The 115,343-nt window shown below is 27.8% G+C and carries 112 protein-coding genes, 3 tRNA genes and 1 CRISPR repeat array (2 of these 116 only partly in view); of the genes, 68 read left to right on the top strand and 47 right to left on the bottom strand.

The annotated features are described in order from the left end of the window. Nucleotides 1-3,561: a CRISPR direct-repeat array (repeat unit 30 nt; unit sequence CTTGAACCAAAACATATGATGTATTGAAAT); it reaches 839 nt to the left of the window's first position. A 179-nt stretch (nucleotides 3,562-3,740) separates the two neighbouring features. Then, nucleotides 3,741-4,430: an HNH endonuclease gene (locus ACKU3H_RS02430; protein ID WP_320035391.1), complete on the top strand. Its 690-nt coding sequence runs from the start codon at nucleotides 3,741-3,743 to the stop codon at nucleotides 4,428-4,430. Between the two features lies 1 nt (nucleotide 4,431). On the opposite strand, the gene ACKU3H_RS02425 is transcribed toward ACKU3H_RS02430, so the two are convergent. Next, on the bottom strand, nucleotides 4,432-4,659 hold the full coding sequence (locus ACKU3H_RS02425; protein WP_320035390.1) for a hypothetical protein: 228 nt from the start codon (nucleotides 4,657-4,659) through the stop codon (nucleotides 4,432-4,434). A 131-nt stretch (nucleotides 4,660-4,790) separates the two neighbouring features. On the opposite strand from ACKU3H_RS02425, the gene ACKU3H_RS02420 reads away from it, so the two are divergent. The 18 genes from ACKU3H_RS02420 to nuoN all read left to right on the top strand — a co-directional run bounded on the left by ACKU3H_RS02420 (nucleotide 4,791) and on the right by nuoN (nucleotide 22,799). Beyond that, a complete protein-coding gene (locus ACKU3H_RS02420) occupies nucleotides 4,791-5,300 on the top strand; it encodes an NAD(P)H-dependent oxidoreductase (RefSeq protein WP_320035389.1) in 510 nt (169 codons plus the stop codon). Between the two features lie 95 nt (nucleotides 5,301-5,395). Beyond that, complete coding sequence (locus ACKU3H_RS02415; RefSeq protein WP_320035388.1) at nucleotides 5,396-6,319, top strand: AEC family transporter; 924 nt, start codon at nucleotides 5,396-5,398, stop codon at nucleotides 6,317-6,319. 65 nt (nucleotides 6,320-6,384) lie between these two features. Next, nucleotides 6,385-6,738: a hypothetical protein gene (locus ACKU3H_RS02410; RefSeq protein ID WP_320035387.1), complete on the top strand. Its 354-nt coding sequence runs from the start codon at nucleotides 6,385-6,387 to the stop codon at nucleotides 6,736-6,738. Further along, complete coding sequence (locus ACKU3H_RS02405; protein WP_320035386.1) at nucleotides 6,735-8,471, top strand: ATP-binding protein; 1,737 nt, start codon at nucleotides 6,735-6,737, stop codon at nucleotides 8,469-8,471. The genes ACKU3H_RS02410 and ACKU3H_RS02405 overlap by 4 nt, the downstream gene beginning before the upstream one ends. A gap of 161 nt (nucleotides 8,472-8,632) precedes the next feature. Further along, nucleotides 8,633-9,022 carry an NAD(P)H-quinone oxidoreductase subunit 3 gene (locus tag ACKU3H_RS02400; protein WP_320035385.1) on the top strand — a complete coding sequence of 130 codons (390 nt, stop codon included), beginning with the start codon at nucleotides 8,633-8,635 and terminating at the stop codon, nucleotides 9,020-9,022. Beyond that, nucleotides 9,004-9,513, top strand: coding sequence for an NADH-quinone oxidoreductase subunit B family protein (locus tag ACKU3H_RS02395; protein WP_320035384.1), 510 nt, complete (start codon nucleotides 9,004-9,006; stop codon nucleotides 9,511-9,513). The genes ACKU3H_RS02400 and ACKU3H_RS02395 overlap by 19 nt, the downstream gene beginning before the upstream one ends. Further along, on the top strand, nucleotides 9,513-10,322 hold the full coding sequence (locus ACKU3H_RS02390; RefSeq protein WP_320035383.1) for an NADH-quinone oxidoreductase subunit C: 810 nt from the start codon (nucleotides 9,513-9,515) through the stop codon (nucleotides 10,320-10,322). The genes ACKU3H_RS02395 and ACKU3H_RS02390 overlap by 1 nt, the downstream gene beginning before the upstream one ends. A gap of 3 nt (nucleotides 10,323-10,325) precedes the next feature. Next, nucleotides 10,326-11,555 (top strand): NADH dehydrogenase (quinone) subunit D, encoded by a 1,230-nt coding sequence (gene nuoD / locus ACKU3H_RS02385; protein WP_320035382.1) that lies wholly within the window; start codon nucleotides 10,326-10,328, stop codon nucleotides 11,553-11,555. 11 nt (nucleotides 11,556-11,566) lie between these two features. Beyond that, nucleotides 11,567-11,911 (top strand): NADH-ubiquinone oxidoreductase subunit E family protein, encoded by a 345-nt coding sequence (locus ACKU3H_RS02380; protein WP_320035381.1) that lies wholly within the window; start codon nucleotides 11,567-11,569, stop codon nucleotides 11,909-11,911. A 2-nt stretch (nucleotides 11,912-11,913) separates the two neighbouring features. Next, complete coding sequence (locus ACKU3H_RS02375; RefSeq protein WP_320035380.1) at nucleotides 11,914-12,726, top strand: hypothetical protein; 813 nt, start codon at nucleotides 11,914-11,916, stop codon at nucleotides 12,724-12,726. Then, entirely contained in the window at nucleotides 12,726-15,233 is a 2,508-nt protein-coding gene (locus ACKU3H_RS02370) for an NADH-quinone oxidoreductase subunit G (RefSeq protein ID WP_320035379.1), read from the top strand. The genes ACKU3H_RS02375 and ACKU3H_RS02370 overlap by 1 nt, the downstream gene beginning before the upstream one ends. A 2-nt stretch (nucleotides 15,234-15,235) precedes the next feature. Next, nucleotides 15,236-16,228 (top strand): NADH-quinone oxidoreductase subunit NuoH, encoded by a 993-nt coding sequence (gene nuoH / locus ACKU3H_RS02365; protein ID WP_320035378.1) that lies wholly within the window; start codon nucleotides 15,236-15,238, stop codon nucleotides 16,226-16,228. An 8-nt stretch (nucleotides 16,229-16,236) separates the two neighbouring features. Beyond that, on the top strand, nucleotides 16,237-16,860 hold the full coding sequence (gene nuoI / locus ACKU3H_RS02360) for an NADH-quinone oxidoreductase subunit NuoI (RefSeq protein WP_320035377.1): 624 nt from the start codon (nucleotides 16,237-16,239) through the stop codon (nucleotides 16,858-16,860). Nucleotides 16,861-16,869: 9 nt separating this feature from the next. Then, nucleotides 16,870-17,445 (top strand): NADH-quinone oxidoreductase subunit J, encoded by a 576-nt coding sequence (locus tag ACKU3H_RS02355; protein WP_320035376.1) that lies wholly within the window; start codon nucleotides 16,870-16,872, stop codon nucleotides 17,443-17,445. Beyond that, entirely contained in the window at nucleotides 17,442-17,741 is a 300-nt protein-coding gene (nuoK, locus tag ACKU3H_RS02350) for an NADH-quinone oxidoreductase subunit NuoK (RefSeq protein ID WP_320035375.1), read from the top strand. The genes ACKU3H_RS02355 and nuoK overlap by 4 nt, the downstream gene beginning before the upstream one ends. Nucleotides 17,742-17,743: 2 nt before the next feature. After that, nucleotides 17,744-19,675 (top strand): NADH-quinone oxidoreductase subunit L, encoded by a 1,932-nt coding sequence (nuoL, locus tag ACKU3H_RS02345; RefSeq protein ID WP_320035374.1) that lies wholly within the window; start codon nucleotides 17,744-17,746, stop codon nucleotides 19,673-19,675. Nucleotides 19,676-19,687: 12 nt separating this feature from the next. Continuing rightward, the gene (locus ACKU3H_RS02340; protein ID WP_320035373.1) at nucleotides 19,688-21,319 is read left to right on the top strand and encodes an NADH-quinone oxidoreductase subunit M; all 1,632 of its coding nucleotides are present in this window, start codon (nucleotides 19,688-19,690) and stop codon (nucleotides 21,317-21,319) included. Continuing rightward, nucleotides 21,312-22,799, top strand: a complete 1,488-nt coding sequence (gene nuoN / locus ACKU3H_RS02335; protein ID WP_320035372.1) for an NADH-quinone oxidoreductase subunit NuoN — start codon at nucleotides 21,312-21,314, stop codon at nucleotides 22,797-22,799. The genes ACKU3H_RS02340 and nuoN overlap by 8 nt, the downstream gene beginning before the upstream one ends. Nucleotides 22,800-22,821: 22 nt before the next feature. Here nuoN and ACKU3H_RS02330 read toward each other — a convergent pair whose 3' ends face one another. Beyond that, entirely contained in the window at nucleotides 22,822-23,424 is a 603-nt protein-coding gene (locus ACKU3H_RS02330) for an NAD(P)H-dependent oxidoreductase (RefSeq protein WP_320035371.1), read from the bottom strand. 199 nt (nucleotides 23,425-23,623) lie between these two features. Here ACKU3H_RS02330 and ACKU3H_RS02325 point away from each other — a divergent pair, with 199 nt between their 5' ends. From ACKU3H_RS02325 to ACKU3H_RS02300, 6 genes are read left to right on the top strand one after another with little or no spacing between them, the layout of a single operon-like run. After that, entirely contained in the window at nucleotides 23,624-24,490 is an 867-nt protein-coding gene (locus ACKU3H_RS02325) for an MqnA/MqnD/SBP family protein (protein WP_320036456.1), read from the top strand. Continuing rightward, the gene (locus tag ACKU3H_RS02320) at nucleotides 24,487-25,260 is read left to right on the top strand and encodes a UDP-N-acetylmuramate dehydrogenase (protein WP_320035370.1); all 774 of its coding nucleotides are present in this window, start codon (nucleotides 24,487-24,489) and stop codon (nucleotides 25,258-25,260) included. The genes ACKU3H_RS02325 and ACKU3H_RS02320 overlap by 4 nt, the downstream gene beginning before the upstream one ends. Before the next feature lie 55 nt (nucleotides 25,261-25,315). Further along, entirely contained in the window at nucleotides 25,316-27,667 is a 2,352-nt protein-coding gene (topA, locus tag ACKU3H_RS02315; protein ID WP_320035369.1) for a type I DNA topoisomerase, read from the top strand. Further along, nucleotides 27,668-28,183 carry a YfcE family phosphodiesterase gene (locus tag ACKU3H_RS02310; protein WP_320035368.1) on the top strand — a complete coding sequence of 172 codons (516 nt, stop codon included), beginning with the start codon at nucleotides 27,668-27,670 and terminating at the stop codon, nucleotides 28,181-28,183. Then, the gene (locus ACKU3H_RS02305) at nucleotides 28,170-29,030 is read left to right on the top strand and encodes a biotin synthase (protein WP_320035367.1); all 861 of its coding nucleotides are present in this window, start codon (nucleotides 28,170-28,172) and stop codon (nucleotides 29,028-29,030) included. The genes ACKU3H_RS02310 and ACKU3H_RS02305 overlap by 14 nt, the downstream gene beginning before the upstream one ends. Before the next feature lie 10 nt (nucleotides 29,031-29,040). Beyond that, a complete protein-coding gene (locus ACKU3H_RS02300; protein ID WP_320035366.1) occupies nucleotides 29,041-30,204 on the top strand; it encodes a cation:proton antiporter in 1,164 nt (387 codons plus the stop codon). 105 nt (nucleotides 30,205-30,309) lie between these two features. On the opposite strand, the gene ACKU3H_RS02295 is transcribed toward ACKU3H_RS02300, so the two are convergent. The 3 genes from ACKU3H_RS02295 to eno are packed head-to-tail and all read right to left on the bottom strand — an operon-like array spanning nucleotide 30,310 to nucleotide 32,510. Beyond that, nucleotides 30,310-30,993: an AMIN domain-containing protein gene (locus ACKU3H_RS02295; protein WP_320035365.1), complete on the bottom strand. Its 684-nt coding sequence runs from the start codon at nucleotides 30,991-30,993 to the stop codon at nucleotides 30,310-30,312. Continuing rightward, nucleotides 30,990-31,232 carry a septum formation initiator family protein gene (locus ACKU3H_RS02290; protein WP_320035364.1) on the bottom strand — a complete coding sequence of 81 codons (243 nt, stop codon included), beginning with the start codon at nucleotides 31,230-31,232 and terminating at the stop codon, nucleotides 30,990-30,992. The genes ACKU3H_RS02295 and ACKU3H_RS02290 overlap by 4 nt, the downstream gene beginning before the upstream one ends. Before the next feature lie 3 nt (nucleotides 31,233-31,235). After that, nucleotides 31,236-32,510: a phosphopyruvate hydratase gene (gene eno / locus ACKU3H_RS02285; RefSeq protein ID WP_320035363.1), complete on the bottom strand. Its 1,275-nt coding sequence runs from the start codon at nucleotides 32,508-32,510 to the stop codon at nucleotides 31,236-31,238. A gap of 163 nt (nucleotides 32,511-32,673) precedes the next feature. On the opposite strand from eno, the gene ACKU3H_RS02280 reads away from it, so the two are divergent. Then, nucleotides 32,674-33,360, top strand: coding sequence for a tetratricopeptide repeat protein (locus tag ACKU3H_RS02280; RefSeq protein ID WP_320035362.1), 687 nt, complete (start codon nucleotides 32,674-32,676; stop codon nucleotides 33,358-33,360). A 32-nt stretch (nucleotides 33,361-33,392) separates the two neighbouring features. Here ACKU3H_RS02280 and recA read toward each other — a convergent pair whose 3' ends face one another. Next, nucleotides 33,393-34,424, bottom strand: coding sequence for a recombinase RecA (recA, locus tag ACKU3H_RS02275; protein ID WP_320035361.1), 1,032 nt, complete (start codon nucleotides 34,422-34,424; stop codon nucleotides 33,393-33,395). Between the two features lie 88 nt (nucleotides 34,425-34,512). Continuing rightward, nucleotides 34,513-34,719: a hypothetical protein gene (locus ACKU3H_RS02270; RefSeq protein ID WP_320035360.1), complete on the bottom strand. Its 207-nt coding sequence runs from the start codon at nucleotides 34,717-34,719 to the stop codon at nucleotides 34,513-34,515. A gap of 122 nt (nucleotides 34,720-34,841) precedes the next feature. Between ACKU3H_RS02270 and pseB the strand changes: the two genes are divergently transcribed. Genes pseB through ACKU3H_RS02220 form a run of 10 tightly spaced genes read left to right on the top strand, consistent with a single transcriptional unit; the run spans nucleotide 34,842 to nucleotide 44,508 of the window. Beyond that, nucleotides 34,842-35,834 carry a UDP-N-acetylglucosamine 4,6-dehydratase (inverting) gene (gene pseB / locus ACKU3H_RS02265; protein WP_320035359.1) on the top strand — a complete coding sequence of 331 codons (993 nt, stop codon included), beginning with the start codon at nucleotides 34,842-34,844 and terminating at the stop codon, nucleotides 35,832-35,834. Further along, entirely contained in the window at nucleotides 35,834-36,964 is a 1,131-nt protein-coding gene (gene pseC / locus ACKU3H_RS02260) for a UDP-4-amino-4,6-dideoxy-N-acetyl-beta-L-altrosamine transaminase (protein WP_320035358.1), read from the top strand. The genes pseB and pseC overlap by 1 nt, the downstream gene beginning before the upstream one ends. Then, complete coding sequence (gene pseF / locus ACKU3H_RS02255; protein ID WP_320035357.1) at nucleotides 36,957-37,655, top strand: pseudaminic acid cytidylyltransferase; 699 nt, start codon at nucleotides 36,957-36,959, stop codon at nucleotides 37,653-37,655. The genes pseC and pseF overlap by 8 nt, the downstream gene beginning before the upstream one ends. Further along, on the top strand, nucleotides 37,652-38,686 hold the full coding sequence (gene pseI / locus ACKU3H_RS02250) for a pseudaminic acid synthase (RefSeq protein ID WP_320035356.1): 1,035 nt from the start codon (nucleotides 37,652-37,654) through the stop codon (nucleotides 38,684-38,686). The genes pseF and pseI overlap by 4 nt, the downstream gene beginning before the upstream one ends. Then, complete coding sequence (pseG, locus tag ACKU3H_RS02245) at nucleotides 38,667-39,644, top strand: UDP-2,4-diacetamido-2,4,6-trideoxy-beta-L-altropyranose hydrolase (RefSeq protein ID WP_320035355.1); 978 nt, start codon at nucleotides 38,667-38,669, stop codon at nucleotides 39,642-39,644. Before pseI ends, pseG begins: the two co-directional genes overlap by 20 nt. Next, the gene (locus tag ACKU3H_RS02240) at nucleotides 39,641-40,768 is read left to right on the top strand and encodes an ATP-grasp domain-containing protein (RefSeq protein WP_320035354.1); all 1,128 of its coding nucleotides are present in this window, start codon (nucleotides 39,641-39,643) and stop codon (nucleotides 40,766-40,768) included. Before pseG ends, ACKU3H_RS02240 begins: the two co-directional genes overlap by 4 nt. Continuing rightward, nucleotides 40,765-41,961, top strand: coding sequence for an ATP-grasp domain-containing protein (locus tag ACKU3H_RS02235; RefSeq protein WP_320035353.1), 1,197 nt, complete (start codon nucleotides 40,765-40,767; stop codon nucleotides 41,959-41,961). The genes ACKU3H_RS02240 and ACKU3H_RS02235 overlap by 4 nt, the downstream gene beginning before the upstream one ends. Then, nucleotides 41,958-42,653, top strand: coding sequence for a hypothetical protein (locus ACKU3H_RS02230; protein WP_320035352.1), 696 nt, complete (start codon nucleotides 41,958-41,960; stop codon nucleotides 42,651-42,653). Before ACKU3H_RS02235 ends, ACKU3H_RS02230 begins: the two co-directional genes overlap by 4 nt. Then, nucleotides 42,654-43,160, top strand: coding sequence for a DJ-1/PfpI/YhbO family deglycase/protease (locus ACKU3H_RS02225; protein ID WP_320035351.1), 507 nt, complete (start codon nucleotides 42,654-42,656; stop codon nucleotides 43,158-43,160). Next, nucleotides 43,147-44,508, top strand: coding sequence for a glycosyltransferase family 2 protein (locus ACKU3H_RS02220; RefSeq protein WP_320035350.1), 1,362 nt, complete (start codon nucleotides 43,147-43,149; stop codon nucleotides 44,506-44,508). The genes ACKU3H_RS02225 and ACKU3H_RS02220 overlap by 14 nt, the downstream gene beginning before the upstream one ends. Here ACKU3H_RS02220 and ACKU3H_RS02215 read toward each other — a convergent pair whose 3' ends face one another. From ACKU3H_RS02215 to trmA, 31 genes are all read right to left on the bottom strand, one after another. Further along, nucleotides 44,509-45,561, bottom strand: coding sequence for a glycosyltransferase family 2 protein (locus tag ACKU3H_RS02215; protein ID WP_320035349.1), 1,053 nt, complete (start codon nucleotides 45,559-45,561; stop codon nucleotides 44,509-44,511). Further along, on the bottom strand, nucleotides 45,558-46,202 hold the full coding sequence (locus ACKU3H_RS02210) for a TylF/MycF/NovP-related O-methyltransferase (protein WP_320035348.1): 645 nt from the start codon (nucleotides 46,200-46,202) through the stop codon (nucleotides 45,558-45,560). Before ACKU3H_RS02210 ends, ACKU3H_RS02215 begins: the two co-directional genes overlap by 4 nt. Next, nucleotides 46,174-47,238, bottom strand: a complete 1,065-nt coding sequence (locus ACKU3H_RS02205) for a GDP-L-fucose synthase (protein ID WP_320036455.1) — start codon at nucleotides 47,236-47,238, stop codon at nucleotides 46,174-46,176. Before ACKU3H_RS02205 ends, ACKU3H_RS02210 begins: the two co-directional genes overlap by 29 nt. Before the next feature lie 19 nt (nucleotides 47,239-47,257). Further along, on the bottom strand, nucleotides 47,258-48,406 hold the full coding sequence (gene gmd, locus ACKU3H_RS02200; protein WP_320035347.1) for a GDP-mannose 4,6-dehydratase: 1,149 nt from the start codon (nucleotides 48,404-48,406) through the stop codon (nucleotides 47,258-47,260). 17 nt (nucleotides 48,407-48,423) lie between these two features. After that, nucleotides 48,424-49,935: a hypothetical protein gene (locus ACKU3H_RS02195; RefSeq protein WP_320035346.1), complete on the bottom strand. Its 1,512-nt coding sequence runs from the start codon at nucleotides 49,933-49,935 to the stop codon at nucleotides 48,424-48,426. Between the two features lie 3 nt (nucleotides 49,936-49,938). Further along, nucleotides 49,939-50,634 (bottom strand): FkbM family methyltransferase, encoded by a 696-nt coding sequence (locus ACKU3H_RS02190; protein WP_320035345.1) that lies wholly within the window; start codon nucleotides 50,632-50,634, stop codon nucleotides 49,939-49,941. A gap of 1 nt (nucleotide 50,635) precedes the next feature. Beyond that, entirely contained in the window at nucleotides 50,636-51,388 is a 753-nt protein-coding gene (locus ACKU3H_RS02185; RefSeq protein ID WP_320035344.1) for a class I SAM-dependent methyltransferase, read from the bottom strand. Further along, on the bottom strand, nucleotides 51,385-52,491 hold the full coding sequence (locus tag ACKU3H_RS02180) for a DegT/DnrJ/EryC1/StrS family aminotransferase (protein ID WP_320035343.1): 1,107 nt from the start codon (nucleotides 52,489-52,491) through the stop codon (nucleotides 51,385-51,387). The genes ACKU3H_RS02185 and ACKU3H_RS02180 overlap by 4 nt, the downstream gene beginning before the upstream one ends. Beyond that, entirely contained in the window at nucleotides 52,491-52,919 is a 429-nt protein-coding gene (locus ACKU3H_RS02175) for a hypothetical protein (RefSeq protein ID WP_320035342.1), read from the bottom strand. The genes ACKU3H_RS02180 and ACKU3H_RS02175 overlap by 1 nt, the downstream gene beginning before the upstream one ends. 12 nt (nucleotides 52,920-52,931) lie before the next feature. After that, complete coding sequence (locus ACKU3H_RS02170; RefSeq protein WP_320035341.1) at nucleotides 52,932-54,026, bottom strand: glycoside hydrolase family 99-like domain-containing protein; 1,095 nt, start codon at nucleotides 54,024-54,026, stop codon at nucleotides 52,932-52,934. After that, nucleotides 54,013-55,101 (bottom strand): SPASM domain-containing protein, encoded by a 1,089-nt coding sequence (locus tag ACKU3H_RS02165; RefSeq protein ID WP_320035340.1) that lies wholly within the window; start codon nucleotides 55,099-55,101, stop codon nucleotides 54,013-54,015. The genes ACKU3H_RS02170 and ACKU3H_RS02165 overlap by 14 nt, the downstream gene beginning before the upstream one ends. Nucleotides 55,102-55,125: 24 nt before the next feature. Then, nucleotides 55,126-55,524, bottom strand: coding sequence for a hypothetical protein (locus ACKU3H_RS02160; protein ID WP_320035339.1), 399 nt, complete (start codon nucleotides 55,522-55,524; stop codon nucleotides 55,126-55,128). 4 nt (nucleotides 55,525-55,528) lie between these two features. Beyond that, nucleotides 55,529-56,257 (bottom strand): CDP-alcohol phosphatidyltransferase family protein, encoded by a 729-nt coding sequence (locus ACKU3H_RS02155; RefSeq protein ID WP_320035338.1) that lies wholly within the window; start codon nucleotides 56,255-56,257, stop codon nucleotides 55,529-55,531. After that, the gene (locus ACKU3H_RS02150; protein WP_320035337.1) at nucleotides 56,247-57,002 is read right to left on the bottom strand and encodes a phosphocholine cytidylyltransferase family protein; all 756 of its coding nucleotides are present in this window, start codon (nucleotides 57,000-57,002) and stop codon (nucleotides 56,247-56,249) included. Before ACKU3H_RS02150 ends, ACKU3H_RS02155 begins: the two co-directional genes overlap by 11 nt. Nucleotide 57,003: 1 nt before the next feature. Next, on the bottom strand, nucleotides 57,004-57,642 hold the full coding sequence (locus ACKU3H_RS02145) for a gamma-glutamyl-gamma-aminobutyrate hydrolase family protein (RefSeq protein WP_320035336.1): 639 nt from the start codon (nucleotides 57,640-57,642) through the stop codon (nucleotides 57,004-57,006). Further along, nucleotides 57,639-59,945 carry a PEP-utilizing enzyme gene (locus ACKU3H_RS02140; RefSeq protein ID WP_320035335.1) on the bottom strand — a complete coding sequence of 769 codons (2,307 nt, stop codon included), beginning with the start codon at nucleotides 59,943-59,945 and terminating at the stop codon, nucleotides 57,639-57,641. Before ACKU3H_RS02140 ends, ACKU3H_RS02145 begins: the two co-directional genes overlap by 4 nt. Continuing rightward, the gene (locus tag ACKU3H_RS02135) at nucleotides 59,942-60,745 is read right to left on the bottom strand and encodes a class I SAM-dependent methyltransferase (protein ID WP_320035334.1); all 804 of its coding nucleotides are present in this window, start codon (nucleotides 60,743-60,745) and stop codon (nucleotides 59,942-59,944) included. The genes ACKU3H_RS02140 and ACKU3H_RS02135 overlap by 4 nt, the downstream gene beginning before the upstream one ends. Next, nucleotides 60,729-61,418 carry a formyltransferase family protein gene (locus ACKU3H_RS02130; protein WP_320035333.1) on the bottom strand — a complete coding sequence of 230 codons (690 nt, stop codon included), beginning with the start codon at nucleotides 61,416-61,418 and terminating at the stop codon, nucleotides 60,729-60,731. The genes ACKU3H_RS02135 and ACKU3H_RS02130 overlap by 17 nt, the downstream gene beginning before the upstream one ends. Next, a complete protein-coding gene (locus ACKU3H_RS02125; RefSeq protein ID WP_320035332.1) occupies nucleotides 61,411-61,866 on the bottom strand; it encodes a hypothetical protein in 456 nt (151 codons plus the stop codon). The genes ACKU3H_RS02130 and ACKU3H_RS02125 overlap by 8 nt, the downstream gene beginning before the upstream one ends. After that, nucleotides 61,859-62,338, bottom strand: coding sequence for an adenylyl-sulfate kinase (locus ACKU3H_RS02120; RefSeq protein WP_320035331.1), 480 nt, complete (start codon nucleotides 62,336-62,338; stop codon nucleotides 61,859-61,861). Before ACKU3H_RS02120 ends, ACKU3H_RS02125 begins: the two co-directional genes overlap by 8 nt. 89 nt (nucleotides 62,339-62,427) lie before the next feature. Then, on the bottom strand, nucleotides 62,428-64,125 hold the full coding sequence (locus tag ACKU3H_RS02115; protein WP_320035330.1) for a hypothetical protein: 1,698 nt from the start codon (nucleotides 64,123-64,125) through the stop codon (nucleotides 62,428-62,430). Next, on the bottom strand, nucleotides 64,126-64,848 hold the full coding sequence (locus tag ACKU3H_RS02110; protein ID WP_320035329.1) for an acylneuraminate cytidylyltransferase family protein: 723 nt from the start codon (nucleotides 64,846-64,848) through the stop codon (nucleotides 64,126-64,128). Further along, nucleotides 64,841-65,608, bottom strand: coding sequence for a class I SAM-dependent methyltransferase (locus tag ACKU3H_RS02105; protein WP_320035328.1), 768 nt, complete (start codon nucleotides 65,606-65,608; stop codon nucleotides 64,841-64,843). The genes ACKU3H_RS02110 and ACKU3H_RS02105 overlap by 8 nt, the downstream gene beginning before the upstream one ends. Then, nucleotides 65,605-67,026, bottom strand: coding sequence for an aminotransferase class I/II-fold pyridoxal phosphate-dependent enzyme (locus ACKU3H_RS02100; protein WP_320035327.1), 1,422 nt, complete (start codon nucleotides 67,024-67,026; stop codon nucleotides 65,605-65,607). Before ACKU3H_RS02100 ends, ACKU3H_RS02105 begins: the two co-directional genes overlap by 4 nt. Further along, nucleotides 67,023-67,874, bottom strand: coding sequence for a TIM barrel protein (locus ACKU3H_RS02095; RefSeq protein WP_320035326.1), 852 nt, complete (start codon nucleotides 67,872-67,874; stop codon nucleotides 67,023-67,025). Before ACKU3H_RS02095 ends, ACKU3H_RS02100 begins: the two co-directional genes overlap by 4 nt. After that, nucleotides 67,871-68,488, bottom strand: a complete 618-nt coding sequence (locus ACKU3H_RS02090) for a NeuD/PglB/VioB family sugar acetyltransferase (protein WP_320035325.1) — start codon at nucleotides 68,486-68,488, stop codon at nucleotides 67,871-67,873. Before ACKU3H_RS02090 ends, ACKU3H_RS02095 begins: the two co-directional genes overlap by 4 nt. Then, a complete protein-coding gene (gene neuB / locus ACKU3H_RS02085) occupies nucleotides 68,485-69,531 on the bottom strand; it encodes an N-acetylneuraminate synthase (RefSeq protein ID WP_320035324.1) in 1,047 nt (348 codons plus the stop codon). Before neuB ends, ACKU3H_RS02090 begins: the two co-directional genes overlap by 4 nt. 28 nt (nucleotides 69,532-69,559) lie before the next feature. Then, nucleotides 69,560-72,793 carry a 6-hydroxymethylpterin diphosphokinase MptE-like protein gene (locus ACKU3H_RS02080; RefSeq protein ID WP_320035323.1) on the bottom strand — a complete coding sequence of 1,078 codons (3,234 nt, stop codon included), beginning with the start codon at nucleotides 72,791-72,793 and terminating at the stop codon, nucleotides 69,560-69,562. A 115-nt stretch (nucleotides 72,794-72,908) separates the two neighbouring features. Continuing rightward, the gene (locus tag ACKU3H_RS02075; protein ID WP_320035322.1) at nucleotides 72,909-74,369 is read right to left on the bottom strand and encodes a flagellin; all 1,461 of its coding nucleotides are present in this window, start codon (nucleotides 74,367-74,369) and stop codon (nucleotides 72,909-72,911) included. 293 nt (nucleotides 74,370-74,662) lie between these two features. Beyond that, a complete protein-coding gene (locus ACKU3H_RS02070) occupies nucleotides 74,663-76,123 on the bottom strand; it encodes a flagellin (protein ID WP_320035321.1) in 1,461 nt (486 codons plus the stop codon). 47 nt (nucleotides 76,124-76,170) lie between these two features. After that, nucleotides 76,171-77,292 carry a tRNA (uridine(54)-C5)-methyltransferase TrmA gene (trmA, locus tag ACKU3H_RS02065; RefSeq protein WP_320035320.1) on the bottom strand — a complete coding sequence of 374 codons (1,122 nt, stop codon included), beginning with the start codon at nucleotides 77,290-77,292 and terminating at the stop codon, nucleotides 76,171-76,173. 140 nt (nucleotides 77,293-77,432) lie between these two features. Here trmA and ACKU3H_RS02060 point away from each other — a divergent pair, with 140 nt between their 5' ends. From ACKU3H_RS02060 to ACKU3H_RS02015, 10 genes are read left to right on the top strand one after another with little or no spacing between them, the layout of a single operon-like run. Continuing rightward, on the top strand, nucleotides 77,433-78,887 hold the full coding sequence (locus ACKU3H_RS02060) for a helicase-related protein (protein ID WP_320035319.1): 1,455 nt from the start codon (nucleotides 77,433-77,435) through the stop codon (nucleotides 78,885-78,887). 52 nt (nucleotides 78,888-78,939) lie between these two features. Continuing rightward, nucleotides 78,940-80,880, top strand: a complete 1,941-nt coding sequence (locus ACKU3H_RS02055; protein WP_320035318.1) for an ankyrin repeat domain-containing protein — start codon at nucleotides 78,940-78,942, stop codon at nucleotides 80,878-80,880. Nucleotides 80,881-80,886: 6 nt separating this feature from the next. After that, nucleotides 80,887-82,185 (top strand): bifunctional UDP-N-acetylglucosamine diphosphorylase/glucosamine-1-phosphate N-acetyltransferase GlmU, encoded by a 1,299-nt coding sequence (gene glmU / locus ACKU3H_RS02050; protein WP_320035317.1) that lies wholly within the window; start codon nucleotides 80,887-80,889, stop codon nucleotides 82,183-82,185. Then, nucleotides 82,185-83,456: a bifunctional phosphopantothenoylcysteine decarboxylase/phosphopantothenate--cysteine ligase CoaBC gene (coaBC, locus tag ACKU3H_RS02045; protein WP_320035316.1), complete on the top strand. Its 1,272-nt coding sequence runs from the start codon at nucleotides 82,185-82,187 to the stop codon at nucleotides 83,454-83,456. The genes glmU and coaBC overlap by 1 nt, the downstream gene beginning before the upstream one ends. Continuing rightward, nucleotides 83,449-84,135 carry a di-trans,poly-cis-decaprenylcistransferase gene (locus ACKU3H_RS02040; protein ID WP_320035315.1) on the top strand — a complete coding sequence of 229 codons (687 nt, stop codon included), beginning with the start codon at nucleotides 83,449-83,451 and terminating at the stop codon, nucleotides 84,133-84,135. Before coaBC ends, ACKU3H_RS02040 begins: the two co-directional genes overlap by 8 nt. Beyond that, nucleotides 84,122-84,883 (top strand): prepilin peptidase, encoded by a 762-nt coding sequence (locus ACKU3H_RS02035; RefSeq protein ID WP_320035314.1) that lies wholly within the window; start codon nucleotides 84,122-84,124, stop codon nucleotides 84,881-84,883. The genes ACKU3H_RS02040 and ACKU3H_RS02035 overlap by 14 nt, the downstream gene beginning before the upstream one ends. After that, nucleotides 84,880-85,902, top strand: coding sequence for an LptF/LptG family permease (locus ACKU3H_RS02030; RefSeq protein ID WP_320035313.1), 1,023 nt, complete (start codon nucleotides 84,880-84,882; stop codon nucleotides 85,900-85,902). The genes ACKU3H_RS02035 and ACKU3H_RS02030 overlap by 4 nt, the downstream gene beginning before the upstream one ends. A gap of 1 nt (nucleotide 85,903) precedes the next feature. Continuing rightward, nucleotides 85,904-86,626, top strand: a complete 723-nt coding sequence (truA, locus tag ACKU3H_RS02025) for a tRNA pseudouridine(38-40) synthase TruA (protein ID WP_320035312.1) — start codon at nucleotides 85,904-85,906, stop codon at nucleotides 86,624-86,626. Next, nucleotides 86,626-89,199 carry a PAS domain-containing protein gene (locus ACKU3H_RS02020; protein WP_320035311.1) on the top strand — a complete coding sequence of 858 codons (2,574 nt, stop codon included), beginning with the start codon at nucleotides 86,626-86,628 and terminating at the stop codon, nucleotides 89,197-89,199. Before truA ends, ACKU3H_RS02020 begins: the two co-directional genes overlap by 1 nt. 46 nt (nucleotides 89,200-89,245) lie before the next feature. After that, nucleotides 89,246-89,962, top strand: coding sequence for a response regulator transcription factor (locus tag ACKU3H_RS02015; protein WP_320035310.1), 717 nt, complete (start codon nucleotides 89,246-89,248; stop codon nucleotides 89,960-89,962). A 4-nt stretch (nucleotides 89,963-89,966) separates the two neighbouring features. Here the strand turns inward: ACKU3H_RS02015 and ACKU3H_RS02010 are convergent, their stop codons facing one another. Next, the gene (locus ACKU3H_RS02010) at nucleotides 89,967-90,908 is read right to left on the bottom strand and encodes a TAXI family TRAP transporter solute-binding subunit (protein ID WP_320035309.1); all 942 of its coding nucleotides are present in this window, start codon (nucleotides 90,906-90,908) and stop codon (nucleotides 89,967-89,969) included. 200 nt (nucleotides 90,909-91,108) lie between these two features. On the opposite strand from ACKU3H_RS02010, the gene ACKU3H_RS02005 reads away from it, so the two are divergent. From ACKU3H_RS02005 to ACKU3H_RS01980, 6 genes are all read left to right on the top strand, one after another. After that, nucleotides 91,109-91,900: a heat-shock protein gene (locus ACKU3H_RS02005; RefSeq protein WP_320035308.1), complete on the top strand. Its 792-nt coding sequence runs from the start codon at nucleotides 91,109-91,111 to the stop codon at nucleotides 91,898-91,900. 10 nt (nucleotides 91,901-91,910) lie between these two features. Then, a complete protein-coding gene (grpE, locus tag ACKU3H_RS02000; protein ID WP_320035307.1) occupies nucleotides 91,911-92,489 on the top strand; it encodes a nucleotide exchange factor GrpE in 579 nt (192 codons plus the stop codon). Nucleotides 92,490-92,667: 178 nt separating this feature from the next. After that, complete coding sequence (gene dnaK, locus ACKU3H_RS01995; RefSeq protein ID WP_320035306.1) at nucleotides 92,668-94,560, top strand: molecular chaperone DnaK; 1,893 nt, start codon at nucleotides 92,668-92,670, stop codon at nucleotides 94,558-94,560. A 12-nt stretch (nucleotides 94,561-94,572) separates the two neighbouring features. Beyond that, the gene (locus ACKU3H_RS01990; RefSeq protein WP_320035305.1) at nucleotides 94,573-94,875 is read left to right on the top strand and encodes a hypothetical protein; all 303 of its coding nucleotides are present in this window, start codon (nucleotides 94,573-94,575) and stop codon (nucleotides 94,873-94,875) included. A 51-nt stretch (nucleotides 94,876-94,926) separates the two neighbouring features. Beyond that, nucleotides 94,927-96,024, top strand: coding sequence for a murein transglycosylase A (locus tag ACKU3H_RS01985; RefSeq protein WP_320035304.1), 1,098 nt, complete (start codon nucleotides 94,927-94,929; stop codon nucleotides 96,022-96,024). A gap of 44 nt (nucleotides 96,025-96,068) precedes the next feature. Further along, entirely contained in the window at nucleotides 96,069-96,797 is a 729-nt protein-coding gene (locus ACKU3H_RS01980; protein ID WP_320035303.1) for a hypothetical protein, read from the top strand. A 22-nt stretch (nucleotides 96,798-96,819) separates the two neighbouring features. Here ACKU3H_RS01980 and ACKU3H_RS01975 read toward each other — a convergent pair whose 3' ends face one another. After that, a complete protein-coding gene (locus tag ACKU3H_RS01975) occupies nucleotides 96,820-97,059 on the bottom strand; it encodes a hypothetical protein (protein ID WP_320035302.1) in 240 nt (79 codons plus the stop codon). A gap of 146 nt (nucleotides 97,060-97,205) precedes the next feature. Here ACKU3H_RS01975 and ACKU3H_RS01970 point away from each other — a divergent pair, with 146 nt between their 5' ends. Beyond that, nucleotides 97,206-98,015, top strand: a complete 810-nt coding sequence (locus tag ACKU3H_RS01970; protein WP_320035301.1) for a phosphatidylserine decarboxylase — start codon at nucleotides 97,206-97,208, stop codon at nucleotides 98,013-98,015. A gap of 72 nt (nucleotides 98,016-98,087) precedes the next feature. Further along, on the top strand, nucleotides 98,088-98,318 hold the full coding sequence (locus ACKU3H_RS01965) for a hypothetical protein (protein ID WP_320035300.1): 231 nt from the start codon (nucleotides 98,088-98,090) through the stop codon (nucleotides 98,316-98,318). A gap of 13 nt (nucleotides 98,319-98,331) precedes the next feature. On the opposite strand, the gene ACKU3H_RS01960 is transcribed toward ACKU3H_RS01965, so the two are convergent. Continuing rightward, nucleotides 98,332-98,688 (bottom strand): rhodanese-like domain-containing protein, encoded by a 357-nt coding sequence (locus tag ACKU3H_RS01960; protein ID WP_320035299.1) that lies wholly within the window; start codon nucleotides 98,686-98,688, stop codon nucleotides 98,332-98,334. A 152-nt stretch (nucleotides 98,689-98,840) separates the two neighbouring features. On the opposite strand from ACKU3H_RS01960, the gene ACKU3H_RS01955 reads away from it, so the two are divergent. The 9 genes from ACKU3H_RS01955 (at nucleotide 98,841) to ACKU3H_RS01915 (ending at nucleotide 106,107) form a co-directional block, all read left to right on the top strand. Then, nucleotides 98,841-99,206 (top strand): thioredoxin domain-containing protein, encoded by a 366-nt coding sequence (locus ACKU3H_RS01955; RefSeq protein WP_320035298.1) that lies wholly within the window; start codon nucleotides 98,841-98,843, stop codon nucleotides 99,204-99,206. 13 nt (nucleotides 99,207-99,219) lie between these two features. Next, nucleotides 99,220-100,965, top strand: a complete 1,746-nt coding sequence (gene dsbD, locus ACKU3H_RS01950) for a protein-disulfide reductase DsbD (protein WP_320035297.1) — start codon at nucleotides 99,220-99,222, stop codon at nucleotides 100,963-100,965. Between the two features lie 54 nt (nucleotides 100,966-101,019). Beyond that, nucleotides 101,020-101,619 (top strand): MarC family protein, encoded by a 600-nt coding sequence (locus ACKU3H_RS01945; protein WP_320035296.1) that lies wholly within the window; start codon nucleotides 101,020-101,022, stop codon nucleotides 101,617-101,619. A 3-nt stretch (nucleotides 101,620-101,622) separates the two neighbouring features. Next, nucleotides 101,623-102,555: a histidinol-phosphate aminotransferase family protein gene (locus tag ACKU3H_RS01940; RefSeq protein ID WP_320035295.1), complete on the top strand. Its 933-nt coding sequence runs from the start codon at nucleotides 101,623-101,625 to the stop codon at nucleotides 102,553-102,555. After that, nucleotides 102,545-103,147, top strand: coding sequence for a transglutaminase domain-containing protein (locus ACKU3H_RS01935; RefSeq protein WP_320035294.1), 603 nt, complete (start codon nucleotides 102,545-102,547; stop codon nucleotides 103,145-103,147). Before ACKU3H_RS01940 ends, ACKU3H_RS01935 begins: the two co-directional genes overlap by 11 nt. Nucleotides 103,148-103,311: 164 nt before the next feature. Then, entirely contained in the window at nucleotides 103,312-104,526 is a 1,215-nt protein-coding gene (locus tag ACKU3H_RS01930) for a P-loop NTPase fold protein (RefSeq protein ID WP_320035293.1), read from the top strand. Nucleotides 104,527-104,529: 3 nt separating this feature from the next. Further along, on the top strand, nucleotides 104,530-104,976 hold the full coding sequence (dtd, locus tag ACKU3H_RS01925; protein WP_320035292.1) for a D-aminoacyl-tRNA deacylase: 447 nt from the start codon (nucleotides 104,530-104,532) through the stop codon (nucleotides 104,974-104,976). A 2-nt stretch (nucleotides 104,977-104,978) separates the two neighbouring features. Next, nucleotides 104,979-105,665 carry an SDR family oxidoreductase gene (locus ACKU3H_RS01920; RefSeq protein WP_320035291.1) on the top strand — a complete coding sequence of 229 codons (687 nt, stop codon included), beginning with the start codon at nucleotides 104,979-104,981 and terminating at the stop codon, nucleotides 105,663-105,665. Between the two features lie 16 nt (nucleotides 105,666-105,681). Next, nucleotides 105,682-106,107, top strand: coding sequence for a hypothetical protein (locus ACKU3H_RS01915; RefSeq protein ID WP_320035290.1), 426 nt, complete (start codon nucleotides 105,682-105,684; stop codon nucleotides 106,105-106,107). Here ACKU3H_RS01915 and ACKU3H_RS01910 read toward each other — a convergent pair. From ACKU3H_RS01910 to ilvD, 4 genes are all read right to left on the bottom strand, one after another. Then, entirely contained in the window at nucleotides 106,091-107,311 is a 1,221-nt protein-coding gene (locus ACKU3H_RS01910) for an ArsS family sensor histidine kinase (RefSeq protein ID WP_320035289.1), read from the bottom strand. The genes ACKU3H_RS01915 and ACKU3H_RS01910 overlap by 17 nt on opposite strands. Continuing rightward, nucleotides 107,308-107,982, bottom strand: a complete 675-nt coding sequence (locus tag ACKU3H_RS01905) for a response regulator transcription factor (RefSeq protein WP_320036454.1) — start codon at nucleotides 107,980-107,982, stop codon at nucleotides 107,308-107,310. Before ACKU3H_RS01905 ends, ACKU3H_RS01910 begins: the two co-directional genes overlap by 4 nt. A 10-nt stretch (nucleotides 107,983-107,992) precedes the next feature. Continuing rightward, nucleotides 107,993-109,411 (bottom strand): Do family serine endopeptidase, encoded by a 1,419-nt coding sequence (locus ACKU3H_RS01900; RefSeq protein WP_320035288.1) that lies wholly within the window; start codon nucleotides 109,409-109,411, stop codon nucleotides 107,993-107,995. Between the two features lie 154 nt (nucleotides 109,412-109,565). Then, complete coding sequence (gene ilvD, locus ACKU3H_RS01895; protein WP_320035287.1) at nucleotides 109,566-111,254, bottom strand: dihydroxy-acid dehydratase; 1,689 nt, start codon at nucleotides 111,252-111,254, stop codon at nucleotides 109,566-109,568. A gap of 286 nt (nucleotides 111,255-111,540) precedes the next feature. On the opposite strand from ilvD, the gene ACKU3H_RS01890 reads away from it, so the two are divergent. From ACKU3H_RS01890 to ACKU3H_RS01870, 5 genes are all read left to right on the top strand, one after another. Continuing rightward, nucleotides 111,541-111,627, top strand: a tRNA-Leu gene (locus tag ACKU3H_RS01890). A gap of 38 nt (nucleotides 111,628-111,665) precedes the next feature. Further along, nucleotides 111,666-111,754: transfer RNA gene (locus ACKU3H_RS01885), tRNA-Ser, on the top strand. A gap of 47 nt (nucleotides 111,755-111,801) precedes the next feature. Then, nucleotides 111,802-111,877 (top strand) — tRNA-Cys (locus tag ACKU3H_RS01880). A gap of 99 nt (nucleotides 111,878-111,976) precedes the next feature. Further along, nucleotides 111,977-113,260 carry a site-specific integrase gene (locus tag ACKU3H_RS01875; RefSeq protein WP_320035286.1) on the top strand — a complete coding sequence of 428 codons (1,284 nt, stop codon included), beginning with the start codon at nucleotides 111,977-111,979 and terminating at the stop codon, nucleotides 113,258-113,260. A 191-nt stretch (nucleotides 113,261-113,451) separates the two neighbouring features. Further along, the gene (locus ACKU3H_RS01870) at nucleotides 113,452-114,090 is read left to right on the top strand and encodes a DUF6988 family protein (RefSeq protein ID WP_320035285.1); all 639 of its coding nucleotides are present in this window, start codon (nucleotides 113,452-113,454) and stop codon (nucleotides 114,088-114,090) included. A 5-nt stretch (nucleotides 114,091-114,095) separates the two neighbouring features. Here ACKU3H_RS01870 and ACKU3H_RS01865 read toward each other — a convergent pair whose 3' ends face one another. Continuing rightward, a complete protein-coding gene (locus ACKU3H_RS01865; protein ID WP_320035284.1) occupies nucleotides 114,096-114,431 on the bottom strand; it encodes a KilA-N domain-containing protein in 336 nt (111 codons plus the stop codon). A gap of 432 nt (nucleotides 114,432-114,863) precedes the next feature. Next, nucleotides 114,864-115,343 carry the 3' portion of a hypothetical protein gene (locus ACKU3H_RS01860; protein ID WP_320035283.1) on the bottom strand. It continues 309 nt past the right edge of the window, so the window shows 480 of its 789 coding nt (coding positions 310-789); its start codon lies off the right edge, out of view; its stop codon occupies nucleotides 114,864-114,866.

The raw sequence follows: 115,343 nt of genomic DNA, 5'->3' as shown, positions 1-115,343 counted from the left end.
TTCCTTGAACCAAAACATATGATGTATTGAAATTGGAAAAATAATAAAGAAATGCCAGTACACAGAATACTTGAACCAAAACATATGATGTATTGAAATACTATAGCAAAAGTGTATAAAAGAGTAATGAAAAGCTTGAACCAAAACATATGATGTATTGAAATGGAAGTATAAGTACAGCAAGTTATGATGGTTTTTTCTTGAACCAAAACATATGATGTATTGAAATAACAAGAGCTTTAAACAAGCTCTTTATTGAAATTACCTTGAACCAAAACATATGATGTATTGAAATATAATAAGTGGATATGAAAGTGAACTTTATAATGACCTTGAACCAAAACATATGATGTATTGAAATAACAAAGATTTTACTAGATCTAAATATGATTTTCTTGAACCAAAACATATGATGTATTGAAATGTAGGTTATAAAGGTTATATTCAATTAGGATATACTTGAACCAAAACATATGATGTATTGAAATAAATGTGCAGAAAATCCTTATAGTGCTACAACAAGCTTGAACCAAAACATATGATGTATTGAAATTAACTAGTTATTGCGCCGTTAGAATCTCTTCTAGATCTTGAACCAAAACATATGATGTATTGAAATTATTAATATAAGACTTTAAAGAAATCGAATCTAAATCTTGAACCAAAACATATGATGTATTGAAATTCAGACCATCTTAATGTATCTACTCTTGTACCTTTCTTGAACCAAAACATATGATGTATTGAAATAATAATAAATTAATAAAATCAAGAAATCTTTTAAATCTTGAACCAAAACATATGATGTATTGAAATTAGTTTATACTTAGAGTTTCAAATATTGGTGTTGCCTTGAACCAAAACATATGATGTATTGAAATACTTTTACGCTGTCTCTAGCATCTCCGGTAACTTCCTTGAACCAAAACATATGATGTATTGAAATTGGCTAATTTTTTAGTTAATAAAGGACTGACTAGCTTGAACCAAAACATATGATGTATTGAAATCAATATAATGAAATTGCAAAAAATCTTGAGAATATGCTTGAACCAAAACATATGATGTATTGAAATATGTGACCGCGCGCGGGTAAAGATAAAATTTTTTTCTTGAACCAAAACATATGATGTATTGAAATAATAAAAGATATAAAGGTAGAGTTCTAAAAGGTAATTCTTGAACCAAAACATATGATGTATTGAAATTTTTAAAAACTTTCTAAGAACAACTAATGCAAAAACTTGAACCAAAACATATGATGTATTGAAATGATATTAAATCTTCATTTGCAACAACAATATCTTCTTGAACCAAAACATATGATGTATTGAAATAGATACCCAAATATTAAAAACTGATTATGATGCTGCCTTGAACCAAAACATATGATGTATTGAAATACGCTAACAGAATTAATGGAAATACCTTTGTCATCCTTGAACCAAAACATATGATGTATTGAAATTCTAATAAAACTATTGTATTTAGTAGCACTTATATACTTGAACCAAAACATATGATGTATTGAAATTTAAACACAAAATACCCTTTTAATTTTTGTCTTACTTGAACCAAAACATATGATGTATTGAAATACAACATTAGTAACTTGTTGATTTAAGTCTTTTAACTTGAACCAAAACATATGATGTATTGAAATCTGCTAACAATGTAAAAGCTATAAAGAGTTACATCTTGAACCAAAACATATGATGTATTGAAATTGTTCAGATCATGACATTACTGTAACAGACTGGAACTTGAACCAAAACATATGATGTATTGAAATTGGCTTGGGCATATTAAAAGTGCTGATAGTTTTAATCCTTGAACCAAAACATATGATGTATTGAAATGATTATCTTCTCGGAAGAGAAGACCTTAAACTTGCAACTTGAACCAAAACATATGATGTATTGAAATTTGTTTCTTCTCCTTGCATTTTTCTTTACAAATTTACTTGAACCAAAACATATGATGTATTGAAATTTTGTAATCTTTTATGTTTAGCTGCTTGACCTTGTGCTTGAACCAAAACATATGATGTATTGAAATTTATTAAGTCTTGCACCAACTGCGATTGCCTGTTTTCTTGAACCAAAACATATGATGTATTGAAATCCTGATTTTTTGATTGCAAGAGTAATTGTAACGGTCTTGAACCAAAACATATGATGTATTGAAATTTCAATACATTAGAGACTAAAAAACTAATGGAACACTTGAACCAAAACATATGATGTATTGAAATGTTAATGATTGAACAATGTTTCCTCCTGCAAAAGCTTGAACCAAAACATATGATGTATTGAAATCATTTACAAAACTACTTATATTTAAATTGCCTTCTCTTGAACCAAAACATATGATGTATTGAAATGGAACTGACATACCTCTATATAAAACTGTATTTGATCTTGAACCAAAACATATGATGTATTGAAATTTTAAAGCCTTTTGCATTTCTGTTGCAGTAGATGACTTGAACCAAAACATATGATGTATTGAAATTGTTTTGAAAGCAAAGAGTTATGTTTAGAAGATGACTTGAACCAAAACATATGATGTATTGAAATTTAAAAAAGAAAAAGCAATAATAAAAAATTTTAACTTGAACCAAAACATATGATGTATTGAAATTTAGGGGATATCCCCTAATAAACAGAGTACAGAATCTTGAACCAAAACATATGATGTATTGAAATCACATAAATTCATACTCAGGCACATAACCAAATTCTTGAACCAAAACATATGATGTATTGAAATCCAATAGATAATAAATTACTCATACCACTAAAACCTTGAACCAAAACATATGATGTATTGAAATAAATCTGCTGTGTATTCATTTGCAAGAGAGTAAATACTTGAACCAAAACATATGATGTATTGAAATTACAAAATTGCTGTCAATCCCGATTGACACTGGAAAGCTTGAACCAAAACATATGATGTATTGAAATGAGGATGAATTTGAAAGAATTGAACAGCAATTTAACTTGAACCAAAACATATGATGTATTGAAATCTATCTGTTGATAAATCAACAAAATCAGATATATTTACTTGAACCAAAACATATGATGTATTGAAATTCACTTACATATCTGTAATTGTTAAAAAATCTATTTCTTGAACCAAAACATATGATGTATTGAAATTAAGTCAGGTGTGCCACATTTACACGCAATGTTATCTTGAACCAAAACATATGATGTATTGAAATGTTAAAGAAACTTCTAATTTTTTTGCAAGCATTAATCTTGAACCAAAACATATGATGTATTGAAATTGTGGACAACAACATTTTTTAGAGATATCTAATCCCCAACTTGAACCAAAACATATGATGTATTGAAATAATTGATGACCAATCTTACAAAGAACAAAGAGATAACTTGAACCAAAACATATGATGTATTGAAATATATTTATTGCTCTAAAACTAAAGTTTATACTTTCTTGAACCAAAACATATGATGTATTGAAATAAAGGGGAAATAGAAGGTATTGTTTTAGGATATCCTTGAACCAAAACATATGATGTATTGAAACAATACCATTTAAATCTTTCATTAGGGTGTATTAAAAGTTAAAAATAAGGTTAAAAGGTCAACTGGTTTAGTCTAGGCAATAAAGAAAAAATTAATTTTTATAAGATATTATATTCATTAAAATAAATTGTGATTTTTTAATTTAAATAATTTAATAATATTTATATATGGAGTCAATTAATGAAAACCTATGAAAAATATTTAGAAGCTTTAAAAACTTTTGAGGATTATGTGACTGTTTCAGAGTGGGCAGAAAAGGTTGCTTTGTTATATCCTAGTCTTTTAGAAAAAGCCAATAAAGAAGCTGATGGACAAAAAAATGATACAACTGGTTTAAGAGAGATTGCTGCAAGGATTGGGTCTAGGGTTTCTACTGGTGGATTTGAGGGTTTTATTAAAATCAATGAGATGGAAAGACCAAGAAAGGTTAAGTATATTTCAAAAGAGGAATTAGATGAAAATACTACCCAAGAGATTGAAGAGGATTTAGAACCTTTAAACAGAAAAGAGATTGAAAAAACAGCAGAAGATAAAATGGTACTAAAAGAGCTTTATCGATTGGATGAGTTTAGAAATATTCAAAAAGCATTTAAAACTTTTTTTAATCTAGATTTTGAACTTGATCATGCAAAAGCTTTATTAAATGAAAACGATGCGGGAGAACATCATCCTGATAACTTTCAATTAATACTGAAATATCATAATGGAAAAAAATCAAATAAAAACTGGGAAAGATTTAGTTTAGATGAGCAACTAAACTATATAAGAAAATGTTTTGAATTACACTCTTTAGTTGCAAATAGAATAGGTGTATCTGTAGATGAAAATATTCTAAACTCTTTAATGGAAAGGTTGAAAGAGGTTTATTAATTTAAACTATCTCATCAACCTCAAACTCATAATAGTCTGCTAATGATGCAGACATAAAGTCTTTATACTCTTTTGAAATGATTTCATAATTTCTTTTTGTAAGCTCTTCATTTAAACTTATCTCTTTATAGTTTAAAGTATAAAGCTCCTCAAATTTCGGTACTACATCTTTTACTGTTAATGTTGTAAAAAAATCATCTGGATTAAAAGCTTTAGGGGCTTTTTTCATTTAATCTCCTTTTAAAAAAATATATACAAGAATTATTCCTTGTAATTAGTAGTTATGGAATAAATTTAATATTCACATAAACTAAAAGTTATAAAATGCGGATTTTAATGAATTAAATATGAAGGATTGTTATGTCAAAAATAGGAATTTTAGTTGCAAGTTCAAACAATAATTTGAAACTTGGACAAAAGCTAGCACTACTTGCAAAAGAGCAAGGTGTAGAGACTGAACTTATTGATTTAGTAAGTCTTAACTTGCCACTTTATAATACAATTGAAGAGGAAAAAAATGGTATTCCAAAAGTAGCACAAGAGTTAGCCTCAAAAATATTATCTCTAAAAGCATTTATTGTTGTTGCACCTGAATATAACGGAGTTATGCCAGCAGTATTAAATAATGCGATGTCATGGACTTCAAGAGCAACAAAAGATTGGAGAGATGCTTTTAATGAAAAAATTGTTGGATTAGCAACTCACAGTGGTGGTGGAGGAACAAAAGTTCTTCAAGCTATGAGAATTCAGTTTCAACATTTAGGGGCTAATATTTTAGCAAGAGAGATTTTAACAAGTTATGATAAACCATTAAATGAAGAGAGTGCAAAAAATATGATTTCTCAACTTAATAAGCTTTCAGAGGTTTAAAACCCTTTGTAAGTTTAGTAAGTATTCAAAGAAGATTTTTACTTTCAAAAGAAATGAGATATAATATCACTAATAATTTATAAACAGAAGGTTCTATGGAACATATACTTACAGCATTAATCCCAATATTTTTATTGATTTTAACTGGATTTTCATTTAAGAAAATCAATTTCCCATCAGCAGAATTTTGGAAAAATGCAGACAAATTAACATACTTTGTTCTAATGCCCGCATTATTGATTTTCAAATTATCAACTGCAAACTTAGATAATCTAAATGCTATTGATTTTGTAATAACTGGAATATTAGGGATAGTGTTTGTTCTTGTAATAAGTATAATTATAAAGTTTAAGATGAATACTTCTGGAGCTTCTTTTACCTCAGTAGTTCAAGGGGCAATAAGATTTAATACTTATGTTTTTTTAGGTCTTATAGCAGCTATTTTAGGAGATGAAGGGATTGCTCTTTCAGCTTTACTAATAACTTTTGCAATACCTATTATAAATGTTATTTGTATCACAGTATTTGCAATATATGTAAATGATACAAAAGCAACATTTATGGGGATGATTAAATCAATTGTGAAAAATCCTTTGATTGTTGCTTGTGTTATTGGTGGGAGTATAAATTATTTTGACTTTTATATGCCAATTATTGCGGTTAAATTTTTAGAAATTTTAAGTGCATCTGCTCTTCCTTTAGGTCTTTTATCTATTGGATTTGCATTAGATTTAAATTCTATAAAAGAAGCAAAGCTTGAATTAGTTGTTTCATCAGTTTTAAAACTAGTTGTAATGCCTATTGCTATGTTTTTTATAGGAAAACTTTTTGCACTTGATTCGTTTTTATTAACTATATTAATAATATTTGCTGCAATGCCAACTGCTTCTTCCTCATTTATTTTGGCAAGACAGTTAGGTGGAGATACTAAATTAATGGCATCTATCATAACTTTTGAAACTCTATTTTCTTTATTTACTGTATCTTTTATTTTAGGTTTTCTTCAATATCTAAATTAAGATATTAATTGATTGCCTTTAACATAATTGTAGTAAGATATTAATAGTTTTATAGGGAGTAATAAATGATTTTTTTAGTTTTAGTAGGAATTGTAGCTGCAATTGTAATTGTTTTAAATATGATGGATAGTTCAAATTTAGAAAAAATAGAGAACAATTTCAAAGATAAAAATTGTAAGAACATAATCTATTCAAAAGGTAGTTACAAAGGTATTTGTGGTGATGAACTAGTTGAAATACCTAATAGTTTTGAAGTAAATATAAAAGAAGATAAAAAGAGTATAAAACTAAAAGATATAAAAAAATTAGATGATAAAACTTTAACAATTATTATCAATGATGACTATGAAATTGAATTTAAAGACAAAGAAAACAAAGAAAATTTTTATAAAAATTTAAAGGATCAGTTAGATAAATGAAAGAGATTATAGATTACATAAAAGCCAATAATGTTGAAAAAACAAACTTTTTCAAACATCTAAAGTGTTCAAAAGAGGAAGCGAAAATTCTACAATATATTACAAAAGAGTACATCACAGGTAGAGATACTCTTATAGTAATTGATATCTTAGCAGAGTTTTATGATGTAAAAAGCTATGAACATTTAAATCATATCCATGAGATAAAAGCATTGTTAGGTTTAGGATGGCTAGTACAAAATAGTTTTGAACATCTAAAATTAAGTGATATGTCTCAATTAGAGCTTTTAAACTCAGCTGTAACTTTATCTCCTGCTTATTTAAAGTTTTTGGAAAAAGGTTCATTGGAGTTTGTTCTTCCTGAAATAAAAAGTTATGCCGACCATTTGGAGTATTTACAAGATCAGTTTTTCAAAATAGATTTAGCTCAACAATTAAATTTAGTAAAAAGAAACTTTGATGAAAACTCGCCAAATATAAATAGACTAAGAACAAAACTAACACTTTTGGAAAATAGAATAAAAGACAGAGTAAAAGAAACAAATAGTGAAATTTTGCTTGAAGATTTTTTTAAATCGAATAATCTAAATGAACAAGAACAGATGTTGTTTTTAGCCCTATTAAAAGAGGAATATTCAGGTGGAGATGGGACAATTAGAGATATGAACTCTTTAATTGAATTAATCTCAAGTGATGATTATGAGAAGATTAAATTTAGAAGTTTATTAGAAGAGGGTTCAAATTTAGTTTCAAATGGTTTGGTTGATTATGATGAGGTCTTAACACCTTTTGGTGGGATAAATAGAAACTTTTATATCCCAGATGATATTCTTTATAAAATATCACACCCTACAAAAAAGAAAACATCTAACAGAAAAGTAAAACTAGATAGTCTAATTAAAGACCAAGATATGTTTGAATTGGTTACTACAAGTAAATCTTTAGATGATGTTGTATTAAATGAAAAAACAAGAGAGGTTTTAAACTCTTTATTAAAGCAAATGGATAAAGATGTATTTAATAGACTTAAAGAGTGGGGATTAAAAGATAGAAAAAGAGGAATTGAAGCTAGAATTATTTTTTATGGTTTTGCAGGAACAGGTAAAACATTAACAGCTTTAGCCTTTGCAAAGTCCTTAAAAAAGCAGATTTTGAGCTTTGATTGTTCAAAGATTTTATCAATGTATGTTGGTGAAAGTGAAAAAAATGTTAGGGCAATTTTTGATAAATATTATGATTTGAGAGATAAAAGTAAGTCTGAACCAATACTACTTTTAAATGAAGCAGATCAGTTTTTAAGTGCAAGAACAACTACTAGCGCAAGTGGTAGCGAAAAGATGCATAATCAGATGCAAAATATATTTTTAGAACAGATTGAAAGGTTCGACGGAATACTTATTGCAACGACAAACCTTTTAGAATCACTTGATAAAGCCTTTTCTAGAAGATTCAATTATAAAATTGAGTTTAAAAAACCAACTTTGAAACAAAGAGTTCAATTATGGGAAAAGCTACTACCTGAGAATCTTCCGTTGGAAGAGGGGTTTGATATTCAAAAACTTGCTACACATGAGTTAACTGGTGGTCAAATTGAGATGGTAATCAAAAATACTGCGTTTAAAATTGCAGTTGAAGATGAACCTCTTTTTACCGTTAAATCGTTTGAAGAACAAATAGAAAAAGAAAAACAAGGTAATTTTGATTCTGAAGCTAAAGTAGGATTTTTTAGCTAATATTTTACAAAAATTAATATTTACTTAATAATTTTTTTTATTTGATACTTTTAGTTATAAATGAAAAAAATAGTAAGTACATAACCTTCTCTTATAAGATGAGCTTTATATGAGATTGGATATTATCTTACATTAATGAGAAAATTTAAGAAGGATTAAAGATGACACATATGGAGTTTTCACATCCGTATTTTGGTGCATTCTTCATGTTTTTATTAACATTCGGTGCCTTTATCGCAACTGTTTTTTTAGCTAGATTAATAAGCCGAAAATTAGCTAGACTTGATACAGAAAAATTAAAGTCTACACTTTATGAATGTGGACCAGAAGTTACAAAACAGCCAAGTAGTATCTCTGTACAATTTTATTTGATGGCTCTTTTGTTTATACTTTTTGATATTGAAATTATATTTATGTTTCCATGGGCAATAGATTTTAAAGTTTTAGGATGGTTTGGATTTGTTGAAATGGTACTTTTCATTCTTTTACTTACTATTGGATTTATATATGCTTGGAAAAAAGGAGCGCTTGAATGGCACAGCATAAAGTAAACTATTTACAAGATGGTGGAGCTCCTATTGCTCTTACTACAGTTGACAAACTTGTAAACTGGGGTAGGTCAAACTCTATTTGGCCTATGACATATGGATTAGCATGTTGTGCTATTGAGATGATGGCAACAGGAGCATCAAGATACGACTTTGATAGATTTGGTACTATTTTTAGAGCAAGTCCAAGACAATCAGATTGTATTATTGTTGCTGGAACACTTACAAAAAAACATGCAGAGTTTATGAGAAGATTATATGATCAAATGCCAGATCCTAAATGGGTTATTTCAATGGGTTCATGTGCAAATACAGGTGGGATGTTTAATACTTACGCAACAGTTCAAGGTGTAGATAGAGTTATCCCTGTGGATATCTATCTTCCAGGATGTGCTCCAAGACCTGAAACTCTACAATATGCTCTTATGATGCTACAAAAGAAAATAAGAAGAGAAACTATTTTTAGAAGTATAAAGAAAAAGAGGTTAGTGTAATGAGAAAATATACACCTAAAAATGATGTACAAAATAAATCATACTTTAGTGACAGATTTTATGTAGCTCCTCAAACTCCAAAAAAAGACCCTTCTTCAGATGAAATATATGCTAAAGATGTGAACTCTTTAAAAAATAAATTTGAAATTTCAGAGTCATATATTGAGATTGATGAGTTAGTAATTTATATCAAAAATGAAGATAATGTAAAAGTATTAACATTTTTGAAAGAAGAGTTAGAATACGAGATGCTAATGGAATTATCAGCTATTGATTATATAGCCGATAAAGGTGGCTTTGAAATCTTTTATGAGATGCTTTCTTTAACAAAAAGAAAAAGAATGAGAGTTAAAACTTTTATTAGACAAAAACAACCTATTGAATCTGTTTATTCTGTATTTAAAATGGCAAACTGGGCAGAAAGAGAGATGTACGACATGTATGGGGTAAAAGTAGTAAACCATCCAAACATGAAAAGAATCCTTATGCCTGATGATTGGTATGACCATCCATTAAGAAAAACTTATCCTTTACATGGTGATGAAACTGCACAGTGGTATGAAGTTGATAAAATTTTTGGAAAAGAAGCTAGAGACGAAATTGGTCCAGAAATAAGAGATGGGGCAAATGTTGATAGATATGATACTGAGAGATTCTCAAGATTAGGACATGAAGTTCCATATGGTACTGATATCACAGATGGTAAAGAACCAGAACACACACCACTTGGTTACCAAGAAGAGGGTGGAGTTAGAATTATTAAAAAACTTCATGAAGATGATAGTGTTACATTAGAAGAGAGAAGGTAGATTATGAAACAAACACCAAATAGATTAAAACCTTTCTTTGAAAATATAAATTTTGAGAGAGAAGATAACACAATGATGATCAACTTTGGTCCTCAACATCCATCTTCTCACGGACAAATGAGACTTATGCTAGAACTTCAAGGGGAAGAGATAGTAAAAGCAAGACCAGGTGTGGGGTATCTTCATAGGGGTATGGAGAAAATGGGTGAGAATATGATTTATAATGAATTCTTACCAACTACAGACAGAATGGATTATATTGCATCAACTTCAAACAATTATGGTTATGCTTTAGCTGTTGAAAAACTATTAGGAATAGAAGTTCCTAGACGAGCAGAAGTTATTAGAACTATGCTTTTAGAACTAAATAGAATAACTTCTCATTTATTTTGGCTTGCAACTCATGCACTTGATGTTGGGGCAATGTCAGTTTTCCTTTATACATTTAGAGAAAGAGAATTTGCAATGGACCTTATTGAGGATTATTGTGGAGCAAGACTAACTCACAGTGCAGTTAGAATTGGAGGAGTTCCTTTAGATTTACCAGAAGACTGGTGTGATAATTTAGAAAAATTCCTAAAAATCTTAGATGTTGAAGTTGATAAGTATGAAGGGCTTTTAACAAAAAACAGAATCTGGAAGATGAGACTTGAAAATGTAGGTGTTATTCCTCCTGAGTTAGCAAAATCTTGGGCTTGTTCAGGTATTACACTTAGAGGTTCAGGTATTAAATGGGACTTAAGAAAAGAGATGCCATATGGACTATATCCTGAATTAGAATTCGATGTTCCTTTCTCAGATAAATGTGATAGTTATGGAAGATATCTTTGTTATATGCAAGAGATGAGAGAATCTGCAAAAATCTTAAGACAACTTATCCCTATGTATAAAGAGAGTGAATGTGAACTAATGGCACATGCACCAGAATATATCTCTGCTTCTAAAGAAGATATTATGACTCAAAACTACTCTTTAATGCAACACTTTGTTCTTGTAACACAAGGTATGAGACCACCAAAAGGTGAAGTTTATGTTGCAACAGAGTCACCAAAAGGTGAACTGGGATATATGATTGTAAGTGATGGAACTCCATATGCTTATAAAATGAAACTAAGAGCACCATCTTTTTGGCATACAGGTATTTTTGAAGATTTAATGCCAGGTCACCAGTTAGCTGACGTTGTAACTATTATTGGTAGTTTAAACGTAGTATTTGGTGAGATTGATAGATAAGAGGAGAAGTTATGAAAAGATTTGATTTAAGACCTTTAAAAGATAACTTCTACGACAGAATGTTAGAACTTATGGATAAAGAGGTTAGTTCTGGTGAAAATGCGATTTTTCTTTTTGAAATTGGAGATTTTAGTGGAGTACAAAAAAGTGCTGATGTAGTTTTTGAAGCTGGATATACACTTATGAATTCTATTAAATTCAATGAAGTTGATTGGACTATAGTTGTAAAAAAAGAGACTGATGTAGAGCTTATTGAAAAAAAGAAAAAAGAAGCAGAAGAGAAAGCAGCTGAAGAAGCAAAAAAAGCGCAACAAGCTGAAGATGATGATGACGATGACGACGATGATGAAGAGTAGAAATGGATATTAAAGAAATTATTGCAAAAAGTGATTATATTATCACATTTGGATCTTTCTTAGCGAGAGATAATGTAGAGATTCAAGAATCAATTATAGAAGCAATTGCAAAAAACAATGCAGAGTTTATATATTTACATCCTATTGATAATATTGATTTAAAAGTATATTACACACAATTTATAAAATATGAAGTTGGAAGTGAAGAGGGTATTACCTCTTTATTATTAGATACTTTTGTAAAACAATCGGATGAAAAGGTTCAAGCTTATATAGATGATTTAGATATTGGTTATATCTCTGCTGAAAGTTCAGCTGGGGAAGAAGAGTTTGAAGAGGCTTCAGAAAAAGCAGAAAATAAAAAACAAAAAACAATGATTATTGGAAGAGATGTGTTCTCACACGAAAGAGTAGAAAATATTGTAAAAATTCTTTCAGTAATAAGAAAATTTAGTGATTTAAATATTGTAGCTTTAGACCCTGAATATAATTCTATTTTAAATGAAGTTTTAGATGAAAATCTTGAAGAGCCTGAAGAGTTACACTCTTATAATGGAACAGTTATTTATAGAGTTTATGAAGAGGATGATATCTCAACTTTAATTGGAAGTGAATCTTTTGCAAAAATTGCAAAAATCTCTAACCACGATAAAATTTATATTAATTGTGGTGGTGAGAAGTTTCAAAGAGAATTTAAAGTAGATAAAAATTTATTTGGAACTGTAGCATTATGTCCTATGTCATATGGAGATACTACTAATCTATCTCAAGGATATCGGTACAAGCAAGTAAAGATTGAAAAGGTTGATGCATAATGAGTGATTTAATAACATTAACGATAAATGGTAAGAGTGTTCAAGCAAAAGAGGGTGAATATATATTAAATGTAGCTCGTGCAAATGATATATTTGTTCCTGCTGTTTGTTATCTAACAAGATGTTCACCAACATTGGCATGTAGACTGTGTCTTGTTGAAGCTGATGGTAAACAAGTTTACTCTTGTAATACTAAAATAAAAGAGGGGATGAATATTACAACTGATACTGCTAATATTGCAAAAGAAAGACGTGCAATAATGGAAGTATATGATGTAAATCACCCTTTGCAATGTGGAGTTTGTGATCAAAGTGGAGAGTGTGAACTACAAAACTACTCTTTATATATGAAAGTTGATTCTCAAAGCTACACTATAAAAGATGTGCCAAGACCAGCAGCAAACTGGGGAGTTATGAAATATGATCCAGGTTTATGTATTGTTTGTGAAAAATGTGTAACTGTATGTAAAGATATGATTGGATCAAACGCTTTAAGTACAGTTAAACGTGGTGCAGATGCAATTGAAAAAACATTTAAAGACACTATGCCAAAAGATGCTTACTCTATGTGGAATAAGCTTAATAAATCACTTATTGGCTTTGATGAAGACTCTTGTACAGATTGTGGTGAATGTATCTCTGTTTGTCCAGTTGGAGCATTAGTTTCTTCAGACTTCCAATACAAATCAAATGCTTGGGAATTAAATAAAATTCCAGCAGCAAACCCTCACTCATCAGATTGTGCATTTATGTATTATGAAACAAAACATGAATCTATAGAAAATGCAGAGCCTAAAATTTATAGAGTTACAAATGAACATCACTATTCAACACTAAATGGTGCTGCTAGATTTGGATATGACTTTGAAAACAAAGTTCAAGGAAAAGATGAAGAAAGTTTTGCAAAAGCTGTTGAAGCATTTAAAAAAGCAGATTCAATTCTTTTTAACTCATATATTACAAATGAAGAAGCATTTATCTTACAAAAAATAGCTAATAAAACAGGTGCAAAACTTGTAAATAAAGATGCATACAATTATAAAAATTTTTTAAGTGCATATAGTTCTACTTCTGGAACAGCTTTATACTCGTCAACACTAAAAGATGTACATGATTCAAACTTTGTAATCTCTGTTGGGTCATATTTAAAATCAGATTTACCAAATGCAAGATATGCACTAAATAATTCTGTTGTAATGAACAAAGGTGCAGCTTTATATTTCCATCCAATCTCTGATAAGGTTATGGAAAAAGTAGGAAAAAGGGGAAAAACAACGGAGTTTGTACAATATAACCCTTTATCTGAAGAGTCAGTTTTATATCTAATCTTAGATAAATTTGGAAAAGATTTACCTCAAGATATTCAATCTTTCATTGATTCTCAAAAAGAAACTAGAACAAAAACTATAGTTGAAACAGTAAAAGAAACAGTAGTAGAAGTTATAAAAGATGAAGAAACAGGTGAAGAGACTGAAAAGAAAAAAGTAGTAAGTAAAAAAGTTAATAAAGAAGTAGAGTTTGAATACACAAAACTTCTTGACAATCTAGGATTAGATGAAAAATTCCTTGATACTTTAGAAGCATTACTTGCTAAAAAAGATACTTACTCTTTAATTGTTGGGGAAGATTTATATACACACCCAAGAAGTGAGAACTTAGCAAAACTTTGTGGATTTATAGATAAGTATACTGATTTTAGTATTGTTATAATCCCTTCTCAAACTAATACTTTAGGGGTTAGTTTAATTTGTGACTTAAGTGATGAGGCTACTGGTTCAACTGTAGGTTACAATGAAAAAGCAGATTTTCAATTGAGTGCTTTAGGTGATGGTGATTTAGATATGCCAGCACTTAACCAACAAGAGGGAACATTTACAAACATTGACAAAAAAGTAATCCCTACAAATGTTGCAATAGATTATAAGGGTTATGTGTTAAATGATATTGCAAATGTAGTTCTAGAAGATGATGTAGAATATACAATAGAATATACAATTCAACTTCCAGAAGAGCTTGGTTTCAAAGCAGTTGATTTTGATAAACTTCCTAACTACTTTGGAAATGACAGAGTTGAGTTTAGAGGGTATGATTTAGTACCTCAAGAGATAGTTGTACCAAAAACATTAGAAGAGGGATTAAATGAACTTTCGGTTGAACAAGTTGATGAGGCATTAAGTGCTACATTAACATTGTCTGAAAATGAAACTCTTATTTACAGAGCAAATCCAATAAACCAATTTAATGAATTCACAGCTATTGCTCATGAGTTTGCAAAAGATTTACAATCGGGTGTTTTTGTTTCAGAAGAACTATTTGGAAAACTTGAACTGGAAAAGGGTGATAAAGTAAAAGTTAGTTCAAATGGAACTGAACTTGAACTAAACGTATATTGTGATGATCAAATATCTGGTGAGATTGCATATGTATCAACATTCCAAAAGGATTTAGATACTAAAGCACTTTTTGATGGATATAGATTTTCAAAAGCTGTAATTAAAAAGGCGTAATAATGGAAACAGGATTTATTATTGAGACTATTATAAAGGCTATTGTAGTATTAGCAGTTTTCTCAGCATTGGCTGGATTTACTACTTATATCGAAAGAAAAGTACTTGCATTTATGCAAAGAAGACTTGGCCCTATGAATGTTGGACCTCATGGGGTTTTACAATTAGCAGCAGATGGTATAAAACTATTTACAAAAGAGGATTTTATTCCACAAAATGCAGCTAAACCTGTATTTATGATTGCACCTATTATTACAGCAGCAACTGCATTTATTGCAATGACAGCCGTTCCATTTTTCCCAGAGTTTGAACTATTTGGTTATACAGTAAGACCTATTATCTCAGATGTAAATGTTGGGGTTTTATTTGTAATGGGTGTTGCATCAGTTGGACTTTATGGCCCACTTTTAGGTGGTATGAGTAGTGCAAATAAATGGTCACTTTTAGGGGGAGCTAGAACAGCTATACAACTTCTTTCTTATGAGGTTGTATCTGGACTTGCATTACTTGCTCCTCTTATGCTTGTTGGTTCATTATCTTTAATTGATATAAATGAGTATCAAGCAGGTGGATTTACACATTGGTTAGTTTGGTCTCAACCATTAGCATTTGTTCTTTTTGTAATTGCAGGTTTTGCTGAAACAAATAGAACACCATTTGATTTACTTGAGCATGAAGCTGAGATTGTTGCAGGGTATGCAACTGAGTATTCAGGTATGAGATGGGGGATGTTCTTTATTGGAGAATATGCGAACCTATTTACAATTTGTTTCTTAGTATCTTTAATCTTCCTTGGTGGATACAACGATTTATGGTTTATCCCTGGAGGACTTGCAATTATCCTTAAAGTTATGTTCTTAGTATTTTTCTTCTTATGGACAAGGGCAGCTTGGCCACATATTAGACCTGACCAATTGATGTGGTTATGTTGGAAAATTTTAATGCCATTAGCAGTAATCAATATCTTGATTACTGGTTTTGTGATGATGTTTTAGGAGTTAAGATGGGATTAGAAAAACTAAAAGATAGAAATATTAGCATGGGTGACTATGTTAATGTTTTAGAAGAGGAATATCCACAAACTTCTTGGGAACAATTTAAGCAAGTTGCGAAAAGATCTGTAAAAGGTGAACTTTTTGTGGGGCTTAAAATTGTATGGAATATGATGACAGGAGCTTTATTTAAAGGTGAAATGCATACTGTTCAATATCCAGCAGAAAAACTACCTATTGGTCCAAGATATAGAGCAGTTCATAAGCTTCTTGCACTTTTAGAATCAGGTGAAAACAGATGTATTGGTTGTGGTCTGTGTGAAAAAATCTGTATTGCTGATTGTATTAGAATGGACACTAAAATAGATGAAAACTCTAGAAAAGAAGTTATGGAGTATTCAATTAATTTAGGTCGTTGTATCTTTTGTGGATATTGTGCTGAGGTTTGTCCAGAACTTGCAATTGTTCATGGTGGAAGATATGAAAATGCAAGTGAGCAAAGAGCACACTTTGTTATCAAAGAGGATTTATTAACACCTCTTGATAAATTAAAACAACAAAAAGAGTATCCTGGTTTTGGTGCTGTATCTCCTGATGCAGATAAAAAAATCAAGAAAACTCCATTATCATATTAAGGAGGGGAGATGTTTGAAATAGTAGCTTTTTATCTATTTTCAATTTTAACAATTGTTATGTTTTCCATAACAGTTTTTACAAATAATTCACTATATGCCTTAAGTTCTTTGGCTGCGGGAATGATTTTTATTTCAGCTTTCTTCTTCTTGCTTGATGCTGATTTCTTAGGAGCTGTACAAATTGTAGTTTATACAGGGGCTGTAATGGCGCTTTATGCCTTTGGTATGATGTTCTTTGATGCCTTATCTGTAGTAAAAGAGAAAGTAAACAATCCAAAATTAGTATTTTTATTAAGTGGTGTTTCTGCTTTAATTATAGTGCTTATTTTCGTTGCTCCAATTGTAACATCAAATGTTGAAGCTCAATATCCAGTTCATCCAGAATGGGGTAATTCACAAGATGTTGGGGTTGTTTTATTTACAAAATATTTAATTCCATTTGAGGTTGCAGCTGTTATGTTATTAGTTGCAATGATAGGTGGAATTATCTTAGCAGGGAAAAAGATGGATACTTCATACTCTGAACTTAGTGAAGAAGAGATTGATTTATTAGAGTCTCAAGAAGCAGAAAAGGATAGCAAATGAGTTTAAACGCATATTTGATTTTATCTTCAGTTTTATTTTTAATAGGAACTGTTGGTGTAATTAGAAGAAAAAACTTACTTATGCTTTTCTTCTCAACTGAGATTATGTTAAATGCAGTAAATGTAGGTTTAGCTGCTATCTCAAAATTTCACGGAGATTTAACAGGGCAGATGTTTGCATTTTTTATTATTGCAATTGCAGCAAGTGAGGTTGCTATTGGATTAGGTTTACTGATTCTTTGGTACAAAAAAAGAGGATCAATTGATCTTGATACTATCCAAAGTATGAAGGGGTAATGATGGAAAAATATTTATATATAGCACTTTTTGCCCCACTTTTAGGTTCTTTAATAGCAGCATGCTTTTCAATGAGACCTAAGATGTTATTTACAGGAATAATAACTTCACTTTTATTAGCTGTATCAATGGTATCTTCACTAATACTTTTACAATATATATTCACAACTGAATCAATTGTTCATGTAAAACTTATAGATTGGATTTCAATAGGAAGTTTAGATATCCCATTTGGATTTGTTGTTGACCAAGTAAGTGTTGTGATGATGGTTGTTGTAACTATTGTATCAACTATGGTACATATCCACTCAATTGGATATATGGACCATGATAAATCATTTAATAGATTCTTTGCTTGGCTTTCAGCATTCGTTTTTTCAATGATGATTCTTGTTATGTCTGATAACTTTGCAGGATTATTTATTGGATGGGAAGGTGTTGGATTATGTTCATGGGGACTAATTGGTTTCTGGTATCATAAAGAAGACCAAGCTTTAACAAAAGATATTTATAAATCACCATTTTCAACACTATCACCATTTTCATCAATCTCTCCAGGTTATGCAGCTAATGAAGCATTTATAACAAATAGAGTTGCTGACCTTGGGATGTTAGTTGGATTATTCCTAATCTATTGGAATCTTGGAAGCTTACAATACGATGATGTATTTGCAAATATCTCAACACTTGACACCAGTCTTGTTGTAGCTATTGCAGTATTTTTATTTATTGGTGCGATGGGTAAATCAGCACAATTTCCATTTAACCAATGGCTTGCAAATGCAATGGAGGGTCCAACTCCAGTTTCTGCACTTATTCACGCAGCGACAATGGTAACAGCTGGGGTTTATTTAGTTATTCGTGCAAACGAAATCTTTACAACTGTTCCAGAAGTTGGATATTTTATTGCTTGTCTTGGTGCTTTTGTTGCAATAGGGGCCGCTTCTATGGCACTAGTTGCAACTAATATTAAAAAGATTATTGCATTTTCAACACTATCTCAATTAGGATATATGTTTGTTGCTGCTGGTCTTGGAGCATATTGGGTTGCTCTTTTCCACCTTGCAACTCATGCCTTCTTTAAATCGGTATTATTCTTAGGAGCTGGTAATGTTATGCACGCACTTAATGATGAGATAAATATCAAAAACATGGGTGGACTTCATAAGCACATGAAGGGAACATCTATTATCATGACAATTGCTTCAATAGCACTTGCAGGGATTTTCCCATTCTCTGGTTTCTTCTCAAAAGATTTAATCTTAGAGGTTGCTTTTGGACACCATTCATATATTTTATGGGCGATTCTTTGGATAACAGCTGGTTTAACTGCCTTTTATTCATTTAGACTTGTTATGTATGTATTCCATGGTGAAGAGAAGTTTAAAGAGAAAGGTTATCACCCTCATGAAGCTCAATCTTATGTGATTGCAGCTATGACACCACTAGCAATTTTAGCAATTATTGCTGGTATCTTTAAAGGTTCATATATAGAGATGGTAACAAAACTTCTACCTGAACTAGAAGTTCATGTTAGTGATGCAACTTTATGGATTTTAATTGTAATAACTCTAGGTATCGCACTTAGTGGTATTGCATTTGCTGTGTTTAAATTCAAAAAAGATGGTACATATTTTAGTGAGAAATTCAAAGATAGACTTTGTTATAAAGTATTGGCAAACCAATATTTTATGCCTCATCTAATAGAAAATGTAATAAATAAACCTTATTTGGCACTTTCTAAATTCTCATGGAAGAAAATTGATCTTAAGATTGTTGATGCAATTGTTGACTCAATTGCAAAAGTTGTTTACAAAAGTGGAGAACAAACAAGAGTTATGCAAAGTGGTAATTTATCAACATCGTTAAGATTGATGATTTTAGGTTTAACAGTGTTACTTGTGATTTTAGTAGCACTTGGAATAGCGAAGTAAGGGGTTAGATAGATGGAACATATTTTATCAATTTTAATATTTTTTCCAGCATTTGCTGCATTTATAGGATTTTTAGTTAAAAACGATTCTATTAGAATGTATGCAATTTTAGTAACTGCAATTGAGTTTGTATTAACAGTTTTATTATGGTCAAACTTTGATACAAATGTAGCGGATATGCAGTTTACTGAGATGATCCCTATTATTGAAAGTTATGGAATTAACTATTTAGTGGGAATAGATGGTATCTCTTTATTTTTAGTTATTATGACAACATTTATGACAATGATTGCTGTAATTGGATTAACAGAAAAGAGAAACTTAAAACACATGATTATCACTATTTTATTTTTAGAGATGACAATGGTTGGTGTGTTTGTTGCTTTAGATGCAATTATCTTTTACCTATTCTGGGAATTATCACTTGTACCTATGCTTTATATTATTGGAGCATGGGGTGGTCAGCTTAGAATCTATGCAGCAATCAAATTTTTCTTATATACATTCTTAGGTTCACTTGTAATGTTAGTTGGTATGTTATATCTTGGATATGTTTATTACCAAGCAACTGGACACTGGAGCTTTAGTATTATGGATTGGAATATGCTTGTATTGCCATTTAATTATATTACATATAATTTTTCAACCTATGACATTTACTTTATAAGAGAGTATTTGCCTTTTATAAATTATTCTTTTAGTTTTTCTACACCATTTTTTAGTATGCAAAGTTTACTTTTCATTGCTTTCTTTTGTGGTTTTGCAATCAAAGTTCCAATGTTTCCATTCCATACATGGCTTCCTTATGCTCACGGTCAAGCACCAACAATAGGTTCTGTAATCCTTGCAGCTGTATTACTTAAAATGGGTACATATGGGTTTGTTAGATTTTCATTACCACTTTTCCCTGATGCGTCAGTTTACTTTACAATACCAATGGCTATCTTAGCTTTAATTGCTATTGTTTATACTGCGATGGTTGCATATGCACAAGAGGATATGAAACAAGTAATTGCTTACTCATCAGTATCTCACATGGGTGTTATTATCCTTGGTATTTTTGCACTAAATGTTGAAGGTATTGGGGGGTCAATCTTCTTAATGATTTCACACGGGGTTGTATCAGGAGCACTGTTCATGTTAGTTGGGGTTATTTATGATAGACGTCATACTAAGATGATAAAAGAGTTTGGTGGATTAGCAAGTGTGATGCCAAAATATGCAACTATCTTTGGGATTATGCTTATGGCATCTGTAGGACTTCCTCTTACAATTGGATTTGTTGGGGAGTTTTTATCTTTATTAGGATTCTTTAAAGTATCTCCTGTATTAACAATTATTGCAGGTCTTACAATTATCCTTGGAGCTGTTTATATGCTTGTAATGTATAAAAAATCTTTCTTTGGACCACTTACAAATGAAGAGAATAAAAAACTAGAAGATATCAAAGGAAGAGAGATAGCTGCACTTGTACCTTTAGTTGCATTAGTTGTTATCTTAGGGGTTTATCCAAAACCTATTTTAAAACCTGTTGACAAATCAGTTTCTCAGCTTATAGAGATTATGCAAATAAAAGCAGTAAATCAAACAACAAAGACTAGACTCTTAGAGTCTAATAGCATTGGGGAGGTGAAAAATGACTAGTGTTATCCCACCAGTAGCAATTGATTTTGCTAGTTTAAATTTTACTACAATTGTACCAATGCTTATGGCTATAGTTGGTGCTTTAGTTATTCTTTGTGTTGATTTAGTAAATAAAAAACTTGATAAATCGCTTTATGTGATGTTAACTGTATTATTTCTTTTTGTAGATTTAGGTACTCTAATTGGTTATTCTGGAAATGTTAGAGGTTTCTTTGATCTATTATTAGTTGATGGTATTGCAATTTTATCTCAAGCAATAATAGTATTCGCCTCAATTTTATTTATCTTAACAGCTATGAATAAATTAAGATTCCAAGAACATAGATATCCAGAATATTTTGCTTTATATCTATTTGTTGTTGCAGGTTTCCAATTTATGGTAAGTTCAGATTCATTGATTCTTATTTTTGTTGGACTTGAAACATCTTCTATGGCTTTATATACATTAATTGCAATGCACAATAGAAAAAATGCCATTGAAGCAGCAATTAAATATTTTACTATGGGTGCATTAGCAACAGCATTTTTTGCATTTGGGTCTATGATATTTTATGCAGTTACAGGTACAGTTGAACTTGGGCAAATCTCTGAGGTATTAACTGAATCAAATTTTGAAAACTATCCTGTGATTTTACTTGGAGTTGTTTTCTTACTTGGTGCACTTGGATTTAAACTTTCATTAGTTCCTTATCATACTTGGGTTGCAGATGTTTATGAAGGGTCAACTGCTTCTTTAGCAGGATTCTTATCTGTAGTTCCAAAAATAGCTGGATTTGTTGTAGCTTTAAGATTCTTCGAAATCTTTGTTGCAAGTGGGGACATGTATGTTGAGATTATCCTTTATGCAACTGTAGTTTTAACTATGACTATTCCAAATATTATAGCTTTAGTTCAAACAGATATAAAAAGAATGTTAGCTTATTCATCTATCTCAAATGCAGGTTTTGCAATGGGAGCAATTTTAATAGGAACTACACAAGCTACAAATGCTTTATTCTTATATTGGATTATGTTCTTTATTACAAACCTTGGTGGATTTACAATGTTATGGTTAAATAGAAACAAAGACTATAGCTTTGCATCTGACCATTCTTTAGAAAAATATTCAGGGATTATTAAAACTTCACCTTTTACAGCTACTATGATGGGACTATTTTTCTTATCATTAGCAGGTGTTCCTCCATTTTCACTTTTCTGGGGAAAAATGTATTTAATAGGAAGTGCTGTAAATGCTGGGTATATTATCCTTGCACTTATTATGGCAATAAACTCTGCAATAGCAGCTTACTATTACTTAAAACCAATAGTATATATCTTCTTAAAAGAGCCAGCAGAAGATGGTATAAAATGTATGGTAAATGCAACAGGACCAGTTAAAACAGTTATTGGTTTTTGTGCAATTGTAACTATACTTTCAATCTTTTTAGTAGAACCACTACTTAACATAATCTCATATTATGTACAGATTTCAGGTTACTAGGAATTTTTCCTAGTAGCTAAATTTAAGAAGCTTTTTGATTAATTGAGGCTATAAGTCTATAAGCCATATGTTTTAATCTTGACTCATAATTTTCTAACAAATTCTCTTTTGGTGTTAATGCAACCCAATCTATAACTCTTGCCCCAATAGATGCAGAGGTGTGTTCCATATATAGTTTTGAAGTATAAAAACTATGATTCATAAAATATTTTGTAGTGTTTAGATTTATAAGAATAGAGTTTTTAGAAAAATATCCTCTTCTTGGTTTAGCTTCAACTTGACCGTAAGGCCAATAGTAGTATGCAACTAACCTTTCGGAAAACTTCTCATGTATTTTATTTCTTTCAAATAAGGAGTTTCTATCTGCTAAGATAACATAAGCATCAGATTTTTCTATTTTATCAATTAAATCACTCATCTCATCTTTTATGACACATTTAATTGGATTTTCACCCTTTTTTTGAGTACAACATCTACATTGAGTGCATTTTGCAATTTTGTATTGATTTATGGTTAAAATATTTGTATTTATTTTAATTGAATTAAAATATTGATTTAAATAATCAATAATTGAATTTATTTCACTATGGTACCGTTCTGAACAATCTATAAATGTGATATTCATGGGAAACTCCAATTAATAAATGAATATTCATATGTTAACATAAAAAAATTACATTTTGAAGACTTTTGCCCATAATGTGCCTAAAGGTATTACTTTTCTAAACACTTTTTATTTATAAATTTAAAATTTCGTAAAACAATTAAATCAAAAAGTAATCCACTTCTTGATACAATCCAAGTACAAAAAATTTTAAGGATATATTTTGAAGACTATTAGTGTTGCACACTCTCCTGATGCTGACGATATCTTTATGTATTATGCAATCAAGTTTGGATGGGTAACTCCAAAAGATGCTGTATTTGAAAATATTGCAGATGATATTGAAACTTTGAACCAAGCTACATTAAAAGGTGAGTATGATATTTGTGCTATCTCATTTGCACTTTATCCTTTTGTAAAAGAAGATTACGCTTTATTGAAAACAGCAGTCTCTTTTGGAGAGGGATATGGACCAAAACTTATAAAGAAAAAAGATACAAAATTAAAAAGAAATTTTAAAGTAGCCCTTAGTGGTGAATTTACAACAAATGCATTATTGTTTAGAATAGCTTATCCAGAAGCTAGAATTACTTATATGAATTTTCTTGATATTGAAAAAGCTGTATTAGACGGAGAAGTTGATGCGGGTGTATTAATTCATGAATCAATTTTAACTTATGATGAAGAGTTAGAAGTAGAGCGAGAGATTTGGGATATTTGGGTTGAACTTAGTGGAGGTGATTTACCTTTACCTTTAGGTGGAATGTGTATGAGAAGATCTCTTCCTTTACATAGTGCTATTGATTATGAAAATACTTTAATCAAAGCAGTAGATGTTGCAAATAAAAATAGAAAAGTTTTAGCGCCTATGCTTCTTGAAAAAGGTTTGATAAGAGTAGATGCAGACACACTTGATAATTATTTAGACCTTTATGCAAATGATAACTCGGTAATGCTTAGTGAGGTTCAATATAAGGCTTTAGACAAACTATATGAATTGGGTTACCAAAATGGTTTTTATGAAACTCTTATTAAAGCAGAAGATTTTTTAATCCCTAGTGAATATGAGGAATTAAGAGCAAAGTGAGTTTTAAACAAATAGATTTTTCTAGATACTCTTCAATAAAAATTGGTCCAAAAGTTGATGTAAAAGTGATTGAAGAGATAGGAGATTACAGCGAATATCAAATAATTGGTCGAGCTAATAATCTTTTAATATCAAATAATCCTCCAAAATTTGCAATTTTAGGTGAAACCTTTGATTATATAAAACAAGAGGATGATAAACTATATGTTGGTTGTGCCACAAGTTCAGGTAAGCTTTTAACATATGCAAGAAAGAATAATATTGCAAATTTAGAGTTTATAGCAAAACTTCCAGGAAACCTTGGTGGTTTAGTTAAAATGAATGCCGGATTAAAAACTTGGGAAATCTTTAATTATATAGATAAAATAAAAACTAAAGATGGATATATAAAAAAAGAGGATATAAACTATTCCTATAGAGATACAAAACTTGATACAATAGTTTATGAGGTTGTATTTAATATAGAGTATGGTTTTTGTAAAGATAAGTTAAAAGAGTTTAACAAAATGAGAGATAACCAACCACAAGTACCCAGTGCAGGTTCATGCTTTAAAAATCCTAAAGGGGATTTTGCTGGAAGGTTGATACAAGAGGTTGGATTAAAAGGTTTTAGAAAAGGTGATATGGCATTTAGTGAAGTTCACTCAAATTTCTTAGTAAATCTGGGAAATGGAAAATATGAAGATGCTATTTATCTTATAAATGAAGCAAAAAACAGAGTAAAGAAAAGTTTTAATATAGATTTAGAGGAAGAGATTATCATTTTTTAGTTTTAAAATATTTATGTTAGAATTCGAGATTTAAAAAAATTAAGGGTATGTATTAGTGAAAAATTTAGTAATAGTGGAGTCACCAGCAAAAGCAAAAACAATTTCAAAGTTTTTAGGAAAAGATTATAAAGTTATGGCCTCAATGGGACATGTAAGAGACTTACCTAAATCAAAGTTAGGGTTTGATCCTGAAAACAATTTTGAACCCAAATATCTTATCTCAACAGATAAGAAAAAAGTTATAAGTGATTTGAAAAAAGAGATTACTAAAGATACTACTATTTACCTAGCGGCCGATGAGGACCGAGAGGGTGAGGCTATTGCTTGGCACTTAATCCCTGCACTTAAAATTGAAAAAAACCCTATAAAAAGAATTGTATTTCACGAAATTACTAAAGGTGCAATCTTAGAAGCTATAAATAACCCAAGAGAGGTTGACCAACACTTAGTTGATGCTCAACAAGCAAGAAGAATCCTTGATAGAGCAGTTGGATATGAACTTTCACCTTTATTATGGAAAAAGGTTAGATATGGACTTAGTGCTGGAAGAGTTCAATCTGTTGCTGTAAAAATAATTGTTGATAGAGAAAATGAAATTAGAGAGTTTGTTCCTGAAGAGTTTTGGAAGATTAAAGCTGATTTTATAAATCCAGAATTAAAATCAGAATTGGCAAAAATTGATGGAAAAGCAAAGAAAGTAAAAAATGAGCAAGAAGCAAAAGAGATTGAAGCCTCTATAAATCAAGGAAATTTTGAACTTTTTGATATAGAAGAGAAAGATAGTAATAGAAACCCTGCTGCTCCTTTTACAACATCAACACTACAACAAGAAGCAAGTAGGAAACTTGGATTATCTGTTAGACAAACTATGGTTATAGCTCAACAACTTTATGAAGGTAATGTGGGTAATATACCAAACCATACTGGTGGTTTAATCACTTATATGAGAACAGATTCATTAAATCTTTCTACTGTTGCAACAAGTGCAGCTAAAGAGGTTATCGAAAATGAATATGGTAAAGAGTATAGTTTAGCTAAACCTAGAGTTTATCGTTCAAAAGCTAAAGGAGCACAAGAAGCTCACGAAGCAATTCGTCCAGTAAATATGGCACTTAAACCAAGTGATATTAAACCATTTGTTGAGCCAGCTCAATTTAAACTTTATAGCCTTATTTGGAAAAGAACACTAGCAACTCAAATGGCACCTGCAAAAATAGCTAATACTACATATAAAATAAGTGCCGGAAAAGATAAAGAGTATGAGTTTCAATCAAAGGGTCAAAGAATAATATTCCCAGGATTTATGAAAGCTTATACTGAAGGTAGTGATAATCCAGAAGCAGTTTTAGATAGTAGTGAAAAGATTTTACCAACTATAAAAGTAGGAACAGTTTTAGATTTAGAAAAACTAGACTTAGAACAAAACTTTACAAAACCACCTGCAAGATATACAGAAGCAAGCTTAGTTAAAAAATTAGAGAGTGAAGGGATAGGAAGACCATCTACTTATGCTCCAACAATCTCAACTATTCAACAAAGAGAATATGTTGTTAAAACAGAAGATAAAAAGTTAGCTCCAACTCCTACAGGAGAGATTGTAAATAGCTTTTTAGTTGACCATTTCCCTCATATTGTGGATTTAGGTTTTACTGCAAAAGTTGAAGAGGATTTTGATGAGATTGCAGAGGGTAAAATTGCATGGCAACAAGTTATGCAACACTTCTATGGAGATTTCAAAAAAACAATTAATGAAAAAGAAGAGAGTGTAAACAAAGAGGATTATTTACAAATAAGAGAGATAGGAACTGACCCTAAATCTGGAAAACCAATAAGTGCTAGAGTTGGTAGATTTGGTCCTTTTGTTCAAATAGGAACTAAAGATGACGAAGAGAAACCTCAATTTGTAGCTATTCCTGATCATCTAAATATGGATACTATTACACTTGATGAAGCGCTATTTTTATTTACTTTACCAAGGGTTGTTGGACAAACACCAGAGGGTGAAGATATAAAAGCAAATATTGGAAGATTTGGACCATACTTACAAGTTAAAACAAAATTTTATTCTTTAAAACAAGATGATCCATATACAATTGAACTTCCAAGGGCTTTAGAGGTTATAAAAGAGATTGATGAAGCAAAAGCAAAAGCATTGATTAAAGATTTCCCTGAAGAAAAAATACAGATTTTAACTGGACGATATGGTCCGTATATCAAACAAGGTAGAAAAAACTTTAAAATACCAAAAGGTGTTGAGGCTGAAGATTTAACTTTAGAGCAAACATTAGAGATAATTGCAAAAGATCCAAAGTCTAAAACAGGAGCTAAAAAAGCACCTGCTAAAAAAACAACAACAAAAAGAACGACAAGAAAAAAGTCTACAGCTAAAACAACTACAAAGAAATAGATGAAAGTAGGAATTTTATCAGATAGTCACTATAAAAGTGACTATACTAAAGAGGTTATAAACCTTTTAAAAGAGAACCAAGCAGAATACTTAATTCATGCTGGTGATTTATGTATGGAAGAAAATTTAAAACACTTAGAAGAATCAGGTTTAACTTATGTTAGCGTATTTGGGAACAACGATTTTTCTTTGATTGAATTATCTTCTAAATACAATATAAAGCAAGAACCCTATTATTTTAAGATTAAAGATATTAGTTTCAAACTTATGCATTTGCCTTTTTATTTAACAGGTGATAGCGATATCGTAATCTATGGACATACACATATTTTTGAAACCGATTATAAAAATGGAACACTATTCCTAAATCCTGGTGAAGTATGTGCTAGGGAGAAACCTTTAGTTGAATGTATCTTGCTAGATATTAATGAAAATGAGTATATAATCCACTATTACTCAAAAGATATAAATGAAAATAAATTTTTAAAAAAAGAGATTAAATATGAGCGTAAATGATAAAAATAAAGATATTTTTTTATGTGCCATTTGTAATATAGAGAGTGGTACATGTAATGAAGACTGCAAATTTTGTACTCAAAGTGTAAAGTACAAAGCAGATATTCAAAGATATAAACAAAAAGAGATAGAACAAATAGTTGAAGAGGCAAAAAGAGCAAGAGAGAACAATGCCAATGGTTTTTGCCTTGTAACAGCAGGAAAAGGCCTTACAGACAAAAGATTAGAGTTTGTTTGTGAAGCTGCACGTGCAGTAAAAAAAGAAAACTTAGGACTAATTTTAATTGCTTGTAATGGAACAGCAAGTGTTGAGCAACTTCAAACTTTAAAAGAAGCTGGAGTTGATGCTTATAATCATAATCTTGAAACAGCACAAGATTTTTATTCTGAAATCGTTACAACTCACTCTTGGGAAGAGAGATATCAAACATGTAAAAATGTAAAAGAGGTTGGATTAAGATTAGTTTGTGGAGGAATTTTTGGTTTAGGAGAAACACAAGAGCAAAGAGTTTCAATGCTTGAATCTATTGCTTCATTGGAGCCTATGAATGTGCCATTAAACTTTTATATTGATAATCCTGCTTTACCTATTAAAGCTAGTACAATTAGTAGAGAAGAAGCTTTTGATTTAATTAAACTAGCAAGAAAGATGGTTCCAAATGCAATGAAAATTATGGTTGCAGGTGGAAGAGAGCTTATGTTTGGTGAAGAACAGTATAAAATCTTTGAAAATGGAGCAAATGCTTTTGTTATTGGTGATTACTTAACTACAGCTGGAAAATCTCCTAAAGAAGATATGGAAGAGCTTGAAAGATTAGGCTTTAAAATTACAAGAGAAAAAAATTAAGGTAAATTAGATGGGAGAAGAGATACTAATAATTATATCAATATCATTGATTATTTTTCTTTCTCCACTTGTCTCTCGTGTATTAAAACTTCCTACTATTACAGTTGAGATAATGTTAGGTGCAATTGCTGCGTATTTCGCAATTATTGTAGAGCATTCAATTCTAGAGCTTGTGGCAGAATTAGGGTTTTTATACCTGATGTTTTTAGCAGGTCTAGAAGTTGATTTAAAAAAGCTTATAAATATATCTGGAAGTCTACTTCGTAAATCGATTTTTTATAATGTCATTCTATTTTCTTTAGCTACAGCTATTACTTTATATCTAGATTTAGGAAAAATATTTATTATTGTATTACCATTAATCTCTATAGGTTTACTAGCAGCATTAAAAAAAGAGTATGGTGATGTTGAGTGGATTAAACTATCAATTACAGTGGGACTAATTGGAGAGATTGTATCTATCTTTGCTCTTACTACTGTTGCTGCTGCTTTAGAGTTTGGTATCAACTCAGAGTTTTATAAAACTATGGTTTTATTTGTAATATTCTTAGTTGCAATGGTTCTTTTATATAAACTATTCCATAATCTTATTTGGTGGTATCCAGAAATAAAAGCATATCTTATGCCTGAAGATGATTATCAAGAACAAGATATTCGTGTATCTATGGCTATATTCTTCCTAATGATATCTGTGATGATTTATTTACATTTAGAAGTGGCATTTGGAGCATTTATTGCAGGTACTTTTATTACTACATTTTTTGAAGAACACAATAAACAACTTCCACATAAACTAGAACACTTTGGTTTTGGTTGGCTAGTTCCTATATTTTTTATATATATAGGTTCCTCTTTTGATTTAGCTTCATTAGCTGAAGATGGTTTAGTAAAAACTGCATTTTTGATTGCCATTGCTATGATTTTGATTAGATTTGTTGCTTCATTTTTATTTATCAAAGAGATGGGATGGAGTAAATTTCATATGATAGGACTTTCTCATTCTATGCCATTAACTCTTTTAATTGCAGTTGCTACAATCGCATATCATAATCACTCTATAACGCAATTTTATTATTATGCCTTTATTCTTTCTTCTATTATGGAAGTATTAATTGTAATGGTTGCTATTAGAATCTTATCAAGTCTTATTAAGCCAACAAATAAATCTGCTTAATTGGACTTATTATTAGGTAGTAATTGTTAAATAAAAGATAAAACTATATTTAGGTTTTATTGTAGAAGTTAAGGAAGAAGGGTATTTTTATATACCCTTATTTTTTTATTCGTAAAGTTTTATTATACTAACTTTTTTGTTGTCATAAGTTACTTCATAATCATCTGGAGTACTTGCAAGTTCAATTACAATTCTAAAAAAGTTTTCATTTTTATGGTTTCCTACAGCAATCTTAGGGAAATTTGTAGATTTTAATTCATCTCTTACTGTGTAGAAATTTTCTTTTGCATTAAAATCAAGAACAACTTTTTTCTCACCTGGAAGTGTTATTTTTTTACTAACAGAGTATTTAGAGAAGATATCAATTCTATCATTATCATATTCAACTTTTACAAAAGGAAGAAGTTGTTTTTCATTTACAACATCAAGTCGTGGTTTTACATAAACAACTTGTTCAACTTGTTTTGGTTGTTCAACTATAATTTCTTTTGCAATAGTTTTTGCTTTTTTCTCAGTTTCTTTTTGTGCCTTATTAATCATTTTTTGTACTTTTTCTTCTGTTAAAGCAGGTACTTTAGGTTTCTCTTCTTCAGGCTTATTCATTTTTTCGTACATCTCATTTACGTATTGTTGCTCTTGTTGAAACTCTACTGCATAATCCTCTTCAACTTCATTCATTTCAATGATTCTTGCTGCTTCTTCTTCATAAGCATTTGTTGCTTCAAAGGGATTTTCTCTCGCAATTAAACTAACAGATAATACTAATAATAGTGTAAATAAGTTTTTCATTCTTCAGGCTCCAAATTTTTAAGTTCAAAATACTCTTTTTGAAGATAGGCATTTTCTTCTTGCAATCTTTTTATTTCACTTTTAAGATATGCTTTTTTATGCTTTAGAGAACTATAAACCTCTAAAGAATTATCTCCAAAAAGAACATTAGAAACATGATAACCAAGAAAAATCGTTACAGCAATAGAAAATATTGCTAGTAACGAAAATTTCTTAATTGTATGTTTTTTTTCTTTCATAAATTATTTAGAAAAAGGTTGTTTCCCTAAATATTCAGCATAACCAATCTCTGCACCAATCTCTAGAAGTCTGTTATATTTTGCGATTCTATCACTTCTAGCAGTTGAACCAGTTTTGATTTGCCCACAATTTAATGCAACTGCAAAATCTGCAATAAATGCATCTTCAGATTCACCTGATCTGTGAGACATTACGCAGTTGTAGTTGTTTCTTTGTGCAAGTCTGATTGTAAGCATAGTTTCACTTACTGAACCAATTTGATTTGGTTTAATTAAGATTGAGTTTCCGATACCTTTTTGGATACCTTCTGCCAAAATATTTGCATTTGTAACAAATAAATCATCCCCAACTAATTGAACTTTTGAACCAAGTCTGTCAGTTAAGATTTTCCATCCATCCCAATCATCTTCAGAAAGTCCATCTTCGATTGAAACAATTGGATACTTAGCACATAAATCTTCATAATAAGAAACAAGTTCTTCAGAAGTGATAACTCTTCCTTCACCTTTTAATTCATATTTCCCATCTTCTGTAGTAAGTTCAGACGCAGCAACATCAAGTGCGATACAAATTTGTTCACCAGCTTTATATCCAGCTTTTTCTACAGCTTCTAAAATAACTTGAATAGGCTCTTCGTTTGATTTTAAGTTTGGAGCGAATCCACCCTCATCACCAACTGCAGTTGATTCACCCATACCATCAATAACTTTTTTAAGGTGTTGATATATTTCAGAAACAGCTCTTAAACCATCATTGAAATTATCAAATCCAACTGGCATAACCATATATTCTTGGAAATCAACAGAGTTGTTTGCATGCTCACCACCATTGATGATATTGAACATTGGAACAGGCATTGTCATTGCATTTGCTCCACCTAAATATCTGTATAAAGGTACATCTAAAGATGCCGCTGCAGCACGTGCAACTGCCATAGATACACCTAAAACTGCATTAGCACCTAAATTTGAATAATTGTGTGTACCATCAATATCTTTCATAGTCGCATCAATCTCAGCTTGATTGTATGGACTTAAACCTAATAATTCATCTGCAATAGTTGTGTTAACATTTTCAACAGCTTTTAGAACACCTTTACCTAAAAATCTATCATCACCATCTCTTAATTCTAAAGCTTCTCTTTTACCAGTACTTGCTCCACTAGGAACTATTGCACTTGCTTTTGTACCATCACTTAATATAACAGTTGCTCTAACTGTTGGATTACCTCTTGAATCTAATACTTCATCCGCGTAAACATTATCAATAAATACCATCACAGGTCTCCTATTTTTGATTAAATCACAATATTATACTTAATTTTTTATTTTTTGTTGCTTTATGAAGAATAATATAATTAAAGATTGTATTTTATAAAAAAATTTTGAAAATTTTAGCTTAAAATGGTAGAGTTAAGAAGTTAAAACATAGGGATGATTTATGGAAAGTATAGATAAAAGAACATTAGGTTTACAAATTGGATTTGCTCTTGAACTGTTTAAAACAGGCAAATATCAAGAATCTTTAATCCAATATGAATATATTATTAACAATTATGAATTTAACTTTCCTGAAATATTTATTGCATATGGAAATTGTTTATTTGCTTTAGGTAAATTAGATGAAGCAATTGCAAGTTTTAAAAAAGCTTTACGAATAAATGTTAAGCTAACAGATGCTTCTTTGGGCTTGGGAAAAGCTTATTTATATAAAAAAGAGTATCAAAAAGCAGAAAAAGTTTTTTCAAACTTAGTAGAAAATGATGCTTCTATAAATGCTGCAAATTATTTAGCATTTACTTATGAAAAACAAGAAAGATACAATGAAGCTGAATATTTGTATGCAACAATTTTACAAATAAATAGTGACCTTCATGAAGTGTGGAATAATTTTGCATTATTTTATAAAAGTTGTAGAAAAAATAAAGAAAAAGCTGTTGATGCCCATAAAAAATCTTTAGAACTTGAAGAAAAGTTAGAATATTTACAAAATTATGCTCTTACTCTTTTAGATTTTGAAGATGCAAAAGAAGCTTTAAAATTGATAAATAGATGTCTTGAAATAGAACCTGATAATCAAACTACAAAAGAGTATCTTGAAATAGCAAATAAAATGTTAGATAAATAAATTTAGTAAGTTGACGAAGGAAAGGAAAACTCCTAATCTTCATCTTCTTCTGGCTCACCTTGAATAATCTCATCGTTTACACCCATAGCTGTTAAGATTTTTTGTTCAATCTCATTTGCAACATCTGGATTATCTTTTAAGAATACTTTTGAGTTTTCTTTTCCTTGACCAATTTTGTTATCCCCATAACTAAACCATGCACCAGCTTTATCTACGATATCAAGTTTTACACCATAATCTATAAGCTCACCTGTTTTAGAGATACCTTCACCAAACATAATATCAAATTCTGCTTGCTTAAATGGAGCAGCAACTTTATTTTTTACAACTTTTACTTTTACTCTATTTCCTATAGAGTTTTCACCTTGTTTTAAAGTTGCGATTCTTCTAATATCAAGTCTAACTGAAGAGTAGAATTTAAGTGCATTTCCACCTGTTGTTGTTTCAGGACTTCCGTATCCAGTCATACCAATTTTCATTCTGATTTGGTTAATAAAGATAACTGTACAATTCATTTTGTTTAATAAACCAGTTACTTTTCTTAAAGCTTTACTCATAAGTCTAGCTTGAACACCAACTTGTTGATCGTCCATATCTCCATCTATCTCAACTTTTGGAGTTAAAGCAGCAACTGAATCCACTACTACTAGATTAACTGCACCACTTCTAATAACTGTTTCCAAAATCTCTAAAGCTTGCTCACCAAAGTCTGGTTGAGATACAAGTAAGTTATCTGTATCAACACCAAGATTTTTAGCATAAACTACATCTAAAGCATGCTCTGCATCAATAAAAGCACAAACACCCCCAGCTTTTTGACACTCTGCAATTGCATGAAGAGTAAGAGTTGTTTTACCTGATGATTCAGGACCATAAATCTCTATAACTCTACCTTTTGGTAAACCACCAACACCTAATGCTAAGTCAAGACCTAATGAACCTGTTGAAATTGATTCAACAGGAACTACTTCTTTGTCACCTAGTCTAATTAGAGTACCTTTTCCAAATGTTTTGTCAATTTGTTTAATAGCTAACTCTAAAGATTTTTTTTGATTATCATCCATTGTTTTTCCTAATCGCTTTTTATTTATGTTGGAATTTTAGCAAAAATTTTTTTAACTCAGTAGTAATATTGCAAATTGTAATAGTTTTTTATTCATCATTATTTGAATTCTTATTTTGAAGCTTTTCTACGTTTTCAATTGTCTTAATATGTGAGCTTACTCTTTTCTTCATACTAAATCGTTTAATATGTTTTGCTAGTATCTTAGTATATTTCTTATAATTTCTTGAACCTTTTTCATAAGAGGCCAGTTTTTTTTGAATTTTTAATATATCCTCTGGAATATTATCTGCCATAAATTAACCTAGTTTTGAAATTAATGTAAATTATTACATATAAACTCTTAAAATCAAAGTTAAATAAATTATTAGATACTATATTATAAATAAATCTTCTAAATTAGATAAAAAGGCATCAGATGTTTGATGGTAAAAATATTTTAATTACTGGTGGAACTGGAAGTTTTGGTAAAAAATATACTGAAATATTATTAAAAAAATATAAACCAAATAAAATAATTATATATTCAAGAGATGAATTAAAACAATATGAAATGTCGCAAGATTATGATAATAAGTGTATGAGATATTTTATAGGTGATGTAAGAGATGCGTCAAGATTAAAAAAAGCAATGAATGATGTTGATTATGTTATTCATGCCGCAGCATTAAAACATGTACCAATTGCTGAATATAATCCTATGGAGTGTATAAAAACTAATATTAATGGGGCTCAAAATGTTATTGATGCTGCAATGGAAAATGGTGTAAAAAAAATAATTGCATTATCTACTGATAAAGCAGCAAATCCTGTAAATCTATATGGAGCTACAAAGTTAGCTTCAGATAAATTATTTGTTGCAGCTAATAACTTAATAGGAAATCAAGATATCCAATTTTCAGTTGTAAGATATGGAAATGTAATAGGAAGTCGTGGTTCAGTTGTCCCTTTCTTCAAAAAATTGATAAAAAGTGGTAAAAAATCACTCCCTATAACAGATGCAAATATGACAAGGTTTTTAATTACTTTAGAAGAGGGTGTTGAGTTTGTATTAAAAAATTTTGAGAGAATGCAAGGTGGAGAGATATTTGTGCCTAAAATCCCTTCTATGAAGATTACAGATTTGGCAAAAGCTCTTGCCCCTGAATTACCCCATGAGATAATAGGTATAAGACCAGGAGAAAAACTTCATGAAATAATGTGTCCTAGTGATGACTCCCATTTAACTTTAGAGTTTGATGACCATTTTGTAATACAACCAACAATTACGTTTACCAAAAGTAGAGATTATAAAATAAATAAGTTAGGTGAAAATGGTGAAAAAGTTAAACAAGGTTTTGAGTATAACTCAGGGGATAATACTCAATGGTATAAAAAAGAGGATATTTTAGAAATAGTAAAAGATATGTAATGAATATTATTAACTATGGAAAACAAACTATTTTTAAAGATGATATAAGTGTAGTTGAAGAGGTTTTAAAATCAGACTTTTTAACTACAGGCCCTAAAGTAAAAGAGTTTGAGTCTGCTCTTTGTAAATATACAGGGGCTAAATATTGTGTTGCTGTATCAAATGGAACAGCAGCCCTTCATCTGTCTTCAATGGTTTTATTAAATAAAAACGATAAGGTTCTTACCACTCCAAACTCTTTTTTAGCAACATCTAATTCAATACTTTATGTGGATGCTAAGCCTGTCTTTATAGATATAAAAGAGGATGGAAATATTGATTTAGATCTTTGTGAAAAGAGATTAAAAGAGGATTCTTCTATAAAAGCTATTTATGCCGTACACTTTTCAGGTAATTCAGTAAATCAAAAAAAATTAGAGTATTTAAAAAAAACTTATAATATAAAGATACTAGAAGATTGTGCCCATAGTTTAGGTGCAAGCTTAGATAATATAAAAGCTGGAAGTTGTAAAAATAGTGATATCTCTATTTTTTCTTTTCACCCTGTAAAAAATATTACAACAGGTGAAGGTGGTGCAATTACAACAAACTCAAAAGAGATTTATGAAAAACTACTTAGCTTGAGAAATCATGGGATGATTAAGACAGATTCAATGAAACCTTGGGAATATGAGATGAGAGATTTGGGTCTCAATTATCGACTTACAGATATACAGTGTGCTTTAGGGATTTCTCAATTAAAAAAGTTAGATGGTTTTCTAGAAAAAAGATGGGCTATAGCAAAAAAATATGATGAAAATTTTGAAGCTTTAGAAAACATAAAACCTTTATACCCATTTACTAAAGAATCTGCATATCACCTCTATGTTATAAGAATTGATTTTAAAAATTTTTCAATTTCAAAAGAGGAACTTTTTAATAAATTAATGGATAAAAATATAAAAGTTCAGCTTCATTATATGCCAATAAATAAACAAGTTTTTTATAAAAATCTTGGATATGGAGAAGAGTTTACTCCTTTGATGGATAGATACTATGAAGAGGTATTATCTTTACCAATTTTTCCAAGCTTAAGTGAAGAGGAACAAAATTATGTAATACAATCTCTAAAAGGATTACTTTATGCCTAAAGCTATTGCTGTAATTCCTGCTAGAGGTGGAAGTAAAAGGATACCTAGAAAAAATATAAAATTCTTTCATGGGAAACCACTAATAGCTTATAGCATAGAAGCAGCAAAAAGATCAAATCTATTTGATAAAATAATTGTAAGTACTGATGATGAAGAGATTGCAAATATAGCAAAAGAGTATGGAGCTCAAATTCCTTTTTTAAGACCAAAAGAATTAAGTGATGATTTTACAGGTACAGCTGATGTTGTAAGTCATGCTATAAACTTTTTAAAAAAGCAAGGGGAAGAGTATGATTTTTGTTGTACTATTTATGCCACAGCACCATTTTTGGAAGAAAAATATCTAAAACTTGGTTTTAAAAAATTAATGTCAAGTGATGCTCACCAAGCTTTTAGTGTAACTTCAATGCCTTTTCCTATCTTTAGAACATTTAAAATCACTAAAGATAATAGGTGTGAAATGTTTTTTCCTGAGTATCATCAAACTAGAAGTCAGGACTTAGAAGAAGCATATCAAGATGCGGGGCAATTTTATTGGGAAAATCTACACAATAGCTTTACTCAAAGTGGTTTTGGAAAAGACTCAATACCAATTGTTCTTCCTCGATATTTAGTTCAAGATATTGATACTCTTGAAGATTGGGAAAGAGCCGAATATATGTATGAAGCAATAAAAAGGGGTAAATTTTGAAAATTGGGAATTTTAATTTAGAAAAAGATGGTACTTTTATTATTGCGGAGCTAAGTGCAAACCATAATGGAAGTCTACAAACAGCCCTTGATACAATAAAAGCAGCAAAAGAGTGTGGTGCAAATGCTATAAAACTTCAAACATATACAGCAGATACTTTAACTTTAGATTGTAAAAAAGATGATTTTATGATTGACGGTGGTACCTTATGGGATGGAAAAAGTTTATATGAACTTTATAAAGAAGCGTATACCCCTTGGGAATGGCATGAAGAGTTGTTTGCTTATGCAAGAGCTATTGATATAGATATTTTTTCTACTCCTTTTGATAAAAGTGCAGTTGATTTTTTGGAGCAGTTTAATCCAAGTGCTTATAAAATTGCATCATTTGAGATAACAGATTATGAGCTAGTTAGATACACAGCAAGTAAAGGTAAACCAATAATTATAAGTACAGGAATTGCTAAAATTGATGAGATACAAGATGTTGTAGAGATATGCAAACAAGAAGGAAATGAGAATATTGTTTTACTTAAGTGTACAAGTGCTTATCCCGCGCCTTTAGAAGAAGCAAATTTAGCAACTATACAAAATATGAAAGATTTATTTGGTGTAAAAATTGGATTCTCTGATCATACTTTAGGTATAACTGCTCCAATTGTGGCAACTACACTTGGCTCACAAGTTATTGAAAAACATTTTATACTTGATAAAAGTATAGGTGGACCAGATTGTGAATTTTCTTTAGATAAAAAAGAGTTTTCTTTAATGGTTGAGAAAATAAGAGAAACTGAAAAACTTATAGGAAAAGTTGATTATAGTTTAAATGAAAAAAGAAAAGGACAAAGAAGGTTTTCAAGAAGTTTATATGTAAGTAAAGATATAAAAAAAGGTGAAAAGTTTACAGAAGAGAACATAAAAAGTGTAAGACCTGGATATGGATTACATCCCAAATATTTAAATGAAATTTTAGGTAAAACAGCAAGAAAAGATTATAAGATGGGTGATAGACTTGAAAAAAATATTATTTAGATGTGACTCCTCTTCAACTATAGGATTAGGACATGTCAAAAGGTGTTTGGTCTTAGCAAAAAGATTAAAAGCACAAAATAAACAACTACAAATAATATTTTCAAGCTTGGATTTAAAAGGAAATATAAATAAAGAGATTTTAAAAAATGGTTTTATGGTTTATATTTTAAAAGACAATAAAACAAAATCTTTGAATGATTTAATTAAAAACTTAGAAGTTGACTTTCTTATTATTGATTCATATGATATTTATGAAGATTTTGAGAAAAAGATAAAAACAAAAAATAAGAACTTAAAAATATTAAGTTTTGATGATACTTTAAATTTTCATTGTTCAGACTTTATTTTAAATCATGGTATTCAAGCAGATAAAAAAAATTATAAAAAACTAGTTTCTAAAAATTGTAAAATATGGTGTGGTAGTAAATATACACTTTTAAGAGATGAGTTTTTTAACAAATATAAGAAAAAACCTGAAAAAAAATCAATAGCAATTATCTTAGGTGGAAATGATGTATTAAATCTTTCTTCAAAAATTTCTAAATACCTTTTGAAAATAGATAATAAATATAAAATATCTATAATAACTTCAAATGTAAATATACATTTAGAAGAATTGAAAAAAAATCTAAATGTAAAGGTTTTAGTAGATATAGATAATATTGCTGAAGTTTTAAGTTCAAAAGAGTTTGTAATAAGTGCAAGTGGTGGAACTCTTTTTGAAGTATTGGCTTTAAAGAAAAAGTTTATAAATATTGAAGTTGCCAATAATCAAAAAGTTGTAACAGATTTTTTGAAACAAAAAAATATAAAAACAACAATAAAGGCTGATGAACTATCTTTAGAAAAACTAAAAGAGAAAATAGAATATATAGAAAAAACAGATATTTATAAAAAAATTGATTTAAAATTCTCAAAAGATAGATTGATTAAAAAGATTTTGAAAGAGTTAGAGTGAAAAAAGTATTTATTTTAGGTGGAAGTAAACTTCAGTTTGATTTGATATTTGAAGCAAAAAAGCTATATTTTGAAGTTCATCTATTTGATGGTAACAATAATTGTGAAGGTAAAAAATATGCAGACTATTTTTATCATATAGATTTAAAAGATAAAGAGCAAATATTAGAAAAAGCTCAAGAATTAAGTCCTTTGATTATAACTACAATTGCATCTGAACTTGGAAATGTAACAGCATGTTATGTATCAGAAAAAATGGGAATAAAATCAAACACCTACCAAGTTGCATTAAATACAACAAATAAAAAAGAGATGAAAAATATCTCTATAAAAAATAATATAAATATAGCTAAATATAAAACAATAAAAACTCCAGAAGATTTAAAACAATGGGATTCTTTCCCTGCAATAATCAAACCTATAGACAGTTCAGCAGGAAGAGGAGTTAGTTTTATTACTAAAAAAGAGCAAATAGATTCTGCTATAGAAAAAGCTTTTAGATTTACTTCTGAAAAAGAGGTTTTAATAGAGGAGTATATAAAAGGGAAACAATTTAGCATAGAAACAATCTCTTCAGAAGGTAATCATAGTATAGTAAGTATTACTGAGGAGTATTTGACCCCTTTACCTAATATAATAGAGACACAACAATTAATCCCAGCAAGAGTAGAAAAAGAAGAGGAAACGAAGTTAAAAGAGTTTGCATTTGATGTTTTAAACTCTTTTAATATAAAGTTTGGAGCTTGCCATATTGAAGTTAGAGTGGATGATGATTGTGAGTTATATTTAGTAGAAATTGCTTCAAGAATGGGTGGATGGAGAAGTGAGTTAATTAACTTAGCTTTAGGGATTAGTTATTGTCAACTTTTACTTTTTTCTTTAGAAGGGAAAAAACTACAGTTTCAAGCATCAAGAGAAGAGTTTGCCATAGTAAAAATGATTTTATCTATGGAAGATTTTGAAGCTTATAAGCTATTTTGTAAAAACTATAATGATTTTGTAATCTCAACTTTAAATATTAAAGATGTAAAAGATTCAGAACATTTAGCTGATTCTAACGGATTTTATTTTTTACATATACAAGATAAAATAGATCTTATAAATTTTATTGGAGAGCATAGATGAAAGAATATATATGGATAATTGGAGGTTCTATTCATCAGCTTCCTGCAATCTATGAGGCAAAAAAATTAGGTCTAGGAATTGTTTGTAGTGATTATAATAGTTATTGTATAGCAAAAGATGAGGTTGATATTTTTATAAATATTAGTATTTATGATAAACAAGCTCATATAGAAAATATAAAACGATTAAAAAATGAGGGAATAGATTTAAAAGGAATTGTTTGTATTGCAGTAGATGCTGCTATTACTATGGGTGCTGTTAATGATTATTTTGGTTTTTGTGGGGTGAGTGAAAAAATAGCAACTATTTGTAAAGATAAAACACAATTTAGAAAAAGCTTGGAAAATTCAGTTATTCCAAATGCAAAATATAAAATATTAACTAAAGAGAATAAAACATTTGATTATGAGATAGAATTTCCTGTGATAATAAAACCTAATAATGGTTTTGGTAGTGTTGGAGCAAAAATATTTTATAATAAAGAGGGTATAGAAGAGCATATAAATAGATTATTTGATAGTTTTGAAAAAGTTTTAGTTGAAGAGTTTTATATTGGAGAAGAGCAAACTGTTCAAGCTATATTTGATTGTGATGGTGAGTTTATCCCTGAATATATAACAGATAGATTTTTTACAAGAGATATATACCCTGTAGAGATTGGATTGCAAAACCCTAGCTCTTTACCTAAGAAAATCCAAGAAGAGTTATTTGATTTAGCTAAAAAAACAGGGGAAGTTTTAGGTATAAAATCTGGTACTGTAAAACTAGATACAATTGTTACAGAAGCTGGAGCTAGGATAATCGAAGCAACAGTTAGAGTAGCAGGTGGCTTGGATCCATATTTTTTAGTACCTGCTGCAAGTGGTAAAAATATTATGCAAAACGCTATATTAACCGCATTGGGTAAGAAAACTAAAAAAGAAGCACTTAAAGATAAAAAAAATAAATATGCCTTAACAGGCTCACCTTTACCAAAATCTGGAGTAATCAAAAATATTAGTGGTATAGAAAAAGTAGAGAATATGGAAGGTGTAGAAAAAGTATTTCTTTTTGCTAAAAAGGGGGATACAATAAAAGAGTATAAAGATGGAACATCAAGAGTATGTTTTGTATTAGTATCCCATAAATCACTAAAAATAGCAGAAGATATTCTAAAACAAGCAATAGAAACTATAAAGATTGAGACAGAATGAAAGATATAAAATATTTAAAAAAGCCTACGTCAGAAGACAAAAAAAGTTTAGAACAATTGATTTATAATGATGTTGAGTGTAGTATTGACTTTAAAGATATTTTAGTAGAAAAACCTTGGGGAAGTGAATATCTTCTTTTTGAAAATGAACAGTGTGCCATCTGGATATTAAATATAAAATATATGCAAAATACATCGATGCATTGTCATGTTAAAAAACAAACCTCTTTAGTATGTTTAGATGGTGAGGTTATGTGTGGTACTTTAAACAAAACAAATTTATTAAAAAATTTAGATGGATTGTTTTTTGAAAAAAAGATTTTTCATCAAACACAAGCAATCAATGAAGAGGGAGCTTTTGTATTAGAGATAGAAACCCCTGTAAATAAGTTTGATTTAGCAAGGATAAATGACACTTATGGAAGACAAGGCAAAGAGTATGAGAATAAAGATTGTTATAAAAATGTAGATAATTTATCTTTATCTTTTCCAAATAATACTGTAAAAAAATTTGGAACGACAAAAGTTGAAATACTTAAAATAGATGATTTAGAACAATTAAATACTTATGATGAAAACTCTATAATTTCTATTTTGGATAATGATAAAAATATTGGTAAAATATTTAGATTAAAAGATATAAGTGATATGAAAGTAGGAAATACTGTTTTGTTGCTTTCAAAGGAGATATAAATGGGAAAAAGAGCTGTAATAATCATAGGAAAAGGGTTTGAAGATAGTGAGTTTACATACCCTTTTTATAGACTACAAGAAGAGAATATAAAAGTTGATGTAGCAATTGCCGGAGATAAAAGCGTAAATGGTAAGCTTGGGCAAGAGGCAAACCCAACTATAAAATGTAAAGAGTTAGATGAAAAAGATTTTGATATGGTTATCATTCCAGGAGGTCATGAAGGTCCAGATAGAGCAAGACAAGTACAAGAGATACTTGATTTTGTAAGAGCAATGGATGAGAAGAGAAAGCCAATTGCAACAATTTGTCATGGCTCTTGGGTTACAATCTCAGCAAAAATAATGAAAGGCAAAAAAGCAACTTGTTATAAAGGGATGAAAGATGACCTTATAAACTCTGGTTGTGAATATTTAGAAGAAGATGTTGTAGTTGATGGACATTTTGTATCATCGCCACATTTTAGAAATAATCATCAATGGATGAAGGCTTTGATTGAGCAGTTGTAAAAATCCTTTAGTAAGTATTATTGTCCCTATTTTTAATGCTGAAAACTATATAAATAAATGTTTAAATTCAATATTAAATCAAACAATGAAAAATATTGAAATTATTATTGTAGATGATGCTTCAACTGATAGAAGTTTATTTATAGTTGAAAATTATAAAAATAAAGATTCTCGAATAAAAATTATAGGTCTAAAATATAACAAAGGTCCAGGTAATGCAAGAAATAAAGGTATAATTTATGCATCTTCTAAATTTGTTATGTTTATAGATAGTGATGATTATATTCATCCTAAAATGGTTGAAATTCTTTATAATGAAGCTTTGTCAAAAAATTGTGATATTGTTAGTTGTCGATATCATAGAGTAAGTAATGACGAAGTCTTATCTACATCTCCTTTAGATATTTATTCTAATGATTCTATTTGTGATTTCATGAAAGGATGTATTTCACCAATGGTATGGAATAAAATATACTCGATAAGATTATTTATTGATAACGATATATTTTTTCCTGAAGAATTATATTTTGAAGACCAAATTGTTACATTTCAATTGTTTTTTTATGCAAAGAATATTAGTGTTTTAGAAAATATATTTTATAATTGGAATGTTACAGACAAATCTATTACTAATAGTATCTCTTTAAAACATATAAATGATTTATTCCGTGTGTTTAAATTAATTAAAAAGTTTCTTATAGATAAAAAAGTTTATAAACACTATGAGGACTATTTTTTATCAAAACTCTTATATATAACAACTACTCATTTATTAAGTCTTTTATTTAATCAAAAATTGAAGAATCAGATTTTTTTAGAAAATATTGAAAATAAATTATACTCTTTTAATAATAATATTTTAGAAATTGTTAAAACCAATAATAAGAGTTACTATATAAATTATATATATAATCTTTTTAAAATAACTAAAAATAATAATTTAAAATTAAGATATAATCAGATACAAATAAAAAGAAATATAATGATTGATTCTTATAATTTAGATTCGGATATACTTTTTAACTTGATAAAGCTAAAGTCCATAAAAGAATTAATAATATATGGTACCGGAGAAATTGCACATGAACTTATAAAAAAAATAAAAAACAAGAAAATAAAAATAATAATGATACTTGATTCAAATAATACTGCAAGTACATTTGATTATAATAATGTATATACTCTTGAATCTAGTCCTATAAATATTGATAATAAATATATTATTATTGCAAGTATTGCTTATGCAAATGAAATTATACAGAAAATTAAAAACTATTCTTTAACAAAAAAAATTTCCCCTAATATTATTAGTATAAATGATTTTATAGATTATATAGAAATAAAATGATTAAAGATTAAATATTATTATTAACTCTTTTCGTATATTATATGTGTTAATTAATTCATCTATAATTTCTTTTTCTCTTCCTAAAACAGATATAACAATCAATTCATTAGGACTATTTTTTAAAACAGTAATAGGTTTTATATATTGCTTTTTTAAGATATCATATTGTTGATCTATAACATATTTTATGTTATTCTTAAAATTAGAATAAATTATTTTACCAATATTTCCATAACCATAAAGAACAAAATTCTTTTTTTCTAGGTGAAAGTGATAGCATTGAGAAAGTAAATTATTAAATAGTCTATTAAAAAACATATTATGAGATGAATTCTCTAAACTTTTTAATGTATTGTACGCATTTGAATTAAAAATATTATCAACTTTATCTAAATATTTTGATTGAATAAATAAATCTTCAATTCTTGCTTTTATTACATTTTGTTCAGAAATACCTCCAGCTAAAAAATTTGCAATTGGAAAGTTTACAAATTGAAAATTATAATTTCTTAGAAAACAATTCAATACAAAATCATAATCAGCAGCAATTGAAAATTCTAAGGAAAAAGGTATATTTTTCATAATATATGTTTTTGTAAATAAAGTTTGATGGTAACAAAACATATTATCTAATGGATAATAAATTTCTTTATGTGATTTATATGATTTTTTATTATCTTCTGCTATGTAATATATATCTCCTGCTATTAAATCAGTTTCAGGTTCTAATTCATTCATTATTTTACAAATTGTATCTTCTTCTACAAAACTATCTCCTGCATTCATAAAGTTTATCCATTCTCCTGTTGATATAGATATTCCTTTGTTCATTGCATCATAAATTCCCTTGTCCGATTCACTTGTCCAGTATGATATATATTTTTCATATTTTTTAATTATTTCAACTGTTTTATCTGAACTATTACCATCTATGATTATATATTCAATATTTGGATATTTTTGTTTCAATATACTAAGAATTGTTTGCTCAAGAAAATGTTCGGCATTATATGTTACTGTAACAATTGAAATTTTTGGATAAGTAGTATTCATTTTTTTATTAATAAACCTATCCCTACTTCTAACATTAGTATTTTTTCTGGTTTATTTTTCAAAAAATCATCACAGGCTTTTTTTACCCCTGGTAATGCATCCCATCCATAGTCATGAATAATAACTTTTGCTCCAGGAGATAATTTAGAATATATTTTATCAAAACTATCAATTATAGAAGAATAAAAATCACCATCAAAAAATGCAAAAGAAATTTTTTTAGGAAAAGAAGATTCATCAATATTTTTAAACCAACCTTGACATACTATTGGTTTTTTTAAATTATAATTTTTAAACGTATTTGTAAAAAGATCTAAAGAAGTTTTGCATGAACCCTCTTTATATTGTATTGCTGTATTTGACATATCATGTGACAATTTAGCAGGAAGTCCTTCAAATGAATCATATACATAATACTCTTTTTTACTTTCTTTGAGATCTAATAGTTTTCTAATAAATATAGAGGTAGTACCAATATTACATCCAAGTTCAACAATTTCTCCTTCAATATTAGAATCTAGAGTACTTTCTAAATTAGATAAAATATGAATAATTTGTGTATCTGTAACCATTTGAGATATTATAGGTGTTGACTTTAAAATGTTATTTATGTTATTTGATGTTTTGTGTATAGAAATCATATGCTTTTTTTATTCCTTCTCTCAGTGTTATTTTATATTTCCAGCCCATATTTTCAAGTTTTGTAATATCAGTTTTTTTGAGTATAACACCATCTGGTTTATTTGTATTAAAATTAAAATTTCCTTGAAAGTTTACAATATCTTTAATAAGATATGCTAATTCTTTTATACTTATATCTTTTCCTGTTCCTATGTTAATATGAGTATTTTTAATTTCTCCACTTTTTGATAGAGATTGACTATTCACTATATCATTAAAACTCTTATTTTTAAGTAAGAATATACAGGCATCAGCCATATCTTCAGAATATAAAAATTCACGTTTAGGTTCTCCTGTCCCCCAAATTTCAACATTATTTTTTGTAATTCCATATTTTTTAAGATATTTTTTAGCTTTAAAAATATTATCAATTCCCAAATCTAACATTATTTCATCATATTTTTCTTCATTTAATAATTTAGCCAAATGAATTTTTCTAATTAGTGCAGGTAAAACATGAGAATTATCTAAATCAAAATTATCATTTGGACCATAAAGGTTTGTAGGCATTACTGAAATAAAATTGGTATTATACTGAATATTGTATGATTCACACATTTTTATACCAGCAAGTTTTGCAATTGCATATGGTTCATTTGTATATTCCAATGGCCCTGTTAATAATGAACTTTCTTTTATAGGTTGAGGGGCATCTTTTGGATATATACAAGTTGAACCCAAGAATAATAATTTTTTTACATTGTGCAGATAAGATTGATGTATAACGTTATTTTGAATAGAGATATTTTCATAAATAAAATCAGCTCTAAATAAATTATTTGCCATTATTCCACCTACTTTTGCAGCAGCTAAAATAACATATTCTGGTTTTTCTTTTTTAAAAAAATTTGCAACTAGAGATTGATTAGTTAAATCTAATTTATCATGAGTTCTTGTTATAATATTTGTATAATTTTTTTCTTTAAGCTTTTTTAAAATCGCGGAACCGACTAGTCCGGTATGACCGGCTATATAAATTTTTGAATTTTTATTTATTGACATTTATAAAGCTTTTTTATTCATAGTAGCTCATTGCTTGATATCCACCATCTTTAATGTATTGATCTCTTTTCATAAGTTTTATATCTGATTTCATCATATCATTAACTAAGTCTTGTAAATTGTATTCTCTATTCCACCCAAGTTTTTTTTCTGCTTTTGTTGGATTACCTAATAATAAATCGACTTCTGTTGGTCTAAAATATTTTTTGTCTATAGATACAACAATTTTATTTTCTAATTTATGGTCATATTTTTTTTGGGTAATTCTTTCATATTTTTTTATATTTATTTTATCTACAATTCCAACTTCATTTATTCCTGTACCTTCAAATCTTAACGTAATCCCAACATATTCAAATGATAATTTTACAAAATCTCTTACTGTAGTTGTTTGTCCTGTTGCAATAACCCAATCTTCAGCTTTTTCTGCTTGGAGAATCATCCACATCATTTTTACATAATCTTTTGCATGTCCCCAATCTCTTTTTGCATTAAGATTTCCTAAATATAATTTATTTTGTAGTCCTAATGCAATTTTGGATGTTGCTCTTGTTATTTTTCTTGTTACAAATGTTTCACCTCTTACAGGAGATTCATGATTAAATAAGATTCCATTACAAGCAAAAATTCCATAAGCTTCTCTATAATTTACAGTTATCCAATATGCATACATTTTTGCTACAGCATAAGGACTTCTTGGATAAAAAGGAGTGTTTTCATTTTGTGGAGTTTCTTGTACCTTTCCATATAGTTCAGATGTACTAGCTTGATAAATTTTTGTTTTTTTTATAAGTCCTAAAATTCTTACTGCTTCTAATATTCTAAGGGTTCCCATGCCATCGGCATTTGCCACATATTCTGGTGTTTCAAAAGATACTGCAACATGACTCATAGCTGCTAAATTATAAATTTCATCTGGTTGTATTTCTTGAATAACTCTTGTCAAATTCATAGAATCAGTCATGTCCCCATAATGCAAAATAAAATTTCTATTTTCTTCATGTGGGTCTTGATATAAATGATCTATTCTATCTGTATTAAATAGTGAAGTTCTTCTTTTTATACCATGAACAATATACCCTTTTTTAAGTAGAAATTCTGCAAGATATGAACCATCTTGTCCTGTAACACCAGTGATTAATGCAATTTTTTTATCTTTCATATATACTTTATTCTCCATTATATTTCTAATGTTATAATTCTATTTTTATTAATACCTATTTCTTTTGTTAAATATTCCACAATTTCATTTTCTCTTCCTAGAACTGATATAATTATTTTGTCATATTTCATATTAAGTAGTTTAATAGGATGATTGTTTTTTTCAGCTATATCTACATGTTCTATTTTTTCATCTAGTAATAATTTGATTGTTTTACCCAAAGTTCCATTGCCATAAATTATATATTTCTGGTTTTCTTTTTTTAATTTTTGAATTTGAATGAATAAACAATTAAATTTTTTAGAAAAATCAATTTTATTATAAGTTGTTGAAATATATTTTAATGAACCTATTAAATTTTTATTTTTAGATAAAGTCAAACTGGATTTTACATCTTTTTTCAAAGTACTTCTAAGTAAATTTAAAATGGTTGTTTCATAATTCTTAAAACTTAATTCTTTATTAAAAAAGTTAATACTATCTTGATGGAATTTAGAATTATGTTCATAGTTAGAAAGTATCATTTCTAGTTCAGAAACTTTATTTATTATATAACCAAAATGATATTTTTTATAATATTCTCGTAGTATCAGATTATCTGATGTAATAATAGGTAATCCATTTTGTAAATATGTAGAAATTTTTCCAGAAGACAAGCCTATATCTAAAATATTTTTTCCAGTAAATATTGATTTATAATCGGGACAATATAGTGCAAGACCTAAATCTGCTGAATGAAGAATTTTTTTCATATCATGGTTTGTACAAAGTGTAATATCTAAAAAATAAATATTAGAGGGTAAATTAGGCTCTATTGCAGTTAACTTTTCTTTTGAAGAACCATATCTATCATGAATAATAAATACCCAATCCTCTGGGATTAAATTTTCTTTAAATATACTATTAAAACAAGACCAATAATCTATGCTACCTATGTAAATAAGCATTTTTTTTGAACGGCTTATATTTAGTAAGTCATAAATAAAATAATTCTTTTTATAAGGATATTCCTTTGAACCAGCAACAGGAATATAAATCATTTTGTTGCTATCAATATTATTCTCTATTTGAAGATTGTGTGCTCTAATTCTATCTTGTACAATTACGAAATTAGTGTATTGACAAGAAATTTTTTCAATAAGTTTAAATTCTTTTGAAGATTCTTTTTCAAAAAATATTTCATATGAAATATATCCATAGTTTATATTGAACTTAGAATAAAGAATATATGCTAGATATATCCCTAGTCTATCAATTCCTATTGTAAATGTGTAAGTGTTTAAAGAATATCTTTCTATAAAGTCATTTAAAATATTGTCGTCTGCTAGTAGATTATATTCATTATAAATATTAGAATATTCAATAATCTTACATGGACTATTGTTTTGTTTATTATCTTGATTAATTTCTAATTTAGGAATTAAGACAGATGTTTGAAAATATTTATTTAAGAATATTAAAATTTCATATAAATTTGGATTATTAAAAATATTTCCTTCTGGATGTATTACTAAAATTTGCTGTTTCATAAATTATATATTTCTTAATTGTTCTGGTGTCGAAAATGAATGATTCTTTCTTAAATTTGAAGTTTCTTTAACAAAAACTATATCAACTTGTCCAAGAGCACCATCCAACGGCCTGTTCCATCCAAAAATTATATCATAAGCTACAAAATTAATACTTTTCATATATTGGATTACATCATAGAAGTCAGGAGAGTCTTTCATAAATCTAAACATAGAAACTTCTGTAATGATTACTTCAACATTATTTAAAATCTCACTACATCCTTTTAATGCTTTTAATTCAGAGCCTTGAGTATCTAATTTAATTAAAATTTTTTCATTAAGAAGTTGGTCTTTTAATAAATCATTTATTTTTAATGTTTTTATAATTCTTTCATTTCCATCAGCAACTTCCCCCATACTTTCTTTTAAGATTGAAGAACCTGATAAGTGGTCTGTATGTACATTTATTTTAATTTGACCTGTAAAATCACAAGCTGCAACTAAAAAATATTTACCTTTAATTTTCTGTAATATACTTTGCATATGTTCTTCAAATTCAATAAGAGGCTCAAATAAATAATAAAAACTATATGGATAAACATTATATAAATCAGGAGTTCCTTCTGCTACTCCTATATCTAATATAACTGAAGGTTCAAAACCATTTCTTTTCAATAATTCTAATGATTCTTTTAAATTTTTTCTTTGATTATACATATTATTCATTTTTTAAAATCCACATAACATTCCAACTATTAATATTGGGGGTTTTATTAGTTAACCATTCATATTTATTCTTTAATTTAAATCCTACTAGCTCACAAATAAATTCTAATTCTGGATCGAAAAAATATCTCATACTATGAAGTTCTTTTTTTTCAATTAAATTTTGTGTATTTTTATTTTTTATAAAAATATTATAATTAACATCTACAATATTTTTTTCTATATGTAAAACAGGTTCAGCAATTCTTGTTATTTCAATGTCTTTATTTTGTAACTTTTTTAACCGAGGCGTAGGTAGATTTGTTAATACAGCAGGACCATACCAAAAATCAAATATAAATATTCCACCCAATTTTAAATGTTTTTTTGCAACTTCAAATGTTTTAATAAGTTCTTCTTTCGAATTTTGATAACTAAGTACATGAAATAAAGATAATACAACATCGAATTCTTTGTTTAAGTTAAGATTTTTTATATCTGCATGAGTAAAGGATAAATTATTATTAGTATTTTTTTTTGCTATTTTTAACATGTCTTGACTTGAATCTATGCCATGAACAGAATAACCCTTTTCAGAAAATAATTTTGCATGTCTTCCCGTTCCACAACCTAATTCAAGGATAGAATTTGTATTTTGTAATTCAGTCTGAATTTCTTTTTGTAAGTATTCAACTTCATTTTCATAATTTTTATCTTTATAGAGTAAATCATAATATTCAGAGTAAATATTTCCAAATGAATTCATTTCAAAACCTTTTTCAATATATTTGATATTTCTTCTAAATCTTTAAAAGTAAGAGAAAGTCCACTTGGAAGATAGAATCCTCTTTCATATAAGTTTTCACTATTTATTAACTTTTCTTCTAAAAAAAGACCCATATTATTAAAAACAGGTTGTTTATGAATAGGGTAGAAGAAAGGTCTTGTACCTATACCTTTTTCTGCTAATCTTTTCATAATTTCTTTAGCATTATATTTATAATTACTCTTTAATGTAATTGTATTTACCCAATAAATATTTTCACAATATTCGGTATTTTGTATTGGTAGATTTATATCATCTATATTTTTTAATAAATTATGATAACTTTTTCCTATCCATCTTTTTTTTTCAATAATTTTATCTATTTGTTCTAATTGTGCAACTCCCAATGCTGCTTGCATATTTGTCATTCTATAATTATACCCAAGTTCATTATGTATAAACCTTTCTTTTGTAAAACAAAGGTTTCTTAAACTTTTGGCTCTTTCATCTAATAAGATGCTATTGGTTAAAACCATTCCTCCTTCACCAGTAGTGATATTTTTATTTGGATAAAAACTAAATATACTAATATCTCCAAAACTACCACATTTTTTACCTTTATATTCTTGTCCATGCATTTGTGCAGCATCTTCAATAATTTTAAGATTGTATTTTTTTGCAATTCTTAATATAGGGTCTACATCAACAGATAATCCATAGATATGAACAATCATAATAGCTTTTGTTTTTGATGTGATTTTAGATTCAATATCCTCGTTTTTCATATTGAAAGTTGAAAAATCACTATCAATCAAAATTGGTTTTATACCATTTGTAACAAGAGATTGAGCACAAGAAATAATTGTAAATGTAGGGATAATAACTTCATCACCTTTCTTTAATTCTAAGGCTTTAACTGCAATGTCTAATGCTGCACTTCCACTTGAGCACGCAGTAGCATATTTCCTATTAATATATTTAGCCATTTGTTCTTCGAATTTTTTTACAAATGGGCCTTCTGAACTAATCCAACCTGTATCAATACATTCATTAAGATATTTTTTTTCATTACCTTTAAATAAAGGTGTATTTACTGGTATCATTATTTTAAAATCACTTCATCACAGTTAATTGGTTGAAATCTAGTTTTATCTAGTTCTCCTGCATAAGGTCCTTGTTTTATTTCAATTATTTCGCTACTTTCTAACATCTTAAATCCATGGCCCCCCTGCGCTAAAAGAATTACATCTCCATCAAATAGAATTCTACTTTCAAAATATTTTTTATTATCATCATAAAAATCTATTCGAACTTTTCCACTTTTGATGATTAGTACTTCTTGTGTTAAATGTACATCTCTTTGAATAGGGTTATGTATGTGAGGAACAATTATGTAATTTTTAGGTCTATTCATATATGCTAATTGTTGAGAAAAATCACTAGGTGTAAAAAACTCAATACCTTCTTTTCTATAAGACGATCTTATTATTATTGATAATAATTTATCTTTGCATATAATATTTTCTATCATAATAACTTACCTCTAATTTAAAATCTTATAATCTTGTTTTCTTTTATTTGTATCTTTTAATAAAGAACTTAATAAAACTTCTAAATATTGATGACCATATTCTAAATCAGGTTCCATGTAGTTGCCTTCTGCCCACTCATTCCATGCTTTTAAAAATATAATTTTTTCTTCATCTTTACTATACTTTTGAGTAATTTTTTCTATAGCGTTATCAACAATTTCTTTAAATAATTTTGGTGTGGAACCATCTAGTACTATACCGCTAGAACCACATCTTGGAGTATTGTCCCAGTTTGGCATTACAAGTGGGTATTCATTTTCTCCTAATTTATAGTTTTTTGAATATTGAACAAGTGATTTATAAGAATAAACAGTAGGCTTTTGAATATTATTTATTTTCTGAACTTCTAATTCTTGTGCTTCCATTGTTGCAAATGGTGCCCCCTCAACACAACTTTGGCAACCATATTTTTCAGTTTTTTTTGAAAAATGTGCTATAAAATGAAAACCTTTTAAGCCTTCTTTTTTTGCAAGAGTTTGCCAATAATTAGTAAATTCTAATGCATTAGGTATATCTATTGGGTTATAAATAAGAAATACTAATTTTTCATTTATTTTCATATATCGTTTATCTTTAAATGCATCTAATAAAGAATAAAAATGTTCTTTATAGTCTTCTAACCCTGGATAAGTTTGTTCTATTAATATACGATTAGGAGAACCATGCCAAACACCTGACCAAGTTTGATTTGCCCATCCTAAACAAAATGATATATCTGGTTTTTTGACTTTTAATACTTCTTTAAAAGGCTTTTCTAATAATTGTTTGCCCTTTCCAAACCAATAATGCCAGTAGCAAAAAGCTTCAATTCCATATTGTTTCGCTAGTTCTGCTTGTTCTATTCTTGACTCATTTAATCGTAAATCATAGTATCCTAGGTCGGCAGGTACTTTGGGTTGTTTATGACCTTCATATAAAGGTTTAGCTTTACCTACATTTGTCCATTCTGTAAAACCTTTTCCCCACCATTGATTATTTTCTGGAATAGGATGAAACTGAGGTAAATAAAAAGCTATTACACGGGCTTTTAAATTATTTTTCTTCACTATTTACCTTATTGAACAAGCTGGTTAAGTTTCCTAAGTTTACAACAGGATCTAAAAAAATAGGGTCTTGTAATATTTTTTTTAGTTTTAGAAAGTTTTTATTTTTTTCTAAATGCACTGCTTTTTCAATATATTCTTCATGAGAAAATGTACCCCAATTCTGAAGTTCTGAAAAAACAACTTGGTCTACATTAAGTTTTTTCCCTAATTTGATAAAATCAGCCATTTGATTAAAATTATCATTTTGTACAATCATTCTAATGATAAAAATAAATTCTTTTTTATTTTTTAAACTAGAGATAAAATAAAGATTATCCATTAAAGTATTAAAGTTACCACCTCTTCGTATTAGAGAGTAAGTTTTTTCATTAGTTGCATCTATAGAAATTGCAATGACATTAATTATATTTTGAACTTTTTTAAGTGTTGTATTCCATGCTTTTTCATTGAATAAAACACCATTTGTATCAATACGAATTTTAATATTTGGAATCTGTAAAAAGTCATATGTAGTGAGAAGCTTTTTATATGTTCTTGATGCAAATAAATCTCCTGCTCCACACAACCAAATTTCTTCTAAATAGTTTTTACATTCATCGATGATTTGAAACTCTTTTGTTAATTTATTTTCACTTTGTTCTTTTGTCTCAATTATGAGAGTTTTTCTGCAAGAGGGGCAACTTAAATTACAAGTTTGATCATCATCAAAAGATATTATTTTAGGTAAATTTTGTTCTAGTTTAAAAGATGAAATATCTGTAATTTCGTCTTTTAAAATTAATTCATATGGTATTTGATAAGATTTGTTAGATAATTTTTTTTCTAATACTTTTTGCATTGAAGCACATCTTGAACTGTCACAATATGAAAAATCCCCATTTAAAATTGAACGTCTTAACTCTTTGAAATCATTATTGTTCCATATGTCTTTAATATTTTCTTTATTAATGTTTCCAAATTTATGGTTTATATAACAGCATGTATTTATATTACCATTTTCTTGTAATTCTACGTACATAAAGGGGTTTGGGCAAATATATTTTTTAAATATTTTAGAATTATTAAATTTAGTCATATATTTATAGTCCACTCAATTTTATTATTTTAAAAAATATTCGAATATTTCTAAGATACTATACACTAATAACATTAAGAAAGTGATAAAAAGTATATTTAGAAATGATGCATAAACTAAATTCATTTTTTTATTAGTTAAAAATTTAATGTCTAAATTTTTTATTTTATCTTTTGATATATTTAATTCACAAATTAATTGTTCAGTTATTTCTACATTATACATACTAGCAATAAATATATAATCAAAATCAATATTCTCTAATTCAATTGGATTGATTATTGATAAATTATAAATTTTATTTTTATATAAAGATTTATTATTATCTGAAAAGGCAATTATTTCATAATTTTTATTTAGATAATTATATGCATTCTTACCACCATTCCCACATCCAAAAATTATAATTTTCTTTTTTTTCATTATGTTACTTCCATGGTATATTGTTATTAATCATAATATTATTTAGTTCTTTTATTTGAATAAGTAATAATGTTATAGTCCAAAAACAAATTAAAAATGATAATACTAATGTATACTGAGCAGTATAAATATTATATGCAAGAGGTAATAAAATTAAATTATATTGTCCATGCATTATAAAAAATGTTCTATATATAATTAAATTATTTAAAAATGTATTAATTTTGATAATAATTTTTATCGTGAGATTAAATGAATTATTTGAAGAAACTGAATTAATTTTATTATATTTAATTAAAGCATTTTTTTGATGTATAACTTTATCTAGATAATCTACTGTAGAAAAAACTAAAAGATTTAAAGAAACTAGTATCCATATTATTTTAGTATCATAATATATTCCTATAAATAAAAAGAGACCCATAATTTTTAAAAAATCTGAAAAATGATCATAAAAACTTCCTGCAGCACTTGATGTTTTAGTTGCTCTTGCTACAATTCCATCACAAATATCTAAAATAAGACTAAAAGACCAAAAAAAGAAGAAAAAATAAAAATTATAAAAAATAGAAATATATGATATCATTGCACTAATATTTGATAAGGTAGTTATTGTATTTGCTTTAATATTAAATAATAAAAAAACTTGAGCCAATGGAGAGCTAAAAATATATAAAAGTTTGAGTAAAAAAACTTCTGAAACTTTTTTATTATGAAATTGATTAAGTAACATTATATTCTTTTTCTTCATAATTATTTAAATCTTCTATAGTATCAATTTCTAACCAGTGTCCATAAATCTCAATAGGATTAACTTCCATTAAATTGTCAATAATTAGTTGAATAAAAGTAGTCATATACATATTATATACTGATTGTCCATCATACAATATATTTGTTTCTAATGATTCATAAAATTTTAAAACTTTTGGTATGGCTTTTGCTGATATTTTTATAAGTCCAATATATTGAGCTTGAATATCATCCAAATTATCAGTTTTCTTGCCTATCTCTTTGATCTTACCAGATTCAATTTTTAAGGTTTCAGCATCACTTAAAATATTATCCATTCTCAATGACCATAGCTTTTCCCATTCTTTATCTATAACTACAGAAAAATCACTATTACTATTAATGATTTTTTTTAAAACATCACTATTATATATTATATCTGAATACGAAATAATGACATCCTCTGTCATATAACTTTTTGCTTTAAATAGACTATATACCATATTAGTTTTGTCAAAGATATCATTACTAAAGAATGTAATTTTTTCTTCTTTTAGATATTCCTCTAAGACTTCTTTTTTATAACCAGTTACAATAGAGATATCTGAAATACCATTTTCTTTCATTGCTTCAATTATATAAGAAATGATAGGCTTTTTATTATATTTTACCATGCACTTTGGTTTGTCTTTTGTTAATGGCATTAATCTTGTACCTTGTCCTGCAGCTAATATAATAGAACGCATTTTAATTCTTTTCCTCTGTAAAAAATTTTTTTATTATATCTAGTTCATTTTTGCAAAATGGTTTTGTTCTTTCACTATGCCACATTTGGGCAAAAATTTTATATTTTTCATGTTCAATAGCTTCAATTATACCATCATTACTTTTTGCAGATATAATTAACCCTTTTCCTAAAATATCAATTCCATATTTGTGAAAAGAATTAGTAGTTTCAATATTTTTTAAATATTTAAAATATTTGGATTCTTTATTAACAACAATTTTGTGATGACTATTAATATGATTAGGAATTAATTTTAGTTTGGAATCAAAATACTTTGCTATAATTTGCATCCCTCTACAAATACCATAAATAGGGATATTGTTATCTATTGCATATTTAATTAAATCATATTCAAATATATCTCTTTTTTGGGATAAAATACTTTGATTAAAAATATATAAATCATTTCCTCCTGTTAAAAAAATTCCATCAATCTTAAGTTCATTGAAGTAATTTTTGAAATTTACTTCTGTAGGTAAAATTATTGGTAAAAAACCACATTTTTCAATAAGTTTAGAATATTTTATGTCAAGACATTCTCTTATTTCATAATACTTATCATGTTGTATTAATCTTTGTGAAACAACGATTTTTTTCATAATATTGTCCTCATCATATGACATTTACAATCAATTTTTACAACTTTTGAATTAGAAATTTTTTTATATTCATCTTCTCCTATACCTATTACTGCAGGAATATTTAATTCTGAACAACGTATTGCCATATGAGAGTTTACTCCTCCATAACTTGTAATTAATCCACCTATTTTTTTTGTAAAAAGAAAGTCATATCCTGGATCTGCACTTTTTATACAAATAATTGCATTTTCTAATTTTTTATTAAAAATATCTTCTTCTTTAATAATGTTAGATTCTATTACATTTAGAGTGATAAAATTTGGTGAGTTCTTCGTTAATAAGAAATTATATATATCTTGTTCACAAGTAATTAAATCTGGTAATTTTATAGCTTTTGTTAATTCAAAAAAATCTTTATTTTGATTAATATTATGATTGAAAATTGTACTGACATCTTCATACCATAGAGAAGAATAGAGGTTAAGGATTTCTTTATAGTCTAAATAACATATATCATTTTTGTTAATAAAAAATTTCCCTCCTAGTTCCTCTATAAAAACTAAAATTTGACTTAGAGTTTTTGTAAAAGTAAATTTTGCAAACTCTCTTGCTTCAATAGCTTCTTTTATAAAGTCAATTAAAGATTCAGCAGATATTTTAAGACCATTATTTTTTAAATGGTAATCAATTAATAATAGTTGAGATTTATTAAAATTAAAGGTAACTTGAGTATTCTTTTCGTATCTGTACGATTCAAAATAAAAATCATATTTTTTATCATATCTATCTGACAAGATATCATATGTGCCAGGTCTTAAATGACCATATTTTTTTAAAAAATCTTTTTTAGTCATTGTTGATAAATCTTGGCTAAGATCTTTTGCTACTGTTTGTAAAGAATTTAAAAATCTATTGTATTCTTCTGATGTTATAATGTTTTGTGAAATAAAAGATTTTAGAAAGGACATAGCTATAAATCCTGCTCTAGCTAATCCTGCAAAAGGTAATGTTCCATATCTTTTACAGTATTCATTTAACCAATAAATTTTATCAATTAATTCTAAATTTGAATTAATAATATTTGAATGCTTTTTTTCTAATTTAGTGATTTTTTTTAAATCTTTTTTGTATAAAGTGAATATATTGTTAGTTAAATTAGTTAAAGAATTTTTAATATCAGCTATTTCATCTATATTGAAACCTTTTGTAAGTAAGTCATATAATTTATTATTTGTATTGAAATCTATACATGAAAATATTATTTCAAATTCTATTTTATCGTGATTATGAGGATTTTTTTCAAGTTCTTGCAAATAATAATTCACTAATTTTTTTGCTATTGTTTCATTAAGTGTTTTTGGTATAAAAGAATTAAAACTTACCCTTACATCAATATATGCTACACCTAAAAGAGATATTAATAAAGGGTGAGATCTGAGGTTTCTATATCCATAGTTATCTCTTTGGTATGCCCATGTACTATCAGTTATTAATTCTTTATATAAAGTCAATGCCAATGTTTTCGGTTTCTTCCCAATTATTTCTGCAGGATTCCAATCTGGCATAACACCAAATAAGGTTTTGTCTCCTAATAAATTTGGATGAGGAGCATTCAATTTTTTTATTTTTTTATGGAGCTTATATAGTGCTTTTTCTAATTTTTGTTTTGATATATATTTTTTATTCCCTTTCGTAATTGATCTTACTTGAAAAATATAGATTTCATATCCATCGTAAGCAAATTCAATATCTAAGAAAGAATTATTTAAGAGTATTTCTAATTCTTTAACTGCTTCAATAAGTTTATCAAGAACAATATTATTTCTTTGTATTTTTTTTGCAAATTTATATTCAATATATGTTTGAATATTTTTACCTTTACCACTTGTAACATTACTTGTATTTTCTGAAATATCATAATTTATAATATAGTAGGGACTTAAAGTGTTGATATCGCATGTAAATAAAACACCACTCAAAATGACATCTTTTAACATGGGTTGTATTAAAATTTCATTTTTATTAAGAGGTTCATCTTTATAAGAAGAAATAACTTTGTTAAGAGCATTTTTTATACTTTTATCATCATTTGTATTTATATTTAGAATAGATTCATAATATCCTGCATTTGAATTATTTTCAGTATCTTCATTTAAAGATGAAGATCGAATAATTATTTTACTTTTAAAGTGTTGCTTGATTTTTAAAACTATTAGTTCAATATTTGTATCTGCACTAAATATTAATAAGGGTAATATTTTTGATTTTGTTACTTTTTTCTCTAAGAAAAAAAGCATTTGAGCCTTTGATTTATTTATCATTTTTTCTTGACACTTAGTATTAATAAATTTGAAAATTGTTTGGGAAAGAAAGTATGTAAAAATTTATCAATTTGTTGTCCTATACAGTTTAATTTAAAACCTTCACTTCTTGCAGTAGACTCTAAAAAGTTTTCTTTTTTCATTTCTTTTGCTCTAAAAATATTGTATTTAAATAAAAATGATACATTTTTTGAATATTCAATATTGGTTATCAATAAATTGGATTTCTCAAGAATCCTTTTTGTAGTGTTTAAATCAAAATGCCATCTATGAAATTTGTTAAAGTTTTTGTTTTTATTTCTTTTCTTTGTGATTCCTTCAATTATATTATTTTCGAGAGAATCAAATCTTACTGAAAATACCAATTTCCCATTCACTTTTAATACTCGGGCTGTTTCAATAAATGCTGTTTCTATATCTTCCATTTTTTCAAGATTATGAAATAGCCCAAATGCTAAAATATAATCAAAACTACTATCTTCATATGGTAAATCTAATACATTTCCTTGAATTACATCTTCTTTATTTTCTAAAAGACACTGTATTTTTTTTACAGCAATTTTACTATATTCTATTCCTTTTATTTTGTAACCTTTATTTTTATAATGAAAAAAAACTCTTCCTGCACCACAACCTAATTCTAAAATCTTTTCATTAATTTTATAGTCATTTAAAATTTTTTCTGCTTGCTTTATTGGATAAAAGTTTAGGTTACTAAAAGAGTTTTTATCTATTCCACTATTTTCCCATCTATTGTCCCAATAGAGACTATTTTCTGTAAATCTAAAAATTTTTTTCATTTTTTAATACTTTTTCTTTTTTTATTAGAGCCAACTTTTTTAATACTGGATGAATTATATAATATTCTTTTATTTTACCTACTTGTTCTGTTGTTTTCGTCTCTGCATTAATTAAAATATCTATTAATAAGTAGCTTCTAATAAATGAATCATACAAGTAATCAAAGTCAATATCAATAATATCAAATTCCATTTGTTTTATAATCTTTCCTGCATCAATTTTTTTATCTAAAAAAAAAGCACTTGCAAAGCATTTTGATTCGTTTAACAAAGAATAATATATGGTAGTACTCCCTCTATATGAAGGTAGCTTACCTGGATGAATATGTAAAAACTTATTACAATATAAAATATGTTCTTTGACAATTTCTCCACTTTTCCCAGAAAATATAAAAAAATCTGTTTTAATTTTTTTTATTTCTTCCTTCATGTTATTTATAGAATTCTTTTTTATAATTTCTGCATTATAAAAATCTAATAAAGATTCTAATGATTCATATATATTGATATAATGATTTTTATATGAAATCTGTTTATTTAAGAATTTTGATATATCTAAATTTTTATAGTCATAAATAATAACATTTTGTAAAGAAATATTATTGTTTTTTAATGATTGCAAGTAAAAATAAGTTCTAAAATTGCAAGTGCCGATAAAAGATATATTATTCATTACATACTCTTTTAAATAGTTCTAATTCAATAGTAATTGATTTTTGAATCATAGTAATTTCAATTGGTGAAAAATCATTGATACCTAATGAAGTAAGAGTATCATTTACTTTTAAAAATGTACTAAATAAAGAAAAACAAAAATTAGTTTTTAAATAGGTTGCTAATTGAAAAGAAAATAAAGTCATGAAATTTATATTCTTTTTATAATCTTCAAAGAATGACTTTTTTACTTCAAACTTTTTTTGTAATTTATATATTTCATCAACATTTAATAATGAAATATTAGACAAAAATATTTTAAATGTATTATCTACTTTATTTTTAATTTTAAACAAAAAACTTTCACGTTGAATTATATAGTCATTTAGGAAATTATTATTTGAAACATCGCTAAATTGATATGTTGTAGGATGTTTTAAAAGATTTTGTTGTGTTATTTTATACACAAATATACTCTTTGATACTTTTTATCATGTAATTGATTTCAAAGTTGTTGTTAAAAATTATATTAGAATTAATAGGTTTTTCATAAGGTATATCAATTCCTACAACATTTGATATTTTCTTTTCTATAGCATCTTGATATATTTTTCTTCGTTTTTTTAATATAGATAATTCCACATCTAAAAATATCTCTAAATATGAGTTATATAAATATTTATTTTTATCTCTATGCTCTTGAAAAATTGACATAATTGAAACTACAACGATAAAGCCTTGTTTTTCAAATAATGCAGCTAATTTTTGAATTCTTGTAGAATTCTTTCTTCTATCTTTTGTAGAATAACCAATATCCGAACCCCAAATTTCTCGCATGTCATCTCCATCAATATGTAACATATTTGGAAATACTTTTTGAAGTTCTTTTGCTAAAGTTGTTTTCCCACTACCAGGAAGTCCAATAATCCATATCACCATTTGAAACTCATTTTGTATATTAATAATATATAAATATTATACTTAAGTTTTTTAAAAAAAAGCTTTTTCATATATTTAATAAACTTGAATTATTTTAAATCTTTTAAAAAAGAATAAAAATTATTATGAGAAGAACTAAATATATTTAAAAAATCTTTTCTTGCTTCTGTAACTTTTTTGTTATTCCACCAATTATAAGGGTTTGCAGCAATTTTATTTAAATGTATTGCCATTTTATACGAGGAGGTATGTAAAATACCAACTTCTTTTAATCTATTAAATATTGAAATATATTCTTTTTCTATAAAAGAAAAGTCTTTATCATAAAAACATATAACAGGTGCATTATGATATAACGTTTCAAAAAAAACAGTGCCTATATTACCAATAATGATTAATTTTGAAGAGTTAATATAGTGAAGATTACCATATCCTAATTCATTATTATTATCTAATATTTTACAGTTTCTAAATATTTTTGAAAATTTTTTAGATATATTACGTTTCTTACCTAAATATAAGGGGTATTCTTTATATAATATTTGTTTTTTTATTTTATGTGAAATATTTTTAAATAATTTCTTCATATTTTGATAATAGCTTTCTTGCGCATTATTATTTAAATTGTGACAAGCCAAAAAATCACTATCGAATAAATATGTATTCCCATAGCATACAAAAAGGATATCTTTCTTTTTTTTATTTTGTTTATATTTTTTTTCTGGATTTAATCTCCACATTCCAGTAGAAATTAGATTTTTTATTCTTTTGTCTTTCCATCCATATGATATATATTTATCAACCATATTATGAGCAAATAATGCATAATTATTTTTCAAATAATGTCCATGTCCATGTTCCAATGCATAGTGTAATACTCCTTGTTCTTTTGCCATAGCTAAAAGAATAGATAACTTATCATTTGCAATCCAGTTTTCGCATAATATATATTTTGCATTAGAAAAATCAATTTGATTATATGCTTCATAAATATATGAAAAAGCTTCTATATAACTTTTGGGTAATAAGTATTTTAGAGATTTAAAAAAGAATTTATCAAAATCATCTTTAAACAAAGAATGGGAAAAGTTAAGTTTTTCTCTTTTTTCTTTAGAATATGAAAAATTAGAAATATCTAATGAGGGTAAGTAAAAATATTTAGCATAATCTGAAATATTAAATTTTTCATAAGCATCTATGTGTGTATCTAAGATTGTAATTTCATTGAACTTTAATTTACTAAAATCATAAGTAGTGTTAGTATTTAATCCTTTTAAGATATCTATATTATATTCTGTATAGTTATATTTGATATTAGGATAAAATATTTTTATGTAAATAGAAAAAATTTGTTCTTGATAGAAATTACTATTGAGTAAGTTTAATAAACTATTAGGAGTATCTATTGGAATATAATACTGAGCTTCATTTATAATACTATATTTGTTTTTTTTAGGATTAAAGTTTTTAAATTTATTAAATCTAATCCATTGAGACATAATTAGTCTTAAAAAATATAAGTTAAGTGCTTTTGTCCAAAACATGTCTGAAAATTTTTTTTCATGAATTTCATTTAATTTAATTATTAAGTGACTCTTATAGTATTCATACTTTTCTAATATAAAATCAGTTTGTTCATCTAAAGTATTTTCATCTTTAATTAACTCTTCTGGAAATTCATATTTTTTCTTTTGAAAGTCTTTTTTTAAAGATTTTGAAGTTATAAAATAAGATGCTAAATTTTTATCATATTTAGTATATTCTGAAATTATAAAATTTGATTTCATTTATTGCCTTAAAAAATCAGATTTATTATCCATTAAAAAAGAGGCATATAAAAAATCTATTTTTGTATCGATATCTACAGACTTAATTTGTGACATTTCAAATGCAAATATATTATTTCTTAAAAACACACATTCTTCTTCTAAAAATTTCTCAATACTACAAATATAAATTGCTCCATTAAGTCTATAATATTTTTCAAGATCTTGACTTCTTGTTTGAAGAAATGAATTATTAAGGAAATTAGTCATATCTTTATTTCCTGGGATAGTTCCACTCCATTGAATAGGATGTTCAACTTCACATACAGATATTATAGCATCTGCATTTTTCTTACACATAAATTCAATAGCTTTGTCTATATCTATTTCATCTCTAAGTGGAGATGTAGGTTGTAAAAAAATTAAATAATCAAAGTGTTTTTTTTTAATATTTTTATAATAATTTATTGTATGATTGATTACTTGAGATCTTGTTGCATAGTCTGTAGCTAATTCTTTAGGTCTTTTAAATGGTACATTTGCACCACAGCTCTCAGATATTTGCATTATATTATCATCATCAGTAGTTACCATTACTTCATCAATATATTTGCTTTTTAATCCTGCTTCAATAGTCCATCCAATTAAAGGTTTATTATTTAATTTGAGTAAATTTTTATTTTGAAGTCTTTTACTCCCTGCTCTTGCTGGAATAATAGCTAAAAATTTTTTATTTTCATACATTTTTTTTCTCTAATTTAATGAAGCACCAAGGTGAAATTATATATTTGTTTACTTGATATCCATTTTGAATAGTTGTCAGGTCAAATGGTCTTTCACTCTTTTCGTAATTTGATTTACCAATATTTTTGGGATCAAAATTTGTATCTGGAATAATTTGAATTTTCAATGAATACTTTTCTGCTAGTTTATTAAAATAAGTTTTTGAATAAATATTAAAAAAATGAAAATTAATAGGTTCTCCTACTTCATTATACTCTTCTTCTTCCCTTATTTGTTTAATTCTAAAGGAACTATCTCCTACAAGTGTTCTAATTATAATAGTTTTTTTTGTTACTCTAACTAATTCAGCTAATGCTTTATCTATTTCAGGTAAATGTAAAAGAACATTGTTACATATAGTGATGTTAGAATATTCATCCTCTATATTTAATTCATAAATATCTGAGATAGAAAATTCTTTTTTTCTACAAGTATTTAAGTTAAAATTACTATATGCTTTATTTGCAAGTTTAATGTAGTAGTTTGTTGCATCAACTCCATGATAATTAAAAGGTTTTTTTAGTATGTTATCTAAAGATTTTAAATAATGTCCAGCGCCACAGCCTACATCCAATATTAAATCATCTTTTGATATAATTTCTTGTAGTAGATGTGCTAAAGATTTACTACTTTCCATTTCATTTTTTTCACCTGTTATTCGTGCATGGAAGTTATCACCATATTCTGGCATATTATCCCAAACTTTCCAATTATCATTCATCTTATTTCCTTTTCGATACTCTGAATAATCTTTTTAATTTTTTGTAAACTTTTTAGACTTTCATAAGTTGGCAAGTTTAACCCTAGCTTAGATAGTTTATGTGTAATGGGAGTTTTGTTTTTACAATAAGGCTTATATATTTTCATATCACTAAGTGGATAAAAAAATGGCCTTGCATCCATTCCTTTTTCTTTTAATTTTAATATATAGTTATTTTTATCTATATCTTCTTTTATCAATATACTTACAAGCCACGTAATTTTCTTTCTCCCTTCAATATCTTTTTGAAATACAAAATTATTTTTATCTAAAATTTTTTTATAATTATCTTCATATTTTTTTCTATTTTTATGTATCTCTTCTATTCTTTCAAGCTGAGCTAATCCAATTGCAGCTTGAAGATTTGTCATACGATAATTATAACCTACTATATGATGCCAGTATTTTTTAGTTTTGCTCATCCCATGATCTCGTAATAATCTTATTCTTTTATCGAGAAGTTTATTGTTAGTTATACACATACCCCCTTCTCCTGTAGTAATTACTTTATTACCAAAAAAAGAAAAACAACCTATATCTCCAAAGCTGCCAACTTTTTTATTATTGTATAATGCTCCATGGGCTTCTGCACAATCTTCAATAACTTTTAAATTATATTTTTTAGCTATATTCATAATATTTTTCATATCACACGCTTGTCCATAAATATGTACAGGTATTATTGCTTTTGTCTTAATTGTTATAGCTTTTTCTATTTCTTTTGGATCAATACACCAACTATCTTCCTCAACATCTACAATAACTGGGGTTGCATTTGCGTGTAGCACTGCATTTATTGTGGCAGCAAAAGTAAGGTCCGGAACTATTACTTCATCATCTTTCCCTATATTAAGAGCAATAAGAGCTAGATGTAGTGCAGCTGTACCATTAGAAACAGCGATACCATATTTGCAATTACAATAAGACGAAAATGATTCTTCAAAACGATTTATATAATGACCATTGCTTGATATCCATGTGCTTAAAAATGCATCAGTAAGATATTTAAATTCATTCCCGTTTAAATTAGGTATCGCAATTGGAAAATATATATCCTGTTTATACTCAAAATAATCAATTACATTCATTTGATTATTTACTAACGGAATAATTTTTATTTTATTATTTATTTTATTTTTTAAAGTATCATAATCATCAGTTATTAAAGCAAAAGAAAAACTTTTTGAAATAATATTTTGTACTTTTTCTTGTAGTCCTATGTCTCTTAATAAGGCTCTTCTTATATCACCATCAGTTATTGTCCCACAAAGTTTATTTTGATCATCTATTATGAAAGCTATTCCCATTGCATTTCTATTAATTATTTTCATTGCTTCTATAAGACTATTATTTTTATTACATAACATTTTTTCTATCATTGTATAACTTCTTGTAATATATTATATGCATCTTTAATAGTATGGAGTTTATCATATATTTCTAAAGTAAAAGTTTTATTTTTTAAGTTTTGCTTTTTTAATAGTTTCATAAGTTCAGAATTTTTTTTTATAGTATAGTTCAAATCATGTAGAGAATCATTGTCACTAATATGTATATAGTCAGACGATTGTAACAATTTTTTTAACTCAAATTCAAAATTTAATTCTAAAGTTCTAGTGCTAACTTTTAAATGGGCAATATCAAGGAGTAAATTAAAATCTATCAAACTTTTCAGTTCTTCATAATCATTTAAGCTCGTAAGCATAAAAATATTTTCTTTATTAAAGGTTTTATAATTTGTATATGAAAAAACATTATTTTCTATATAAAGATTTAAGTTATTAGTATTTTTTTCTAGTTTTTTGTAGCTATCACAAAATCTTTTTATTGCTTTATCTTTATCAAAAATATTTTCTTTAGATATCTTCTTACCTATATCTTTTACTTTAATATTAATAAAAAAACCAGCATGAAAACCAAATTTTTGTGCACCCAGTCTTTTTGACAAATTGATAGATTTTAATAAATGGTTAAAAGATTTTTGATATATCTCATCATTTAATGATGCAAGATTTAATACAAAATGCTCTTTTGGCGGAGGGAAATAGTTATGACAAATAAAATTTAAATCATATTTTTCTTTTAGTTCTAATAAATCATTTTCAAAACTATCATAATATTCTGTTCCACCAGATAATTCAATATTTTTGAAACCATTTTGTGCTAACTCTTCTACTGAGTTTTTGATTTTTTTATGTTTTACACAGGATGATGATACATAGATCATTTAATTTTCTTTACAGGGGTTCCAACATATGTACCTGGTTCTAAAATATCTTTTACAATAGTTGAACCTGCTCCAATAATTACATTATTACAAACAGAAATTTTATCAATGATAGTTGAACCTGCTCCAATAAAACAATTGTCTCCTATTGTAACACTTCCGCAAATTTTTGTACCTATTGAAATATGATTATGATTACCTATTTTTACATTATGTTCTAAAATAGAAGATGTATTTATAATATTGTTATTACCAATCTCTACATAGGAATTAATATATACATTTGCAAATATTTGATTTGCAATTCCCATTTTAATGTTTTTTTCTCGATATGTAGAAAAATGAATAATGTTTTCTTTTAAAAGAATATTTTCGAATAAATAAAAATATTCTTGTCTTCTTTTATTATCTCCAATTGATAAAAATACATTATGTGTTAAATTGTTTATATTTGTTGTTGTACCTACTACTTTTATTTCATGGATATATTCTTCAATTTTGTCATTATAGTTGTCATCAAAGATTAGAAGCATATCTTTATTAAAATATTGTCTTAGAATATTAATAGATGACTTTGTATGGCTTCCTGCTCCAATAATTGCTATAGTTTTCATATATATATAATCTCATTCTTTTTATAGTTTTTCATTGCTTGTTTTCCTATGATATCTTTCCAATATATAGGAGAAATTCCTTTTCCTCCTGTTCTTTTAGCAATAATATTATTTTCGTTAAAAATAACACCTTTTTTAATATCCATATTTGCAACTAAACATTTTTGAAGAGATGCCCTTGTTTTTATTTCATTTAAATTAGGTTTTTTAATATCACTTCCCATAAAAGAATCTACTTTATGAACTAATTGTATAAATTCAAATAATTCTTCGGGAGTTAAAGATGCTTGGTGATCTGGTCCAGATAAAGATTTATTAAGAGTAAAATGTTTTTCAATAACTTTTGCTCCCATAGGAATAGCAAAAGTAGCTGCCCCTATTCCAGTAGTATGATCACTGTATCCTATTAATATATCAAAATTATTTTTAAAAGTATTTATTACTGATAAATTGGCTTCTTCATCTTTAATTGGATAATTTGCAGTACATTGTAATAATACTACATCTTTATTAAATTCATAGATAGTTTCAAGTGCCATTTGAATTTCTGATAAATAAGACATTCCTGTAGAAAGGAATATAGGTTTACCTTTTTTTGCAACTTTTTTTAAAAAAGGTAAATTAGTTGTATCAGTAGAAGCAATTTTATAAGCTGGTAAATCTAATTCATCAGTTTCATTTAGACTAGTTTCATCAAATGGAGTTGTCAAGAATATAATATCTTTTTCTTGGGCATATTTTTTCAATTCGAGGTTTTGTTGTTTGGTTATTTCTAATTTTTTTAGCATTTCTTTTTGAGATTCATTTATATCTGTAGTATTTTGCTGATAAGGTGCTTTTTTAACATCATCAAGTATTAAATGTTCTGTTTTAAAAGTTTGAAACTTGACTGCATCAGCTCCAGCACTACTAGCAAGGTCTATTAGTTCTTTTGCAATATTTATATTTCCATTATGATTAACACCTGCTTCAGCAATTACAAAGGTTTTTGATTTTAATGAAATTTCTTTATCTTGTATTTTTAATATTTTATTAAAAACCATTTATATTTATCCTCTTTTTTGATAGTACTTAATTAATATTAGAATGATTATTTATGTAATAATTATTTATCTGAAATAATTTTTCTTTTAAATTAGAATAGTCTAAGATAAGTTTTATGTTTTCAAAATAATAAAAATCATAAAAATCAACATCTTCTTTAATACTAACATCTTTTTTTACAAATTGGAACAATTTATTTGTATACGCAATTTTAGGATTAAATTTAAAGTTTATTATTTCTTCTTCTGTGAATTCAAATAAAGGATTTTTAAAACCAAACCAACTTCTATTATTATTATAATCTATCCAAGATTTATTATTATCTTCAGAATTGAAAGTTAATGGAAAAATATTTTTACATCTTGATAAGATAGTTGAATAAATATTATTTATATCCTGAGAATCTAATGAAAATTTAATAAAAATTTCTATTTCTTTTATAACATCATTTAAATTATCTGGGATTATAAAATTAATTCTTTCTCTTTGATTACTAAAAGTATCTAATATTAATGGTTTGATTTCTTCATTTAAATAAAAAATTTTAAATTGGATATTTGAGAATTTAATTATTAAATCTTTAATAAATGACACAAAATCTTTATTTAGTAAATTGTCTTTTGTTACAAATAAACCTATACTATCTTTTAAATATAAGTTGTTATCTATTTCATTTAAATAGTGATAATAATACAAATTATTCATAAATACTGTATATTTTTTATTAGGTACATTATTATTCTGTATTTTCTCTCTTAATGACATATCTTTATTTAAGAGTTCTTTTAATTGTTTATTTTTTAAATAAAATTTCTCTAAAAAACTTATACAATAAATTTTACTATGTTTATGAAGTAATGTATTATTTATATCTTTCAAACTCGAAGTTTTATTCAAGTCTATATAAACTTCAATTTCACTAGCTATTGATTCAAGGTTTCTTGGTATTATAAACTCTATTTTATTTTTTATGTTTTTAAATATTTGTTGAGCTTTATTTTTTTGATACTCAAAAAGATAAAATATTTTTAGTCTACAATCATAGGTATTAACTATATTAGTAATATATTCTATTAAGTTTTTATTTTCTAGGTTTTCATTAATTGCAAACATGCCAATTGCATTTTCACTTGATATTTTTGAATCTTTTAATGGTGCTGTTTCTGAAAGTTCTTTGAAGATAGGTTCACAATATAAGGTTTTATCTATTTTATATTCTTTTATCTGTTTATTTAATTTTTTTGTTAATTGTGAAGATTCATCTTTTGAATATAAAACAGAGATTAGATAAGTATCAACTATTTTATTGAACTGTATTTTTAAAACTTTATTTAATTCATAAATAAAAGATAAATTCTTTTTTTCTGTATTTACATTAAATAAGTGAAATATAAAAGGTATAACATGTTGAGAATAATTAGTTAATACTGATTTTAAATCGGAATCTTTATTTTCATTGAAAAGTAATGTTTGCAATGTAATAATTAAATTATTTTGATAGTCTCCAAATTTTGTGTAGTTTTTTATTTTAAAAAAACTTTCTAATGCTTTTTTCATTTTCTTTGCATTACTTATTTTGAGATTTTTATTTTCCATATCTTCTGTAGAGTAGTTAACAGTAGATATTTTATTTAAGTCATTTATGATAACAGTTGAATCTATTTTCTTATCTTCTAAACTATTGATTTGTATATTTTCTATTTTAAGAGGTATAGTATCTAGTAGATATGCTCCATTTGATAAATTGTATATCTCTACATCTGCTTGTTTAAATTGCTCTGTAAAATAACTAAATGAGTCAATATTTGTTTTAAATGATGGTGTAGTTTTTACCGTATCTACAAAGTTTCCTTTTACTCTAATAGTATTTTTTCTATATGAATAATTTTCTTCAGATGAATCCTCTTCATCTTTTAAATTTGCAAAGGCATTTGCTCCACTATGCCCTTCAATATGTGTTTCTCCTGTTTGTGTATCAAAAGCTAAATCAAGCCCTATTAGATAAACTTTTTTTGCACCAAGTATAAGAAGTAGGGCATAAGTTAGTTCCCCAATACTTGGGCTAGTAAGAGTTCCAAATCCTTTTTTTAGATCAAACATTGCTTGGAAAATATAGATATTTTCTTTTCTAAAACTATTCATTAGCTTTGTATTTACATGAGATGAAAAAATAAATATAGTATTTTTGAAAAAATTAATATCTTCTATTTTTTCTAAGGTATTCAAAACAGCATGATTTTGTTCATCATATTGAGTTACTATATCAGGTTTTATATTGTGTTTTTCAAGTAAAGGAAGGGTTGCATAGATTGTTACAATAGTAAATTTATTTTGATTTTTCTTTACAAACTCAATATTTTTTTGCAGTGATGGACCTGCTGCTAGGTATAAAATAGGTTTTTTTGTAAAATCTAGATTATGTATTCTTGAAATATCTAATAATTTGTATTCTTCCATAATATAAGAGTGTGTTCTGTAAAGACTTAAAAATGTTCTATTATATGGGTATGTATAAAAATCCTGTGATACTAGTTTATTTTGAATAGTTTTTATATAAAAAGAAAAATTATTTGACAATTGGAAAAACTTAAAATAGTGATTAAAAACAAAACTTTCATTATAAAATTGATCAAAGCTATTCCTAAAGTTAAGTTCATCTTCTGCTATACTCAAAATAAGATTTGCTTCTTGTGCTAATTTTGCATAATTAGTAACAAACAATGAAAGTTTAAATAGTTCTAAATTAGGCTCAACGATTAGATAAGTTTTTGATTTTAATTTTTCATGAATCAAAGGTATATGTAAACCTAAACCAATACCAAAAATTATAAATTTATGTATACTGTTTAAATCTTCAGTTTGAGGTAAATTTTTATTTACAAAATTTATAATTGGTGCATCACCTGTTGTATATTCCCAAAGAAGTCCTTTTTCTAAAGCTATTTCTGAATCTTCATATTTATAATCATAAAATGCTTTAAAAGAGTTTTCCTTTGCTAATGTATTTATATTATTGTTAAGTAGTTCTTTACTTAATTCAGTTGAATTTTTACCATAAAATAATTGATTTGTTGAAAGGTTTATAATATCAAAATAACCATTTATAAAGTGCAAATCATAATTTGCTTTTAGCTCTCCTAAATCTATTGCAGTATCAAGTAAAGTGATTTTTTCAAAAAGTTGAGGATTATTTTGTTCTAAATATTTAATATTATCATTATAAGTATTTATTGCAAAATTTTGAGCTTCTTCTTCTGTCATATAGATTGATTCCTTGAGCTTTGTAAAGCATTTAATAAAGAAGATTCTACATAAAATACTCTTTATTAAATGTTAAAAATAGCAACCCAGAGGGTTACTATTTTATTGATTATTACTATTGTAATAATTTTAATACGTTTTGTTGAACTGTATTAGCTTGAGAAATTGCATAAGAACCAGCTTGTGCAATAATATTTTGTCTATTAAAGTTCGCAGACTCTTTTGCGTAGTCAACATCTCTAATAATAGATTCTGCTGCACTAACATTTGTTGATTGAGTCATTAAGTTTCTAACGGCTGATTCAACTTGTGTTTGAGTAGAACCTACGTCTGCTCTATATGCATTCAGAGTAGTAATAGCACTATCAACTACACCTTGGTATTGTGCTGCTTTATCAGCAGTTAATTCACCAGCAGATAAATTACCTAAAGATTGTAAAGATTGACCACCCATAAGTGCACCACTAGCTGCACCAGTTGTAGTGATTTTTAATTGGTTATTTGGTGTTGCAGATGTAGAATCATCACCGTTAAGTTTAATATCTTCTGTATTATTAATAACCATGTTACTAACTTCACCAGTTACTGTTAATTCACCACCAGCTGGATTCCCCGCAATTTCAATTTGCATAGAACCAATTTTGCCAAGGTCTTTCATAGTAAAATCAGCCCCATTTATTATAGTAAATTGGTTTTTATCTTTGTCATAAGTGATATCTGAAGAAGTAAACCCTGTTTCATTATCGTTAATTTTATCTCTGATTAATTGAGTAGTTTTGTCATCAAAAATCACATTTAAATTAGCATTTGTACCTGAGTCTGCAATTTTATCAATTTTATCAGCACTAATATTGATAATACCTATAGCAGATTGCGTTGGAGACGAACCAGTAGTTTGTGCTTCAATTGTAAAAGATGCAATATCAGCTGTATCAATTTTACCATCACCACTTGTATCAGCACCTTTGTTTGTACTAATAATTAAAGAAGAACCATCATCTACAAGGTTATTTTGGTTTGTAGCTCCAGAAGTTTGGATTAACTGTTCTGCCCCACCACCAAGACCAATAGTGTTTGATTTGATTGATTCAGTTGAAATAATATCTTGACTACCTTCACCAATTTGGAAAGATAAAGCTTCAGAACCATTTGTACTACCATCAGATTGTAATAGTGTTGTACCATTATAGTTTGTTTGCTCAGCAATGTTATTTAATTGCTCTAAAAGTTTACCAATATCTTTTCTAATAGATTCTCTACCATCAGCAGAAGTAGTAGAAGTATTAGCTTGGATTAGTTTAGCTTTAATAGTATCAAGAATATTTGATTGCTCAGCCATTGATTTATCTGCAATTTGTAATAAAGATACAGCAGAGTTACCATTATCTATACCTTGGTTGATAGATGTAGCTTGCGTTCTTAATTTATCTGCAATAGCAAGACCAGATGCATCATCTGACGCTTTGTTGATTCTTAAACCTGAACTTAATTTTTCTAATGAGCTTTTTAAAGCATTGTTTGTGTTAGTTGCCGACTCTTGAGCGTTAAGAGACGATACGTTTGTATTAATTCTCATAATAAATCCTTTCAATATTATGACACATTGTAAATGTAAAATTTACAGCCGGAAACATTCTTGTTAGACCAAGCATAGAGCTTTTAACTCTTCGGAAGCCATTGCTCCCTATGTTTATAATGAAATTATGACACACCAATTCTTAAAATTAGTTTAAATTGGTGTTTATTTTGAAATATTTGAAAGTTTTAAATTATCCCTTAAATGGAGAAGAAAAATTAGTGTATTTAAAGTTGTATTGAAAGAAGAATAAGATAGAAACCCAAGGGCTACTATCTTATCAGATACTATTACTATTGTAATAGTTTTAATACATTTTGCTGAACATTATTAGCTTGAGAAATAGCATAAGATCCAGCTTGTGAGATAATATTTTGTTTATTAAAGTTTGCAGATTCTTTTGCATAATCTACATCTCTAATAATAGATTCTGCTGCTGTTACATTTGTTGATTGAGTCATTAAGTTTCTAACGGCTGATTCAACTTGTGTTTGAGTAGAACCTATGTCAGCTCTATATGAGTTTAGTACAGAAATTGCATTATCAATTACACCTTGGTATTGAGCAGCTTTATCTGCTGTTAGTTCCCCTGTACCTAACTTAGTTAAAGATGCTAAAGCTTGACCACCCATAAGTGCACCACTAGCTGCACCAGTTGTAGTGATTTTTAGTTGGTTATTTGGTGTTGGAGATGTCGAAGGGTCTCCATTTAGCTGAATATCATCTGTGTTATGAATAACCATATTATTAACTTCACCAGTTACTGTTAATTGGCCACCAGCTGGATTCCCTACAATTTCAACTTGCATAGAACCAATTTTGCCAAGGTCTTTCATAGTAAAACCAGCCCCATCTATTATAGTAAATTGGTTTTTATCTTTGTCATAAGTGATGTCAGCAGAAGTAAACCCTGTTTCATTTTCATTGATTTTATCTCTAATTAATTGAGTAGTTTTATTATCAAAGATTACATTTAAATCAGCACCTGTACCTGAATCTGCAAGTTTATCAATCTTGTCGGCACTAATATTAATAATACCTACAGCAGCAGGGCTTGGAGAAGAACCTGTATCTTGACCCTCAATTGTAAATGATGCAACATCTGAAGTATCTATTTTACCATCATTATTTGTATCAGCACCTTTGTTTGTATTAATAATTATAGCTGTACCATCATCTACAAGGTTATTTTGGTTTGTAGAACCAGAAGTTTGGATTATCTTTTCAGAACCACCACCAAGACCTATTGTATTAGCTTTAATTGATTCTGTTGATATAAGATCTTCACTACTTTCTCCAATTTGAAAATATAGAGCTTCAGAACCATTTGTGCTACCATCAGCTTGAAGTAAGCTACTACTATTGTAATTAGTTTGTTGAGCAATATTATCTAATTGCTCTAAAAGTTTACCAATATCTTTTCTAATAGATTCTCTACCATCAGCAGAAGTAGTAGAAGTATTAGCTTGGATTAGTTTAGCTTTAATAGTATCAAGAATATTTGATTGCTCAGCCATTGATTTATCTGCAATTTGTAAAAGTGCAACAGCAGAGTTACCATTGTCTATCCCTTGGTTGATAGATGTAGCTTGTGTTCTTAGCTTATCTGCAATAGCAAGACCAGATGCATCATCTGATGCCTTATTGATTCTTAAACCTGAACTTAATTTTTCTAAAGAGGTTTTTAAAGCGTTATTTGTATTTGCTGCAGCTTCTTGTGCAGAAAGAGAAGAAACGTTAGTATTTATTCTCATGCTTGTTCCTTTTAATTGAATATCTTATAATATTATCTAAGCTAACTTTAAATTTTGTTTAAGAAAAGGCCAGATTCTATATGTTCTGTGTATGCAAACTGATCAAAAAGTGCGAAATTTGTTATTTTATGGGTTTTAGTTAATTCTTCTAAATCTCTATGTAAAGTTTCAGGGTTACATGATATATAAATTATTTGATCAAAATTTTTTACTAAATTTCTTGTTGTATCATCAAGTCCAGCCCTTGGAGGATCTACAAAAATTGTATCAAAGTTGTAGCTTTTTAAATCCACATCTTTTAATCTTCTAAATTCTCTTTTTTCTTCTAATGCTTCAACAAAATCTTCCGCACTCATACGGATAAAATCTATATTTTCTATATTATTTAATTCACAATTCTTAAGAGCTGATTTTATAGAGGTTTTTGAAATCTCTGTTGCTAATACTTTATTGAATTTTAGACTTAAAGGTATAGTAAAATTTCCACCTCCACAGTATAATTCACAAAGGTCATTTTTACTTTTTTGTAATTTGTCTAAAACCCATTCAATCATTTGTACATTAACTGCACTGTTAGGCTGTGTAAAGCCTCCTTCTTGGTATAAGAAGTTGAAATCTTTATTTGAGATATTTAGGGTTTCATTTATAAATTCATCACTGATGATTACTTTTTGTCCTCTGCTTCTTCCTATGATTTTTATATTTAATTTTTCTTCTATATCTTTTGCTTTTTCTTCCCAAACTTTATCAAGTTTTTTATGATAAATAAGTGTTACAAGCATATCATTTGTTGTAGAGTTTAAAAACTCTACAGCATATAGTTTAAATCTGAGTATTTCATCTTCTTGTAAAATCACTAATAATTTATCCATAATCTCTTGAATATGTTTTGTTACAATTTGACAAGAATCTATCTCAACTGAACTTTTTTCAAAGCTTGTCATGGCATAAGATATTGTTGGATTATCATTTTTATCAAAGTTTTTCCAGATTCTAAATTCTGCTCGATTTCTAAAGTTTTGCTCTTTGCTTTTTATAATATCAAAGTCAAAATTACCTAAATCAGAGAATCTTTCTTTTTCCCTTGAGATTTTATAATCTAATTGTTCCTCATAATTTTTATCAAATAAAGTACAGCTTCCACAAATACCAAAATATTTACATTCCATAAAAAGTCCTAATTAATATACGATTTAATCTAATATTATATTCTATTTACTATAATACCTTTATGAATGAAACTTTCCAACAACAGCTGCAGTCTTTATTACACTGCGATTTAAAATCACTTTTTCCACTAGCTAGAAGTATGAATAGAAAATTAAAATTTTTCGTAGGACCTACAAATTCCGGAAAAACTTACAACGCGATGAGTGAATTAAAAAACTCAAATAGTGGATTATATTTAGCTCCTTTGAGGCTTCTTGCCCTAGAGGGATATGAGGATTTAAAAGAAAACAATATTGATGCTACTTTAATAACAGGTGAAGAGCAAATTATCCATGATGAGGCAGCCCATGTTTGTTCAACTATTGAGATGCTTGATTTTAATTTGGATGTGGATTTAGCAGTTATAGATGAAGTTCAAATGTTAGAAGATGAAGATAGAGGTTGGGCTTGGGTAAATGCAATAATTGGTGTTCCAGCTAAAACAGTTATTATGACAGGAAGTGTAAATGCACTTGATGCTGTAAAGAAGATTGCTCAATATTTAGGCGAAGAGTTAGAAGTAGTTAAACATAAAAGAAAAACTCCATTAAAAACTATGGCTAGGCATACCTCTTTAGAAAATCTTGAAGAGGGTACAGCTCTTATAGCTTTTTCTAGGTCAGATGTTTTAAAGTTAAAACAAAGACTTCAAAAAAAATACAAAGTATCAGTTATCTATGGAAACTTATCTCCTGAAGTTAGACGTGATGAAGCAAGAAGATTTAGGGAAAAGCAAAGTGATATCCTAATTGCAACAGATGCAATTGCAATGGGACTTAATCTTCCTATTAAAAATCTACTTTTTACAACAGATACAAAGTTTGATGGTAAAAGCAGAAGAAAGCTAAGTGTTAATGAAATTGTACAAATTGCAGGACGTGCGGGAAGATATGGACACCATCAGGTGGGGTTTTTAGGGGCAACCAGAAGAGATGTCTTAAATTATATTAAAGAGGAGTTTGAACAACCAATTCGAACAATCAAACCTCCATATAGTGTAAAAATGAGCAACGATCAATTATTAGATTTGGCAAGACACATTAAAACAAATTCTATAACAAAAATTTTGAGTTATTTTAATAAAAATATGAAGTTTGATGGACCTTTTAAAGCTGCAAATATATCTTCTATGATAGAAGCTTCTAGTCTTGTAGATAAAAGAGATAAACTAAGTTTAGAAGAAAAATATCTTTTATCTCAGGCACCTATTACTATGAAATCAACTATTATTTTACAAGCCTTTGAAGCTTATGTAGCTGCAATAATAAAAAAAAGAGTATGTAGATATAAACCATCTATTACTTTACCTAAAAAAGCTGTAACGCAAAAAGATTTATTATTGGTTGAAGATGAAGTAAAAAAGATATCTTTATATTTATGGTTATCCTATAAATTCCCTGAAATATTCCCAGATTATAACAAAGCTGTTATTTTGAGAAATAGTTTCAATTCCTTTATAGAAAGGTCATTAAAGTTAAATTTAAAACTAGAAAGACCTAAACATAAACCTGATAATTATTTTAATGCAAAAAGAAGAAGGCGAAGAAGAGATTAATTAACATTTTTTTTGGTATAATCTTAGAATTGACTAGTTTTAGGGGTTTTTGATGTTAGGCATATTCAAAAGTGATGGAGCTGAAATGCTTCAAAAAGAGCTATTGAAAAATTATATAGATGAAAAAAAAATTCAAGCTCTTATTGACAGCGGAGTAAATATAAATAGAAAAGATGCAAAAGGTAGAACTCTTCTATTTGATTTAGCTGCAAAAAGAAGAATAGAATCCATTAAAATACTCATCAAAAACGGCATTAATATAAATGCTGAAGATAACTACGGAAAAACTGTTTTAACTGAGGCTGTTGATAAAATCGATGGTATGATGATTAGATTTTTATTGGAGAATGGTGCTTCAATAAATCATATAAACTCATCGGGTAGAACAGTTATGCATGATGCGGCTCTTGAAGAAAATGAAAAAGTTTTCAAAATACTAATGACCCAAAATCCAGATTTATCAATTACTGACCATTATGGAAGAACAGTACTTTTTGATGCTGTTGAGGGTGGTAATTTAGAGATTATTAAAGAGATAATAAATAACATAGATGATATTAATGTTGTTGATAATAATGGGCAATCAGCCTTGTTTTATGCTGTATTAAAAGAAGATCCAGATGTAGCAAAGTTTTTAATCTCAAATGGTATTGATGTAAATATATTAGATAAAAAAAGACAAAATGTTTTATTTAATGCGGTTGTTTTAGGGGCACAAAATCTAAGTATAATAGAGATTTTACTTGATAGAGGTGTAAAGCTAAATATAAAAGATTATGCAGAAAAAACTTTATTGGATGAGATATTAAAGATATTAGCAATTGTAAAAAATCCAGATGCAAAAGTAGATGGGAAATATAAATTAGTAAGAGAAGAGAGGAACTATTTAAAACTTACAGGAATTTTAATCGATTTAGGTCTAGCAATAGATAGAGTTGATGAAAATGGCAAAACTGTACTTTATAAAGAGGTTGAAAGGGAAAATTACGACACAATTGATTTTCTTATAGCTTCTGGTGCAGATATTAATGCCCAAGATAAAGAGGGAAAAACAGTACTTTTTGATGCGGTTTTAAAAGGTTCTCAAAATATGAATATGATTGACCACCTAATCTCTCATGGTGCAGATATTGATCATAGAGATTATACTGAAAGAACAGTGATTGATGATTTAGTTGAAGCTGTACTTATAACAAGAAATAATAAAAAGCCTAGTTCACGAAGATTTTTCGAGATGAATGAACTTGAAAATTATATTCCAATGCTTAAAAAGATGCTTTTATTTAAACCTAGAATCAATGATCCAAGAGCAGATGGAAAAACAATAATTTTTGATGCAGTGATTGAAAATAATTTGGAATTGATAAAAGTACTTGTAAATGCAGGGGCTGATTTAAATATTATTGACAATGATAATAATACCCCTTTGTCTTATATGGTTGATAAAGGTTTAGAGATAACAAATCAAAAAGAGAAAGATAGCTTTTTAGAAAGATTAGTATTTATACTTAAATATAGAGTTGATGTAAATACTATTGATAATGATGGACGAACAGTTATCCATAAAGCTGTTCTTGCAAATAATATTGATGTTGTAGAAAAACTTCTAACAAAAAAAGTTGATCTAAATATTAAAGATAAGCAAGGAAGAACTGCTTTACATCACACCCAATGGAAAGGTAATTATAAAATTGCTAGATTATTAATTTCAGCTGGTGCAGATATAAATGAACCAGATTATGCAGGATTTAGTATTTTAAATTATGCAGCAATTTTAGGACATACAAAACTTGTTGTTGTTTTAATTCTTTCAGGTGTATTGATGTATAACCATAGAAAAAAGAGTAAATCTGTAGCAAAATTCTTTAAAGAAAGAGAAGGTAATTTAGAAAAATTATTACATGCAAATATCACAGATGAGAAAATGAGAAGAGCTATAGAAGAGGTTATTGAAAACCTTAAAAAAGAGATAAATGAGGCATTGGAGAGTTAAATTTATATGTTAAATAAATCAATTATTATTTTAGCCGCAGGTGCAGGTACAAGAATGAAATCAACAACACCAAAAGTGCTACACAAGATTTCAGGTAAGCCTATGTTATATTTTTCAATAAAAGAGTCATTAAAACTTAGTGATGATATTACAGTAGTTTTATATCATCAAGCAAAAAGAGTAAAAGAAGAGATTGAAAAACTTTTTAAAGATGTAAAAATAAATTTTGTAATTCAAGATCATGAAAAGTTTCCAGGAACTGGTGGTGCAGTTATGGGAATCACTCCAAAATATGAAAAAACATTGGTATTAAATGGGGATATGCCTTTAATCCAATCAAGTGAATTAGAAAAATTTGATTTAGATGGAACAATTGTAATGTCTGTATTAGAGTTAAAAAATGCAGATGGTTATGGAAGAGTTGTAATTGAAGAAGGCAATGTAAAAAAAATTGTAGAACAAAAAGATGCAAGTGAAGAGGAATTGAAAATCAATACTGCAAACGCAGGTATATATCAATTTGAAACAAAATTTCTTTTAGAAAATTTACCTAAACTTTCAAATAACAATGCCCAAAAAGAGTATTACATCACAGATTTAATTGAGATGGCAATAGAGCAAGGAAAAGTTTTAAAGCCAATTGTTGTAAATGAGAAAAACTTTAAAGGGGTTAATTCAAAGGTTGAATTAGCAGATGCAGAAGTTATTCATCAAAACAGAATAAAAAGAGAGTTTTTAAAAGAGGGTGTTATTATGCGAATGCCTGAAACTATCTTTATAGAAGAGGGTGTTAAAATAGAGGGTGAATCTATTATTGAAAATGGAGTTTCTTTATTAGATGATGCTGTAATTATAAATTCTCATATAAAAACAAATTCAATTGTAGAAAACTCAATTCTAGAAGATTCTGATATTGGACCGATGGCTAGAGTTAGACCAGGAAGTAAACTAAAAAATACCCATTTAGGAAATTTTGTTGAAACAAAAAAAGCTATATTAACAGGGGTAAAAGCTGGACACTTGTCTTATCTTGGAGATTGCCAGATTGATGAGGGTACAAATGTAGGTGCTGGATGTATCACTTGTAATTATGATGGTGTAAATAAACATAAAACAATAATTGGAAAAAATGTATTTATTGGTTCAGATTGCCAGTTAGTTGCTCCAATTACAATTGAAGATGATGTTATTTTAGCAGCTGGTACTTGTGCTACAAAAAATATTTCAAAAGGAAGTCTAGCTATAAATAGAGCGCCTATGAAATTAATAAAAGATTTTTATTATAAATTCTTTGGAAAAAACTAATGCTTTTAAAAGATAAAAATATTCTTTTAGCAGTTACAAGCTCAATTGCCATATATAAAAGTTTAGAACTAATAAGACTTTATATAAAAGCAGGGGCAAATGTAAAAGTAATAATGACTGAGGCTTCTCAAAAATTTATTACCCCTCTAACTTTTGAGGCAATTTCTCAAAATAAAGTATTATGTGAAACTACAGAGAGTTGGGAAAAAAATCAAGATTATAATCATATAGATATTGGAAAGTGGGTAGATATATTTGTTATAGCTCCAGCAACTGCAAATACTATAAATAAACTTGCAAATGGAATATCTGATAATCTACTAACTCAAACAGCTTTAGCTTATCCAAGGGTTAAACTATTAGCACCTGCAGCTAATACAAATATGTTAAAAAATCCAATTACCCAAGCGAATTTAAAACTATTAAAATTGTGTAATTATGAGATGGTTTCTTCACAAGTAAAAGAGTTAGCTTGTAAAGATGTAGGTGATGGTGCTATGGCTGATCCTTCTGAGATTTTTTATGCAACTGCAAGAGAGCTTTTAAAAGATAACTATTGGACTGATAGAAAAGTTGTTTTAAGTGGTGGAGGTACAATTGAAAAAATAGATGAGGTAAGATATATTTCAAATTTCTCATCAGGTAAAATGGCTTCATCTTTAGCTTTAGCACTTTTTCTAAAAGGAGCTGATGTTTGTTTGGTAAGCACTAGAGGATATGATAATTTGCCAAAAGATATACATGTTATTCCGGTACAATCTTCCGCACAAATGTATGAATATTTAGTTGATTCTTTAAGAGTTGCAAAAAAAGGGAAAATGAGTAAGCCTACTTTAATGGATGATTCAAAGGCAACTTTGATTGAGAAAAAACCATTTTTATTTATGGTTGCTGCTGTAAGTGATTATCTTCCTAATTTTCCCCAAGAGGGCAAACTTAAAAAAGAGGTTTTAGGCTCTTCGTGGAATCTTGAACTAATTCAAAATATGGATATTTTGGCAGCTTTACCAAAAGATGGCATTTATACTGTGGGTTTTAAAGCAGAGATGGATGATACAGTAGCTTTTGATAATGCAAAAAATATGATTGAGAAAAAAAATATTGATGCAGTTTGTTTAAATATTTTAAATGATTCTTCCTCTTTTGGTTCAAACACAAATGAGATTGAACTTATTTTAGAAAATAATGATTATAGTTTAAAGGGTGAAAAACTTGATATTTCACTTGATATTTTAGACAAACTACAAATAGAGTTTAACTTAGATGATTGAACAAAGAAATCCTGAACATATAGCCATTATAATGGATGGTAATGGAAGATGGGCAAAAGAGAGAGGTCTAAAAAGAACTGCCGGACATGAAGAGGGTGCAAAAGCAGTAAGAGAGATAACAAAACATTGTGCAAAATTGGGTATCAAGTATTTAACTTTATATGCTTTTTCTACAGAAAATTGGAGTAGACCGAAACTTGAAGTGGAATATCTAATGAAGCTTTTAGATAAATATTTAAAAAGTGAACTTTCAACTTATTTAGAAAATGGAATTAGATTTAAATCAATTGGAGATATCTCTAAGTTTTCTAAGCCCTTACAAAAAACTATTTTAGATGTTGAAGAAAAAACTAAAAATGGTAAAAATTTAACACAAGTGTTAGCATTAAATTATGGTTCACAAGATGAGATTTTAAGAGCAATAAAAAAGCTAAATGAAAAAAATCTTGAGATAACAAAAGAAAATTTTGAATTATGCCTTGATACAGCAGGAATTCCAAATGTAGATATGCTAATAAGAACTAGTGGTGAGATACGATTATCTAATTATTTGTTGTGGCAAAATGCCTATGCTGAGTTGTTCTTTACAAATACTTATTGGCCAGAATTTTCAGCAAATGATTTAGATGATTTAATAAGTGATTTTAATCAAAGAGAGAGAAGATTTGGAGGTATTTAGTTTTATTTTTGGATGCTTAATTGGGTCTTTTTTAAATGTTCTAATTATAAGACTTCCTTTAGAGAAATCTGTAGTTTTACCAAGAAGTCAATGTCCTAAATGTAATCATTTAATATATTGGTATCACAATATTCCTATTATTTCATATTTTTTACTAAAAGGGAAATGTGCCTATTGTAAAGAAGAGATTTCAAAACAATATGTTACTGTGGAGTTAATAAGTGCTGTAATAACAGTTTTTTTATATATAAAACTTTCATTTACTCTTGAACTTTTATTTGCATTGATATTTTTTTACAATCTTATAGTTTTATCTTTTATAGATTTTAAATATAAGGCTGTACCCGATTATTTGTTATTAATAGCATTTATTATTTCATTTTTAGTAACACCTCTTCCTATATTAGAGGCTTTAAAAGCTGCATTGATGATTTCAGGAGCTTTTGTTTTATTAAATTTTATATTAAGTTTTTATATTCAAAATATAAAAGCTAGGGTTTTAAAAGATGATTCTTTAAAAACACAAGAAGCATTGGGTGAAGGGGATATTCCAATATTAGCTGCAATTGGTATTATACTTGGATTAAAAGCATCATTAATAGCTATTTTTTTATCTTCACTTTTTGCTATAATACCGTCACTTTATTTTAGTTATAAGAAAAAAGATATTCAAATACCTTATATTCCCTATTTAGCTTTAGGTTTAGTTACTGAGTATTTTTTAAATTTATCAAAGGTTTTTAGTTGAAATTAAAAGAGTATTTATTTAGTCAATTAGCACATACCCTTTTCCCAATATTTTTTGGATTGTATTTTATTACATCAATAATTTTTTTAGTTAAGATTGCTTCTTTAACGTCTGTTATAACAATTGATTTTTTTGAGTTATTAAAGCTTTATGGTTATGTTGTTCCAACAATTGTTTTTTATACATTGCCAATCACTTTTTTTATATCTATAGCAATAACCTTATCAAAGTTATCAAATGAATATGAACTTATTGTGGTAACTTCTTTTGGTTTAAATCCAGTTAATATATTAAAGATTTTTTTCCCTGTAACTTTACTGGTATCCATATCATTGCTTATTGTTTCTTTAGGGCTTATTCCTAAAGCTCAATTTGAAAATGAAACCTTTATGGAAAAGAAAAAAGGTGAAGCTAATTTTAATATCAAAGCATCGGAGTTTGGTCAAAATTTTGGTGAGTGGTTAATTTTCATTGATGAAAGAGATGATAAAATATATAACAGAGTAAAGCTTTTTCAAACACAAGAAGATGAAGACCAGTTTATAATTGCCAAAAAAGCTGTATTGGAAAATAAAGATGGTGAACTTAGTTTTAAACTTTTTGAGGGTAAATCTTTTAATATAAAAGATGAAGAGTTCAACCAAATAGATTATTCTAAAATGACTATTTTTAATAATATAAAAAATGAAGAAGCTTTATATGAGTTTTCAGATTCATACGCATATTGGAAATTTTATTTAACAAATAGTGATATTATAAGTGATGAATTTGCATATTATGTTCTTTTATCTTTATTCCCTTTATTATCACTTTTTTTAACTGTTATTTATGGGTATTATAACCCTAGGTATGAAAAAAGTAAAGTTGTTCAATGGTGTGCTTTTTATATAGTGATTTATTACTCTTTGATTAGTTTTTTAAGTAAAGAGTTATATTTACATTCTATTTATATTATACCTATCATTTGGGTATCTTGGACTTATTATTTATATACTAAGAGTGTAAAAAAGCAGTATTAAGATGAATGCAAAATTTACTATATCTTATGATGGAACTTATTATAAAGGGAGTCAAACTCAACCTGATGGTTCAAGTGTAGAAGATAGTATTCAAGAAACTTTCAAATCTTTAAATATTGATACAAAAATTGTTTTAAGTGGAAGAACTGATAAAGATGTTCATGCATCAGGGCAAGTATTTAATTGTATACTTCCCTCTTACTGGAGTGATTTAAAAAAACTAAAAGATGTTTTAAATCGTCATCTTCCTTTATCTATAAAAGTAAATCATATTAAGTTTGTAAATAAAGAGTTTCATTCAAGATTTCATGCTAAAAAAAGAGTTTATAGATATTTGCTTTCAAAAAAAGAACCTACAGTTTTTAATTCAAAATATATTTCACATATAAAAGAGTTTGATGAAGATAAAATAAAAGAGGCTATAAAGTATTTTATAGGGGTTCATGATTTTGAGTATTTTCACAAAAAAGGTAGTGATAAAGATAATACAGTTAGAGAAGTTTTTGATGCAAATTTTTATAAATATAAAGATGTGTATGTTTTTAAATTTACTGCAAATTCATATTTACGTTCACAAATAAGACTTATGGTTGGAGTTTTAATAAAAATAGGTGAAGGAAAACTATCAATTGAGGATTTAAAATCTCAATTAAATAGAGAAAAATTTATTCATAGAATACCTGCTTCCCCTTATGGCTTATATTTGGCCAAGGTTTTTTACTAATGTTTAAAAAAAGAAAATTTTACAATCTTTCTGATATAAAAAAACATTTAGTATTTACACCTTTAATATTTGTATTTATAAGTGCAATAGTTTCTGTTATTGTTACTACTTTTGTTTTAGAGTTTAAAAAGAATAATGATATTTCATTGATAAAACAAGAAGACACTTATCAAAAAGATAAAATCCTAACACAATTTATTGATGATATCAAATTTAATGCAAGTGCCTCTTTTGATAGTGAAGAGATTGCTTTAAGGGAAGCGGTAATCTCTCTTTATGGGTTTATAAACTATGTTAAAGAAGATATAGAAATAGATAGAATTAGAGATAAAATAAAAGATATAGAAGACTCTACTGATTTTGAGTTTGTTTTATTTAGAAAAAACTCTGATGATATTTTGTATGGGGAAAGTATTATTGATTATCTTAAAACCCTTACTGGTTCAAGTCTAGAAATAAGTAATTTTAGACACCATATGTTAAGAAATATTTCATATATTGGAGTTGACAATCTTTTTTATTGGATAGACAAAGAAAAAAGAAAAATTAGATTAAGTTATTTTAAACTTTTAGATAAAAAGGATCTTTATTTAGGTGCTTTTTCAAAAGTTGATGATATGAAAGAGACAACAAGAAAGGTTATAGAAAACTCAATTGTTCAAAAAAGTAAGTATTACAATAATAGCTATTTTTGGTTTTATGATTATAATTCAGGATATGTATTTAACTATTATAACAAGGGTAAAAAATTTGATATAAAATATATTTTAAAAAATGATACTATGAATAGTTCAAATGAAATCTTAGAAAAATACAATAAAGATATTGATGATAGTTCTTCTGTTGATACCTATGATTTTAGAAAATACAATTATCTTGTATCAGTAAAAAGCAATTTTTTCCCAACAAAAGTATCTCAAATCAAATTTGACTATAATTCTAAACTATCTATTGCAATTGCCATAATTGGTTTAATCTCACTTTTTTTAATTGTTGCTTCTTCTTTGTTTGCTAAATTTACAAATAAGATTTTCCATAGATATAATAAAAGATTAGAAACCAGAAATATTATGTATAAAAAATGGAAAGAGAGATATGAACTAGCAATTATCGCTTCAAACGATGGTTTATGGGATATTGATTTAAAAACACAACATATATATTTTTCAAAAAAATGGTTAGATATGTTTGGCTATGAAGATGGAGATATAAATACCTTAAATGAATGGTTTGACTTAATACACAAAGATGATGTTTCAATAGTTAGACAAAAATTTGAAACCCACTTAAGGGGTGAAAGTGAACACTTTATTTGTGAATATAGAATAAGAGATAAATCAAATAAATTTAAATGGATATTTGTAAGAGGTAAAGCTTTTGATGATAATCATCATAAAAGAATGCTTATGATGTCAATGGATATTGAACAAAGGAAAAAACTTACAAAAGAGCTTCAATATGTTGATTTATTAGTTGAGTATGGAAGAATAGTGATTTTCAAATGGAAAAATGATGAAAATCTTACAGTTGAGTATCTTTCTAAATCTATTAATTCTTATGGTTATATTGTAGAGGATTTTGAAAGTAAGAAGGTTAAATATTTTGATTTTGTTTATGAAGAAGATATAGAAGATTTAATAAAAGATTTAAATATTGCTATGAAAAATGATGATAAATCTTTTACTAAATTTCATAGGGTAAAAGATAAAAATGGTGATGTAAGATGGGTATTTAATAGAACAATTTTCTTAAAAGATGATTTTGGAAATATAACTCATCTTTATGGTTATGTAAATGATATTACTGAGATGAAGTTAACAGAAGAGGAATTAAAACAAAAGATTAATGAAGAGGTAGCTAAAAATATCGAAAAAGATAGAATCCTAGTTCAACAAAGTAAACTTGCTGCTATGGGTGAGATGCTTGGTAATATAGCTCACCAATGGAGACAACCTCTAAATAATATAAATCTTCTTATACATTTTATTAGAGATAGCTATGGAACTCTCTCAAAAGAGGAGTTAGATGATATTATAAAAGATTCAAAAGTACAAATTGATTATATGTCTCAAACTATTGATGATTTTAGAAATTTCTACCAACCAAATAAAGATAAAATAGAGTTTGATATAAAAGAAGCAATTATAGAGTGTTCAAACATTGTAGAAACCCAATTGGAAAAATATAAGGTATTATTGAAAATAGATGGGGATAGTGTAAATGTTTTTAATTACAAAAATGAATTTGAACAAGTTATTCTAAATATATTAAATAATGCCAATGATGCTGCAAAAGTTAAAAAAGAGGAGATGGAATTTAGTCCTGTTATTAATATCACTATAAAAAGAAAAGATAACAATGTTGAAATAAATCTTTCAAATAATTGTGGTGAAATCCCTTCTGATATTATAGATAGAATTTTTGAACCTTACTTTACAACAAAGTTTGAAAATCAAGGTACAGGGATAGGTTTATACATGGCAAAAACTATTATAGAAAAAAATATGAATGGAAAAATATCTGTAAATAATATCGAAGAGGGTGTTTTATTTACAATAAATTTACCACTTTAAAATCATTTTTTGATATAATAGGGGAAATTATGAAATAGGAACAAAGATGAAAAACTATTCTACAAGGGTTTTATTAGTAGAAGATGAGGATGTTGCAAGAAAAACTCTTTCTTTCTATCTTAATACAATTTTTGATGAAGTTGTTGTTGCAAAAGATGGAGAAGAGGGTGCTTCTATCTTCAAAAATGATTTTGAAGAAAATAAAAAATTTGATTTAGTACTCACAGATTTAAAAATGCCAAACAAAGATGGTATCTCAATGATTGATGATATTAGAGAGATAGTTCCTAATCAAAGATTTATAATAGTAAGCGCCCATAAAAATGAGGAAGATTTACTAAAACTTATCAACCTAAGAGTTTTAGGATATTTTGTAAAACCTTTAAATATTGACAATATGATGGAGATGCTTAAAAAAGCAAAAGAAGAGGTTTTAGCTGATAATGGAAGTTTAGAAAAAACAGATTTAATAACTTTAAATAAAAGATATACATACAATACTATAAATGATAAACTTTATAATGAAGAAACAATTGTAAAATTATCAAAAAAAGAGCTTGATATTCTAAAAGTATTAATTGATAATCTTGGAGATGTTGTTCCTGTTACTAAATTTAAAGAAGTTGTATGGGATGATATTAATACAAATGATTCTGCATTTAGAACTGTAATGAAAAGATTAAAAGATAAAGTAAAAGATGATGACTTTATAATCTCTCATAAGGGTTATGGTTATATCATAGAGAAACCTCTAAAAAAATAGAGGTTTATTTTATAAAATTATTCTCTTTAAAATATTTAGCTGCACCTTCATGTAAAGGTGCACCTAAGCCTTCTAGTAAAGATTTTTTTGTTATATATTTATATACAGGATGAAGTTTTTTAAACTCTTCAAAATCTTCTAAAATAGCTTTTACCAAAGTATAAACTGCTTTTGAACTTACATCTGAACTAGTAACCAATACAGCTTTTGCTCCAAATGTTGGAACAGGTTTTTTAACACCTTTATAAATATTAGCAGGAATTACATCTTTTATATAATAAGGGTTTCTTTTTAAAAATTCATCAATTTTAGGACCACTTATTGGTGTTAAATAGATATCTGAAGTATTTGAAGCATCTTTTATATTTGCTGTTGGATGCCCCACCATATAAAAATATCCATCTATCAAATTATCTCTTATAGCATCGGGAGCTTCTCCTGCTTTTAATCTTCCTACATATGAAAAGTCAGAAGGCTTTATATTTAATTCATTTAATAAAGTCATTGCAGTTGCTTCATTTCCTGAACCTACATTTCCTATGTTGATTCTTTTCCCTACAATATCATCTATAGATTTTATATTTGCATCTTTTCTTGTTACTAGAGTAAATAGTTCTGTATATATTGACATCACAGATCTTAACTCTTTTATAGGGTGATTTTTAAATTTTTTTATTCCATTAATTGCTTGATAAACTGCATCAGATTGTGCAATTCCAAAGTCTAACTCACCTTCATCTATTGCTCTTATATTATATACAGATGCATCAGTTGCTTCAACAGAACATCTAATTTTTGTTTCTTTTTTATATTTATTTACAAGCTTACATATTGCTCCACCAGTTGGGTAATAAGTTCCTGTAACACTTCCAGTTCCTATTGTTATAAACTCTGAACTAAAAGCAAATACATTAACCATCAAAAGTAACAAAACAGATTTTTTCATTGAACAACTCTTTTTATTTTATTATATTGAAAAAAGTTAAAAATAATTGAAAAAATCTATATAAAAAATAGCAATAATTTAAAATTTAGCACTTTTATAAATCATTTGCCAAAAAGAACTTGACATTTACTCACTCATATAGTATAATATTTTTAGCAGTTTAAGATTTTAAGTGCTAAAAAATAGAAAGTGGATATAAAATGATTGACAAAAAAGAGTTTTTATTACATTCAATTATTAAAGCTTATATTGAGCATTTAGAGCCTATTGGTTCTACTCAACTTAAAAATATGTATGATATTACATATTCTCCTGCAACTATTAGAGGTTACTTTAAAAAGTTGGGGGATGAAGGTTTTCTAGCTCAAGAACATGTGAGTTCAGGTAGAACACCTACAACAGAAGCTTTAAAAATGTATTGGAGTAATAAACTTAATTTTAGACTCAATTTTGTTGATGAAAAAGCTATAGAATATCTTTCAAAAGATGTTGGTTTGTCTGTTTTTATTCAAGACCAAAAGTCTGACATTTTAAAAAATATTTTAAATGTAGAAAACAGATATATGATTTTAGAGTTTTCATCATTTGCAATCACAGTAAAGTTTACTGATGCTTTATATAGATTTCTAAGTGATATGTTAGGTTTAGAGTTAGTTCATATTGTAAATATCTCTAAACAAGTTGGAGCTTTTGAAATTTATGAAAAGGTTAGTCAACATTTACAAAATAAAAATTTCCATATTTACAATACAAAAGAGTTTTTCTCTTTAGCACTTAAATATAACCTAAATGAAGAGAGTATCAACTCTTTTTTAAAAGGTAGAATTTTAGACTCTATTGATGAAGGTTTATATTTTGACAATATAGTTCCAGAGGGTTACATTGGAATATGTCATAACTGCAAAGTTGGACAAAAAGAGGTAAAAATGTTAGTCGTAGGTGAGTTGTCAAAAGATTATGAATTCTTTTACAATAAGATAAGTATGATTTAGGAGAATTACTTTGAGTGAAAAACAAGAAGAATTAAACAATGAAGAAATAGTACAAAACGAAGAGGTTCAAGAAGAAACTGTAGAAAATACAGAAGCAACGGAATCTGTAGAATTAAGAGAAGAAGATAAAATTGCTGAACTTGAAGCAAAGTTAAAAGAGAGTGAAGATAAATATTTTAGAGTTCATGCAGATTTTGAAAATATTAAAAAAAGATTAGAAAAAGAGAAATATCAAGCAATTGATTATGCAAGTGAAAAATTTGCAAAAGATCTTTTAGCTCCAATTGATACTTTAGAGATGGCATTAGCAGCTGAAGAAGCAGCTAGTGGAATGGCAGCTGAAGAGTTATTGGCAAAACTAAAAGAGGGTGTAGAACTTACAATTAAAAATTTCAATACTGCATTTGAGAAACATGATATTAATCTTGTTGAAACAGATGGTGAGTTTGATCCAAACTTCCATAATGCAATAATGCAAGTTGAAAGTGATGAGCATGAAGATGGACAAATAGTTCAAGTTATGCAAAAAGGTTATAAGTTCAAAGATAGATTACTTAGACCAGCAATGGTTTCTATTTGTAAAAAGTAATTTGCAAATGACCGTAATGTCAAAAAACTATTGAATATAAAATAAAACAACAGTGAGGGTAAACAAGCTTCAGCTTGTTCTTTAGAATTGGTTCTTAGTTTGAATTTATTTCAAACACTAAAGAACATCAAATATGAAAGGTTACCTTCATTTTATAAAATAAAATTAAGGAATTAAAATGAGTAAAGTTATTGGTATAGATTTAGGTACAACAAACTCTTGTATGGCAGTTTATGAAGGTGGTGAAGCAAAAGTTATTCCTAACAAAGAAGGGAAAAACACAACTCCATCTATTGTAGCATTCACTGATAAAGGTGAAGTACTAGTTGGAGATCCAGCAAAAAGACAAGCTATTACAAACCCTGAGAAGACTATTTATTCTGTAAAAAGAATTATGGGTCTTATGATGGAAGAGGAAAATGCTAAAGAAGCACAAGAAAAAGTTGGATACAAAATCGTTAATAGAAATGGTGCAGCAGCAGTTGAAATTGGAGATAAAGTTTATACTCCACAAGAGATTTCAGCTAAAATTCTTGGAAAATTAAAAGCAGATGCAGAAGAGTATTTAGGTGCTCCTGTAACTGATGCAGTTATTACTGTTCCTGCATACTTCAATGATGCACAAAGAAAAGCAACTCAAGAAGCTGGTACTATTGCTGGTCTTAATGTATTAAGAATCATCAATGAGCCAACAGCAGCTTCATTAGCATATGGACTTGACAAAAAAGGTGAAGAAAAAGTTCTAGTATACGATTTAGGTGGTGGTACATTTGATGTTACTGTTCTTGAAATTGGTGATGGAACATTTGAAGTACTTTCAACAGATGGTAATGCATTCTTGGGTGGAGATGACTTCGATAACGCTATTATTGATTGGTTAGCAAAAGAGTTCGAATCTGAAAATGGTTTCGATATCAAAAATGATAAAATGGCATTACAAAGATTAAAAGATGCAGCTGAAAATGCTAAAAAAGAGCTTTCTTCTGCTGAATCAACAGAAATCAACTTACCATTTATCTCTATGGGTAACGCTGGTCCTGTTCACTTAGTTAAATCATTAACTAGAGCAAAATTTGAGTCTATGACAGAGCATTTAATCTCTGAAACATTACAACACATCAAAAATGCACTTAAAGATGCAGGATTAGATAAAGGTGAGATTCAAGAAGTTATTATGGTTGGTGGTTCAACAAGATTACCAAAAGCAAATGCAGTTGTAAAAGAGTTCTTTGGAAAAGATTTAAATAAAGGTGTTAATCCTGATGAAGTTGTTGCAGCAGGTGCAGCAGTTCAAGCTGGTGTATTAAGAGGTGATGTTAAAGATGTATTATTACTTGATGTTACACCATTATCGTTAGGAATTGAGACTTTAGGTGGAGTATCTACTAAATTAATTGAAAAAGGTACAACTATTCCAGTTAAAAAATCTCAAACATTCTCAACAGCTGAAGATAACCAACCAGCAGTATCTATTCATGTAGTTCAAGGGGAAAGAGAATTTGCTAAAGATAACAAATCTTTAGGTATGTTTGAACTTTCAGATATCCCAGCAGCTCCAAGAGGTGTTCCTCAAATTGAAGTAACATTTGATATTGATGCAAATGGTGTTTTAAATGTATCTGCTAAAGATAAAGGTACTGGTAAAGAGAATAAAATTACTATCTCTGGTTCATCTGGATTAAGTGATGAAGAGATTGAAAAAATGGTTCAAGAAGCTGAGTCAAACAAAGAAGCAGATGCTAAGAAAAAAGAATTAATTGATGTAAGAAATCAAGCTGATGCTTTATTACACTCAACTAAGAAAACTTTAGAAGAAAATGAAAGTGCAGTTTCTGAAGAAGAGAAAAAAGCTATTATTGATGCAGCAGCAGAATTAGAAGAGATTCTAAAAGATGAAAATGCAACAAAAGAGCAAATTGAAGAGAAAGTTAAAGCTTTAACTGAAAAATCTCATAAATTAGCTGAAGCTATGTATGCTAAAGAGCAACAAGCAGGTGGTGCGGCACAAGGTCAACCAAACCAAAAAGCTAAAAAAGACGATGACGATGTTATCGACGCAGAAGTAGAGTAACAACTCTGCTTCATGCAAACAATAATCTTCTTATTACTACTATTTTTAATAGTAATATTCTCAATTTTACTTTTCTATAAAACTAAACATAAAAGAGTAGATAGACTAAACTCAGGCGAATGTCCCTCATGTGGAGCAAAACCAAGAGTCTTTTTTGATGAAAATACCCAAAGAACTTTTAAACAAGATGTTATTACTACAAGAGTATTAAAAAACCATGGTTGTTCTGGAGTTAATGATATTGAATACAGATGTAAAGTTTGTGGTTTAAAAGAGGTTTATTCTCAATCTTCATTTTCTAATTGTGGTATGTAATTTTTTATTAACCTTTAAATGATAAAATTCCTTAAATTATAAAGGAAACAAATGAATTATTTATCAACTATCACAATTATATTTATACTTATTCTTACCGGATGTACTCAAAAAGAGCCAATAAAGTTTGAAAAATTACCAATATCAAAAGCAAATGTAAAACAAATAGATTTTAAAGATATAGAAGGGTTTTATGATGATAATCTTCCTTTAGCCTTTGATGTATTTAAAAAAGATTGCACTAGAGCAAAAAGATTTGATTTATTTAAAAATATATGTGCAAAAGCACAAGAGTATACAAATGCTTCAAAGTTTTTTACAGAAAATTTTACAGCTTATCAGTTATATGATAATAAAGGGTATGATAAAGGTGTGATTACTGGTTACTATGAACCTTTATTAAGAGGTAGTAGAACTCAAGATGAAGTTTATAAATATCCAATTTATAAAACACCTGATGATATGATTATTATTGATTTAAGCGATTCATATCCAGAATTAAAAAAATATAGATTAAGGGGAAAACTTGTTGATGGTAAGATAGTATCTTATGATGATAGAGAAGATTTAGTAAAAAGAGATGACTTAGAAGCAATATGTTATGTAGATGACAGAATTGAACTATTTTTCTTACAAGTTCAAGGTTCAGGAAAAGTTCAACTAGATTCTGGTGAAATTATAAATATAGGCTATGCAAACCAAAATGGACACAAATATAGTGGTATTGGTGGTCTTTTATTAAAAGAGGGTGTTTTACAAGATTATGGGGCTTCTATGCAAGGTATAAAAGCATATTTTGAAGATAATCCTCAACGTGTAGATGAAGTGCTATTTAAAAATAGAAGCTATATTTTCTTCTCTGAAAGAAAAGTAGGGGCAACAGGAGCTTTAGGTTCACCTTTAATTGGGGGAAGAAATCTAGCTGTTGATAGAAGATATATTCCTTTAGGGATGCCAGTATTTATAAATACAAAAAATTCAGTTACACAAGAAAAAATTGACAGACTTATGGTAGCAGCAGATGTTGGTGGAGCAATTACAGGAGAGATTAGAGCCGATTTCTTTTATGGATTTGGAAAAAATGCAGCACTTTATGCTGGTGGTATGAAAGAGAGTGGAAAACTTACTATTTTAGTACCTAATAATTAGCATAAATATTATAAAATAGAATATATTGATTTAAAGAGGTTATTTTGAATTACAAATTTTGGACTGAGTATGATTTTATCAACGAAGAGTTAACTTATAAATTAGATAAAAGATTAAAAAATGTAATTGATAGAATAGAAAATTTTTTTAGAAATGTTATTTCTAATCCAATGAGTCAGGATTCTATAGAGTTTTATTTAGCTGGGTCTTGTTTAAAAAGAGATACTTTTAGAGATATAGATATGTTTTTTCTAACTGATACAGATTTAAAAGAGATGGTAAGTTCAATTGATGAACAATATTTTTTATATAAAAACAATTCACATACTTTTATTTTTGAAGATGATATTTTTCAATGTGTTTATAGAGAAAGATTTTTAGATAAAGATTTAAAATTTGTAATAGATATATTTGATTTTTATTCAACAAAAATTGGATTTAAATGTAAACTAAATACAAAAACAAAAAAAGTAGAAGTTATTCAATGGGAAGTTAGAAAAGAGTTTATCGATTATATGGAAAAAAGATATAACGATATCACAAGAATAAACCAAAATCCTTTTGTATCTTTACAAAGGGCAATACATTTTACAAGAAGTGGAGATCACGTACCTTTCCATGCTTTTTTAGATATTATGTTTGAGATTGAAAAAGTTGACCCTGTTGTTGATTATGAAAAATGTTTTCAAAGAATACAAGGTGATGGGCAAAATTACGAGTTGATAAAAAAAGCTATTGATAAATATCTACAAAGAAAAAAAGAATTAAAATAGGAATATGGTTTTAACCATATTCCTAGCTACAGCATCCTGTACCACAACATGATGATGCTTGAGGTGCTCTAAAAGAGATAACAAAATTTTCAGAATCTTCAATTAATTGAAATTCGTGTTTTCCACAAAACTCTGCATTCATATGATTTTTCATTTGTATTGCTTTGCTTAAAGCTTCATCTTTAGAAGCTAGCTCTAAATTATTTTCTAAATCACTTCTTTTGAAGCAACCACATTGATTTTCTACAATGATTTTGTGCATTTTTATTTCCTTTAAATATTTATAAATATATTTTGGAAGATTATCAAAATAGCTTTTAAAAATACTTAGATTTTTTTGTTAAATAGCTATTTTAATTTGGGATTAGATAAAATTTGCAAAGATTATAAAATTTAATAAGGGTGTTTATGCATATAACAAATATAATTTCTCAATATTTTGGCAAGTTTGCGAAATTTGAGTTTCCATTATTTATTCAAAAATTTATAAATGGAGCATATGTAAAATTTTTGGGTTTAAATATGAGTGAATTTAGAAATCCAAAATTCTATAAATCATTAAACGATTTATTTACAAGAGAACTTGCAATTCCAAGAGAAATAGATAAAGACAAAGATTGCTTTATCTCTCCAACTGACAGTTTAATAACTCAATGTGGAAATTTAGAAGATGATTTATTACTTCAAATAAAAGGTATGGAATATTCTGTTGAGGAGATGTTAACTTACAATTGTGCTAATAATTTTGCAAAAGTTAAAAACGGTTCTTATATGAATTTTTATCTATCACCAAAAGATTATCATAGATATCATGCACCATGTGATTTCAAAATTAATAAACTTATTCATGTGCCAGGAAAACTATATCCAGTAAATTTAAAGTATCTTAATAAACAAATAGATTTATTTGTTGAAAATGAAAGGGTTATTTTAGAGTGTACCCATGAAGGAAAACTTTTCTATATGGTATTTGTTGGAGCTTTAAATGTTGGGCAAATGGTATTTAATTTTGAGCCAAAAGTTGAAACTAATAGTGATGCAAAAGAGATTAAAATATATGAATATGAATCTTTAGATATTAAAAAAGGGCAATGTTTAGGTTACTTTAAAATGGGCTCAACTGTAGTTATGGTTTGGGAAAAAGATTTTGTTCAATTAGAAAAATTATTAGGTCAAAATGTAAAATATGGACAAAGGATTGCTAAAAAATCTATTTAATATGGTAACTTTAACATTTCAAAAGTTTCTTTATGTAAAATAGTAATAATTTAATTTATAAAAGGATATTAAATGGCAACAACAGAATTAGGAACACTTTCTTTAGCTGGAACAAAAAAAGGTAAAATTTTTATTTCAAATGTAGCAGAGCCTTATGGTAAAGGTACACCAGATATCGTTAGTATTGGTATTTCACTAAATGGAAAAGATATTGAATGGAAATCTCATATCCCTTATGAAAATTTAGATGATGTAATTGCAATACTTCAAGAAGCTAATGAAAAGAAAAAAGAAGAAGAGTAAAATCTCCTCTTCTTTAATCAAAAACTACTTTTCTATTCTCTTCAAGCCATAAAGCCATTCCACCTGCTAAATGGGCAACATTTTTATATCCATGATTTTGTATTAAAAAATCCCCTACAACTCTTGTTCTATTTGCATGTGCACAAATCAAAACAAAAGCTTCATCTTTTGAAGTAACTATTTTTTCAAATTGTCTCATCCAAGTTGGAATATCATGATTTCCATATTCATCAAAAAAAGTTAATTTGTGAGCATTTTTAATAACACCTGTAGCTTGCCACTCATCAGGTCTTCTTATATCAATCATAGCAATATTGTCTTTTATCATAAACTCAACACTTTTTGGAGGAAGGTCTGTTAATGTATTCATATGTAACCTTTTATTCTAAAAAAATAAATTTTATCGAAAAAATATTAATTATTTTATAATTATTTATTATAATTCTTATCTTAGATTTTCTTATAAGTAAACAAAGACTTCACATTGTTTTTGTATAATAAGAAAAATATAAAAGGAATTTTATGAAAAAAATCTTATTACTTGTATTATTTTTTGCACTTGGAAACCTATTTGCATTTGAACATTTAACAAAAGATAATTTTATTGAAAAGATAAAAGGTAAAAATGTTATAGTTGATTTTTATGCTACTTGGTGTCCACCATGTAAAATTCTTGCAGGAACTTTGGAAGATTTTGATAAAGTTAAACCAAATAATGTAACAATTTACAAAGTAGATATAGATCAGTATAGAGATTTAGCCATATCATATGGGGTAAAAGCTCTACCAACACTTGCATATTTTGAAGATGGAGAATTAGTTACAACAGAAGTTGGATTAAAAAGTGTCAAAGATTTAGAAGATAGTGTTAAAGAGTATTTTGAATAAGGAATAAAAATAGATGTTAAGAAAAATATTATTAGTTTTAATTTGTTCTTTATATGCTTTTGGGATTCAACAACAAAGTTTTTTAGAACCAGAAGAAGCATTTAAAACAAGTTTTGAGAAACATGAAGATAAATTAGTTTTTAAATTAAAACTTGGGAAAGATATCTATTTATATGATGATAAATTAAAATTTTTTATAACAAAACCTGAAAAAATAGATATTAGAAAAGATTTAATTGTTCCCGAAGCTAAGCCTTATGAGATTTGGCAAATACATACAAAAGATTTAAATATTGAGATTCCCTATGATTTATTAAAATCAAAGTCTTCAAGCTCTACTTTTGAAGTACAAGTTGATTTTCAAGGTTGTTCAAAGCAAGGTTTATGTTATGCACCAATGAGTGAAACAACAACTGTAGATTTTAATACAGCAGTTAAAAATATTGAGAAAATAGAGTCTTCTAGTGAACAAACTGCAACTGCACAAAATGAGACTGATATTATTGCAGGTACATTAAAAGATGGAAATATACTTTTAGTTCTTGCTACTTTTTTTGGATTTGGACTTTTATTATCTTTAACACCTTGTGTTTTCCCAATGATTCCTATTTTATCTTCTATTATTGTAAAAGCAGGGGATAGTGGTAATCTAACAGCTTCAAAAGGTTTCTTTTTATCATTGGTTTATGTTTTATCTATGGCAGTTGCTTATACAATAGCAGGTGTTTTAGCTGGCGTATTTGGAGCTAATTTACAAGTATCTTTACAAAATCCATATGTATTAGTAGTTTTTGCTGCAATATTTGTAGCACTTGCATTTTCTATGTTTGGTTACTTTAAACTAGAATTACCTCAAAGCTTACAAAATAAGATAAATAAAACAACTGATGGAAAAGAGAAACAAGGCGTAGTGGGAATCGCTATTATGGGATTTTTGTCTGCACTTATAGTTGGACCTTGTGTTGCACCACCTTTAGCAGGAGCTTTAGTATATATTGGACAAACAGGTGACGCCATACTTGGTGGGGCTGCTTTATTTGTGATGAGTTTGGGTATGGGCGCACCATTGTTACTTATAGGTCTTGGTGCTGGAAAATATATGCCAACACCAGGTGGTTGGATGGAGTCTGTTACTAAAATCTTTGGTATAGTGATGCTTGCTGTTGCAATTTGGATGTTAGATAGAGTATTTGACCCAACAATTATTATGTATTTATGGGCATTATTATTAATTGGTACAGCAGTGTATTTAAAAATATTTGAACATATCTTAGCAAGAGTTTTAACTATAGTTATTCTTATTTATGGAGTACTTGTTTTTGTAGGTGCTGTTAGTGGAGCTACAAATGTTTTAAAACCATTAGATAAATTTACATCAGGAGTTGCTGTAAGTCAAGCTGAAGTGTTACCTGTGGCTTATGTAAAAAACAATACAGAGATTGATGCAGCTGTTAAAGCTTCAAGTAAACCTGTAATGCTTGATTTTTATGCCACTTGGTGTATCTCTTGTAAAGAGTTAGAAGAGATCACTTTTAAAGACCCAAGAGTTATTGCAAAACTAAAAGAGTTTACTTTAGTAAAAGCTGATGTAACTGAAAATAATGCAGATGATAAAGCTATGCAAAAAAGATTTGGAGTTGTTGGTCCTCCAGCACTAATTTTTTGGGATAAAGACAACAATGAAATCAAAGCCTCACAAATAGTAGGATATAAAAATCCTGATGATTTCTTAGAGATTGTAAACAAACACTTTAAATAATTTATTCTTTATTTTGATATACTTCCTAAAATTATAATTTTTAGGAAGTTTTCTATGGAACTTTTTGTTGCTACATTTTTAAAAATGTTTTTTATTATGACACCATTTTTTGTGTTATCAGTTTTTTTAACTGTTACAACTGATGCAACTCTTTTAGAAAAAAGAGCACTTGCAATCAAAGTAACAACTTCAGTAATTGTAATCAGTATAGTATTACTATATTTTGGAAAATATATTTTTGCTGTCTTTGGGATAACCTTAGATGCCTTTAGAATTGGAGCTGGAGCTTTACTTTTCCTTTCAGCAGTTGAGCTAATCAAAGGAAATAAAGATACTCAAAAAATTGAGCAAAAAGATATCTCTGAACTAGCTGTTGTTCCTTTATCTATTCCAATTACAATTGGCCCAGGAACAATAGGGGTTTTACTTGTAATGGGTGCAGGGTTTAAAAATGCAGCAGAACATTTTGTAGGAAGTATCGCTCTTGTATGTGCAGTGGTTGTGATAGGATTAATGCTTTATTTTTCACATATCATAAAAAAAGTTGTTGGAAGACAAGGACTTCTTGTGGTATCAAAAATCACTGGTCTTTTCCTTGCAGCTTTATCTGCTCAAATTATATTTACAGGTATAAAAAACTTTTTGAATATTTAGATTATGATAGATTTTAGTATAAAAGAGAATTATTTAAAACCAAATATTCAAATAGATTATAACAGCATAGAAAATGCTGATTATCTAAATCTTTTAGAGTTACTAAAAAATAGATATAAAATATCTGAAAAACAAGTTGAGTTATTTAATGGCTATAGTTCAGCAATCTACTCAATACTTAAATTTTTGGATAAAAAATATTGTTTTATATATTCCCCTTGTAGTTTAGAGTATAAAAAAGCTGCCCTAAACTTGAAATATGAAGTAAGACTTATAAATAGATTTGAAAATATATTTTTACCAATAAAAGATGAAAGCATAGTTGTTTTTGCAAATCCCTCTTATCTTGATGGTACCTTTTATGATTTAGAAAACCTATTTAAATATTGGGTATCAAAAGAAGCAACTATCATAATAGATGAAACACTTTTGGACTTTTGTTCAGATAATATTGCTGTTAATTATTTAGAACAATATGACAAACTTTTTATTATAAAAAACTACTCAACCTATTATTCAAATAAAAATTTAAGTATCTCTTCTATCTTTTCAAATAAAAGGAATATCGAAAATTTAAGAAAATATGAGCCTGAAGATAAACTATCAATTTATGATATGAAGTATTTAGAAGAATCTTTAAAAGATAAAGAGTTTAGAGTTATATCAAATAGTATAAATATAAAAAATAGAATAGAACTAGAGAAGATATTCCATTCTTGTAAGTTTGTAGATTTTTTATTTCATAGTAGTTCAAACTCTTTATTAATAAAACTAAAAAATATAAACTCTAAAAAATTTAGAGAAGAGTTAGAAAAAAATGATATAAAAACCTATAACTGTTTGAAATATGATTTTATCGATGAATATTTTATAAATATTTATGTTAATGGAAAAGATTATATTCAAAAACTAAAAGAAGTTTTATATGCTATTTGAAAATAAATTTATATATTACAGTTCAATTATTGTATCAGTGCTTATTGTTTTGTTTATAGTAGGGATGATATTTAAATCTTTTTTTATAGTTAAAAATCAATTTATTGATATAGATGGATTAACCTATGTAAATCAAGTAAGAGAAGATGAATATACAAAAAGATTAGCTAAAAGTTTAGTTTCTGGATGTGATACAAAAGTTTGTGAAGTACAAAGTATGTTAAATCTTGTAACTGAAATACCTTATAAGGTAAATAAATCTGTTGCAAGAAGTGGAGAAAATGTAATAAAACAAAATTATGGGGATTGTGATGATAAAAGTAATCTTCTAATTTCTCTTTTAAAAGCAAGAGGTTATGAGGCTTATTTTGTACTAGTACCTAAACATATTTTTGTAGTAGTAAATTTAAATCTAATTTTGCCAAATAAAAAAGCCCTATATATAAACGGAAGACCTTTTTATGTTTTAGAAAGTACAGCAGAGGGTTCAGAGATAGGATTTCCTTTAAAGTATAGATTTGATGATATTAAAGGGTTTATTGACCCGTTTCAAAATAAGAAACTAGTAGTAGAGAGTTTACAATATAAATAAAAGAACAATTTGCACGCATCTTCTTCGTTGCTAATTATTTTTCTTTCAATCACTTACTTTAGTAAGCTCAATCAAGAAAAACAATCAGCGCCTTGAATCTACATACAACTAGTTCTTTTATTTTAATATAGTAAAATATTATATAAAAAATTAAAGAAGAAAAGATGGCAAGTCAAAAAGAGTTAAAAGAGTATTTAGTTGGGCAAAATGGATATTTAAAAAATAGTGACAATGATAATAAAGTTATTATGCTATCAGGAAAATGGGGAAGTGGGAAAACTCACTTTTGGCAGAATGTAATTGAGGAAGAGTTAAAAAATGATTTAAAAGACAAATCTTATTCTTATGTTAGTTTATATGGGAAAAGTACTATTGAAGAAATAGAAAATGACATTTTCAGCCAAATATTTTTTCATTCAATAGGTGGCAAGAATTTAGTTACTAAAACAACTTCAACTTTTACTAAATATACAAAAAGATATGGAAAATTAGCATCATCTTTTTTTGACTTCTCAGAACTAGCAACGGCATTAGAAGAAGAGTCAAAAGACAATAAAAAAAGAATTGCTTTAGAGAGACTAAATAATGGTGGAATTATTTGCATTGATGATTTTGAAAGAAAATCAAAAGATATAGATTTAAATGATTTATTTGGATTTATAACTCAACTTTCTTTAAACTTTAAATGTAAAATAGTAATTATTTTAAATGATGATGCTTTTAAAGGTAAAGAAAAAGATATTTTCTCAAATGTAAAAGAGAAAACAGTTTCTAAATATTTATACTATAATCCATCAATTAAAGAGCTTTTTGATTCTATCTATAAAAAACATCCAATAAAAAAAGATTTTGAAAATAGTAAAACTTATATTTATGAATTTTTTGAGGAAATTGAAATTCTAAATGCACGAATATATGTACAAGTTTTAGATAATCTATTAGAATGGCTTACTAAATATCCAAATAGTTCATCTGAAATTAGAAGATGTGTAATTTTATCTAATTGCTTGTTTATTTTATATCATACAACATTTTATATAAAAGATGAAAAATATTTAATTAAAAATTGGCAAGATAAAATTGATTATTCTGACGATTATGATAGTGTTACGATTCGTCAAGTTGATTCTTATTTTAAACCTATAGGAGATATAGTATTTTTTGAAAATTTTAGTAAATACTATAAAAATCTTGAAGATAGAACTATAGGTAGTCAGAAGTATATTCATTATAAAGATTTTTTGCATGAAAATATCAATTATTATAAAAGTAAATTTATTGCAAACAATCTTAAAATAGCAAGAAATGTAGATAAAGAAATTTTTGAGAAAATAAATAACTTTATAGAAACAGGAATATTAATTAAGGAAAACAATTAAAAAATGATAGCAGTTATTCAAAGAGTAAATTCTTCTAGTGTTAGAGTTAAGGGCGAAATAGTTGGTAAGATAGACAAGGGTTTAAATATTCTTTTAGGAGTTAAAAAAGGAGACTCAAAAGAGGATGTAAAAAAACTTGTAACAAAGATAATAAACCTTAGAATCTTCCAAGATGAAAATGACAAGATGAATCTTTCTTTACTTGATATAAAAGGGCAAGCTCTTATCATCTCTCAATTTACCCTTGCTGGAAACATAAAAAGAGGGCGTCGTCCTAGCTTTGATTCTAGTGAAACTCCAACAGTAGCAAAAGAACTTTATGAAGTGTTTATAGATGATGTGATAAAAGAGGGCATTGAAGTGCAAACAGGTGTATTTGGTGCTATGATGGATGTTAGTATTCAAAACGATGGACCTGTGACTTTTATTGTAGACTCTAAGGAGATTTGATTTTGAAAAATATAATTATAACAGGGGCTTCAAATGGTATTGGAAAAGCTCTTGCTAAAAAACTTAGTAAAAAATACAATATTATAAATATAGATAAAGAAGATAACAGTATTGAAGGTATATCTTTTTATAAATGTGATTTGGCAAATAAAGAAGAGATATTAAATACGATTGAGGCAATAAAAGTGGAAATAGACTCTTTGTATGCACTTATAAACAATGCTGGATTTGGATTATTTAAATCTTTGGATAAACAAACTTATGATGAATGGGATGAGGTTTTAAATACAAACTTAAGAGCTCCATATATTTTATCAAAAGAGTTTAGTGCTCTTTTAAAAGAATCAAGAGGGCATATTATAAATATCTCTTCTACAAGAGCTATTATGAGTGAAGCAGGAACGGAAAGTTATAGCGCATCAAAGGGTGGAATAAGCTCTTTAACCCATGCTTTATCTATTTCCCTTGCTCCTTATGTAAAAGTAAACTCAATAAGTCCAGGCTGGATAAATACTGATGAAAAATTTGTTCCATCAACACAAGACAATTATCAACACCCTAGTGGCAGAGTTGGAACACCACAAGATATAGTTGATACAGTGAAATTTTTATTAAAAAACAAAGGTTTTATCACTGGAAGTGATTTTGTTGTAGATGGTGGTATGACAAAAAAGATGATATATATTTAATTAGGAAAATGAAAATATGACTTATAATGAATGGTTCAATGAACATGGAAATAAACACGCAAAAATTTTAGAAAAGTTAAAAGATTTATCAGATGATGAGGTGATAGAGTATTTTAGATTTGATAATATGGTTAAAAAAGAGCCTGATTTTTGCCCACTATACAAAGATAATAAAAAGTGCCACGATTATGAGGAGTTAAACTGCTATTTATGTGCCTGTCCCAATTTTAGGTTTGATGATGCAGGGATTAAAAAACAAGAAGATAAAACACTGTTTTCATACTGTAGTATAGACTCAAAAGATGGGTCTCAGTATAAAGGTGAAGATTATATTCACCAAAACTGCTCAGGATGTATAGTACCTCACAAAGAAAGATATATTAAAAAACATTTTAAAAGAGATTGGTTTGGGATTATGAAAGAGGTTAATCTATCAAAATAGAAAAGATATTTTTCCCTTGATTATGTTTATATATTAGTTTATATCCATGAAGATTGGCAATAGTTTTTACAATATATAAACCTAATCCAAAACCATCACTTCTTTTCTCTTCTTGGGAAAAAGCTTCTGTATAATACTCTAAATCATATTTTAGTTTTTCTCCTTCAGAGATAATATCTATTCGATGTTTGTTAGCTTTTAATACTACATGTTTATTTGGTGAAAATTTAATACCGTTATCAATCAAGTTTTTAAGTGCAACTGATAACATAGCTGTATCGGCATTTAGTTTGAAATCATTTATTTTGCTACTGATTTTTTCTGGACTTAAAAGAGCTATCTCTATGGTTCTTTTGTATATTTTGAAAAAGGAAGTAGGCTCTTTATATACAGCTGTATTGTTTGAAGTTAATTTTTCAACCATAGCAAGCTCTTTGATAATGTCATCCATTCTTTTAAACGCTCTTTGTAGCGTTTCTCTTTTTTTGTCATCATCTAAGGTTTCAGCAATAAACATAGCTTTTGTAATAGGAGTTTTTAGCTCATGCATCATATTACGCATAAATAGTTCTTTTGATTTTGTTTGATTGTTTATGTGTGTTATAGCTTCATCAAAAGTTTTTGCAATAGTACCAATCTCATCAGAACTATTAGATTTTATACGGACATTTAAATCACCCTCTGAGAATTTTTTAATCTCTCTATTTAGATTTCTAAGGGGTTTTAGCTTTCTTTTTAAAATAAAATATAAAGAGAATAAAATACCTAAAGATAAAGCAATAGCTAAAGAAATAATCAATAGATTATAAGTATAGTTTTGTGCATCTTGAAGCATCAGATTATATCCATCTCTTTGTACATATGTATAAAGATTGTCTTCAAATGAAAATATTCTATACATACCTTTGGAGTTTTGTCTCATCAAGATTGGTTTTGCTTCATTTAAAAGTTTTAAGGTAAATTCATTATCCTCTAGTTGATTCATTTTAAATTGCTCAAGAATAGATTTTATGCCACTTTTAGATGGAGCAAAATCTAAAGTCTTAAGAAGATTTTCTGCAACAAGTTCATATTTTTTTTGCATTGTAATATTATATCTTTGCTTATCAAGTTTGATAAAAATAGTAAATGTTAATGAAATAGCAATTAAGGCTAAAATGAAAATAGTGTTGATAAATGCAGAGATTGAAATATTACGTATCATATAAGTTGATAACCTATCCCTCTAACTGATTTGATATAAGTTTTACTATCATCTATTTTTGAGATTTTTGATCTAATTCTTGAAACCATTACATCAATATTTTTTAAACTACTATCATCCTCTATATGGTCACTAGCATAGATAAAATCTTCTCTTGCTATAACTGCGCCATTTCTTTGGATCATAAGTTTCAAAATATCAAATTCTGCCAAAGTTAGGTTTAACAACTGCTCTTTAAAATAGATTTGAATATCATCTTCCTTTAGTATAAAGTCAGACTTTTTAACATTTTCTGCTGTTTTTTCTACAGGCGTGATTCTTTTTAAAATAGCTTTTATTCTTGCTTGTAATTCTCTTGGATTGTAAGGTTTTGGAAGATAATCATCTGCACCTCTTTCAAGACCCATTACTTTGTCTAAAATATCATCTCTTGCACTTGAAATGATAATTGGAATATCAGATTTTTCTCTAATTTTAGGAATTAGTTCAAGCCCATCTATCTCAGGAAGGGTTAAATCTAGAATAAGAAGTTTATAATCTTTTAAACTTAACATAGATAGTCCATTGTATGGACTATCTGTATTTGTTACTTCGATATCATATGAAGCTAAATAATCTGTGATGATTTGAGCTAATTCTAAATCATCTTCTATCATTAGTACTTGAACTATGGTAAATCCTTTATTTTATAGCAAAAGGGATAGTCTGTCCGTATCTGTTTACGTAGACTCTTTTTAATTGCTTGTTATATTTTCTAATAGCTTGTTGCATATCTGCAAAATTCTTTATTTCTATATCTTCTATTTGAATAATAACATCCCCTGGTTGAAAACCTACTTTTTCAGCTTCTGAATTAGGCTCAACATAACCAATTAAAACACCACTTGCATTTGCATTTAGTCTAAATCTTTTAATAATATCAGCATTTAATTCTGTTAATTTTAAACCACCTAGAAACTTACCATTGTTAGCATCTGAAGTTACTAATCCAGCTCTATTTCCCAATGTAATATTTAGTTGCATATCTTTTTTATCTCTTTCAAGTTTTATAGAGATAGTCTCATTTGGTTTAAAAGAAGCAATTGTATTTTGTAAAGCTTTTCTATCTTTGATAGGTACATTATTTATCATATAAATTAAATCACCTCTTTTTAATCCAGCTTTTTGGGCAGGTGTATCTCCTGCAACATCTAAGATTAATGCACCAGTTCTATGTTTGTATAGTTTTGATATGTTTGGTTTTAAATCATCAATCACTACACCTAAATAACCTCTGGTAACTTTTCCATCAGTGATTAGTTTTTTCACAACATCTTTTACCATAGCCACAGGAATAGCAAAACCAATTCCATTGTTTCCACCAGATTTAGAGATAATTGCACTATTTATACCAATCAATGCACCTCTACTGTCAACTAAAGCACCACCTGAATTTCCTGGGTTAATTGAAGCATCTGTTTGAATAAAATTTTCATATCTGTTAATACCTACATGGTCTTTATTTAGTGCAGAGATAATACCTTGAGTTACAGTTGTACCAATACCAAATGGGTTACCAATAGCAAAAATCAAGTCACCAACTTTTAAATCTGTTGAATAACCAAATTTAATAGCTTCAAAATCATCACCTTCTATTTTTATTACTGCTAAGTCACTATCTGAATCTTTACCTATAATAACTGCATTATACTCTTTTGGATTATTTCCTATAGTTACTGAGATTTCATCAGCATTTTCAATAACATGGTTATTCGTTACTATATATCCATCTTTTGAGATAATAACACCAGAACCTAAAGACCTTTGGATTCTATTTTGGTTAAATTGTTCATTAAATTGATCTCCAAAGAATCTTCTTAAAAAAGGATCGTTAAACATTTGAAATGGGATATTTGCTGCGTTTGATATTACTCTTCTTTTAGCAGCAATATTAACAACTGATTTCATTGGCTCATTTATACTATTGTTAAATGATAAAATTTGATTAGGAGTGCTTGGGGCTACTCTTTGTGGATTTTTTTCTGCCATTTGAAAGTCGATATTATTGGCAAAAAGACTACTTGCTATAAAGATAGCTATAAAATATAGTTTTTTCTTCATTATAATTCCTTTATGTTTTCTATATATATAGAAAGAATTATAATACCCAAATGTAAACTATATCTGAATAAAACGTAAATAAAAAATTAATACAACGTGGAGTTTTTGTGGGGTTTTGGGTAATAGTATAGCTTGAAGCTATACTATTTTTATATTAAAGGTCAGTTTTTAAAACTGCACCTGAACTTGCATTTGTTACAAGTGCTCTATATTGTCCTAACCATTTTGAGTTAAGAGGTTTTTTAAGTGGAGTGAATTCTGCTTTTCTTTTAGCAATCTCTTCATCACTTAAATTAACAGATAAAATATATTGGTCAACATCAATATGAATCTCATCACCATCTTTTAATAAACCAATCATTCCACCTTCTGCTGCTTCAGGAGAAACGTGACCTATAGAAGCTCCTCTAGTAGCCCCAGAGAATCTACCATCAGTGATAAGTGCAACAGAACTTCCTAGCCCCATTCCCATGATAAGTGAAGTAGGTGCTAGCATCTCTTGCATACCAGGACCACCTTTTGGACCTTCATATCTAATAACAACAACATCACCAGCTTTTACTTTTCCACCAATGATTCCATTGATTGCTTCTGGTTGTCCATCAAAACATACAGCCTTACCTGTAAATACTCTATCTCCTGTAATACCAGCTGTTTTGATAACTGCACCTTGTTGGGCAAGGTTTCCATAAAGAATAGCAAGACCACCAACTTTTGAATATGGATTATCAATAGTATGAATGATGTTTGTATCTTTGATATATGCATCTGCAATTTTTTCATATAAAGACTCACCAGAGATAGTTAAGTTATCTATTAAGATATCATCACCTCTTTTTGTCATCTCTTTCATAACTGCATTTACGCCACCAGCTTTATTAATATCTTCCATATGTACTGTTGATAATGATGGAGAGATTTTAGCAATATGAGAAACTTTTTTTGAAATAGAGTTAATATCTTCAAGGTTGAAGTTAACTTCTGCTTCTTTTGCAATAGCTAACATATGTAATACAGTGTTTGAAGAACCACCCATAGCCATATCAACTGCAAAAGCATTTCTTACTGCATTTTCATTTAATATATTTCTTAATTTGAATGTTTCTCTAGCTTTTGCATCTTTTGCGATTTCACAAATTCTTCTAGCTGCTTTTCTATATAACTCTTCCCTTTGGGGAGTTAAAGCTAAGATTGTCCCATTTCCTGGAAGAGCTATACCCATTGCTTCCATAAGTGTATTCATAGAGTTCGCTGTAAACATACCAGAACAAGAACCACCACTTGGACATGCATTACATTCGATATCTTTTAACTCTTCATCACTCATCTCACCAGCTTCATGTTTACCAACAGCTTCAAATGCAGTTGCTAAATCAATAGGTTTACCATCTTTAGTATGACCTTTTTGCATTGGACCACCACTTACAAATACAGTTGGAACATTTACTCTTAATGCACCCATAATCATACCAGGTACAATCTTATCACAATTTGGAATAGCAATCATTGCATCTAGTTTGTGTGCATTCATTACAGTTTCTATAGAGTTTGCAATAATCTCTCTACTTGGTAATGAGAATAACATACCATCATGACCCATTGCAATACCATCATCAACACCAATTGTATTAAACTCAAATGGAACACATCCATTAGCTCTTATCTCTTCTTTTATGATTTGAGAAACTTTATCTAAGAAAAAATGTCCAGGGATTAATTCAATAAAAGAGTTTGCAACTCCTACAAAGGGTTTATCAAAATCTTCATCTTGTAATCCAGTTGCTCTTAATAGAGATCTATGTGGTGTTCTGTCAAAACCTTTTTTAACTTCATCACTTCTCATTTATATCCTTTTAATTAGTTCAAATTTAAATAAACTGTATTTATTTCTTCTTTTTGTCTGTAAAAATTAATTTTACAATAAAGAAACAAAAATTCTAAAAAACTTTTAAAACAAAGGCTTTTTAGCGCATTTTATATGGTGTGCATTATACATTTTTTGCCGTTGATTTTTCTTTAAATAAAAAAATTTTCAAATTTTTTTCAAAAACCCTTGACAAATAAAAATATTTAGATTATAATTCCACTCCAATTTAAGAAGAACGCTTCTTAAAACTACTGTTAATAGTGCGAGTGTGGCGGAATAGGTAGACGCGTGGGACTTAAAATCCCATTCCGGTTTCGGAGTGTGAGTTCGATTCTCACCATTCGCACCACTATATCATTTGATGCGAGAGCATCTTTTTTTTTGCGTAGAGAGTTGGCTGAGTTGGTCGAAAGCACCGGTTTTGAAAACCGGCGAGGTTCACGCCTCCGAGGGTTCGAATCCCTTGCTCTCTGCCATTTTTCAATAAATCATTTTTCTTTCTATTGTCAAAAAATGATTCTTTGGAGGTATAGCAAAGTTGGTAATGCCCGGGATTGCAAATCCTGTATGCGTCGGTTCGAGTCCGGCTACCTCCTCCACTTTTTATACAACATCCTTTTTATGGTAATTATTACACTTTTTGAGATTTACTGTACCACATTTTGTACCACATCTAGTTCTGCCTAAAAAGGCAATACATGATTAAAAGACATAAAGTTTATTATTTCAAAAGAAGAGTTCCAAAAGTCTTAAAAGAGTTTTATCCTAATCATCAGCATATTGTTAAATCTTTAAATACGAAAGAAATAACACAGGCTAAGATTCGATACGATGAATTAAATTTAGAATTAGATAAGCTTATTTTTTTATATTCTCATAAACTTATTAATACAGAGGCAGTGTTAGATAGACTTTCCTATATCAAACTATTGCCTTCGAATAAAATCCAAAAAAGAAGAGTATTAATGCTCTCTGATATAAAGAAATTATTTATTAAAGATGCTGAGGTAAAATCTAAATGGACTGACAAAACAGCTAAGGAGATAGAAACTGTATTAGTAGAATTTCTTAATATCTTATCAGATAGACCAATAAACGAAGTAAATAGGGAAGACCTATGGTATTACAGAGATATACTTTTTAAATTACCTCTGAATTACTCTAAGAAGAGTAAATATAGAAACAAGACTATAAAACAAATATTAAAAATGGATATATCTAATGATGAAAAATTATCTATTGTAACAGTGGATAAAAAACTCTCAAAAGTTGTAACATATTTTAGGTTTGCATTTGAAAATGGATATATAAAAGATAACCCTTCTACAAATCTTACAGTTAATAGTAAGATACATAAACAACCATATAAAGCTTATAGTAAGGAAGATATTCAAAGATTATTTACTTCGCCTTTATATACGACTGATATAAAAATGAAAAGTAAAAGACCTGAATGGTACTGGCTACCACTTATAGCTTTATATAGTGGTATGAGACAGACAGAGATTGCTCAGTTATACGTAAAAGATATTAGACAAGAACAAGGGGTCTGGGTTTTTGATATAAATAAAAATACACCTGATAAAAAAGTAAAAAATAAATCTAGTATAAGGTTGGTTCCTATCCATAAAGAGTTGATTAGATTAGGTTTTCTAGATTATGCTTTTAGTTTAAAAGAAGAGAGATTATGGATGAATCTTAATTATGGAAAAGATGGTTATGCTACATCATACACAAAACACCATTACAGTCTATATAATAGGAAATATATTAGCAAAGATAAAAAGAAAGTTTTTCATAGTTTTCGTAAAACATTTATTACTAATCTCGAGCAACTTACATTGCTTGGAGAGATAAATCATAATGCAGTAAAAGCTTTAGTAGGACATAGTTTTAATAATGATATAACATTAGAAGTTTATACACAAAGTTTTGATATTAAAATATTAAAAAAAGTAGTGGATAAGTTTAAGTGGAATTAAACTCTGAAAAATCTCCTAATTGTTTAAAAGTTAGAGAAGGTAAAACATATTAAATGTAGTACAATAAAAAATAGGTATGCAAGTAGGTATCCTTTAGAGAGACTAAAGGAGGCTATAGACAAGTTAGAGTTTATATAAAAAAGTATCTTTTAAGATTAGTCAGTTTATACTCAGTATTATAAGGAGTAAATATGTCACTTGGAGATGTTTTTTTAGAGATTAACAAATATAGTAATAAGATTGATAAAGCGTTAGCTTTAAAAGATTCAAGACCCTCTATCAAAGATTCTTTAGTTGTAGCTTTAGTATCTTTATCAAGACAACACTATTTAAGTATATTTTTATTGACAAAAGAATCGACATATTATAGTTCAGCTTTTGCATTGATTCGCCCTCTAATTGATGCAGTATATAGAGCCATTTGGCTAATGAAGGTAGCAACAGATAATCAAGTCGAAAAAATCAATAATAATGAGAAACAGTTTATGACTACACAGGAACTTTCTAAAAAGATTGATAGGAAGTTTCATGAGTTAAAAGAAAATGAGGGTGAAGAACAATTTGATATTTTTCATAATAGATATAATAAAAATTCTCAAGTATTGCATGGGCTGACACATGGAGGGATGGAACAAATACATAAGCAACTTAAAGACGGTATTATTTATCCTGCTTTTACAGAAGAGGATTTGGTAGGCTTACTATCAGAAGCTACAGTAAACTATGTGCTACTACTTATCATATATGGAGAGTTTAACAAAAATAAAGAATTAGACACAGTTGTCAGGGAGTTCTCAGATTTAAAACTTGAAACAGTTTTTAAAAAGTAGACCGTTTATATCATTACTCTTGCTTTGAACTCAGGATTTAACCACATCGCAATATCCACAAAGATTGCGGGGTGTACCCAAGTTCCTTTGTTTAACTTGCCTTTTTTGGTTGTTTTGAGTAAACCCTCAGATTCTAGGGTTTGTTTTTCAAGAGCCTGGAGGAACTCCTGTGTTGAATCTAGTCTCCAATAGTTATCTAGTCTCTTTGTCTCTAGTCCCCTAGCTCTTCGCATTTCGTTGTAACCTTTAACCAAATCAGTAACATTAAACATCTCTGTCTGATTGGATTGTCTTACCTCAATACCATCAAGGTTTCTAATCATAAAAACCTCAGTCTTCATTAGTCTTCCTTTTTCAAATTAACTTTTAATACTTTGTTAGGTGTTATTCTTTTATATAAAGAACCATAATGTGTCAATATAAACTAAAAAAAAATAGATATATGAAAGATGAGACACTATTTTAATTTACTCCACTCACTTCGTTCGTTTCGCCTCAGTCGTAGCTAAAGCTACTCCTTCGTTGAGAAGACAAGATTTAAGATTCATTAGTTAACATAAGATTTATAGAGAGTCTTTAAATATTCAAATAATAGCTTTTTATAAAAAGATGCTATCTAGTTCTTAAAGGCTCTCTATTATTTTATATTATTTAGTGTAAGTAGTATATTGTCTAAATACTATATATAAGAAGCAGTTCTTGTCTCAAACCTTTAATAAACCCCTATAACATAGGCTATATTGAGAGTTTTATAATAGTGCAAATATGCACCTTTAGTCTTCTTTGAAGTTTTCTATAAACTCTTTAGAGTCCTTAAATGCTTCATATAAGTCTTCACTTATATCTTGTCCGTTTAGAGCATAAAAGGGATTTACCCTAATACCTAAAGTTCTTCCTTTAAGTTTTACATCACTAATAACTTTAAGTCTTTTTGCTTCAGCTTTAAACCTCTTCATATCATCAGGAGAAATGTTAAACCTCTCTTGTATTTCTTTAGTTGTTAGTGGTGTAAATGTACCATCGTTGTTTTGTTTTGATACTATATTTTCATAAGGACTTAGTTCTCTAGTAAGGTCATAAAAGATACCAAGGTATTTATGGTTTTTAAATGATGGTCTAACTTTAGAGAAGAGCTTAGTGTATCTATGACTAGACTTATAGTTTTCAACTTTAACTTTACTAGTAGCCTTTGCTTTAGTAAACTTCTTTTTGTAGTAGTTAAGACTATTTAACTCTTTTCTTTTTAGTTTTAT

The sequence above is a fragment of the Halarcobacter sp. genome (genome assembly GCF_963675975.1).
Classification (GTDB): Bacteria; Campylobacterota; Campylobacteria; order Campylobacterales; family Arcobacteraceae; genus Halarcobacter.
The sequence above is the reverse complement of the archived record's forward strand: the minus strand, read 5'-3'. Positions and strand labels throughout refer to the sequence as shown.

Excerpts from the sequence above, each read along its gene's own strand:
- ACKU3H_RS02040 (WP_320035315.1), top strand. The coding sequence starts at position 83,449 with ATGATTGAACAAAGAAATCCTGAACATATAGCCATTATAATGGATGGT.
- glmU (WP_320035317.1), top strand. The coding sequence starts at position 80,887 with ATGTTAAATAAATCAATTATTATTTTAGCCGCAGGTGCAGGTACAAGA.
- dtd (WP_320035292.1), top strand. The coding sequence starts at position 104,530 with ATGATAGCAGTTATTCAAAGAGTAAATTCTTCTAGTGTTAGAGTTAAG.
- pseC (WP_320035358.1), top strand. The coding sequence starts at position 35,834 with ATGAATATTATTAACTATGGAAAACAAACTATTTTTAAAGATGATATA.
- ACKU3H_RS02235 (WP_320035353.1), top strand. The coding sequence starts at position 40,765 with ATGAAAGAATATATATGGATAATTGGAGGTTCTATTCATCAGCTTCCT.
- ACKU3H_RS02420 (WP_320035389.1), top strand. The coding sequence starts at position 4,791 with ATGTCAAAAATAGGAATTTTAGTTGCAAGTTCAAACAATAATTTGAAA.
- nuoN (WP_320035372.1), top strand. The coding sequence starts at position 21,312 with ATGACTAGTGTTATCCCACCAGTAGCAATTGATTTTGCTAGTTTAAAT.
- ACKU3H_RS01875 (WP_320035286.1), top strand. The coding sequence starts at position 111,977 with ATGATTAAAAGACATAAAGTTTATTATTTCAAAAGAAGAGTTCCAAAA.
- eno (WP_320035363.1), bottom strand. The coding sequence starts at position 32,510 with ATGGTATTTATTGATAATGTTTACGCGGATGAAGTATTAGATTCAAGA.
- recA (WP_320035361.1), bottom strand. The coding sequence starts at position 34,424 with ATGGATGATAATCAAAAAAAATCTTTAGAGTTAGCTATTAAACAAATT.
- ACKU3H_RS02015 (WP_320035310.1), top strand. The coding sequence starts at position 89,246 with ATGAAAAACTATTCTACAAGGGTTTTATTAGTAGAAGATGAGGATGTT.
- ilvD (WP_320035287.1), bottom strand. The coding sequence starts at position 111,254 with ATGAGAAGTGATGAAGTTAAAAAAGGTTTTGACAGAACACCACATAGA.
- ACKU3H_RS02380 (WP_320035381.1), top strand. The coding sequence starts at position 11,567 with ATGAAAAGATTTGATTTAAGACCTTTAAAAGATAACTTCTACGACAGA.
- ACKU3H_RS02100 (WP_320035327.1), bottom strand. The coding sequence starts at position 67,026 with ATGATAGAAAAAATGTTATGTAATAAAAATAATAGTCTTATAGAAGCA.
- nuoK (WP_320035375.1), top strand. The coding sequence starts at position 17,442 with ATGAGTTTAAACGCATATTTGATTTTATCTTCAGTTTTATTTTTAATA.
- ACKU3H_RS01960 (WP_320035299.1), bottom strand. The coding sequence starts at position 98,688 with ATGAATACATTAACAGACCTTCCTCCAAAAAGTGTTGAGTTTATGATA.
- ACKU3H_RS01870 (WP_320035285.1), top strand. The coding sequence starts at position 113,452 with ATGTCACTTGGAGATGTTTTTTTAGAGATTAACAAATATAGTAATAAG.
- ACKU3H_RS02425 (WP_320035390.1), bottom strand. The coding sequence starts at position 4,659 with ATGAAAAAAGCCCCTAAAGCTTTTAATCCAGATGATTTTTTTACAACA.
- ACKU3H_RS02105 (WP_320035328.1), bottom strand. The coding sequence starts at position 65,608 with ATGAATGATAATTGGAAAGTTTGGGATAATATGCCAGAATATGGTGAT.
- ACKU3H_RS02375 (WP_320035380.1), top strand. The coding sequence starts at position 11,914 with ATGGATATTAAAGAAATTATTGCAAAAAGTGATTATATTATCACATTT.
- ACKU3H_RS02115 (WP_320035330.1), bottom strand. The coding sequence starts at position 64,125 with ATGAAATCAAATTTTATAATTTCAGAATATACTAAATATGATAAAAAT.
- nuoL (WP_320035374.1), top strand. The coding sequence starts at position 17,744 with ATGGAAAAATATTTATATATAGCACTTTTTGCCCCACTTTTAGGTTCT.
- ACKU3H_RS02395 (WP_320035384.1), top strand. The coding sequence starts at position 9,004 with ATGGCACAGCATAAAGTAAACTATTTACAAGATGGTGGAGCTCCTATT.
- ACKU3H_RS01900 (WP_320035288.1), bottom strand. The coding sequence starts at position 109,411 with ATGAAGAAAAAACTATATTTTATAGCTATCTTTATAGCAAGTAGTCTT.
- ACKU3H_RS02120 (WP_320035331.1), bottom strand. The coding sequence starts at position 62,338 with ATGGTGATATGGATTATTGGACTTCCTGGTAGTGGGAAAACAACTTTA.
- ACKU3H_RS01935 (WP_320035294.1), top strand. The coding sequence starts at position 102,545 with ATGCTATTTGAAAATAAATTTATATATTACAGTTCAATTATTGTATCA.
- ACKU3H_RS01975 (WP_320035302.1), bottom strand. The coding sequence starts at position 97,059 with ATGCACAAAATCATTGTAGAAAATCAATGTGGTTGCTTCAAAAGAAGT.
- ACKU3H_RS02130 (WP_320035333.1), bottom strand. The coding sequence starts at position 61,418 with ATGAATAATATATCTTTTATCGGCACTTGCAATTTTAGAACTTATTTT.
- ACKU3H_RS02330 (WP_320035371.1), bottom strand. The coding sequence starts at position 23,424 with ATGAATATCACATTTATAGATTGTTCAGAACGGTACCATAGTGAAATA.
- ACKU3H_RS02280 (WP_320035362.1), top strand. The coding sequence starts at position 32,674 with ATGGAAAGTATAGATAAAAGAACATTAGGTTTACAAATTGGATTTGCT.
- ACKU3H_RS02295 (WP_320035365.1), bottom strand. The coding sequence starts at position 30,993 with ATGAAAAACTTATTTACACTATTATTAGTATTATCTGTTAGTTTAATT.
- ACKU3H_RS02190 (WP_320035345.1), bottom strand. The coding sequence starts at position 50,634 with ATGTATAATCAAAGAAAAAATTTAAAAGAATCATTAGAATTATTGAAA.
- ACKU3H_RS02195 (WP_320035346.1), bottom strand. The coding sequence starts at position 49,935 with ATGAAACAGCAAATTTTAGTAATACATCCAGAAGGAAATATTTTTAAT.
- ACKU3H_RS02010 (WP_320035309.1), bottom strand. The coding sequence starts at position 90,908 with ATGAAAAAATCTGTTTTGTTACTTTTGATGGTTAATGTATTTGCTTTT.
- ACKU3H_RS02160 (WP_320035339.1), bottom strand. The coding sequence starts at position 55,524 with ATGAAAAAAAAGAAAATTATAATTTTTGGATGTGGGAATGGTGGTAAG.
- ACKU3H_RS02300 (WP_320035366.1), top strand. The coding sequence starts at position 29,041 with ATGGGAGAAGAGATACTAATAATTATATCAATATCATTGATTATTTTT.
- ACKU3H_RS02215 (WP_320035349.1), bottom strand. The coding sequence starts at position 45,561 with ATGAATACTACTTATCCAAAAATTTCAATTGTTACAGTAACATATAAT.
- ACKU3H_RS02400 (WP_320035385.1), top strand. The coding sequence starts at position 8,633 with ATGACACATATGGAGTTTTCACATCCGTATTTTGGTGCATTCTTCATG.
- ACKU3H_RS02370 (WP_320035379.1), top strand. The coding sequence starts at position 12,726 with ATGAGTGATTTAATAACATTAACGATAAATGGTAAGAGTGTTCAAGCA.
- ACKU3H_RS02430 (WP_320035391.1), top strand. The coding sequence starts at position 3,741 with ATGAAAACCTATGAAAAATATTTAGAAGCTTTAAAAACTTTTGAGGAT.
- trmA (WP_320035320.1), bottom strand. The coding sequence starts at position 77,292 with ATGGAATGTAAATATTTTGGTATTTGTGGAAGCTGTACTTTATTTGAT.
- ACKU3H_RS01940 (WP_320035295.1), top strand. The coding sequence starts at position 101,623 with ATGATAGATTTTAGTATAAAAGAGAATTATTTAAAACCAAATATTCAA.
- ACKU3H_RS01965 (WP_320035300.1), top strand. The coding sequence starts at position 98,088 with ATGGCAACAACAGAATTAGGAACACTTTCTTTAGCTGGAACAAAAAAA.
- nuoI (WP_320035377.1), top strand. The coding sequence starts at position 16,237 with ATGGGATTAGAAAAACTAAAAGATAGAAATATTAGCATGGGTGACTAT.
- ACKU3H_RS02150 (WP_320035337.1), bottom strand. The coding sequence starts at position 57,002 with ATGCGTTCTATTATATTAGCTGCAGGACAAGGTACAAGATTAATGCCA.
- truA (WP_320035312.1), top strand. The coding sequence starts at position 85,904 with ATGAATGCAAAATTTACTATATCTTATGATGGAACTTATTATAAAGGG.
- ACKU3H_RS02110 (WP_320035329.1), bottom strand. The coding sequence starts at position 64,848 with ATGTATGAAAATAAAAAATTTTTAGCTATTATTCCAGCAAGAGCAGGG.
- neuB (WP_320035324.1), bottom strand. The coding sequence starts at position 69,531 with ATGGTTTTTAATAAAATATTAAAAATACAAGATAAAGAAATTTCATTA.
- dsbD (WP_320035297.1), top strand. The coding sequence starts at position 99,220 with ATGTTAAGAAAAATATTATTAGTTTTAATTTGTTCTTTATATGCTTTT.
- ACKU3H_RS02155 (WP_320035338.1), bottom strand. The coding sequence starts at position 56,257 with ATGTTACTTAATCAATTTCATAATAAAAAAGTTTCAGAAGTTTTTTTA.
- nuoD (WP_320035382.1), top strand. The coding sequence starts at position 10,326 with ATGAAACAAACACCAAATAGATTAAAACCTTTCTTTGAAAATATAAAT.
- ACKU3H_RS02405 (WP_320035386.1), top strand. The coding sequence starts at position 6,735 with ATGAAAGAGATTATAGATTACATAAAAGCCAATAATGTTGAAAAAACA.
- ACKU3H_RS02005 (WP_320035308.1), top strand. The coding sequence starts at position 91,109 with ATGATTGACAAAAAAGAGTTTTTATTACATTCAATTATTAAAGCTTAT.
- ACKU3H_RS02140 (WP_320035335.1), bottom strand. The coding sequence starts at position 59,945 with ATGATAAATAAATCAAAGGCTCAAATGCTTTTTTTCTTAGAGAAAAAA.
- ACKU3H_RS02075 (WP_320035322.1), bottom strand. The coding sequence starts at position 74,369 with ATGAGAATTAATACAAACGTATCGTCTCTTAACGCTCAAGAGTCGGCA.
- ACKU3H_RS01865 (WP_320035284.1), bottom strand. The coding sequence starts at position 114,431 with ATGAAGACTGAGGTTTTTATGATTAGAAACCTTGATGGTATTGAGGTA.
- ACKU3H_RS02090 (WP_320035325.1), bottom strand. The coding sequence starts at position 68,488 with ATGAAAACTATAGCAATTATTGGAGCAGGAAGCCATACAAAGTCATCT.
- ACKU3H_RS01970 (WP_320035301.1), top strand. The coding sequence starts at position 97,206 with ATGCATATAACAAATATAATTTCTCAATATTTTGGCAAGTTTGCGAAA.
- ACKU3H_RS01915 (WP_320035290.1), top strand. The coding sequence starts at position 105,682 with ATGACTTATAATGAATGGTTCAATGAACATGGAAATAAACACGCAAAA.
- ACKU3H_RS02355 (WP_320035376.1), top strand. The coding sequence starts at position 16,870 with ATGTTTGAAATAGTAGCTTTTTATCTATTTTCAATTTTAACAATTGTT.
- pseB (WP_320035359.1), top strand. The coding sequence starts at position 34,842 with ATGTTTGATGGTAAAAATATTTTAATTACTGGTGGAACTGGAAGTTTT.
- ACKU3H_RS02410 (WP_320035387.1), top strand. The coding sequence starts at position 6,385 with ATGATTTTTTTAGTTTTAGTAGGAATTGTAGCTGCAATTGTAATTGTT.
- dnaK (WP_320035306.1), top strand. The coding sequence starts at position 92,668 with ATGAGTAAAGTTATTGGTATAGATTTAGGTACAACAAACTCTTGTATG.
- ACKU3H_RS01930 (WP_320035293.1), top strand. The coding sequence starts at position 103,312 with ATGGCAAGTCAAAAAGAGTTAAAAGAGTATTTAGTTGGGCAAAATGGA.
- ACKU3H_RS02310 (WP_320035368.1), top strand. The coding sequence starts at position 27,668 with ATGAAAGTAGGAATTTTATCAGATAGTCACTATAAAAGTGACTATACT.
- ACKU3H_RS02340 (WP_320035373.1), top strand. The coding sequence starts at position 19,688 with ATGGAACATATTTTATCAATTTTAATATTTTTTCCAGCATTTGCTGCA.
- ACKU3H_RS01985 (WP_320035304.1), top strand. The coding sequence starts at position 94,927 with ATGAATTATTTATCAACTATCACAATTATATTTATACTTATTCTTACC.
- ACKU3H_RS01955 (WP_320035298.1), top strand. The coding sequence starts at position 98,841 with ATGAAAAAAATCTTATTACTTGTATTATTTTTTGCACTTGGAAACCTA.
- ACKU3H_RS02180 (WP_320035343.1), bottom strand. The coding sequence starts at position 52,491 with ATGATACCAGTAAATACACCTTTATTTAAAGGTAATGAAAAAAAATAT.
- ACKU3H_RS02225 (WP_320035351.1), top strand. The coding sequence starts at position 42,654 with ATGGGAAAAAGAGCTGTAATAATCATAGGAAAAGGGTTTGAAGATAGT.
- ACKU3H_RS02095 (WP_320035326.1), bottom strand. The coding sequence starts at position 67,874 with ATGATCTATGTATCATCATCCTGTGTAAAACATAAAAAAATCAAAAAC.
- ACKU3H_RS02165 (WP_320035340.1), bottom strand. The coding sequence starts at position 55,101 with ATGACTAAATTTAATAATTCTAAAATATTTAAAAAATATATTTGCCCA.
- ACKU3H_RS02135 (WP_320035334.1), bottom strand. The coding sequence starts at position 60,745 with ATGAAAAAAATTTTTAGATTTACAGAAAATAGTCTCTATTGGGACAAT.
- ACKU3H_RS02055 (WP_320035318.1), top strand. The coding sequence starts at position 78,940 with ATGTTAGGCATATTCAAAAGTGATGGAGCTGAAATGCTTCAAAAAGAG.
- ACKU3H_RS02020 (WP_320035311.1), top strand. The coding sequence starts at position 86,626 with ATGTTTAAAAAAAGAAAATTTTACAATCTTTCTGATATAAAAAAACAT.
- ACKU3H_RS01945 (WP_320035296.1), top strand. The coding sequence starts at position 101,020 with ATGGAACTTTTTGTTGCTACATTTTTAAAAATGTTTTTTATTATGACA.
- coaBC (WP_320035316.1), top strand. The coding sequence starts at position 82,185 with ATGCTTTTAAAAGATAAAAATATTCTTTTAGCAGTTACAAGCTCAATT.
- ACKU3H_RS02145 (WP_320035336.1), bottom strand. The coding sequence starts at position 57,642 with ATGAAAAAAATCGTTGTTTCACAAAGATTAATACAACATGATAAGTAT.
- ACKU3H_RS02060 (WP_320035319.1), top strand. The coding sequence starts at position 77,433 with ATGAATAGAAAATTAAAATTTTTCGTAGGACCTACAAATTCCGGAAAA.
- ACKU3H_RS02210 (WP_320035348.1), bottom strand. The coding sequence starts at position 46,202 with ATGATTTCTATACACAAAACATCAAATAACATAAATAACATTTTAAAG.
- ACKU3H_RS02175 (WP_320035342.1), bottom strand. The coding sequence starts at position 52,919 with ATGATAGAAAATATTATATGCAAAGATAAATTATTATCAATAATAATA.
- gmd (WP_320035347.1), bottom strand. The coding sequence starts at position 48,406 with ATGAAAGATAAAAAAATTGCATTAATCACTGGTGTTACAGGACAAGAT.
- ACKU3H_RS02070 (WP_320035321.1), bottom strand. The coding sequence starts at position 76,123 with ATGAGAATAAATACTAACGTTTCTTCTCTTTCTGCACAAGAAGCTGCA.
- ACKU3H_RS02230 (WP_320035352.1), top strand. The coding sequence starts at position 41,958 with ATGAAAGATATAAAATATTTAAAAAAGCCTACGTCAGAAGACAAAAAA.
- ACKU3H_RS02185 (WP_320035344.1), bottom strand. The coding sequence starts at position 51,388 with ATGAATTCATTTGGAAATATTTACTCTGAATATTATGATTTACTCTAT.
- ACKU3H_RS02270 (WP_320035360.1), bottom strand. The coding sequence starts at position 34,719 with ATGGCAGATAATATTCCAGAGGATATATTAAAAATTCAAAAAAAACTG.
- ACKU3H_RS02390 (WP_320035383.1), top strand. The coding sequence starts at position 9,513 with ATGAGAAAATATACACCTAAAAATGATGTACAAAATAAATCATACTTT.
- ACKU3H_RS02290 (WP_320035364.1), bottom strand. The coding sequence starts at position 31,232 with ATGAAAGAAAAAAAACATACAATTAAGAAATTTTCGTTACTAGCAATA.
- ACKU3H_RS02305 (WP_320035367.1), top strand. The coding sequence starts at position 28,170 with ATGAGCGTAAATGATAAAAATAAAGATATTTTTTTATGTGCCATTTGT.
- pseF (WP_320035357.1), top strand. The coding sequence starts at position 36,957 with ATGCCTAAAGCTATTGCTGTAATTCCTGCTAGAGGTGGAAGTAAAAGG.
- ACKU3H_RS01990 (WP_320035305.1), top strand. The coding sequence starts at position 94,573 with ATGCAAACAATAATCTTCTTATTACTACTATTTTTAATAGTAATATTC.
- ACKU3H_RS01910 (WP_320035289.1), bottom strand. The coding sequence starts at position 107,311 with ATGATACGTAATATTTCAATCTCTGCATTTATCAACACTATTTTCATT.
- ACKU3H_RS02415 (WP_320035388.1), top strand. The coding sequence starts at position 5,396 with ATGGAACATATACTTACAGCATTAATCCCAATATTTTTATTGATTTTA.
- ACKU3H_RS02080 (WP_320035323.1), bottom strand. The coding sequence starts at position 72,793 with ATGACAGAAGAAGAAGCTCAAAATTTTGCAATAAATACTTATAATGAT.
- nuoH (WP_320035378.1), top strand. The coding sequence starts at position 15,236 with ATGGAAACAGGATTTATTATTGAGACTATTATAAAGGCTATTGTAGTA.